Origin of the sequence: Aurantimonas litoralis (genome assembly GCF_026153195.1) — a bacterium.
In the GTDB taxonomy this organism is placed as follows: Bacteria; Pseudomonadota; Alphaproteobacteria; order Rhizobiales; family Rhizobiaceae; genus Aurantimonas; species Aurantimonas coralicida.
On record NZ_JAPFBM010000010.1, the window covers coordinates 57015 to 170479 of the forward strand.

A 113465-nucleotide genomic window follows, 5' to 3' on the forward strand; every position below is an offset into this window, starting at 1 on the left:
AGCACGCCGAAGGCGACGAGGGCCACCAGCCCCACCGGTAGGATCGCCGAGATCAGCATCGGCAGGTCGATACGGCTGGCCCCCGACAGCATCTGGGACGCCGAGACGAGGCTGGCGGCGACTTGGTCCCAGGTGTCCAGCAGGCCTCCCGCCATGGAGCGGGTCCACTGCGCGATCTCGCCGGGCAGCGTGCGCGGCGCGGCCTCCGTACCCGTCTCGGCCGCTTCAGCGGCGTCCGGCGCCTTGTAGGCGGCGGCTTTCAGCGATTCGATCAGCTTGGCGCGGGTGTCGTCGTTCTCGAGAATGCCGATCAGATCGTCCAGCGACGGATCCGCCGATGCGCTGGCCTCGGTCTCACCCGATCCGCCGATCGACAATCCCGGCATCTGGGCGTGACTTTCGCCGGTGAGGACGAAGAGCCCGATGAGGAAGGCGAGGATGGCGGTCGTCGGAAATCGCTGCATGCCGCGGGGAAGCCTGTTCTGTGATCGGTCCGGGTGGCGGGGGCGCAGCGCCGACGGATCGGCGCTGCCACCATGTGCCGACGCGGCGGGTCCGCGCGGCGCACGCCTCTATCGGCGATAGTGATGACCAGACTTGGGCGGACGCGAGCCCCGCACTGCCGGCCAGATATGCGAAAGGGCCGACTCGCGCCGGCCCTCCCGAAATTCTCGACGATGGTCGCTTGCGCGACGCGGCGCCTTACGACGCGAGGGCGGTTTCCTTGTCGTCCTCGTCCTCGGCCATCAGCTCTTCCTTGCTGACGGTCTTGTCGGTGACGTCCACCTCGGCGAGCAGATGGTCGACGACCTTCTCCTCGTAGAGCGGCGCGCGCAGGCTGGCGACGGCGTCCGGGTTCTTCTGGAAGTACTCGTAGACTTCCTTCTCCTGGCCCGGGTAGCGGCGCAGTTGCTCGAACATGGCGCGCTGCAGCTCTTCGTCGGTGATCTGCACGCCGGCCTTCTCGCCGATCTCGGACAGGACCAGACCCAGACGGACCCGACGCTCGGCGAGGCGGCGATATTCGGCGCGCGCCTTCTCCTCGGTGGTGTCCTCGTCCTCGAAGGTCTTGCCGCTGTTGGTCAGCTCGCCCTGCACCTGGTTCCAGATGTTGGTGAACTCGGCCTCAACCAGCTTCTCCGGCAGCTCGAAATCATACGCCGCATCGAGGGCGTCGAGCAGCTGGCGCTTGACCTTCTGGCGCGTCGCCTGGCCGTACTGGCTCTCGATCTGCTCGCGCACGACCGTCTTCAGGCGATCCAGCGATTCGACACCGAGCTTGGCGGCGAACTCGTCGTCGATCGTGGTCTCTTCGGGAGCGGCGACTTCCTTGACGGTGACGTCGAAGGTCGCGGGCTTGCCGGCCAGATGCGCGGCGCCGTAATCCTCGGGGAAGGTCAGCTCGACGGTCTTCTCGTCGCCGGCCTTCACGCCGATCAGCTGGTCCTCGAAGCCCGGGATGAACTGACCGGAACCGATCACCAGGTTGCTGTCGGTGGCGGTGCCGCCATCGAAGGGCTCGCCGTCGATCTTGCCGACGAAGTCCATGGTGACGCGATCGCCCTTGTCCGCAGCGCCATCCTTGGCAGCGTAGGTCCGGGCGTTCTCGGCGATGCGCTCGACCTGCTCGTCGATCTCCGCGTCAGCCACCTCGACGACGGGACGCTCGATCTTGATGCCGTCGGTGCCCTTGAGCTCGAACGCCGGGAGCGTTTCGTAGGTCAGGGTGAACTTGAAGTCGGCGCCGCCGTTGAGGACCTTCTCGGCCTCGGCCTCGTCCTCGGACATGCCGATTTCCGGCTGCATGGCGGAGCGCTCGTTGCGCTCGGCAATGACGTTGCGCGGGGTCTCGGTCAGGATCTGGTTGACGATCTCCGCCATCAGCGACTTGCCGTACATCTTGCGCAGATGGCCAACCGGCACCTTGCCCGGCCGGAAACCCTTCAGCTGCACCCGGTCCTTGGCTTCATAGAGCCGGGTCTGGAGCCGCGCTTCAAGATCCGAGGCCGGCACGACGATCTCGATCTCGCGCTTCAGGCCCTCGGCCTTGGTTTCCGTTACCTGCATTCTGGATACCTTCTTGTGTGCTCGAGACGACCGATCATTCAGGCCGACCCGCAATGAATTCCGTGAAAGCGGCCGCTGGTGCGGGTGGAGGGACTTGAACCCCCATGCCTCTCGGCGCTTGGACCTAAACCAAGTGCGTCTGCCAATTCCGCCACACCCGCATAGTGCGCCGTACGGTGGGCGACGCGAGACGCGCGCTTCTATATCACCGGCCTCGCGGCCACGAAAGGCCCATATGGGGCCCAATCCGCATGATTCCATGGCTTTTTCACACGGGACCGGCCGTTTTGGCGTGATCCGGCGTCGAACCCGCGCACGTCCCTTCAGAGAACGGCGAGCGGCTCGACCAGGCTCCTGCCCTCAAGAGGGTAGAGTGAGATGTCCCGAAGATCGCGCCCCGACCCGCGCACCGATGTCAATTGTTGCGATGCACAAATCGCAAGGCTGCCATGCATCGAAGGCTCTAGCGGGTCCGACATGCACCGCCTACCTTCCAATCAACGAAGCGACGCAGACGAAACAATCAGCCGCTTCAATCGATTTAAGACCGCAGGATAGACTAATGAACCTCGTTCGCTCCTACAACAACTGGCGCCGCTACCGCGAGACGGTCAACGAACTGAACCGTCTCTCCCAGCGCGAGCTGGCCGATCTCGGCATCTCGCGCGGCGACATCAACTCGGTCGCCCGCCGCGCCATCGGCTGATTATCAGCCAAGACTTTCGCAAGGGTCCACTCCTCCTCCCAGGACCCAAGCGGATCGGAAACTGCCACTCCTCCTCCCAGGCAGTTTCCACCCAGACGCCCGCCGGGTCCTCCCCCCGGCGGGCGCCCAGAGATTACAGAGCTTCGCCGAGGGCTACTCCTCCTCCCAAGCCCAAGGCGGATAAAGTGCCTGCGCATCCTCCTTCCAGCGCAGGTACCTCTCAGTCGCCCGTCGGGTCCTCCCCCCGACGGGCGATCAGAGACCTACCCAGTTTCGCGTAGGGCCCACCTCCTCCCGGGCCTGAAGCGGATATGACCTGCGCATCCTCCTCCCAGCGCAGGTCCCAATGCGACACCCGTCGGGTCCTCCCCCCGGCGGGTGTTGTCGTTTGGAGGCCGCAAACTTGCACGATCATGCGCGCGGATCGCCACGCGGCCTTTTGATCGCCACGCGCGACTGCTAAATTGGCCCCATGTCGAAACAACCCATTCACGTCGTCGGCGGCGGGCTCGCCGGATCCGAAGCTGCCTGGCAGATCGCCGAACGCGGTCTGCCCGTGGTGCTGCACGAGATGCGGCCCGTCCGCGGCACCGAGGCCCACAAGACCGACAAGCTGGCCGAGCTCGTCTGCTCCAACTCCTTCCGCTCGGACGACAGCCAGACCAATGCGGTCGGCGTCCTCCATGCCGAGATGCGGCTCGCCAATTCGCTGATCATGCGCTGCGCCGACGCCCATCAGGTGCCCGCCGGCAGCGCGCTCGCGGTCGATCGCGAGGGCTTTTCCGGCGCCGTCTCCGAAGCGATCGCGGCACACCCGCTGATCACCGTCGAGCGCGGCGAAGTCGAGGGCCTGCCGCCCGAGGAATGGGGTCCCAGCATCGTCGCCACCGGGCCGCTGACGGCACCGGCGTTGGCCAAGTCGATCAGCGCCGCCACCGGCACCGACGCCCTCGCCTTCTTCGACGCCATCGCGCCGATCGTGCATTTCGATTCCATCGACATGGACAAGGCCTGGTTCCAGTCGCGCTACGACAAGGTCGGCCCCGGCGGCACCGGCAAGGACTACATCAACTGCCCGCTCGACAAGGACACCTACGAGCGCTTCGTCGCCGCCCTCGTCGAGGGTGACCGCGCCGAGTTCAAGGAATGGGAAGGCACGCCCTATTTCGACGGCTGCCTGCCGATCGAGATCATGGCCGAGCGCGGTCCGGAGACCCTGCGTCACGGCCCGATGAAGCCGATGGGCCTGACCAATGCGCACCAGCCGGACATCAAGGCCTATGCCGTCGTGCAGCTGCGCCAGGACAATGCGCTGGGCACGCTCTACAACATCGTCGGCTTCCAGACGAAGCTGAAATACGGCGCCCAGGCAGCCGTGCTGCGGATGATTCCCGGGCTCGAAAACGCCGAGTTCGCACGGCTTGGCGGCCTGCACCGCAACACCTATTTGAACTCGCCGACCCTGCTCGACCCGACACTGAGGCTGAAGGTGCGCCCGCATATCCGCTTCGCCGGCCAGATCACCGGCTGCGAGGGTTATGTGGAATCGGCCGCCGTCGGGCTGATGACCGGCCGCTTCGCCGCCGCCGAGCGCCTCGGCGAAGCCGCCACGCCGCCGCCGCAGACGACCGCCATGGGCGCGCTCGCCGCGCATATCACCGGCGGCCACCTCGCCCATCAGGAAGAAAGCGGCAAGCGGTCCTTTCAGCCGATGAACATCAATTTCGGCCTGTTCCCGCCGCTGGAGCCGGGTGCCATCCAGAAGCCGGAGGGCGTCACGCGCTTCCGGGGCAAGGACAAGGCGATCGCCAAGAAGAAGGCGCTGTCGGCCCGGGCGCTTGCCGATTTCGCCGGCTGGCTCGGCCAGGCACCGATTGCGGAAGCCGCCGAATAGTATCCGCGGCCTGACCGAGACCCAAGGCGTCCGGGCTCAGCCGCCCGGCCGCTCCTGCCATTCGCCGGACCGATAGTAGACGGTCAGCATCGCCGACAGGATCGCCCCGTCGTCGCCATCCCGCACGATCTGGCGCAGCGCCAGGCGGACATTGCGCCCGTTCGCGCCGGGGAGATCGACGACCTGCATCGGCAATCGGTCCGGCGCCGTCGCGTAGACCGCGTCCGGCAGGGCGTCGATCGCCGTCCCGAGATCGAAGCGGTCTTCGGCCCCGCCGATCCGCAGCACCAACTCGCCACCTGCAAGCGCCAGCACCGCTCCTTCGGATGACGGGACGCCGGCGCCGCTCGTCTCGCCATCTGCGGGCCCCTTACGCAGGTCACGCTCCGGGACGACGCGATCGAACCCGGCGATGTCGATCACCATCGGCGCATTGGCGGTGAAGCTGCGCAATTCGCGCACGCCGACCGGACCGGACAGATCGAGCGCCGCGAAGATGCGCTCGCGCCGGTCCGATTCCTCGCCCTCCATCAAATCCGACGGCAGCAGCGGCGCCAACCGGTCGAGCTGGCTCACATCGTCGAGAACATAGAGCCGCGAGCGCAGTTCGGCGGCCTCGCGATCCGAACGCCCGGTCGGGGCCAGCCGGCGCCCGCCGGCGCCGTCATCCACCACGAAGCGCTCGACGATGCGAGCCGTCTGACTGCGGCCAACGGTGTCATAGGCGCCCCAGAGCCCGAAGGCTGACAGTGCCAGCAGCAGCACCGGCACGGCCGCCATCCAGCGAATGTCGCCGCGCGTGCGGCCCGGAAGCTGCAGGGCGAGGACCAGCCACGCCGCCAGCGCCCCGAGGACGAGGTAGTAGCGCTCCAGCGTGAACCCCTGGGCGCCGATCCGCAGCCAGATCGCATAGGCGAGTAACGACAGCGGCACCAGAAGCGCCAGGGCGAAATAGCGTGTGAAAAGCCGCGTGGCCGCCGCGGCGCCGGCACGGAACGGATCGACCGCGATGCGCAGCATGAGGACGAACAGCGCGAAGAAGGTGACGATCCAGCCGATCTCGCCCTTCGGCACGTCGCCCGTGACGAGGATCTTGGCGGCATAGAGATGCAGGACCAGCGCCGTTGCCAGCACCAGCGGCACGGCGACCCAGTCGAACAGGATGCGCAGGCCCGAGATCAGCCGCTCGTCCTGTCCCGCCGGCATGCGCTCGTCGAAATGATGCGGAATCCGGCCCAGCGCGAAGAGCGGCCCGACGAGCGCGAAGGCCGTGGCGAAGATATGCTCGTAGGCGTCGTCCGGCAGCCCGACCTCGAACAGGTAGCGGATCATCTCCAGGATCGCCGACAGGCCGAGGACGAAAAGCAGCACCGACAGGAAGGCGAGGCTGACGCCGACCACCGCCCAGAAGGTGAAGACCCAGAACCTTTCCGCGTCGCGCAGGCCCAGATACCCCGCCAGCGGAACGGCGAAGGTCGCGGCAACGATCAGCGGCGGCGGAAACACCGCCAGCGCCGGCCCGACCCAGATCGCCGCGCCGACGACAAGCGCGACGAGAGAAGACGCGCCCTGCCGCACCGCCGCCGACGCGCCCCGCGCCTCCATCGCCAGCACCATGCCGACCGAAATGGCCGCCGCGCCGTAGAAGGCGGCCAGCAGCCAGGCCAGATCGTCCTCGGCCACTGGATAGACGTCCCGCAGGGCGAGGTTGGACAGGATCGCGATCGCGACGATCAGCAGGCTCGCCAGCGGAAAGCGGAAGACCGCGACACCGGCTCCCGCCGCCAGCGATCGCCAGAACTGCCCGACATGCCGGGGCGCGGACCTCATCGTGCGCAATGCCATGGTGGGGTCGGCTTTCGGATCGGTTGGAATTTCGGTGTGCTGGCCCGGATGCACGGGCCGCTGCGGCGATGTAAGCGCGGATCGCTCCGGCGGTCGATCCCCGCCGTCAGCGCCGCATCGCGCGCCAGTTGATATAGGCCTTGCGCAGCGGCCCGATCTCGACGGGCTGGTCGAGCGTCGCCGCTCCGTCCCGTTCGATGAGGTCGAGGTACCGCCCCGCCAGCGCCGCCGGCAGGAAGGCCGGTCGCAGCGGCTTCGGAATATCGCCGAGTTTGGTCGTCCAGGCGCGCACGTGCTGGCGCCCGAAGGCGGTCATCGCCGCGATGGCGCGGCCTGCGGGCTCGCGTTCGCCGCGGATCAGCTCTTCGCTCGAGCATCCGGCAGCGGCGAGGATGTCGGCCGGGACGAAGACCTGCCGCCGGGCCCGGTGCTGCGGCAACAGCCGCAGGACGCCGGCAACCGTCTGGGCGACACCGGCATGTCCCGCCGCGTCGGCCTGCGTCTCCGCCGCATCGCGCGCCAGCACCATCGCCGTCAGCATGATCAGCGTCGAGGCGGTCTCGCCGGCATAAGCCTCCAGCTCTTCGCTCGACGGCATCGGATCGTCATAGAGGTCGAAGATGCGCGCTTCGAGGAAGCGGTCGAACGCCGCACGCGGCAGGTCGTGACGGGCAATCGTGTCGGCGACGGCAGCCGCGACCGGATGCCCCGCCGCGCCCTGGTCGGGCGCCGCCAGCGCGTCGCGCCACCATTGCAGGCGGATCTCGCCCGGCATCGGCTCGCTCACCGAATCGCGCACCCGCGCGGTCTCGATGTTGAAGGCGTAGAGGGCGGCGACATCGTTGCGCTTGTCCGCCGGAACGAAGGCCAGCGAGATGGCCCGGTCGCGATCGGCCGTCTCCACCAGTCGCAGGCACTCGGCGTAATTCTCGCTCAGATCCGTCATGGCCGTGTCTCAGCGCCTCGGCTTGGTTCGGGCTTCGGGCCCGCGGATGAAAGATGGTGTGGCGCGGCGCATGGGGCCAGTCGTCCGGCTGGCGTCAGACCGCCGCGGAGGTCACGCGGCTGGCTCAGTCGACCGCGACGAGCGCCGCCGCCACGGGCCGGCCTTCGGAGAGCATGATGTTGAAGGTGCGGACCGCCGCGCCCGTCGACATCGGATCGCAGGAGATGCCGACCTGGCGCATGCGGTCGGCCAGCGCCGGCGGCAGCCGGCGAATGTCCTTGCCGGTGCCGAACAGGAGGAAGCCGATCTCCTCGGCTTCCTCGAACACCTTGCCGAGACGTTCGCCGGTGAACGGCGCCTCGGCCGTGCCGTCCCAGCCGTAGATGCCGGACGGCAGGCACAGGATCGAGCCGCGATGCGACATGGAAGCGAAGCGGAAGCCGCCATTGCCATAGGCCTCGATCGGGGCCCGGCCCGGAAAATGGGCCTCGCGGATCTCGATACCCTTCGCCATGTCAGGCTTCGCGCGCCGACGAGCCGCCCTCGCGCGCCGCCTCTTCCTCTTCCTTCTTGGCTGCGAAGTCCGAAGCCCGCAGCTTGAAGAAGATCAGCGCCGGCGCGGCGACGAAGATCGACGAGAAGGTGCCGATCGCCACGCCGAAGAGCATGGAGGCCACGAAGGAACGGATCACCTCACCGCCGAAGACGAACAGGGCCGCCAGCGCCAGCAGCGTCGTGGCCGAGGTCATCGTCGTGCGCGCCAGCATCTCGTTGTCGGAGAGGTCGAGAAGCTGGCCGATCGGCATCTTCTTGAAGCGCCGCAGATTCTCGCGGACCTTGTCGTAGATGACCACCGTGTCGTTCAGCGAGTAGCCGACGATTGTCAGGATCGCCGCAACACTGGCGAGGCTGAATTCCAGCTGTGTCACGACCAGGAAGCCGAGCGTCAGGAAGACGTCGTTGACCGTCGCGATGATGGCGCCGAGCGCGAACTGCCACTCGAAGCGGATCCAGACATAGATCAGGATCGCGAAGAGCGCCGCCAGAACGCCGACGATCGCCGCGAAGGCCAGTTCGCCCGACACGGTCGGGCCGACCACCTCGGTGCGGCGGAAGTCGTAGTCGGCCGCCAGGGCCTCCTGCGCCGATTCCACGATCGCCACCTGCGAGGCGTCGCCGCCCTGCGAGCCGATGCGGATCAGCGCCTCGGTCGGGGTGCCGAACTCCTGCACCTGCGCGTCCGGCACGCCGATCGCGCCGAGACGCTCGCGGATGTCGCCGATATCGGCCTCGCCATTCTTGGCCTGCACCTCGATGAGCGTGCCGCCGGTGAAGTCGATGCCGAGATTGAGCCCCACCGCGAAGAGGCCGCCCACCGACGCAACGCAAAGAAGCATCGACAGGGCAAAGGCTTGCAGGCGGACCTTCATGAACGGAATGCGCGTGACTTCCGGCACCAGCCGGATGAAGCCGCGCGGCAGTTCCTTCGGCCGGCTGCGGCGCACCCAGGCGGCGACGAGCCAGCGGGTGAGCGTGAAGGCGGTAAAGACGGTCGTGATGATGCCGATGGCCAGCGTCACGGCGAAGCCGCGTACCGGTCCCGATCCCAGGAAGAACAGGACGACCGCCGCGATCAGCGTGGTGATGTTGGCGTCGAGAATCGTCGCCAGCGCCTTCTGGAAGCCGATGTCGATGGCCTGCACCACCGAGCGCCCCTGTCGGCGCTCGTCTCGGATGCGCTCGTAGATCAGGACGTTGGAGTCCACCGCCATGCCGAGCGTCAGCACGATGCCGGCGATGCCCGGAAGGGTCAGCGTCGCGCCGATGACGGTCAGCACCGAGAAGAGCAGCACCAGGTTCACGATCAGCGCAATATTGGCGATGATGCCGAGGAAGCCGTACGCGGCCAGCATGAAGACGACGACGAGGAGAGCGCCGATCACGCCGGCGGTCTCGCCGGCGGCGATCGAATCGGCGCCGAGGCCCGGTCCGACCGTGCGCTCCTCGATGATGTTCAGCGTTGCCGGCAGCGCGCCGGCGCGCAGCAGCACCGCGAGATCGTTGGCGCTCTGGACGGTGAAGCTGCCGCTGATCTGCGCCTGGCCGCCGAGGATCGCCTCGCGGATGTTCGGCGCCGACAGCACCTTCTCGTCGAGGACGATGGCGAAGGGACGCCCGACATTCTGCTGGGTGACCGAGCCGAAGCGCTGGGCACCCTGGGTGTCGAAGCGGATGTTGACGACCGGCTCGTTGCTCTGGCTGTCGAAGCCGGCCTGGGCGTCGGTCAGGTTCTCACCCGACACCATGATCTGGCGCTGCACAAGAACCGGCGCCGGGGTGGGGTCGTTGGTGTAGAGAAGCTCGGAGCCCGCCGGCGGACGGCTGCCGCGGGCGACGTCCTCGGCCGAAGCGGTCACGTCGACGAGGCGGAAGGTCAGCTTGGCGGTCTGGTTGAGCAGCGCCTTGAGCCGCTGCGGATCGCCGAGACCGGGCACCTGCACCATGATGCGGTCGTCGCCCTGGCGCTGGATCACCGGCTCGGTGGTGCCGAGTTCGTCGACGCGGCGGCGCACAACCTCGATCGACTGGGTCACCGCGGCCGACGTGCGATAGGCGACGCCCTCGTCGGTGAGCGACAGGGTCAGGACGCCCGGCTGCGGCTCGGCGATCGCCACTTCCGTCACCGCGCCGCCACCCAGCACGCTGCCGCTGGAGATCGGGTCGGTCATCGGCGACAGCGCCTCGCGGGCGGCCGCCACCTGTTCGGGATCGCGCAGGCGGATCGTCACGGTGCGATCGTTGTCGGACAGGCCGGCATAGCCGATGCGCTCGGTGCGCAGCGCCTGCCGCGCGTCGTCGCGCAGGGTCTGCACCCGGTCGGCGACCAGCGACTGCGAATCCACCTCGAGAAGAATGTAGGAGCCGCCCTGCAGGTCGAGGCCGAGCGTCACGGACTGCTGCGGGAACCAGGACGGCAGCTTGTCCAGCGCCTGCTGCGGCAGGACGTTGGGCGACGCATAGAGGACGCCGATGGCGACCGTCAGCCAGATCAGAAACGTCTTCCAGCGCGAGAAATAGAGCATGGGTGTCCCGACAGGGTCGACGGCCGCGCCGGTATTGCGCGCCGTTGGCAAGCGTTAAAACCGCCGCCGCCGACCCTTGTGGCAGGGCCAGCAGCGACGCGATCTCAGTCCAGTGGCGCTGTGTGCCGCGCCAACACGGCTATTTGGTGTTGGCGGCGGTCGGCTCGCCCTTCACCCGGACGTCGGCGATGGTGCCCTGCATGACGCGCACGCGGGTCTGCTCGGAGATCTGCACTTCCAGCTCGCCGCTCTCGTGAACCTTGGTGACCTTGCCGACGATGCCGCCACCGGTGACGACGGTGTCGCCGCGGCGGATGTTCTTCAGCATCTCCTCGCGCTTCTTCATCGCGGTGCGCTGCGGGCGGATGATGAGGAAATACATGATCGCGAACACGGCCACGAACGGCAGAACGCTGATCAACAGATCGCTCCCCCCCGCTGCGGAACCCGTCTGGGCGAAAGCCTCGGTCACGAACATGGAAAAAACCTCTCAGAAAATCGGCACAGGGTCATGCCTTGCGCGACGCAGCGCCGACAGCAGGGCCTTTACGATGTGCGCGGAATATACGATCGGTCGCCCCGAATGCAACAAGCGTCCGCCGGGCCGACGATCCGGCGAAGCTTCGAGACGAAAGAGCCGCCATGGATGCCGCAGAACTCGCCAGCCTGAAGCACACGATGGACCGGATCGCGGGGGCGCTGGAACGGCTGGCGCCGCCCCCTGCCCCGGCGCCTGACTTTACGACGGCGGACTGTTTCGTCTTCGACCCGCCGGCTGGGCTCGTGCCGGTTCCCTCGGTCAACCGCGTGCCGATCGCCCTGCTCAAGGGCATCGAGCGTTCGCGCGATATCCTTCTGGAGAACACCGACCGCTTCGCCCGGGGCCTGCCGGCCAACAACGCGCTTCTGTGGGGCGCCCGCGGCATGGGCAAGTCGTCACTGGTGAAGGCGGCGCATGGTGCGGTCAATGCCGGCCTCGACGCGGGCGCGGCGCCGGTCAAGCTGATCGAGATCCACCGCGAGGACATCGACCATCTGCCGCGCCTGATGGGGATCGTGCGGGCCGCGCCCTACCCGTTCCTGCTGTTCTGCGACGACCTGTCCTTCGACATGGGCGATTCGGCCTACAAGTCGCTGAAGGCGGCGCTGGAGGGCGGCGTCGAGGGACGGCCGGAGAACGTCCTGTTCTACGCGACCTCGAACCGGCGCCATCTCCTGCCGCGCGACATGATCGAGAACGAGCGCTCGACGGCGATCAATCCCGGCGAGGCGGTGGAGGAAAAGGTGTCGCTGTCCGACAGGTTCGGCCTGTGGCTCGGCTTCCACCGCTGCAGCCAGGACGATTATCTGGCGATGATCGACGGTTATCTGGTCGCCTACGACCTCGACGTCGATCCAGATCGGGTCCGCCACGAGGCGCTGGAATGGGCGACGACCCGGGGCAGCCGCTCCGGCCGCGTGGCGTTCCAGTTCGTCCAGGATCTGGCCGGACGCCTCGGCCGGACGCTGACGCCGGTTGCCGGCAGCTGATTCCCGGCAAGCCAAACGCAAATGGCCCGACCCCGCTGCTGTCCGCGGGGCCGGGCCTGTCACGCCTGGAGGTCGGCGTCTACTGGAGGTACTTGGTCGGATCGACCGGGGCCGAATCCTTGCGCACCTCGAAATGCAGAAGCGGAATGTCGGTGTCGCCCGACATGCCGGACTTGGCGATCTGCTGACCGCGCTTGACCTTGGCGCCCCGCTCCACGTCGATCTGGTCGGCGTGGCCGTAGACGGTGACGAGGCCGTTGTCGTGCTTGACGAGAACGGTGTTGCCGAACTCCTTCAGGCCGTCGCCGGCATAGATCACGACGCCGTTCTCGGCGGCCTTGATGGGCGTGCCGCGCGGCACCGACAGGTTCAGGCCGTCATTGCGGCGCGAGCCGACCTTCTCGCCGAAGCGATTGACGACGCGGCCCTGCACCGGCCAGCGCAGCTGGCTGATGCCCGTGGAGTTCGGCGCAACGGCCGCCACCTCGGTCTCGACTTCCTTGCTGACGGTCGTCGACGGGCTGGCCGCCTTCGGCGTTTCGCTGGCCGACGGACGGCCGGACTTCTCGGCGGTCTTGGGCGGCGAATAGGATTTCGGCGTCGCGCTGTCGGCCTCGACCTTCTGCGGCTCGGCCGGACGCTGCGGCTCCGGCGCGGCCTTGGGCTCGGCGCTCGCGACACGGGTCGGTGCCGATGCGCCAGCCGGCAGGGTCAGCGTCTGGCCGATGCGGATCGTGTCGTCGCTCATGCCGTTGGCGCGCTTGATGTCGGCAACGGAGACGCCGGTGCGGCGCGCGATGCCCAGCAGCGAATCGCCGCTCTCGACCTTCACGCTGCTGCCGCCGCTGGCGGCTGCCGATCGCGTCGGCTGCGAGGCCGACGACTGCATCGGCCGGCTCTGCGGCGAGACGACACGGGCCGCCTGCTCACCGAGCGTCGAGGGCGGTGCGCCGCGGGTGGCGGGCACCGAGGACGAGGTCGGCGCGGCGGAAGCCTGCGACTGCGGTGCAGTGGCGTAGCTCGGCGGCGGCGGAGGCGGCAGCTGGCTGGTCTGCACGGCGCCCGAGGTGGCGACGCCGCCCTGCGGATAGTTGTTCGCGGCCGTCTGGTAGGAGCCCTGGTTCTGCGCCGGGTAACCCGACGCCGCCTGGGCGCCGTTGCCATAAGCCGGCATGCCGCGGGAGACGCTGCCTGTGTTCATGGCATCGACATCGCCCGGATAGGGCTGGCTGGCCGCCATCTGGTTGCTGGCCGGCGCCTGCGGCACGGCTCCAGTGTAGAAGCCATCGTCGAAACGCACGACGTCGGAGCTGCAACCCGCCGCGAGGCCGGCCAATCCCACCATCGCGACGGAGCGCACCATTCTGAGCCGCACGGATTTCAGCACATTGATACGCATCGCCGTCCCTTGAGCACGCTAGTTTACTCTTGGACCTATTGAAGCGCGTTAATCTTACTGCCCGGTTAAGTCGCGGGGCAAAAACGACATTTCTTGGACGTCGACGCCATGTTTGACGGCCCGTCGACGCCCTGTAGCGCTCTCATCAGAGGACGTCGGCCGTGCCGAAGGCCAGCGGCTGATAGCGCACCGTGCCCAGCGGCTCGCGCTCGAAGCGGCTGCCCACCTTGCGCAGGCGCAGGAGTTCCTGCGGCCCGTCCCCCGGCCCGAGCGCGCAGATCATCGCGGCGTTGGAGCCGAGCTGATCGAGGAACTGCCGCGGTACGGCGGGAAACGCCGCATGAACGATCACCCGGTCGAACGGCGCCCCGCCGGCAAAGCCGTCGCGCCCGTCTTCCAGGAACAGCGAGATGTTGGTGATGCCGATGTCGCGCAGCCGCCGCCCCGCCGGCTCCACCAGCCCGCGATAGCGGTCGAAGGAGCTGACATGGGTGCCGAGCCGGGCCAGGAGCGCGGTGATGTAGCCGCTGCCGGTGCCGATCTCCAGAATCCGGTGCGCCGGCTGCACGTCCAGCGCCGCCACCAGCCGCACCGCGGCCAGCGCCCCGTGCATGGTCTCGCCGCAGGCGATCGGGGCCGAGCGGTTCTCATAGGCGTTGGCGATGCCCTCGGGTAGGAACAGCCGCCGCGGCACCGATTCCACCGCTTCCAGAAGCCGTGCATCGGTGATGCGCTCCGACCGGAGCGACAGGAGGAAAGCCGCCAGATCCTCGCGGTCGCGACCCATGCCTTCGCCGGTCGGCGCCATCAACCGAGCAGCGTGCGCAGCTCGTCGCGCAGCGCATGGGCGGTCAGGTCGAGATGCAGCGGCGTGACCGAGATCCGCCCGGCCGTCAGGGCGGCCACATCCGACTGTTCCACTTCGGCGCCGGCCTGACGTCCGAACTTCAGCCAGAAATAGGGGAAGCCGCGGCCATCGCGGCGCTCTTCCATGCCCAGCGAATAGTCGAGCTTGCCCTGGCGCGTGACCTCGATGCCCTCGACCGCGTCGGCTTCGACCGCCGGGAAATTGACGTTGATCAGGTGTCCGGGCGGGGTATCGAACGCCATCAGGCGCTCGATCAGCGCCGGCGCATGGGTCTCGGCCGTCTTCCACAGCGCTTCGCGGTGGCTGCCGGGCTTGAACGCCTGGCTGAGGGCGATCGAACGCAGGCCCAGCATCGTGCCTTCCATGGCGCCCGCGACCGTGCCCGAATAGGTGACGTCGTCGCAGATGTTCTGTCCAGCATTGACCCCCGACAGCACCAGATCCGGCGGCGAATCCATCAGTTGCTTGACCGCCATGATGACGCAGTCGGTCGGCGTGCCGGACAGGGCGAAGCGGCGCTCGTCGATCTTGCGCAGGCGCAGCGGCGAAGACAGCGTCAGCGAATGCGACAGCCCGCTCTGGTCGGTCTCGGGCGCCACCACCCAGACGTCGTCCGTCAGCTCGCACGCGATCCGCTCCAGCACGGCGAGGCCTTCGGCGTGGATGCCGTCGTCATTGGTCAGCAGCAGGCGCATCAGGCCGTCCTCTCGATCCGTTCGAGCCCGCCCATATAGGGCCGCAGGACCTCCGGAACGGTGATCGAGCCGTCTTCGTTCTGGTAATTCTCCATGACCGCGATCAGCGCCCGCCCGACGGCGACGCCGGAGCCGTTCAGCGTGTGAACGTAGCGCGCGGCCTTCTCGCCCTCGACGCGGTAGCGCGTGCCCATGCGGCGCGCCTGGAAGTCGCCGCAGACCGAACAGCTGGAGATCTCGCGAAACGCGTCCTGGCCCGGCAGCCAGACCTCGATGTCGTAGGTCTTGCGCGCACCGAAGCCCATGTCGCCGGCGCACAGCGTGACGACCCGGTAGGACAGGCCGAGGCGCTTCAGGACCTCTTCGGCCGCCGCGGTCATGCGCTCGTGCTCGGCGATCGAGGAGTCCTCGTCGGTCACCGAGACCAGCTCGACCTTGTAGAACTGGTGCTGGCGCAGCATGCCGCGGGTGTCGCGTCCGGCCGAGCCGGCTTCCGAGCGGAAGCACGGGGTCAGCGCGGTGAAGCGCAGCGGCAGGTCGCCCGCCCCCAGCACCTGCTCGCGCACCATGTTGGTCAGCGGCACCTCGGCGGTCGGGATTAGCCAGCGGCCTTCGCTGGTGTGGAACAGGTCCTCGCTGAACTTCGGCAACTGGCCGGTGCCGAACAACGCCTCGTCGCGCACCAAAAGCGGCGCCGCGGTTTCCTGATAACCGTGTTCGCCGGTGTGCAGGTCGAGCATGAACTGGCCGAGGGCGCGCTCCAGGCGGGCGAGCTGGCCCTTCAGGATGGTGAAGCGCGAGCCGGAGATCTTCGCCGCCTGCTCGAAATCCATCAGGCCGAGGCCTTCGCCGAGCTCGTAATGCTCCTTCGGCGCGAAACCGAAGTTCGGCGCCTCGCCGTGACGGCGGATCTCGACATTGTCGGCTTCGTCCGCGCCCTCGGGCACGTCGTCAAGCGGGATGTTCGGAATGCGGGCGAGCGCGTCCTCGAGCGACTTGTCGATGCGTCGCTCGGTCTCCTCGCCGTCCTGGATGGCTTCCTTGATCTCGCCGATCTCGCGGATCAGCTCCTCGGCGCCGGCTTCGTCGCCGGTGCCCTTGGCCTTGCCGATCGCCTTGGACGCCTCGTTGCGCCGCCCCTGCAAGGTCTGCAGGCGGGTCAGATGCGCCCGGCGCTCTTCGTCGAGCTTGAGAAGCTGATCGGCCAGGGGCGCGGCGCCGCGTCGTGCGAGTGCCGCATCCAGCTTGTCCGGATTGTCACGTATCCACTTGATATCGAGCATTGATTCCCGTTTCCCGACCGACGAGCGGCGGGATTCGGGTCATGCCGTCAGCTATCGGCTTGCGCCTCGCTTTCGCGCTGCCGCTGGGCCCGCTTGCGTTCGATCATCCGTGCCGCAAAGATCGACACCTCGTAGAGAAGGATCGTCGGCAGGGCAAGACCGATCTGCGACATCGGGTCGGGCGGCGTGAGGATCGCCGCGGCGACGAAGGCCAGCACGATGGCGTATTTGCGCTTGTCGGCCAGCCCCTGCGAGGACGTGATCCCGGCCCGCACCAGAAGCGTCGCCACCACCGGAAGCTGGAACACCAGTCCGAAGGCGAAGATCAGCGTCATGATCAGCGACAGATATTCGGAGACCCGCGGCAGAAGCTGGATCGCGGCCTGTCCACCGGTCCCCGTCTGCTCCATCGACAGGAAGAACCACATCACCATCGGGGTGAAGAAGTAATAGACCAGCGCCGCGCCGAGCAGGAACAGGAGCGGCGTGGCGACGAGGAACGGCAGGAACGCGCCGCGCTCCTCGCGGTAGAGGCCGGGGGCCACGAATTTGTAGATCTGCGAGGCGATCAGCGGAAAGGCGAGGAAGAAGCCGCCGAAGGCCGCGATCTTCACCTGGGTGAAGAAGAATTCCTGCGGCGCCGTGTAGATCAGCTCGACCTGCTTGTTGTGCACGCCGGCCCATTCCGTCGCCGTCTGATACGGAACGACGAGGAAATTGAAGATCGGCTTGGCGAAGAAGAAGCAGAGGATGAAGGCCACGAGAAAGCCGCCGAGGCTCCACATCAGCCGCGTGCGCAGCTCGATGAGGTGCTCGATGAGCGGCGCCGAGGAGGCCTCGATATCGGTGTCGTTCCGACTCACGCCGCGTCCTCGCTCTTCTTCTGGGGCGCGGCATCCGCGCTTTCGGCAGGCTTGTCCGCCGGCTGCGGGCTGTTGGTCGCCCCCGCCTTGTCGGGTTCGGCCGCAACCGCGGCCCCGGAGGCACTAGGCACCTTGGGCTCGGGCGCCTTGGTCGCCGCCTTCAGCGAGGAACGGATTTCGTCGCCCACCGCCTTCATCGGGTTCATCGCCGCACGCACGTCCTTCGTCGGATCGAGATCGCGCACCTTGCTGACGGTGTCCCTGACATCGTCGAGCTCAGCCTCGCGCAACGCATCGTCGAACTGGCGGCGGAAATCGCCGGCCATGGACCGCAACTGCTTGCTGGTGCGCCCGAACGTGCGCAGCATGCGCGGCAAATCCTTTGGCCCCACGACGACCACCAGGATCACCGCAACGACCATGAGTTCGGACCAGCCGATATCGAACATTTCAGCGTCTCGGAAACAGCGAACTGACCTGATGACGACGGCGCACCGTCGTCATCGATGACCTCATGTGCAGGCGATCAGTTGACCGTCTTCTCCCGCTTGACGTCGCGGGCCACCACGTCGGCCTCGTTGTGGTCGAGCGACCGGCGCTCCTGAGCAGCCGCCTCGGTCTCGTCCTCCGACATGCCCTTCTTGAAGCTCTTGATGCCCTTGGCAACGTCACCCATCAGTTCCGGGATCTTGCCGCGACCGAAGAGCAGCAGCACGACCGCAAGGACGATGAGCCAATGCCAGATGCTGAAGCTACCCATTATAAAATCTCCCTGGAACGCGTAAGGCGTTCGATCTTCCCAAGCTAGCGATCGTCCGCGGACTTTTCAAACACGATAACGTCTTGCGGATCAACGGAAACAACGACGTCACGCCGCCCCTGCTCGACAATTCCCGCCCGCATACGTGAGCGCAGCGGATAATCGAGCCCCTCGATGGCCACGGTCATCAGATCGACGCTGCCTAGAAACCGCCGTGCGACGATCCGTCCGAACACGCCGTCGTCCCGCTCCTGCAGGCGCAGGCCCGTCAAACGCAGGGCCACGGTCATCGCCGTGCCGTCCGGCAGGGCGGTGTCCGCAACCGGTCCGAGCGCCGTCACGACGCGCCCGCCCCGCACCTCGCCGTCGATGACGTTGAGCTCGGAAAAGAAACCTGCGGCAAAGAGACTGGCCGGGCGACTGTAGAGTTCAGCCGCCGTGCCGAGCTGCACGAGGCGCCCGTCGCGCAGAAGCGCGATTCGGTCGCCCATGCGCATCGCCTCCTCGGCGTCGTGGGTGACAATGATCGCGGTCGCCCGGCTTTCGCGCAGGATCTGCAGCGTGTCGGTCCGCACCACGTCCTTCAGCCGGCTGTCCAGGCCGGAGAACGGCTCGTCCATCAACAGCACCGACGGGCGCGGCGACATGGCCCGCGCCAGCGCCACGCGCTGCTGCTCGCCGCCCGACAGGGTGTGCGGATATAGCCCGGCGGAGCCGCTCAGCCCCACCCGCTCCAGCGCCGCCATCGCCTCCTTGCGGGCCGCGTCGCCCGACATGGCGGTCAGGCCGAAGCGGACATTCTCCGCGATGGTCATGTGCGGAAACAGCGCGAAGTCCTGGAACATCAGGCCGATGCCGCGCTTTTCCGGCGGCACGAACGCCGTCTCGCCGGCGATCTCGCGACCGTTCAGAATCAGCCGTCCCGCCGTCTGCCGCTCGATCCCGGCGGCGATCCGCAGGAGCGTCGTCTTGCCCGAGCCGGACGGACCGAGCAGGCATAGGATCTCGCCGGGCTCCGCCGCCAGGTTGATGTCGTTAAGGATCTGGGTGTGGCCGACCGCGTGCGAGACGTTCTCGAAGGCGAGACGGGCGGCGAAGCTGACGCCGGCGCTCGTCCTGCTCGCGGATTTCTGGGTTGGCGCGACGGCGTCGCGGGTCCGGTCATGCACGTTGGACAGCCCGTCACTCTGGTCGGCCGGCGCGCGCGCCCAGCCTTCTGCGCTCTGGCTAACCCTTCGCCGCGGCGACGGCAACCGGTTCAGGCGACGCGGGCGACGAGTTCGCGATATTCCGCCCGCAGCGCGGCCTCGTCGGCCGGCACGACCGGCGCGATGCAGGCCTCGGCTGTGGCGGCCCGGCGCTCGCCCTCCCCGGTCAGTGGCTGCGCGGCGTCAGCGACCTTGCGCATCTCCGCCATGTCGCCATTGCAGTGGAGGACGACGTCGCAGCCGGCATCGAGGCATTCGCGGCTGAGGTCGCCGAGATCGCCCTGCAGCGCCTTCATCGAGATGTCGTCGCTCATCAAGAGACCGTCGAAACCGATCTCGCCGCGAATGATCTCCTCAATCACCACGGGCGACAGCGTCGCCGGGCGACGGGCATCGATATCGGTATAGAGAATATGCGCGGTCATCGCCGCCGGCACCGTGTTCAGGGCCCTGAACGGGGCGAAATCGGTCCGCGAGAGCTCGGCGCGGGGCGTTGCGACCACCGGCAGGCGGTAATGGCTGTCGGCATTGCCGCGGCCATGGCCGGGAATGTGCTTCATCACCGGCAGGCCGCCGCCGGCCACAAACCCGTCCGCAACAGCCTGGCCGAGGGCGGCGACGGTGTCGCCGTCGATGCCGTAGGCGCGGTCGCCGATGACCGAATCCGCCCCTTGCACCGGGACGTCGAGGCACGGCACGCAGTCGGCATTGATGCCATAGACCATGATGTCGGCGGCCAGCAGCCGCCCCTGCAGCCACGCGGCGCGCACGCCTGCCTCGGCATCGGCACCATGCAGGCGACCGAGATCGGCCGGCGTCGGATAGGCTGGCGCCATCGGCGGCTTGAGCCGATTGATCCGCCCGCCTTCCTGGTCGATGAAGATCGGGGTCGCGGCGCGTCCGCCGATCTCGCGCAATTCGGCCGTCAGATCGGACAGTTGCGAGGCGTCGGAGATGTTGCGGCCGAAGACGATGAAGCCCCAGGGCCGCTCGTCGGCGAAGAAGGCGCGTTCGTCCGCCGTCAGGCGAAGCCCGGCCGGCGCGGCAATCCACGCCTTCGATCCGCTCATTCCCGTCTCCTGTGCGTACACGGATGGTCCCGCGTCAGCGCCGGGACGTGTGTCTGTGTGAAGAATGGAAGGAGCCGTTCCGCGCGAGGAACGGCCCGTCAGTGCGACGCCGGCAAGCCCGGCGACGCTCAGCGCGCCACGAAGCAGCTGCCGCCGGCTGATTTGAGCTGGGAGCACAGGCTCGTCGCCTCGTCCTTGGAGCCGGTTGCCACGCGCACCCGATAATAGGTGCCCTTGCCCGGAATGTCGGCCGACTGGATGACGAGATTGCGCCCGCCGATCACGCCGGCATAGCGCTGGCCGAGCGCCTGGGACGATTCCCGCGCCGCCGTCTCGCTGGGCTGCGAGGAGATCTGGACGTAATAGCCGTCACCGGCAGGGGCCGTCACGGCGGCCGGCGCCGCTGCGGGCTGCGCAGCGATGCTGGCTGTTTCCGTGGCCGAATCGACCGCCGGCTCCGGCGCGACCGGGGTCGGTGCCGGGGCGACGGCGGCCGGCGATACCTGCGGCTCGGGCTCTGCCGCGGCGAGCGCCGCCACGCGGGTCGCGGCCGAGGCCGGTCGCGTCGGCTTCATCGCCGGCACGGGCATGCCCGGGGCGGGCTGTCCGGCCGATGCGGTGTCCTCGACCGTCTCGGTCGTCGCGGCATCAGCCGCGTCCGTCGCCAGTTCCACCGGACGCGAGGCGGCCGGGATCATCGCCGGGTTCTCGCCGCGCAGATCGGCCATCGACGTCTCGGGCACCGTGTCCTCGGTGACCAGCGTGCCATCCGGCCGCACGGTCAGCGTGCGCACGCGCCGCGGCATCAGCACCGCGATCGGCTCGGCCGAGGCCGATGCGTCGGCGACCCGCACGGAGCCATCGCCGCTTCCGTTCGACGCGGCACGCGCCGTGCCGATCGGGCTGAGATCGACGCCCGGCAGATCGTTGGCGACCTGCGAGGGCAGTTCCAGCGGCTCTTCGGCTGCCGACAAAAGGGTGGTCTGCGACGGCTTGATATCGGCGTCGGCGCTCTGGACGCGCTCGTAGACCGCCTTGTTCTGATTCGGCACGGCGCGGCCGCCCGGATCCTTCGGCGCGACCTTCACCGGCTCGGGATCGGCGCGCACGATCAGCACCTCGTCGGAGCCCGCAACGCCGCCGCTTCCGGATGCGTAATAGGCGCCAACGCCGCCGAGCAGCGCGATGACCAGCACACTGGCGCCGAAGCCGAGCGAGCGGGGCGAGAAACGTCCCTGCCCGGCCGCGAGCATGGCGCCTGCGGCGCGATGGGACGCACCGCGAACACCGCGGCCATCGTCGAAACGATCGTCGAGCGATTCGACGCCGAAGGCATTGCTGTCGTCCTGGGCGAGACCGGCATGGCCGTGCTGCGGCGCGGACGGTCCGGTCGCTGCCATGCGCGTATCGGCGCCGTCCCATGCCTCGTTGACGCGCTGTACCTGCGGCGTCGTGGTCATCGCGGCGAGTTCGCTGGCGATCAGTTCGTCGAAATCGTCAAGCGGCTTGGTGCTGGCCTGCGGCATCGGCGCGGGTTCTACCCTTGCCGGCGCAAAGGCCTCGCTGTGATGCAGCGGCGTGCCGCGCGGATTGGCCGGAGCCGACAGGCCGCGCAGCGCGACCTCCAGCTCATCATCGATCGCTGCGTCGAGCTGGGCCTCGGGAGCGGCCGGCGGCGCCGCGGAGCGCGACTGGCTGGCAAAACCTGTAGACGCGGCAGAAGCGCCGCGCGGCGACACCCAGTTCGCATAGGAATTGGTGATGGTTTCGTCGTCGCGGGACGGCGCGTCAGCAGCCATCGCGGGCGCCGCGAAGTCGTCCATCGATTCGAAGCTGCGGTTGAATTCCTCGTCGAGAACGCCGGCCAGGGCCTCCTCGTCGAAACCGGTCGCATCGCCGGTCGGCGCGGCAACGGCGTCACGCTCGGCGCGCACCGCAGGCTCCGCGCCCCAGGGCTGATCGATCAGTTTCGCCAGATCCGCGAACGGATCTTCGTCAGGCGTCGCCGTCAGCCGGTCCGTCTTCGAACCCGCGCCGTTCATGTCCCCCGTCGACATTCACACCCCCGCCTATCTTCGTGCTCCGGAGGCGTCCGGCCCCTTCTCGTGGGCTAGGGGACGAACTTGACCAAAGCGTGATCGGTCAGCGCATTTCTTCCGGAGCGTCGACCCCGATCAGGCCGAGTCCCGTAGCCAGAACCAGCGCCACGGCCTTCACCAGAGCCAGTCGGGCCAAGGTGATCTTGACCTCATCAGCGTTAACAAACCGTAATTCCGGCAGGTCCTTGCCGCGATTGTACTGCGCGTGGAAGGACGATGCGAGGTCGTAGAGATAGAAGGCCAGCCGGTGCGGCTCCTTTGCATCGGCCGCCGATTTGATCAGCCGCGGGAACTCCGCGAGCTTGCGGATCAGGCCGATCTCGCCCTCGTCGTTCAGGAGATCCAGCGTCTCGCGGTCGAGCGAAGCGAAGTCGTGCAGCGTCAGCCCGGCCTCGACGGCTTGGCGGAAGATCGCGGCCGAACGGGCATGGGCGTACTGCACGTAGAAGACCGGGTTGTCCTTCGACTGCTCGGTGACCTTCTGGAAGTCGAAGTCGAGCGGCGCGTCGCTCTTGCGAAACAGCATCATGAAGCGGACGGGGTCGCGGCCGACCTCCTCCACCACGTCCGCCAGCGTGACGAAATTGCCGGAGCGCTTCGACATCGTCACCGGCTCGCCGTTCCGGTAGAGCTTCACGAGCTGGCACAACAAGACGTCCGCCGTCGCGGTGCCGCCGGACACCGCCCGCGCCACGGCCTCCAGCCGCTTCACATAGCCGCCGTGATCGGCACCGAGGACGTAGACCATCTCCTGGAAGCCGCGCTCGAACTTGTCGCGGAAATAGGCGACGTCGGCGGCGAAATAGGTGTAGCGGCCGTCGGACTTCACCAGCGGCCGGTCCTGGTCGTCGCCCACCTCGGTCGAGCGCAGCAGGGTCTGCTCGCGATCTTCCCAATCCTCGGGCAACTGGCCCTTGGGCGGCGGCAGCGAGCCCTGATAGACGAAGCCCCGCTCCCGCAAATCGGCGATCGCGGCGGCGATCTTGCCGCCATTGTCGTCATGCAGGGTGCGCTCGGAGAAGAACACGTCCTGCTCGATGCCCAGCAGCTTCAGATCGGCGCGGATCATCGCCATCATCGCGTCGATGGCCCGCTCGCGCACCAGCGGCAGCCATTCCGCCTCGTCCATCGCCAGGAGCCGGTCGCCGAACTCGCTCGCCAGCTTTTCGCCCACCGGCTTGAGGTACTCGCCCGGATAGAGACCGGCCGGGATCTCGTCGATCGTCTCGCCCAGTGCCTCGCGGTAGCGCAGCAGCGCCGAGCGCGCGAGGACGTTCACCTGCTCGCCGGCATCGTTGATGTAGTATTCGGTGGTCACCTCGTCGCCGCCGAAGGCCATCAGGCTCGCCACGGCATCGCCCACGACCGCGCCGCGGCAATGGCCGACATGCATCGGCCCTGTCGGGTTGGCCGAGACATATTCGACATTCACCCGGCGGCCGGTGGCCGGCGCGCGGCCGAAATCGCCGCCAGCGGCGAGAATGCCCGCCAGATGCGCGATCCAGAAGGGCTGGCGGAGTTTCAGATTGATGAAGCCCGGTCCGGCGATCTCGGCCGTCTCGACATCGGGATCGCGGGCGAGATGCGCGGCGATGCGGGTGGCCAGATCCCGCGGCTTCAGGCCCAGCGGCTTGGCCAGCACCATCGCGGCGTTGGTCGCCAGATCGCCATGGGCGGCATCGCGCGGCGGCTCGACCGTGACGCGCGCCAGGTCCGGCACGCCATTTTCACTATCGGAAAGAACGGCTTCGACCGCAGCCTTCACGCGCGATTCGAAATCGGCGAAGATGTTCATCCTGGACCTCGACTGGTTCCGGCGGCCGCCGTCGCGGCGCGGCCCGGACGTTCTGGCGACCGGGCGTCACGCATGTGCGTGCCTTAAAGAAGGAAAGGCCGGCTAGCGCAATTGCGGAGTGACGTCAAACAGCCGGCGATGCTCGGCCATGGCGAAGGTATCGGTCATGCCCGAGAGGTAATCGGAGACGCGCCGCGCCAGCTTGTCCGCCGGCAGCCTGTCCGCATCGCGGCTCCAGTCGCCCGGCATCAGGTCGGGCCGCACCATCAGCCGCTCGAACAGCGCATCGACGATACCTTCGGCGGTGCGCATCACCTGCATGATGCTCTCGTTGCGATAGACCCGCTCAAACAGGAAACGCCGCGTCTCGTCCACCGCCTCGCGCATGGCCGGCGAGAACACCACGATTGCGCGGTCGGCGGAGCGGATGTCCCCTGCAGTTTTCGGGTCGATCGCAGCGATGCCGGAGAGCGCCGTGCCGATCACGTCCTCGACCATGCGGGTGATGTGGCGCCGCAGGATCTCGTGGCCGGTGCGGGTGCGGTCGAGACCGGGATAGGCCTCCTCCACCTCCTTCAGGATCGCGCCGGCCAGCCGCAGCTCGCGCAGATCCTCCACGTCGATCAGCCCGGCCCTGAGCCCGTCGTCGAGATCATGGGTGTTGTAGGCGATGTCGTCCGAGATCGCCGCGGCCTGCGCTTCAAGGCTGGCATAGCCATCGAGATCCAGCGGGAACAGCGCGTCGAAATCCGCCACGGGCCTCGGCAGCAGCGTACCCGGCTCGGCCCGTGGCCCGACCAGCGGGCCATTGTGCTTGACCAGCCCCTCCAGCGTTTCCCAGGCAAGGTTCAGCCCGTCGAACTCGGCGTAGCGATGCTCCAGCGCCGTGACGATCCGCAGCGACTGGGCGTTGTGGTCGAAGCCGCCATAGGCCGCCATCTGCCGGTCGAGGGCCCGCTCGCCAGCATGGCCGAAGGGCGTGTGGCCGAAATCATGGACCAGCGCGATGGCCTCGGTCAGATCCTCGTCGAGCCGCAAAGCCCGGGCGAAGGCGCGGGCGATCTGCGACACCTCGATCGTGTGGGTCAGGCGGGTGCGGAAATGATCGCCCTCGTCGGCAACGAAGACCTGGGTCTTGTGCTTCAGCCGGCGAAAGGCGGTGGAATGGACGATCCGGTCGCGATCGCGCTGGAACGGCGTGCGGGTGCGGCTGGCGGGCTCGGGATAGAGGCGGCCGCGGGATTCCTCGGGCTGCACGGCGTAAGGGGCGCGGGCGATGCCGCCCATCCCGATCCGCGCGAATGCCGCGTCGCGTGTTCCCTGGGATTCATCCATCGCGAAACGATCCGTCCCGATTGACCGGCCAACCCGGCGTCCATACTTAAGTGTCAGCCCTCGAACAAGGAGCGGCGCGCCAGCCAACGACGCGCCGAACGGCAAGATGAGCGACACCACCGATCACACCGTCACCGTTTCCGAAGCCGCAGCCCGGCGGATCGCGGCGATCCTGTCGAAAAGCGACGACGCCGATTCGCTGCGCATTTCCGTCGAAGGCGGCGGATGCTCGGGCTTTTCCTACAAATACGACCTGACCAGCGGCCGCGAGGAGGACGACATCATCCTCGAGCGCGACGGCGCGCGGGTCGTCATCGACCCGGTCTCCATCGTCTACATGGAAGGCTCGGTGGTCGATTTCGTCGACGACCTGATGGGCCAGTCATTCCAGATCCGCAATCCCAACGCCGTCGCGTCCTGCGGCTGCGGCACGTCCTTCTCGGTCTGACGCTCCCGTGCTGATCGCGACCTGGAACATCAACGGCGTCAAGGCCCGCCTCGACGCCCTCCTCGCCTGGCTGCAGGAACGCTCGCCCGACATCGCCTGCCTGCAGGAGATCAAGAATGTCGACGAGACCTTCCCGCGCGAGGCGATCGAGGCGCTCGGCTACCATGTGGAGACGCATGGCCAGAAGGGCTTCAACGGCGTCGCGCTGCTGTCGAAGGAGAAGCCGGTTTCGATCGAGCCGCGGCTGCCGGGCGACAGCAGCGACGAGCATGCCCGTTTCATCGAGGGCGTCTGGGATTTCCACGGCCGCCCCTTGCGGGTCGCCTCGCTCTACCTGCCCAACGGCAACCCGCTGGGCACCGAGAAATTCACCTACAAGCTCGCCTGGATGCAGCGTCTCCACGCCCATGCCCGCGACAGCATGGCCCGCGAGGAACTGCTGGTGCTGGCGGGGGACTACAACATCATCCCCGAGCGCGGCGACGCGGCGCGGCCGGACAACTGGACGGGCGATGCCCTCTTCCAGCCGGAGAGCCGCGCGGCCTATCGCCGTCTGATCAATCTGGGGCTGAGCGACGCGATCCGCGCCACCACCGACGCCGACGGCACCTACAGTTTCTGGGATTATCAGGCCGGGGCCTGGCAGAAGAACAACGGCATCCGCATCGACCATCTGCTGCTGTCGCCGGAAGCGCAGGACCGGATGGCATCGGCGGGGATCGACCGGCATGTGCGCGGCTGGGAAAAGCCGTCGGACCACGTCCCGGTGCTGGTCGAACTGGCAGCCTGAGCCGCTCGACCGCGTTCCGTCGGAGCGCAGACGCGACCGTCGCAAACTATCCGCAAATGATCAGTTCTTGGTGCTGACCATGCCGGTCGCGGACGCGATCTGCTGCTCGGCATAGGCGAGCGCGGTGCGCCGTTCGTTTTCCGAGGCGATCGCGAAGATCTCTTCCTGCAGCGGACGGATCCACTTTTCGTCGCGCGGCGAGGCCTGCTTCAGCGCCATGGTCAGCATGCCGAGCCCGCGCACCGGCTGGGCCGGCAGCGAGATGCGGTCACCGTCGAACAGCAGATAGCCGAGCAGCGCCGCGGCGCCGACATTGCCCTTCTCGGCGGCCAGATTCAGCCAGCGCGCCGCCTGCCGGGGATTGGCCTTGCCGCCTTCCCCGTTCAGCGTCATGCGGCCCAGTTCGAACTGCGCCTTGGCGTCGCCGAAATAGGACGCGGCGTGGAAGTAGAACTGCCGCGCACGCTGCAGGTCCACCGCCACCGGGCTGCCGGAAATCCCAACGCGCAGATAGTCGGCCAGCGCGACGACCGCGCTGGAGACATAGGCGGCGTTGGTGAAGTTGCCTTCCTCCTCGCCCTGATCGCGTACGATCTGTTCGAAGATCTTGAAGGCCTCGTAGTCGTTCTCCGGCACGCCGTCGCCCTCGGCATACATCCGGCCGAGCTTCCAGCGCGCGCCCGGATGTCCCTTGTCGGCGGCGTAGCGCAACGCCTCGAAGGCTTCCACCTTCTCGCCGCGCTGATAGGCCTTGAAACCGAAGGAGAAGAGTTCCAGCGGCCCTGCGTCGGGATTGACCCTGGCCGCCGGGTCGAGCGCAAGCGCCGACCCGCCGACGCTGCCAAGCAGCGTCAACGCCAGGATCGAGACCGACAGGAACGAACTAGAGGTCCGCATAACAGTGCTTTTCCGCCGCTCCGCCCGGATGTGTCACTGCGCCGAGGCGCGCCGTGCCGACCTGCTGGGCGTATTTCCAGATGGCACCGGACTGGTAGTCGGTTTCGCGGGGCTTCCAGTCTTCGGCCCGCTTCTTCATGTCGTCATCCGACACGTCCACGTCCAGTGTCCCGGCGACGGCATCGATGGTGATGATGTCACCGTCGCGCAGCAGGCCGATCGGACCGCCGAGCGCCGCTTCCGGGCCGACATGGCCGATGCAGAAGCCGCGGGTCGCGCCGGAGAACCGGCCGTCGGTGATCAGCGCGACCTTGTCGCCCATGCCCTGGCCGTAGAGCGCCGCCGTGGTCGACAGCATCTCGCGCATGCCGGGTCCGCCGCGCGGGCCCTCGTAGCGGATGACGAGAACCTCGCCTTCCTTGTACTGGCGCTTGGAGACGGCCTCGTAGCATTCCTCTTCCGAATCGAAGCACCGCGCCGGGCCGGAGAACCGCAGGTTCTTCATGCCCGCCACCTTCACGATGGCGCCGTCCTGGGCGAGGTTGCCCTTCAGGCCGACGACGCCGCCGGTCTCGGTGATCGGCGTGTTGGCCGGATGGATCACGTCCTGGTTCGGGTTCCAGGTCACCTTCGCCATGTTCTCGGCAATGGTGCGGCCGGTGACGGTCATGCAGTCGCCGTGCAGATAGCCATGGTCCAGCATGGTCTTCATCAGCATCGGGATGCCGCCGGCCTCGAACATGTCCTTGGCGACGTATTTGCCGCCCGGCTTGAGGTTGGCGATGTAGGGCGTCTTGCGGAAGATCTCCGCGACGTCGAACAGGTCGAACTCGATGCCGCATTCATGCGCGATCGCCGGCAGATGCAGCGCGCCATTGGTCGAACCGCCGGTCGCCGCGACGACGGCGGCGGCGTTCTCCAGCGCCTTGCGGGTGACGATGTCGCGCGGCCGGATGTTGCGGGCCAGGAGCTCCATGACGATCTCGCCCGAGGCGTAGCAGAACTTGTCGCGGATCTCGTAGGGCGCCGGTGCGCCGCAGGAATAGGGCAGCGCCAGGCCGATCGCCTCGGCCACGGTCGCCATGGTGTTGGCGGTGAACTGCGCGCCGCAGGAACCGGCCGACGGACAGGCGACCTGCTCGATCTCGTCGAGATCGTCGTCGTTCATCTCGCCGACCGAATGCTTGCCGACCGCCTCGAAGATGTCCTGGACGGTGACCTGCTGGCCGCGGAAATTGCCCGGCAGGATCGACCCGCCATAGATGAAGACCGACGGCACGTTCAGGCGAACCATCGCCATCATCATGCCCGGAAGCGACTTGTCGCAGCCGGCGAGACCGACCAGCGCGTCATAGGCATGGCCGCGCATCGTCAGCTCGACCGAATCGGCGATGAGGTCGCGCGAGACGAGCGAGGCCTTCATGCCCTGGTGGCCCATGGCGATGCCGTCGGTGACGGTGATGGTGCAGAATTCGCGCGGCGTGCCGCGGGCTGCCGCGACGCCCTTCTTGACGACCTGAGCCTGGCGCATCAGCGAGATGTTGCACGGCGCGGCCTCGTTCCAGCAGGAGGCGACGCCGACCAGCGGCTGATGGATCTCTTCCTTGGTGAGACCCATGGCGTAGAGATACGAGCGGTGCGGCGCGCGCGACGGCCCCTCGGTCACATGCCGGCTGGGCAGGTTCTTCTTGTCGATCGAATGCGCGTCCATCGGTCCCCCTCGTACACAACGCTGTTCATGGCCCGCCTCGACGCCGCGCCCGATCAGCACCTCTGGGGTGAGCGGGTTTTGTGGCGGCAACGGGGCATGGCTTCCCGCGGCGGACTATAGGCGATGCTCCGCTGCAATAGTGTTGCAGCGATCCCACAAGCAGCGAATTCGCCTCGATGCCCGCGAGAGGGTCCCGGCTAGCAAAAAGGCGCGCCCTGCGGACGCGCCTTCCTTGTGCTTCAACGAGTTGGTCGCGAGACCGGACTCAGAAAGTGAACTTCATCGAGGCGTTGACCGCATAGACGAAATCGTCGCCGACCGTGGCATTGAAGTACGCACCGTCGCTGGTCGACTGCTCGCCATCGGTCCAGTAGCCGACGAGACCGCCGAAGCGCAGCTCGCTCCACTCGTTGGCCTTGAACGAGACGCCGCCGGCCAGGGTGTAGAGATCGGTGTAGGTCGTCTCCGAACCGGTCGACACGCCGCGATCGTAGCCGACCGAGACGGCCGCCGAGATCTCGTCGGTGAACGCCCGGCCGAGGCCGATCGACGCCGTGTAGCCATCACGCCAGTTGTAGGGCGACAGGCTCGAGCGGGTCACGCCACCCGTGGTGATCGAGCTGACGGCGGTGCCGTTGGTGCTCCAGTCGGTCCAGCGGAACGACGCCAGCAGCAGCGTGCCCGGTGCGATGCCGGTCTGCGCGTTGATGTAAAGGCTCTGCGGGCTGACGACATCCGAGAAGTTGGAGGTGCCTGCCGCAACTGGAGTTCCGGGAGCCGGAGCGCCGGGCACGACAACCTGCACGCCACCGGGTCCGATGATGTAGGCATCGCCGTTCGCCGTCACCTGTCCGGTACCGGTGAACTCATCATGCGTTGCCTCGGAGCGATACATCACCTGAGCGCGCAGAGCGATTTCCGGCTTCTCGAATGCCGCACCGACGCGATAGCCGTATGCATAGTCGCTCTTCGTCTCGACGGTCGTGCGCACCGGCAGGAACACCGGAACCGCATTGATCGGAGTCGCAGAGAGGCTGGTTCCGTCGAAGGTGAAGTCTTCGGCGAAGACGCCGCCGAGAATGCTGAAGCGGCCGATGTCATTGGTGTAGGACAGGCGGCAGGTCAGGCCGAACTCGTTCGACTCGAACTCGCTCGTCTCGGTTCGCGAATTGGCCGTCGGACCAGCCGGAAGCGCCCCGCCCGGCGCGCCGGTGTAGTCGGATTCCGCCGCGAAGGAGATCACGTAGGTGCCCGCGCAGCCGGCCATCTCGCTGTTAATGCCGAAGGCCAGCGACGGGATGAGGTAATTCTGCGTATAGGTGCCGAAATTGCCGCTCTGGCCGTTGATCGACTCGAAGCCGCGCTGCGGATTGACGTAGGTGACGCCGGTCCGCATCACGGCGGTGCCCTGCTCGAACAGGATGTCCGTGTCAGCCGTGCCGCGCTGGAAGCCACCGGCGAGGGCCGACGTGCTGAGCGCCGCCGAAGCCAGGGACGCGCCGAGAATCGTTGTCAGAAAAGTTCGCAATGGAATCCCCCCACTCTTGTTGAACTTCCGCGGGAACCCAGCCGCTGAAAGTTGACGCAAACGTAAACGATAAATTCGCGGTCCGGAACTCCCCGGTTGCAACACCGGGGCGATTGCGACGCTTCCGCCACAGCGGCGATCATAGCCGGCGAAGCCTGCGCAAGCCTTTGCACATTCTGCTTTTTCGCGTGGGGGAACGGGGAGTTACGTAGGGAGAGATCGGCCCGCGCAGGGCGCGAGGAGACAAAATCGTGTCCCGAGCGTGTCATAAATACGACAGATCGGGCGCTCGGCGCAAAGGGCCGGATGATACCGGGCATTGCAGGAGCACGGCGCCTCCTTGCGAGGACACGCCGTGCTCCCGATTGCAAGGCTACTGCAGCCGTTCGAGTGCCGCCGACAGCTTGTCGGCCTCGATCCGGTAGCCTTCGCGCTTCTCGCGCTCCTGCTCGACGATCTCGTCAGGGGCGTTGGCGACGAACTTCTGGTTGGAGAGCTTGCGGTCGATCCGCTCGATCTCGCCCAGGGCCTTGTCGCGGGCCTTGCCAAGGCGGCTGCGCTCGGCGGCGACGTCGATGAGCCCGGCCAACGGCAGGGCGAAGCTGCCCCCCGCCGCCAGGATCTGCGCCGACTGTTCCGGCGCGGTCTCGGCGGTGACGATGGTCGCCAGCCGCGCCAGCCGCTTCACGGCGGGGCCGTGCCGCTCCAGCCGCGCTGCGGTTGCCGCATCCGGCGCCACAGCGACAAGATCGGCCTCGGTCGCCGCCGGCACGTTCATCTCGGACCGCACCGAGCGGATCTCCGACACCACCTCGATCAGCCAGTTGATGTCGTCGGCGGCGTCGCGGTCGGCGAAGTCGAGCACCGGCCAGGCCGCATGGCAGAGCAGCGAGGCGCGTTCGCCGGCGGCGGTCACCTGCCACAGCTCCTCGGTGATGAACGGCATGAACGGATGCAGCAGCGCGTAGATCCGGTCGAGGACCGACCCCATGACGTGCCGCACCTCGTTGGCCGCGGCCTCGTCGCTGCCCATCAGCGCCGGCTTGGCCAGCTCCACATACCAGTCGCAGAACAGGTTCCAGACGAAGCGGTAGAGCGTCGCCGCCGCCTCGTTGAAGCGGTAGGCCGCGATGGCGGTCTCGGTCTCGGCGATGGTGCGGCCGAGCTCGGTCACGACCCAGCGGTTCAGCGGCAGCGAGAGCTGCGACGGATCGAGGGTGCCGCCATGCACGGCGCCGTTCATCTCGGCGAAGCGGGTCGCGTTCCACAGCTTGGTGCCGAAATTGCGATAGCCGGCGATGCGCTGCGGATCGAGCTTCACGTCGCGGCCTTGCGCCGCCATGATCGCCAAGGTGAAGCGCAGGGCGTCGGCGCCGAACTCGTCGATGAGATCGAGCGGATCGACCACATTGCCCTTGGACTTCGACATCTTGGCGCCGGTCTTGTCGCGCACCAGGGCGTGGACATAGACCGTGTGGAACGGCTCCTCGTCCATGAATTCGAGGCCCATCATCATCATCCGGGCGACCCAGAAGAAGATGATGTCGAAGCCGGTGACGAGGACGCTGGTCGGATAATAGGTCGCGAGTTCCGGCGTCTGGTCCGGCCAGCCGAGCGTTGAGAACGGCCAGAGGGCCGACGAGAACCAGGTGTCGAGAACGTCCTCGTCGCGATGCAGGAAACCGTCGCGGCGCGCCGGGTCGGCGGCCATGGCGCGGGCTTCCTCGTCGTCGATCGTGCCGTTGGTGACGTAATGCGACAGCGCCGCGGCGACGGCCTCTTCCTCGGTCTTGGCGACGAAGATCTCGCCGTCCGGACCGTACCAGGCTGGGATCTGGTGACCCCACCAGAGCTGGCGCGAGATGCACCAGGGCTGGATGTTCTCCATCCAGTCGAAATAGGTCTTTTCCCAGTTCTTCGGCACGAACTTGGTGCGGCCCTCGCGCACCGAGGCGATGGCCGGCTCGGCCAGCGTCTTGGCGTCGACATACCACTGGTCTGTGAGGAACGGCTCGATCGGCACGCCGCCGCGGTCGCCATGCGGCACCGTGTGCGGATGGTCCTCGACGGCCGCGAGGAGACCGCCCTCCTCCATCATCGCGACAATGGCCTCGCGCGCGGCAAAGCGGTCCTCGCCGTCGAGCGCCGCAATGGTGCGCTCGAGTTCGGCGGTTCGCTCCAGACCGTCGAGGAAGGCCTCGTTCTCGGCCAGGGTGATCTTCGCGGCGACCGTCAGGATGTTGATCTGCCTGAGATCGTGGCGCTTGCCGACCTCGAAATCGTTGAAGTCGTGCGCCGGCGTCATCTTCACCGCGCCGGTGCCGGCCTCGGGATCGGGATATTCGTCGGCGACGATCGGAATCGGGCGGCCAACCAGCGGCAGGATGACGGACTTGCCGACGAGGTCGCGGTAGCGCGGATCCTCGGGGCTGACCGCCACGCCGCTGTCGCCCAGCATGGTCTCGGGCCGGGTCGTCGCGACGACCAGATGGTCGCGGGTCTCGTAGCCGGCCGGCTCGCCATCCGACGGTTTCCACGCGGTGCGGTTGCCCTCGGCATCGAGATTGTAGGGATGCTCGTAGGTCACGCCATCGGCCAGCGGATAGCGGAAATGCCAGAGGTGCCCCTTCACCTCCTTCTGCTCGACCTCGAGGTCCGAAATCGCCGTGAGCAGCTTCGGGTCCCAGTTGACGAGACGCTTGTCCTTGTAGATCAGGCCCTTGCGATAGAGCTCGACGAAGACGTGCAGCACGGCCTTCGACAGGCCCTCGTCCATGGTGAAGCGCTCGCGCGACCAGTCGCAGGATGCGCCGAGACGGCGCAGCTGGCCGAGGATCGCCCCGCCCGATTCGCCCTTCCACTGCCAGACCCGCTCGATGAAGGCGTCGCGGCCCATGTCGCGGCGGCCTGGCTCCTTGCGCTCGGCCAGCTGCCGCTCGACGACCATCTGCGTGGCGATGCCGGCGTGATCGAGGCCCGGCTGCCACAACACCTTCTTGCCGCGCATGCGCTCGAAGCGCACCAGCACGTCCTGCAGCGTGTCGTTCAGCGCGTGCCCCATATGGAGCGAACCGGTGACATTGGGGGGCGGAATGACGATCGAGAAGGCTTCGGCGTCCTCGGCGGCGCCGGCTCCGGCGCGGAAGGCCTCGGCCTCTTCCCAACGCTCGGCGATACGCGGCTCGATCGCCGCGGCGTCATAGGTCTTTTCGATCATGGCTTGTCCGGTGCGCGCGCCAGCCGGATTCCCCGGGGCGGTGATGTTCCAGAACCGGTTACAGCCTTGCTTTCGACACTGTCAACGAAGAGCCGTGTCGGCCCGCGATGCGATCTGCGCGCCGCAGGCCGGGTTCTTCAGCGGCGACCGCCGCGGGCGACGCGCTCGATCTCCTCGCGAACCAGCCGCTCGACAAGGCGCGGCAGGTTGTCGTCGAGCCATTCCTGCAGCATCGGCCGCAGCATCTGGCGGACGGTCTCGTCCATGGTGCGCATCTGCTCGTCGCGGATGACGCGGGCGAGATCGTCGAACGACCCGGCGATGCGCTCGCCGGCCTCGTGCGAGACAAGGGCGTGGATGTCGGCCGCGGTCGTCGCTGCCACCGGTGCGGACGGCGTCGCCGGCGCCTCGACGGCTTCCGTGGCCTTGGCCTCGACATCAGCCGGCTCGTACGCCTGCTGCGACGAGGGCGCGGTCATGGCCGGAGCCGCCTCGTCCTCGTCATCGTCCTCGGCGCCATCGCTGGCGACGGAATCGGTTGCCACGTCGGCGTCGGCCCGGCCCGCCTCGAACAGGCCGGCCCGGTCGAGAAGCTCGCTGGCGAACTCATCCTCGTCGAACTCGCCGAGATAATCGGCTGGCTCGTCGGCTTCGGCCGAAACATCGGCAGCGGGCGATGACGCCGTGGACCCGGTCGGCATCGGCGCGGCCTGCGCGGAGGCCATCGCCTCCGCCGGCTCCAGCCGAGCGGCAGGCATTTCGTCCTCGTCATCGGTGGCCGCCATGGCCGAGACATCGGCGACGGTGTCCCGCACCGCGTCCGTCCGGCGCTCGGACGCCGCGGCGAGCGAGGCCGCCTGCAGCCGTGCCGACGACAGCGCCGTCACATCGTCGAAGCTGTCCGCGTCGGTCGCATCCGCCGCATTGCCCAGGCGTCCATCATGGGCCGCGACCGCCTGCCGGACCGCCGTCTCGACCTCGTCCTCGACCATGTCCAGCGACAGGCCCGGGCCGGACGACATCCCGGCGTCGTCCTCTGAATCCTCATCGGCAGCGACCGGCGTCGCAGGCGGCACGATTCCGAGCTTGGGACGGGAGGCCTGGCGCACCGTATCGTTGGCAGGGCGTCCGAGCCCGTCAAATCCGGAGACCTCGTCGCGCTCGGCCTGAACCGGTGCCTGCCTGTCGAGGCGCGGCTCCGTCAGCGCGGGCCTCGCGCCCTGCTGCGCGCGCGTTTCCGGCTCGGCAGCCTGAGGTTCATCGCGCTCGGCCGAGACGGCCGGCTTGGCCGCAGCCCGGCGCGAGGGAGACTTCTCCTCGCCGCTTTCGATGATACGCCGGATCGAGGCCAGGATCTCGTCCATGGACGGTTCCCGTGCCGGTAGAGCATTGCTCATGACGAGCTCCCGCAAAATTGGGCGACAGGCGCAGACCCTATCGCTCGAATCATGCGTGAAGCCTAAGCGCAAAGGGCCTCGACGGGAATCCCGCAAGGCCCTTCAGCGTCGCTATCACCAGCTTCTTGCAGCGTGCTGTTGCCGGCCGGACTCGCTTCGCGGGGTCCGGCTCGCCCGATCGAGGCTCAGCGGCCGTCGGGGGTGCGCAGGCCGAACCACTTGTCCTCGACCGCCTCGTAATGCTCGGTCGGTCGATAGACGCTCGCCACGAGGTTGAGGCGCTCGGCGGACAGGCGGCCGATAGCCGACAGCACGGCATAGCCGGCCACGACCTCGTCGCGGGTCGAACCGGCCAGCAGGATCTGCGCCGAGATCACGTCGGCCTGGGAGTTCAAGACGTCCAGCGTGGTGCGCTGGCCGACATTGCGCTCTTCGATGACGCCGTTGAGGGCGAGCCGCGCCGCGTCGACCTGGGCCCGGTAGCCGGTGATGTTGGCCCGCGCCGCCTGCAACTGCGCCCATGCCGTCGCCACCGCGGCCCGCACCTGGTCGCGGGCGCCATCGACCTCGATACGCCGCTGGCCGAGGACTTCCTTGGCCTGCCGCACGACGGAACTGGCGCGACCGCCCTGGTAGATCGGGATGGTCAGCTGCGCCCCGACCGAGGCGGAGACCTCGTTCTGGGTGTTCACGCGAACGCCGGGCAGGCTCGAGGGGTCGCGCTCGTTGAGGGCGTAGGTGTCGTCGACACGGCCGGTCAGGCTGAGCTCGGGCAGGAAGGCGCCTTCCGCCGACTTTACCTGGAAGGCCGCCGCGTCGACCGCTGCCAGCGTCGCCTGGATCGCCGGATGCTCCGCCTGGGAAATACGGAAGGCCTCGTCGACCGAGCGCGGCAGCACGCCGGACGGCAGCGTGCCGGCAACCAGATTATCGGGCGAATCGCCGATGATGTCGAAATAGGTCGCCTCGCTGGACGCCACCTGCGCCAGCGCGCTGTTCAGAAGCGCCGTTGCGAGCGCCTGCTGCGATTCGGCCTGGGCGACGTCGGTCCGCGTGCCTTCGCCGACTTCGAACCGTGCGCCGGCGGCCCGCACCTGCTCTTCAAGGAAGCCGAGATTTTCGCGGCGCAGCGCGGCGATGCGCCGGTCACGCAGGACATTCATGTAGGCGCTGGCGGCATCGAACAGGACGTTCTGCTCGGTGTTCGACAGATTGCCGCGCGCCGCCCGGATCTGGGCCTGCGCCGCGGCGACGTTGTTCTGGGTCTGGAAGCCGTCGAAGATCGTCTGGTTCAGCTGCACGCCGAAACCGATCGAGTCGGTCCGGTCGCGAATCCGCGGCAGGTCGTCGCCACGGGTCGTGCGGCTGCGGCTGGCATTCGCCGAACCCACGCCGCTGATGAAGGGCCTGAGCGCCGAGCGGGCCTGCGGCACGTTCTCGTCAGTCGCGCGGAGCTGGGCGCGGGCGGCATTGAGATCCTGATTGAACTTGTAGGCCTTTGCGAGCGCCCCGGTCAGCGTTTCCGCCAGCGCCCCACTGGGAGAGGACAACAGCGTGCCCGCGGCCAGAAGCGCGGCAATCACAGTCTTGCCGATCAATGTTCATACTCCACGACGCGGCCCACTTAGGTAACGGTCACCACCCCCGCCCCGACGCCTCCCGGAAACGTCAGACCCGGGAATGCCATTTGAGGTTTGGGGCATACTAATCAGGCGCACGGCCGATCGATCAAGCGACGCGGCCCCCTGCCCGGCATTTGTTTCGCGAATCGGCAAATCTGCAACGATGCTGATCGCTCAGAAGGCGAACTCGGCCTTCCTCTGAAAGCCCGGCAGCGGCCGGATGCTGCAGTTGAATCCGAACCGGCTGCCGACGACACCGTTGTCGTCCTTGAAGTAGAGCTTGGCTTCCGCCGCATTGCCCTGCCCCTCGACGACGACCAGACGGCCACCATCCCGAAGCTGTTCGAGCAGGGTTTCAGGCAGAATGTCGACAGAACCTTGCACGAAAATGACGTCGAACGGCGCTTCCGACGGATAGCCTTCGTTCAGCGGCCCTTCGACGACGGCGCAGGTGACATAGTCGAGCCGGGCGAGGTTCTCGGTCGCCGCTTCCGCCAGCTCCGGATCCTGCTCCAGCGAAACCACCGAGCCGGCCAGATGCGACAGCACCGCCGACGAATAGCCGGTGCCGCAGCCCACATCGAGAACGACGTCGTCGGGACGGATCGCGGCCAGCTGGATCAGCTTGGCGAAGGGGGAGGCTTCCATGATGAAGCGGCCGTTGCCGAGCGGCACGTCCTCGTCGATATAGGCCAGCGGCTTGCGCGCGGCCGGCACGAACTCTTCGCGCGGCACCTCGAGGAAGGCCCGCAGGATCTCGTGGCGGGTCACGTCGGTGGTGCGAATCTGGTTGTCCACCATCCGCGTACGGGCGGCATCAAAGTCCATGGTCGACATTCCGATCTCTCGTCGCCGTTTCGCCTTGTTCTCTGTCGTTTCCTTAGTCGCGCCCTAGAAGCGAGGCAAGGCGAAGATCGCCGCAACGCACCGTTCGGCGTTGCGGCGTGACAGAAAACCGGGGCTGCCGGCGTGCCGGCATGACGATGTTCGCAGATCGGATCGGAGGGGCTTGCGAGAGCCCAATCAAATCAGTAGGTACAGCGCCGGTGAGGCCTCGTGGCGGAGTGGTTACGCAGAGGACTGCAAATCCTTGCACGGGGGTTCGATTCCCTCCGAGGCCTCCAGCTTTTCTCCTACATTGCATTCAAGACAGTTCGACGACCGGCGGCGCGGACGCCTGTCGGCGTATACGGCTTACTGGGCCGGGAAGAAGCGCGGGCCGATCAGGCGATAGCCTTCGGCAGTGCGCTCGACGGGCTCCTGCGGCGCAATCTTGCGGATGGTTTCCGGCCGCGGCGTCGGGATCGGCACGCCGTTGGACGCGCTCTTGATGCTGCGGCTCTCGCGCGGCTCGACCGACAGCGACGCCATCTCGATCATGCCCTGGGACAGGGAATCGCCGGAGGTCGACTGCGCGATGGCCGGAACCGTGAAGAGCGCTGCTGCCAGGATCGGGGCTGCCGCAAGCTGCTTGAACATTGTATCCGCCTCTCATTCGTTTGTTGGAAAGCGAAAGGGGTCGAAGCGGAATTCGGTTCCAGATGAGCGACTTGGCGCTCAGGCGGCGGTTTGCGATTCGTATACGGCCGCGCGCTTGCGCCGCATCACCTCCGGCAGCGTGTCGATCAGGTGATCCACCAGCAGCCGCACGGCCGGCAGCATGCCGCGGCGCGACGTGAACAGAAGATGCACCATGCTCTCGCCAGCATGGTAGTCCGGCAGCACCCGGACCAGCGCGCCCGAGGCGAGCGCGTCGTAACAGACCGCCTGGGGCAGCATCGCGACGCCCAGCCCTTCGATGGCGGCCTCGCGGGAGACGGCGAAGTCGTTGACCAGCAGCCGCGGTTCGTGGCGGATCCGGACCGGCCGGTCGGCGCCGTCATAGAGCTCCCAGATGCTCTGGTCCTGCGTCTTCTGATGGGCGATCGTCGGCAGGCCGGCCAGATCCTCCGGCCGCGCGATGGCCGGATGCGCCGCCAGGAAGGCCGGGCTCGCCACCAGGACGATGCCGATCGGGCCCAGCTTGCGCGCCACCAGGTCGGAGTTCTCCTCAAAGGCGAGATTGGCGCGGATCACCACGTCGACCCGCTCGGCAATGAGATCGATGGTCTCCAGCGACACCAGCAATTGCAGCCGCACCTTGGGATAGGCCGCGAAGAACGCCGGCAGCACGCCGGCCAGTGCGTGTTCGCCAAAGCCCGGCGGGCAGCCGAGCCGCACAAGCCCGCGCGGCTCGGCCGTCAGGGTCTGCGCCGCCTCCTCGGCCGCCTCGGCTTCGGCGAGCGCCGCACGGCAATGGCCGTAGAACACGTCGCCGACCGCCGTCAGCGACAGCCGGCGGGCCGAGCGCTCCAGAAGCTGGACATCGAGCCGCTGCTCCAGAGCGGCGACGCGGCGGCTCAGCTTCGACTTCGGAATGCCCAGCGCCCGGCCCGCTGCGGCAAAGCCGCCATGGCGTACCACGGCCTCGAAATAGAAGAGGTCATCGAGATTGGGCATGCGTTCCACCAGTAGGACGACGAGTTGCAATTCCGCCATCTACCACCGGGAGCGTTCCAACAATAGGTCTGGTGCATCGCATCATTAGCGGGTTCCGGACACTGCAAAATGCAGTCGGCCGGAGCCCCCAAACCAAGGGACCATTGCCATGAAGACGCTTTCGCTCCTCGCCGCAGGCCTCGCGGCATCCCTCGCCTTCGCCGCTCCGGCCGCGGCCCAGATCGCCTCCACCGGCGATGTCGGCTACGGCCATTTCTACGGCGAGTTCCAGTCCGGCCAGCGCGCCGCGGCTGACCGCAACGATGCGGTTCGCAGCGACGCTCGCCGCGTGACCCGCACCGAACGCCGGGCCGCACCGCAGACCGCCCGTGACGCGGCGCGATTCGCGCCCGCCACCCGCACGACCGTCACGCCGCTGGCCTATCAGCCGGTCGCCAACGGCCTGTAATCGGCACCGGAGCATCCTCCCAGCTCCCGTCGCCCGCAGGGCGCTGCCGGACGTGCGGCAGCGCCCTTTTTTCCGTTGACGATGTTCATGCTTCGTTCCATCTAGCAGGCATGAGCGATACCAGCAGACCACGATCGGGGACCCTCGGCGAAGCCGCACGGCGCGGCATGCTGGTCACCGCCACATGCCGCAAATGCGGCCATGCCGCCTCGTTCCTGGCGGTGGACCTGGCCATGGCCGCCGATCCGGCGGGCCCGCTGGAAAAGCTGGCGTTTCGCTGCCGCGAATGCCGCGAACGCGATTGCGAGGTCGAGGCCAGGGAGCTCGATCGGGACCGCCGTCCGAATATCGTGGTGTGGCGGCCGACGCGGCTGCGCTGACAGGCAGATAGGCCGAGCGCTCAGTTGCGGCGAGTTGCGCGCCAGCGGCCCCAGCGCACCGCCGTGCGGCGGCGCCACCGCCGCACCGGACCGAGATCGACCGACAGCACCAGAAGGCCGAGGGGAATCATCCAGAAGCCGACGATCGGCAGGAAGCCGACGGTGCCGCCCAGGACCAGCGCGGCGCCCGTGGCGATCCGCAGGCCGCGCGAGGCGGGCAGCGGCATGTCGCGCCCCATCACCGCAATACGGTGCGCCTTGCGGACCGACGCTTCGTCGTGGCCGCCGGCATCGGGCGCGTGCTGCTGTTCGTCCATGACCTGCGGCATTCCTTGTGGCCCGTCACCTGCGCTGCGAAATGGGCGCGGCGCCCCGTCCGCACAAGCCTTTGCCGCTCTGTCGGTTTTTCCGCCATGCTGCGATGCGTTTTTTTGCCCGGACGGGTTGGCAAATGCGCAATCGCTTTGCTATAGGCACGCCAACGCGTTGGACGCGTCATTCCCCGATAGCTCAGTTGGTAGAGCGTTCGACTGTTAATCGAATTGTCGCAGGTTCGAGCCCTGCTCGGGGAGCCAGTTTCTAGAAAGCCGTCGGTCTCGCGACCGGCGGCTTTCTTCGTTTCAGTGCCCTGCTTCCCCTCTGCCGGATGGACCAAGCGCTGCCGCGATTCGGCCCGTTTGGTCGCACCGCCCTCGCCGCCCCGCGCTTTCGCGACACATGGTCCCCATACCGGGCCGGCCGGATCACGTCGGGACAAGCGTAGGCAGCATTCATGACGCAGACATCACAGAGCGAACCGATCGTCGTCTGGCTTCGGGACGATCTCAGGCTGGACGACAACCCGGCCCTCGCCGAAGCCGCCGACAGCGGACGTCCGGTCGTGCCGCTGGTGGTTCTCGACGAGGAGAGCGACGGCGTGCGGACCCTCGGCGGGGCGCACAAATGGTGGCTGCATCATTCGCTGGAGCGCTTCGGCAAGGATCTCGCCGACAAGGGCGCGCCGCTGATCCTGCGCCGCGGCAAGGCGCGCGACCATGTCGTCGACATCGTCGAATCGACCGGCGCGACGACGCTTCTGATGAACCGGCGCTACGACCAGGCCTCGCGCGCCGTCGACGACGCCGTCGAGCAGGCGCTGGGCGGCGATGTCGAGGTGCAGCGCTTCACCGCCAACATCCTGCACGACCCCGACAAGGTGCGCACCAAGACCGGCGGCTGGTACAAGGTCTATACGCCGTTCTGGAAGAACCTCGCCGAGCGCGAACCCCGCGATCCGATCGATCCGCCGGACAAGCTCGCAGCGCTCGACGACCAGCCTCGCTCGGACAGGCTGGAGGACTGGGACCTGTTGCCGACGAACCCGGACTGGTCCGGCGGCATCGCCGCGTTCTGGGAGGTCGGCGAAGCCGCCGCGCATGAGCGCTTCGAGGAATTCTGCGACGAATGGCTGGACGATTATCCAAACGGGCGGGACCGTCCGGGGGACGACGCCACATCGCGCATGTCGCCGCATCTGCGCTGGGGCGAGATCTCGCCCTATCGGCTCTGGCACACGGCGGAAGCCTATGCGAACCGGCGCAAGACCATCCCGGGCGACGCGCTGAAAACCTTCAAGAAGGAGCTGGTCTGGCGCGACTTCAATTATCACCTGCTCCACAATTTCGGACCGCTGGCGACGCAGAACTACAATGAGCGTTTCGACGCCTTCCCCTGGCGCAGCGCCGAGACCGAGCTGCGGGCATGGCAGAAGGGCCTCACCGGCTACCCCATCGTCGATGCCGGCATGCGCCAGCTCTGGGAATGCGGCTGGATGCACAACCGCGTGCGGATGATCGTCGGCTCCTTTCTCACCAAGGATCTGCTGATCGACTGGCGCGAGGGCGAGCGCTGGTTCTGGGACACGCTGGTCGATGGCGACATCGCCTCCAACACGGCCCAGTGGCAGTGGATCGGCGGCAGCGGCGCCGACGCCCAGCCCTATTTCCGTGTCTTCAATCCGGTCACCCAGAGCCAGCGCTTCGATGGCGACGGCGACTATATCCGCCGCTTCGTGCCCGAACTCGCCGATCTGCCGGACAAGGCTCTGCATGCGCCTTGGGAGGCCGATGCCGACACCCTGGCCGAGGCCGGGGTGGAACTGGGCAAGACCTATCCGAAGCCGATCGTCGACCACGGAACGGCGCGCAAGCGGGCCCTCGACGCCTATGGGGAAGTGAAGGGCTGAACCGACCGGACGCCGCCGTCGCTGCCGTTACCGATTCGGTCACCACCCGGCGGGTGACCGGGTGATTCCCGGTGCGCCGCGGCAGACAAGTTTCCCGTCACGGCAATCATTGCCTTGCCACCCCCACCCGCCGGTCATAGTTTCGCGGCAGCATTCCGCATCCCGCCAATCAGGTCCCAGATGTCCCGATACAATTCCGTCCTCGACGCCATCGGCAACACGCCGCTCATCCGACTGCACAAGGCATCGGAAGCGACGGGCTGCGAGATCTACGGCAAGGCCGAATTCCTGAACCCCGGCCAGTCGGTCAAGGACCGCGCCGGGCTGTTCATCATCCGCGACGCCGAGGAGAAGGGTCTCCTGGAGCCCGGCGGCATCATCGTCGAAGGCACCGCCGGCAATACCGGCATCGGCCTGTCGCTGGTCGCCGACGCGCTGGGCTATCGCACCGTGATCGTCATCCCCGAGACCCAGAGCGAGGAAAAGAAGGACGCGCTGCGCCTGATGGGCGCCGAACTCATCGAAGTGCCGGCGGTCCCCTACAAGAACCCGAACAATTACGTGAAGGTCTCCGGCCGCCTCGCCGAACAGCTCGCCAGGACCCATCCGCAGGGCGCGATCTGGGCGAACCAGTTCGACAATCTCGCCAATCGCGACGGCCATGTGGTCACCACCGCCGAGGAGATCTGGCACGGCACGGGCGGCGAGATCGACGGCTTCATCTGCGCCGTCGGCACCGGCGGCACCCTGGCCGGCACCGCCATGGGCCTGAAGCGCCGCTCCGGGCAGATCAAGTTCGGCATCGCCGATCCGATGGGCGCCGCGCTCTACAGCTACTACACGACCGGCGAGTTCAAGTCGGAAGGCTCGTCCATCACCGAGGGCATCGGCCAGGGCCGCATCACCGCCAATCTTGAAGGCTTCGAGCCGGACTTCGCTTACCAGATCCCCGATGACGAGGCCCTGCGCATCGTCTTCGACCTGATCACCGAGGAAGGGCTCTGCCTTGGCGGCTCGTCGGGCATCAACATCGCCGGCGCCATCCGCATGGCGAAGGAGATGGGCCCCGGCCACACCATCGTGACCATCCTGTGCGACTACGGCAATCGCTACCAGTCGAAGATGTTCAACCCGGCCTTCCTGCGTGACAAGGGCCTGCCGGTCCCCGAGTGGATCGAGCGCACGCCGCAATTCGACGTGCCCTTCGAGCCGGTGGACTGACCATGTCCGAGGCCGGAACCGAGCGCGTCTACCAGGACGATTCCTATCTATCGACGATGGAAGCCGAACTGCTGCGCGTCGACACCACCGCCGACGGGCGCCCCGGCCTCGTCTTCGCGCGCACCAATTTCTTCGCGGCGGGCGGCGGCCAGCCGGGCGATACCGCTTTCGTCGAAACGGCCGACGGCCGCCAGGTGAAGATCGTCGACACGGTCTACGCCGCCGACAAGTCCACCATCCTGATGCTGGTCGAGGACGCGGCCGCTCTGCCGCAGCCCGGCGAGACCCTGGTGCTGCATGTCGACTGGAAGCGCCGCTACAAGCTGATGCGCATGCACACGGCCTGCCATCTCCTGACGGTCGTCTGTCCGTTCCCCATCACCGGCGCGGCGGTTGGCGAAGACGAGAGCCGCGTCGACTTCGACATTCCCGAAGGCGCGCCGGACAAGGCCGAGGTCACCGCCGGCCTGATGGAACTGGTGGAGGCCAACCATCCGGTCTTCACCCGCTGGATCAGCGATGCCGAACTCGATGCCAATCCGGGCCTGGTGAAGTCGGCCAACGTCAAGCCGCCCCGCGGCACCGGGCGCATCCGCCTGGTCTGCGTCGGCGACGAAGGATCGGTCGACACCCAGCCCTGCGGCGGCACCCATGTCCTGGAAACCGGCGAAGTCGGCGAGATCCACATCGGCAAGATCGAGAAGAAGGGCAAGGTCAACCGGCGCTTCCGCATCCGCTTCGGCCCCCTGCCCGCCTGAAACCCGTAACTGCCCTTGCCGCGACGGGAACGGGTGCGATCTACTGCGCCATCCGTCGGCCGCGGCGCTCCGTGGCACCAGTGCATGATCGAGGCGGCGCATGAGCCAGAACCCCTTCCTGATCTCTCCCGACGAACTCGCCGGCCATCTTGGCAAGCGGGGCCTCTCGGTCGTCGACGCCTCCTGGTATCTGCCGGCGCAGAAGCGTCTGGCCGAACCCGAATTCGAGACCGCCCATATCCCCGGCGCGGTGTTCTTCGATCAGGACGCGATCGTCGATCCGGCCTCGTCGCTGCCGCACACCTTGCCCGCGGCCGCCGATTTCGGTGCCGCCGCCGGCAGGCTCGGCATCCGCGAGACCGACACCATCGTCGTCTATGACGGGATGGGCCTGTTTTCCGCGCCGCGCGTCTGGTGGATGTTCCGGACCTATGGCGCGAAGGACGTGCGCATTCTCGATGGCGGCTTCCCCGCCTGGCAGGCCGGCAATCATCCGGTCGAAACCGGCAAGGTCTCGCCCGAGCCCGCCACCTTCGAAGCCAGCTTCGACGCCGATGCCGTCGCGACTCTCGACGAGATGCGCCGGGTCGTCGACGACGGCGCGCTGCAGGTGGTGGATGCCCGCCCGGCTGACCGCTTTGCCGGCGACGCCGCCGAGCCGCGCCCCGGCGTTCGCGCCGGCCACATGCCCGGCGCCCGCAACCTGCCCTTCCTACAGCTTGCCGAGAACGGCCGGCTGAAATCGCCCGAGGAGCTGCGCGCCGCCTTCGCCGCCGCCGGCGTCGATCCCGATGCTCCGGTAGTGACGAGCTGCGGCTCGGGCGTGACCGCCGCCGTGCTCAACCTGGCGCTGGAAACCCTCGGCAGCCGGCAGCACCGGCTTTATGACGGCTCCTGGACGGAATGGGGCGGCGCGACCGACACACCAATCGTGACCGGACCGTGATCCCCATGCGCCTGTTGACGACCACGGTCACCAGCCTGGAACTCCGTCAGCCGCCCGAGCGGGTGGCCTCTCCGCCGGCTTCGGACACGGCACTGAGCTTTCGCGAAATCCGCGACATCGCGCTCGACGCCTATCGCACGCTCTATCGCAGCGTCGGCGACCCGCATCACTGGACGTCGCGGATCCTGCCGGACGACCGCCTCGACCGGGAAATCCACGACGAAGCGACCCGCATCTTCGTACTCCTGGCCGACGACATCGTCGCCGGCTGGTTCGAACTGGAAATGCGCCGGTCGCTGAAATCGGCCCGCATCGTCCATCTCGGCATCATGCCGGCCTTTCGCGGTCGCGGCCTCGCCGATCATCTGGTGTCCAAGGCGATCGTCACCGGCTTTTCGGAAGGCGCCGAGCGCCTGACCATCGAGACCAACACGCTCGATCATCCAGCCGCCCTGCCGCTGTACCGCAAGCACGGCTTTACGCCCTATGCGACGCGGATGGTCCAGACGCCGGCGATCGAATCGGTCGAGGCGCTGGCAAGGGAGCACCACACGCCCCCGACCAGCATGGTCGCCGGGGACGCGCCGCGATGAGAATCATCGGCACCGCAGACGCGGATCACCTCCTGACCTGGACGGCGGTGACCGAGGCGATCCGCGAGGCGCATCGCCTGCCGCAGGCCGAGATCGGCGACATGCTGCTGTCGCGCGATGGCCGCAGTCTGCTCAATCGCGGCGCCTGGATCGAAGGCTTGGGCATCGCGCTGAAATCGGTGACCGTCTATCCGGACAATCCCCGCCGTGACCCGCCGCTGCCGTCCGTGCAAGGCGGCATGCTGCTGTTCGACGAGGACAGCGGCGCGCCCACGGCGCTCGTCGACGGCATTCTCGTCACCAAATGGAAGACCGCGGGCGATTCCGTCCTCGGCGCAAAGCTGCTGGCCCGCCCCGATTCGCGGCGGCTGCTGATCTGCGGTGCCGGCACGGTCGCCCGCACGCTGATCCCGGCCTATGGCGAGCTCTTTCCCGACCTCGAGCAGATCATCCTGTGGAACCGCAGCACCGACAAGGCCGAGGCGCTTGCGGCGGAATACGCCGATAACGCCATTCCGGTGACGGTCGCGACCGAGCTGGCCGAGGCGGTTGCTGCCGCCGACATCGTCTCCACGGCCACCCTGTCGAAAGAGCCGTTCCTGAAGGGCGAGTGGATGAGCCCCGGCACCCATGTCGATCTGATCGGCGCCTTCCGGCCCGACATGCGCGAGGCCGACGACATGCTGCTCGAGCGCGCCGAGCTCTTCGTTGATTCCCGCCGCACGACCTTCGGCCATATCGGCGAGATCCAGATCCCGCTCGACGCCGGCACCATCGCGGCCGACGACGTTCTGGGCGACCTGCATGATCTGTGCGCCGGAACCGCCGGCCGGTCCTCGCCCGACGCCATCACCGCCTACAAGAATGGCGGCGGTGCCCATCTCGACCTGATGGTCGGCGCGCTGATCCGGCGACTGGTCGAAGCCGGCGACAGCCGCGGCTGAACGCCGGCACGGGGGCGACGATCCCTGCGGTTTCGCGCCGGCATCAGACGCGATAGACGAAGCCACGCCTGCCACCCGCCGAACGGACGCTGCCCTTGCTCTGGAAAACGCTTATCGCTCTCGTTGTCGTACTGCTGCTGGCCGGTGCAGCCGTCTGGCTGTTCGGACCGCGCGAACCGGTGGAAACGACGATCCGCTTCGATCCCACCGCCATCGGCGCCGATGCCGACGCCTATCTGGCGCGCACCGAGGCGGACATTCCCAATCTGCGCCCGAACGCGCAGAAGGAGATCGTCTGGGCCTATCCGGCCTCGCGCGCCCGCACCCCGATCTCGATCGTCTATGTGCACGGCTTCTCCGCCGCCAAGGGCGAGACCCGGCCTCTGGCCGACACGGTCGCGGCATCCTTGGGCGCGAACCTCTTCTACACCCGCCTCACCGGCCATGGCCGCGACGGCGCCGCGATGGAACAGGCCGACGTCAACGCCTGGCTCAACGATCTGGCCGAAGCGGTCGCCATCGGCCGCGAGATCGGCAACCGGGTGATCGTCATCGGCACCTCGACCGGCGGCACGCTGGCGACCTTCGGGGCGACGCAGCCGGGCCTGATGGAGGATGTGGCGGGACTGGTGCTGATCTCGCCGAATTTCGGCCTGCTCGACCGCTGGGCCTTTGCGCTGGACCTGCCCTGGGCGCGCGATCTCCTGCCCCTGGTCGGCGGCGAGACCCGCGGCTTCGATCCGCTGAACGACCCGCAGGCGGAGAACTGGACGACGCGCTATCCGATCGGCGCGCTGGTCCCGATGGCGGCCCTGGTGCGCGAAACCCTGCGGGCCGACATCTCCGGCATCGCGCTTCCGGTCCTCACGCTGTTTTCGCCGAACGACCGGATCGTCGATCCCGCCGCGACGGAAGCGGTCATGGAACGCTGGCAGGGTCCGCGCGAAGTGGTGGAGGTGCCGGAGAGCGGCGATCCGGCGAGCCACGTCCTGGCGGGTGATATCGTCTCGCCGCAGACGACGGACGAACTCGGGACGCGGATCGTCTCCTGGATCGAGGCCCTGCCTCCGACCGACTGATCTCGGACTGCTGCCGGGCGGGCGTTGGCGCGGACGCGGCATTACCGGTCGTTACTGCCAGCAGACTGCCCGAAATGAAAAATGGCGGATGGCTGCGCGCCACCCGCCATCGATAGATCCTGCCTCAGGCGGCGTCGCCGTTCGGTGCGCCGTCTTCGGGATGCACCGAAGCCAGAAGCTTCGCCGCGTCCTGTGCGTCCTGGGGCGTGAAGACGAGGCCAATGGGCGCGTCGCCATTGCGGATGATCAGGGCGACATTGCCGTCGGGGAGCTGCGAAACGCCCTCCAGCTTCTCCACCATGACACCCTGGATGCCGTTCTCGTTGTCGTTCTGATCGGACATGCCGTCTCCTGGTGTTCGGGGTAAGCTCTCCAACCTAATCAGTCGGCCCCAGAGTTAAACCACCACACCCGGATTTCCCGGCATATCCATGGCCCGCCGCTGTCAGGCAGGCGCCGACTGCGAGCGCAGGAAGCCATCGACGCGCTCGAGGGCCCGCACGATGTTCTCCTCCGAATTGGCGTAGGACAGCCGCACATAGCCCTCGCCGAGAATGCCGAAATCCGGCCCGCCGATCAGCGCGACGCCGGCTTCCTCCAGAAGGGCCGAGGCCAGCTTCTTGGCCTTCCAGCCGGTCTGCGAGATGTTCGGGAAGGCGTAGAACGCGCCCTTGGGCGTCGCGCAGGATACGCCCGGCAGCGCGTTCAGCCCCTCGACCACCACCTTGCGGCGGCGATCGAAGGCCCGCATCATCGTCTCGACGTCGTCCTGCGGCCCGTCGATCGCGGCGATGCCCGCGAACTGGCTCGGAGCGTTGACGCAGGACCAGCAATTGACCGCCAGCTTGCGGATCTTGTCCATCAGCACCTCGGGCCAGATCGACCAGCCCATGCGCCAGCCGGTCATCGCCCAAGTCTTCGACCAGCCGTTCAGGACGATCAGCCGGTCGCGGATTTCCGGAAAGGTCAGGAGCGAGCAATGCGCCTCGCCGTCATAGGTCATCACGTCGTAGATCTCGTCCGACATGATCGCCACGTCCGGATGGTCGGCGAGGCCCTTCACCAGCTTCTCGATTTCGGCGCGCGGGGTCACGCCGCCGGTCGGGTTGGCCGGCGAGTTGAGGATCAGGAGCCGCGTCTTCGGGGTAATCAGCGACAGTGTCTCCTCGGCCGAGAAGGCGAAGCCGTTCTCCTCGCGCACCGGCACCGGCACCGGCGTCGCGCCGGTGAACTCGATCATCGAGCGATAGATCGGAAAGCCCGGATCGGGATAGAGGATCTCGGCGCCCGGCTCGCCGAACATCAGGATCGCCGCATACATGGTCGGCTTGCCGCCCGGCAGGATCATCACCGATTCCGGCGAGACCTCGATGCCGGTGGTCGCCAGCGTCCGCCGCACCACGGCCTCGCGGGTGGCGATCAGGCCATTGGCCGGCGTGTAGCCGTGATGGCCGTCGCGCAGCGCCTTGATGGCCGCCTCGACGATATGCTCCGGCGTGCGGAAATCCGGCTGGCCGATGCCCAGATTGATGATGTCGCGGCCCGAATTGGCAAGGGCGGTGGCACGTGCGAGCACCGCGAAGGCGTTCTCCTCGCCGATGCGGTCGAAGGCGGAAACCGTATGCAGCATGTTCGTCTCTCGAAAGGCCCGGGCATCTGAAGGGACGCACGCGGATCCGTGGCTCGTCGGGGTTTTGCGGCGCAAAGCCGATGCGCGATCCGTATGGCATCCCCCGTCCGCTGTCGAGTTCGGCCGCCCCCCGCCGTCCCGCCGCCGGCCGCGCTCGGCGCCCGGTTGAGGCCGGTAGGGAGCCGACGCGAAACCCGCCCCACATTCCCGCATGCGTGCTAGGCTCGACGTCGCCAGGGCCCGGCAGGTGGAGTCCGGGAACCGGCCGGCTTGCCGGAGCAGGTGCTGCGGCAGCCTCTTGAGGAGGATCCCCGACGCATGAAACTTGCAACCATCAAGGATGGCAGCCGCGACGGCCGCCTCGTCGTCGTCTCGCGCGATCTCACGCAGATGACCGACGCCGCGTTCCTCGCCCGGACCCTGCAGGCGGCGCTCGACGACTGGGCGCGCGTCGCGCCGCATCTGGCAACGCTGGCCCAGAGCCTCGAAACCGGGGCGGTGCCGGCCGAGCGTTTCCACGAGCACGATGCGGCCAGCCCCCTGCCCCGCGCCTATCAATGGGTCGAGGCCGCGACGGACGCTGCCGGGCCCGACGACGGGCCGGAGCTTCGCCAGGGCGCGTCGGATGCGATCCTCGGCCCGCGCGAGCCGATCCTCGCCGCCGACGAGGCATGGGGCATCGATCTGGGCGGTGGCATCGCGGTGATCACTGGTGACGTGCCGATGGGCGCGGGGCCCGCAGAAGCCCGCGAGGCGATCCGTCTGGTCATGCTGGTCAATGCCGTCGCGCTACGCGGCTCCACCGATTCACCTGCGGGCACCGATGGCCGTCCTGGCGCGGCAAGCCCGGCCTTCTCCCCCGTCGCCGTGACGCCGGACGAACTCGGCGACGCATGGGACGGCGGCCGGCTCAGCGGCACGCTCTGCGTCGATCTGAACGGCAAGCCGCTGGGCCGGGTCGATGCGGGCATCGGCACGCGCTTCGATTTCCCGGCGCTGGTCGCGCGGGCAGCGCGGACGCACCGCCTGGCCGCCGGCACGATCGTTGGCTCGGGCGCGATCGCCGACCAGCCGGAAGGCGGCCAGGGCGCCTCGATCGAGGCGGGCGGCTCCGGCCATTCCAGCCTCGCCGGCCTTCGCCGCGCCGAAGCAGCCGGCGGTGGCGATCCGGACACGCCGTTTCTCGGCTTCGGCGACACCGTCCGCATCGAGATGCTGGACGAGCGCCGGCATTCGATCTTCGGCGCCATCGAGCAAAGCGTCGAAAGCGCCTGACCAACTGACGGCACGCGTTCCCGGCTTTGTCGGGAACGCGACTGCGCGGCCGTCAGCTCTGCCTATTGCAGCAGGCGCGGCAGCAGCAGCGAGATCGCCGGGAAGGCGATCAGCAGCAGCACCCGCACGATCTCCGATCCGAAGAACGGCATCACGCCCTTGAAGGTCTCGCGCATCGGCACGTCCGGGGCGAGCGAGTTGATGATGAAGACGTTCAGCCCCACCGGTGGCGTGATCAATCCGAGTTCCACCACCACCAGGATGATGATGCCGAACCAGATCTTGGTCTCCTCGGGGCCGAGCCCGAAATCGAGCCCGGCGACGACGGGCCAGAAGAACGGGATCGCCAGGATCACCATGGAGAGGCTGTCCATCAGGCAGCCGAAGATCAGGAACGCCACGATGATCAGGGCAAGGATCTGGAACGGCGCAAGGCCGCTCTCCTGCAGGAAGCCGGCGGCGGCCTGCGGCACGCCGGCCCGGGCCATGAAGATCTTCAGAAGTTCGGCGCCGAGCAGGATCAGGAAGATCATGCCGCTGGTGCGGGCCGTCTCCAGCAGCGCCTCGACGAAGCTGCCCCAGTTCAGCCGTCCGAGCCCGAAGCCGTAGATGCCGACGAGGAAGACGCCGATCGCGGCCGCCGCCGTCGGGCTGTAGATGCCCGCATAGATGCCGCCGATGACGACGCCGAAGATGATGGCGACCGGGATCACCGCGATGCTCGCCGCCACCAGTTCCTGGCGCGGCACCGCCTCGCCCACCGGGCCGGAGCCCGGGACGAAGCGGACATAGATGGCGATCGTCGCCATGAACATCAGCATCGCCAGGATGCCCGGGATCAGCGCGGCGGCGAACATCGTGACGATGTTGGTCTCCACGATGATGGCGTAGACGATGAGCACGACGGAGGGCGGGATCAGGATGCCCAGCGTGCCGCCGGCGGCGATCGTGCCGGTGGCGAGCGACGGCGAGAACTTGTAGCGGCGCAGTTCCGGCAGTGCGACCTGCCCCATGGTCGAGGCCGTCGCCGTGGACGAGCCGGACAGCGCGCCGAAGCCGGCGCAGGCCGCGACCGCCGCCATGGCGACGCCGCCATGGAAGCGTCCGAGCCAGGCATTGGCGGCGCGGAAGAGATCGCGCGAAAGGCCGCAGCGCGACGCCAGCCCACCCATCAGGATGAACATCGGCAGCACCGACAGATCGTAGTTCGAGAACTGCGCGTAGGCGAGGTCCTTGAGCTGGTACAGGAGCACCGTCGAGCCCGACTGGATCGCCGTGCCGGCCATGCCCACCAGGATCATCGTGTAGGCGATGGGCACCCGCACGGCGATCAGGAACAACAGCAGCAGAAGCCCGAGAATGCCGAGCAGGAACGGGTCGATCATCGTGGTCTACTCGCTCGCTGTCGCAGGAGTGTCCTCGGTCCATTTCGGCTGGCCGCGCATGCCGGCGACCCCGTCGAGGATCGTCACCACGGCCGCGAGGAACAGCAGCGCGAGCGACAGGAGGATGGGCGGAAAGGCGGTCCACAGCGGCAGCTTCAGCACCGGCGTGACCTCCGGATACTGGATGTAGCTGCCGAAGCCGTAGGACATCTGGCGCAACAGCAGCAGCGCGAAGGCCGCCGCGAAGATCGCCGAGAACAGCGCCATCGCGGCCTTGGCCCCCTCGCTCATGCCTTCGGTGAAGATATCCACCGTCACGTTGGCGCCGGCCAGCTGGCAGTACGGCAGGAACATGAAGATGCCGATGGCGACGAAATGCTTGACCAGTTCATGGTCGGCCGGGAACGGCGCCGAGAAGGCGATGTTCGAGCCGGCGCTCAGCGCCGTCATCACGGCCAGCCCGGTCAGAAGGATGCCGCCGGCCAGCGCCCAGTAGCGCACGAGACGTGCGACCAGCCGGACGCCGGCGGCCAGCCGGCCTGTGCGGCGGGGCGTGTCCGCCCCGCCGCCATTTGTGTCGTCGCGGACCATCAGGACTTGTGCTTGTCCATGGCCGCCCGCGCCGCCGCCACGAGGGCCGCGGAATCGAAGTCGGTGTGGTCGGCCTGCCATTTGTCGACGACCGGTCCGAGCGCGTCGTTGAAGGTCTGCATCTCCTCGGCGGTGAGCTGGATGTGCTCGTTGCCGGCGTCGACCGCGACCTGGATGCCGTGATCGTCGGCGCCGCGCCAGATCTCGGCGACCTTGCGCAGGAACGCCTCGTCGGAGTTCTTGTCGAACACCGCCTTCAGGTCGTCCGGCAGCGCTTCCCAGCGACCCTTGTTCATCGAGACCTGGAAGGTGGTCGTACCGAACCGGTTCTTGTCCGGTCCCTCGATCTGGTACTGGGTCACCTCCTGCAGCTTCAGCGGCGGGATGATCTCCCAGGGGATCAGTGCCCCGTCGACGGCGTTGGTGGACAGCGCCTGCGGCAGGTCCGGCACCGGCATGGTGACCGGGGTCGCGCCCATCGCGGTGACGACGTCGTTGCCGGTCGGCCCCGGCACGCGCAGCTTCTTGCCCTGGGTATCGGCGACCGTGCGGACCGGGCTGTTGGCCATCTGGATCGCCTGTCCGGCATGGACGTGGTTGAACAGCAGATGCACCGGCTCGTATTCCGGCGCCAGATATTCGTCATACATCTCACGCATCGCCAGATTGGCAGCCGCGATGTCGTTGGTGAAGATGGTCGGCAGTTCGAACACTTCCGAGCGCGGGAAGAGGCCGGGCGTATAGCCGTTCACCGTCCACACGATGTCGACGACGCCGTCTGCGACCTGCCGGAACAGCTGCGGCGGCGCGCCGCCGAGGGTCATCGACGGGTAGATCTCGATCTTCACCCGGCCACCGGAATCGGCCTCGATCGACTGGGCCCAGGGCTCCAGCATCTGGCTGTGCGCCGGCGCCTTGGGGCCGAGGAAGTGATGCAGCTTCAGCGTCACCTCGGGCTCGGCCGCCCAGCTCTTGCGCATCAGCGCGGGGGCGGCGAGCACGCCCGCCGTCGCCGCCAGGAACTGCCGTCTCTTCATCCTCAACATCGCGTCCTCCTCTTCGCTTGTTCCGGACGACACCGTCGGGTGCTCCGGTACCGGGTGCGGATCGTCTCCCGCCGCATCCCGCTTACCTCGTTCGACCTCCGGCAGCGCCGGCAAACTCGTTTTGCTTCCAACTAGATTGTCACGCCGCGAGGGGCTTAGCCATCCCTACCCCATCGCCATGCGACCATTGTTGGAGAACCTCTGGACGGCGAGCGGTTCCCGATATCCCGGGCGGCATGTGCCCCGCTGATCGAGCCCTCGGCGTTGCTCATGCGGATGCCAGCCAGACGTCGAGAACCGCCGAGCGGCCCTGGTTGCGCACCATGTCGAACGCCTCGGCCACCGCCGCCTCCATTTCGTCGGGCCGCTCGACCCGGCGCGCATGGGCGCCGCCGGCCGCCGCGGCGATGTCGGCATAGCGCGGCGGCGGGTCGAAGCCGATGTCGAGATCGTCGGCCCGGCTCGCATAGCCGTCGGGATGAACGCCCATCGCCGAGAAGCGCGGCGCCTTCCAGCCCCGGTTGTTGTAAACGATCTGCACGAACGGCGTGCCGTATTTCGCGGCCATCCAGTGCACGCTGGACGGCACCGAGAACATGTAGGAGCCGTCCCCGGTCATCGCGACGATGGTCTTGTCCGGCGCGGCGAGCTTGGCGCCGATGGCCGCCCCGCCGTTCCAACCAAGCGACCCGCCGCCGGAGGTGAAGATCGAGCCCGGCGCGGTCATCCGCATGTGGTTGAAGATCACCGGGTAATTGGTGATGCCTTCATTGAGGACGATGGTGTCGGCGTCGATGTGCCGGCGCACGCAGGCCGTCGCGAATTCCGGCGTGATCGCGTCCGGCGCGCCGGCTTCGAGCGCGACAAGGCCCTCGCGCCGGGCCGCGCTTGCGGCCGCATGATGGCGGCTGCGTCGCTCGACGATCTCCGCCGCCGGCTGCCGTGCGTCGAGCCTGGCATTGAGCTGTGCGAGGGCCGTCGCGGCATCGGTGCGGAAGGCGTGGCGCGCACCGATATACCAGAGCGGCATCGCCTCCTTCAGCGGATCCACATCCAGATGGATGATCGTCGCATCCGCCGCCGGCTTGCTGATGGTCGGGATCCACGGCACGTCGCTGTCGATGACGATGACGCAGTCGGCTTCGGCCAGCGCCGCGTTCTGGCGCGGCTCGTTCCACTGATTGCCGCGATAGAGCGGATGGTCGTGCGGAAAGTTCATGGCGTTCGGCACCGATTCCAGCACGCCGATGCCGAGGCGTTCGCAGAAGCGGACGAGCTCGGGCACCGCCTCGGGATTGCGCCCGACATAGGAGGTCACCACCAGCGGTCGCTCCGCCTTCGCGACCGCGTCGAGGATGGTGCCGACCGCCGCCTCGGGCAGTGCGGCGGGGGCGAGCACGCCCCATTGGCCGGGATCGATCGTCACCGGCTCGGCGAGTTCCTCCTCCATCACCTCGCGCGCGCCCATCAGATAGACCGGGCCGCGGGGTTCGGAGCCGGCGAACTGCATCGCCCGGTGGACGAGCTGCTTGACGTTGCGCCCGGTGCGGACCTCGTTGTCGTATTTCATGTAGCCGCGCACGATACCGCGCTGGTCGTGGACGTCCTGGATCCACTGGATGAACTCGTTGCGGCTGCCGCGCATCTCGCCTTCCTGGGTGAAGGGCGAGGCGCCCGCGAAGATCAGCATGGGCACGCGGCCCCTGGCGGCGTTGTGCACCGCGCCGGCCAGCGCCTGGGTGCCGCATTCCACATGCACGATGACCGCCTGCGCCTGTCTGGAGACCTGCGCGAATCCCTGCGCCGCGCTCATCCCGGCCATCTCGTTCGGACAAGTGATGACGCGGGGCACCGGGCGCCCCTTGGCGCGGGCCTCGGCGATCGCCTCGATCAGGCCGGGATGGTCACTGCCGAAATTGACGAAGAGATGGGTGACCCCCGCTTCCATCAGGGCTTCGAGAAAGGCGGTGCTGGCGGTGTACATCGGCGACGTCCCTCTCAATCCAGCGCAGCGATCAGGCGGCGCAGCATGTCGAGAAGCGCGGGCTTGCCCGCCCCGACGATGGCGTCCAGCTCCCGGTCGTGACGGGCGGCGCATTCGGCCAGATGCGCCAGCTTCTCGCGGCCCCTGTCGGTCAGGTGCAGACCGTGGCTGCGGCGGTCGGCGGTGCTCGGACAGCGCCTGATCAGCATCGCCCGGTCGAGGTCGCGCAGCACCGGCGTCAGGGTGGACTTGTCGCGGCCGGCCGCGCGGCTCAGCGCCAGCGGCGTGACACCCGGATTGTCGTTGATCAGCGACAGCACGGCGAAATGGCCGGGCCGCAGATCGGCTTGCGCCGCATGGCGCTTGAAGGATTTGAAGGAGGCGTTCTGGGCAAGCTGAAGATGGAAGGCGATGTAATTGTCCAGCGCACCGCGGCGGACCGGATCGTCACCGCGCAAAGGACTGTCCGGCTCCGCGGCCTGCCGTGTCGCTGACATGCTTCCCCTCCCAAGGCCGCCGGGCGAAACCGCCCGGGTCGCCGCAAGGACGACCATGCCCGGAGGCTAGGCGAGAGAATGACCCGCCGCAACTAGTTTTATCACAAACCAGTTTCGGCTGGCGGCAAGCAGGGGTTGCCGGCACGCAGGCCGATTTCCCGTACCAGAATGACGAACGGCCCGGGCGCTGGAGAGCACCCGGGCCGTCGGTCGTGTCGTCGATGAGCGGGTGAGCGCCCTCCCCGTCGCGCGGGTCAGGCGTCAGCCGACGCCGGGGCTTACCCGCCTAGCGGCCCCAGCGCAGGACCAGCGGGTCGAGCGTGCGGGCAAGCTCGAGGAGACCGGCGCGCGTGTCCGGATGCGCCGGGGCGATCGGCTTGCGCACCGCGTCGGAGGCGATGATGCCGCCTTCCTTCATCAGGATCTTCGCCGTGGCGAAGCTGGTCTGGCGGTTCTCGTAATTGATCAGCGGCAGCCAGCGGGCATAGGCCGCCACGGCCGCCTCGCGGTCGCCGGCGAAATAGGGATCGATGATCTGGCGGATGCCGTCGGGAAAGCCGCCGCCGGTCATGGCGCCGGTGGCCCCGGCGTCGAGATCGGCCATCAGCGTGATCGCCTCCTCGCCGTCCCACGGACCCTCGATCGCGTCACCGCCGAGCGCGATCAGTTCGCGCAGCTTGGAGGCGGCACCGGCCGTCTCGATCTTGAAATAGGAGACGTTCTCGATCTCGGCGGCCATGCGGGCGAGCAGTGCCGGCGGCAGCGGCGTGCCGGCGACCGGCGCGTCCTGGATCATGATCGGGATGGAGATCGCGTCGGACAGGGCCTGGAAGAATTCGAAGACCTGCTTCTCGCCGACCCGGAAGGTCGCGCCGTGATAGGGCGGCATCACCATGACCATGGCCGCGCCGGCGGCTTCCGCCGCCTTGCAGCGGGCGACGCACACATCGGTGGAGAAATGGCTGGTGGTCACGATCACCGGCACCCGGCCCGCGACATGCTCCAGCGCCAGATGCATCTGCTCATCGCGCTCGGCATCGGACAGGACGAACTGCTCGGAGAAGTTCGCCAGGATGCAGATGCCGGTCGATCCGGCGTCGACCATGAAGTCGAGCGCCCGGCGCTGGCCGTCGAGATCGGGCGCACCGTCCTCGGTGAAAATGGTCGGCGCGACGGGATAGACCCCGCGATAGGGCCGGACGGCGGAACATGCGGTCATCGTGTTTCCTGCTCTGCTGGTCAGTCTCGAAGGCGTCCGGGCCGGTCTGGCCCGGACGATGCGTGGCAGCGTCAGCCGCGACCGACGAAGGGCATCTGTGTCGCCATGACGGTCATCGTCAGGACGTTGGCCTCCAGCGGCAGGCTCGCCATGTGCGCCACGGCGCGGCCGATATGGCCGGCGTCGATGGTCGGCTCGACCGCCGTGGTGCCGTCCGCCTGCAGCACGCCCTTCGACATGCGCGCAGTCATCTCGGTGGTGGCGTTGCCGATGTCGATCTGGCCGCAGGCGATGTCGAACGGCCGGCCGTCCAGCGCGGTCGCCTTGGTCAGGCCGGTGATGGCGTGCTTGGTCGCCGTGTAGGGCGAGGAATTCGGCCGCGGCGTCGTCGCGGACACCGAACCGTTGTTGATGATGCGGCCGCCATGCGGCGTCTGGGCCTTCATCATGCGGAAGGCTTCCTGCGTGCAGAAGAACGCGCCGGTGAGATTCGCACCGACCACCGTGTTCCACTGCTCGGCGGTGAGCTCTTCCATCGGGATGGCCGGCGAGCCGGCGCCGGCATTGTTGACCAGCAGGTCGAGGCGGCCGAAGCGCTTCTCGACCTCGGCGAAGAGCGCCGTGACGGAGGCCTTGTCGGAAATGTCGGCCGGCACGACGACGGTCTGCGCCTCGCCAATGGCCTTGGACGCCTCATCCAGCACTTCGCGGCGGCGACCGGTCATCACGACCGTGAACCCGTCGGCGACCAGCGCCGTGGTGATGGCCTTGCCAACGCCGGTTCCTGCGCCGGTTACCACGGCAATCTTGTTCTGCGACGTCATCGCGTCGACCTCCCCTGATTCATCATACGACCTGGTCGCGTTTCGCCCCCGCGAAACGCCATTGCAGCATGGCGACGTGTGGTCGTTCGTCGGTGCCACCGCTCCCATACGCTGCTGCGATGCCGCTTGACAACGTCGGCAGCGGATGATGGCGTCCATCCCAAGCGATCGCCCTGTCATAAGATCGCAGCAAGAACCGGCCGGAGGAAACGGCATGCAGTCCGAGACAGCCGAAAGGGTCGCCAGCGCGACCTGGCGGCGACAGGCCCTGGCGATTCTGTCCGCATGGGGCATGAGCGATGCGCATGCGGCGGTCACCGCCGACGTGCTGGTCGCGGCCGACCTCATGGGCATCGATTCCCATGGCCTGACCCTGTTGCCGCTCTACGACCAGCAGCTCCGCAATGGCGGCGCCACCGCGACGCCGAACATCGAGGTCGTGCACGACATGGGCGCCGTGGCGCTGATCGACGGCGATGCCGGCTTCGGCCAGGTGCCCGGCATGATGGCCGTCGACATGGCCGCCGAGCGAGCCGGACGTTTCGGCATCTCCGCCATCTCGATCCGCAATTCCAACCATTACGGCGCCGCCGGCGTCTATGTGCGGCGGCTTGCCGAACAGGGGCTCGTCGGCATCTCGACCTCCTCGGTCTGGCGGGCCGGCATCGTGCCGACCGGCGGGTTGGCGCCCAAGCTCGGCACCAATCCCATCGCCTTCGCCGCCCCGTCGGCACGCGGCCAGCCCTTCCTTCTCGACATGGCGACCTCCACCGCCGCGATCGGCAAGCTCAAGCTGGCGCAGCGGGCCGAGACGGAACTGCCGGAAGGCTGGGCCCTGACGCGGGAGGGCACGCCCCAGCGCGATCCCAATCTCGCCCTGCTCGATCCGTTGCTCGCACCGCTGGGCGGCCATAAGGGCTATGGGCTCGCGACCATGGTCGAGGTGCTGTCCAGCGTCCTGTCCGGTGCCGCGCTGACACCGCTGCGCGGGGCGCCCGGCCAGAAGCACGATGTCGGCCATTTCATCCTGGCCCTCGATCCCGCGATGATCCGCGGCTCGCGCGCCGCCTTCGAGGCCGACCTCGACCGCATGGTCGATGGCCTGCGTGCGACCGACCCGATCGATCCGGCCCATCCGGTGATGGTGGCCGGCGACCCCGAATATGCCCGCGAGGCCGACAGGCTGGCGCACGGCATCCCCTTGTCTGCGAAGCTCGCCGCGCAATTGCGCGAGATTGCCGAACGGGCGGGCGCCGCCTTCCTGTTCGAGCGGGAGAGTGCGCCGACGTGACCGACCGTCCCTCGGGGCGGAGATAAACTGGGAGGAGAAAGACATGAAGAAGACCCTACTGACGCTCGCGCTCACGGCGGCGGGTATCGCCATGACCATGCCGGCACAGGCACAGCAGCTGCGGTTCATGACCGGCCCGCAGGGCGGTTCGTGGTATCCGCTGGGCGGTGCCATCCAGGGCATGGCGCCCGACGGCGTGGCGATCCAGGTCCTGCCGGGCGGCGGCGTCGCCAACGTCCAGGGCGTCCAGAACGGGGCCGCCGATCTCGGCTTCGCCAATTCCATCTCGACGGTCGACGCCATCAAGGGGCGCGAGCCGTTCGAAGGCGAAGCCGACAATGTCTGCAATCTCGCAACGCTCTATCCGCAGTATTTCCAGATCGTCACGACCGCCAGCACCGGCATCGAGAAGGTCGAGGATTTCGCCGGCAAGCGTCTGGCCACCCAGCCGGTCGGCAACACCGCCGAGCAGGTGACCCGCGCCGTGATGCAGGCCGCCGGCATGACCTATGACGACCTGTCGACCGTCGACTACGTGTCCTATTCGGACGGCGTGTCGCTGATGCAGGACAACAATTCCGACATCTTCACGCTCGGCACCACCGTGCCGGCCTCGGCGATCATGGATCTCGCCAATTCGTCCGAGATCAAGCTGGTGCCGCTGGACGCCGACTTCATCGCCAAGATGAAGGCCGAGATCAATCCGGGCTACACCGGCGTGACCATCCCGGCCGGCTCCTATCCCGGGCAGGACGAGGACGTCAGCGCGGTCGGCTACGCCACCCACGTGATCGCGCGCTGCGATCTCGATGCCGGCGTCGTCGAGGGCATTCTCGGCCAGATGTGGGAGAACCGTCAGGATCTCGCCGCCATCGCCGCCGCGATGAAGGACATCACCGTCGAGGAGATGGCCCAGGACGTCGGCGTGCCGATGCACGAGGGTGCCAAGGCCTTCTACAAGGCCAACGGCGTCGAGATGTAAGCAGAATGGCGGGCGTGCGGCTTCGGGAGGGGCCGCACGCCTTTTTGTGACCGGCGGGCGCTTGAGCCGGCCGGACGACGGGTCGGCAATCCGGCCTGTCCACGGGGGGTGACATGGAACGACACGAAGTCTGGCTGAAGCGAACGATCACCGTCGTCGCGGTGACGATGAGCCTGTTCCACCTCTATGTCGCCTATTTCGGGCCGCCCAACGCCTTCACCCTGCGGGCCACCCATTTCGGCTTCGCGCTGGTGCTGGCCTATCTGTCCCTGCCGATGTTCGCCTCGCGCCAGGGCAAGGCCCCCAGGCCGCTCGACTGGCTGTTCCTGGTCGGCTCGCTCGCGGCCTCGGCCTACCCCATTGTCGAGCAGCAATATTTCAACACCCGCATGGCCTATGTCGGCCCGGTCTCGGCCACCGACATCAGCTTCGCCATCCTGATGATCGTCGTCGTCCTGGAAGGCACGCGCCGCGCCATCGGGCCGATCCTGCCGATCACCGCGCTGATCTTCCTCGGCTATCAGGTGTTCTTCACCAACACCCATCTGATCCGATTGCTCGAATACCAGTACATGACGACCGACGCCCTGTTCGGCATCCCGGCGCAGGTCTCGGCCACCTATGTTGTCCTGTTCGTCATCTTCGGCGCCCTCGCCGAACGGCTGGGCATCGGCAAGCTGTTCATGGATTTCGCCCTGGCGCTGACCGGCAGCCAGGCCGGCGGCCCGGCCAAGGTCGCCGTCGTCACCTCGGGCCTGTTCGGCTCGGTGTCGGGCTCGGCCGTCGCCAACGTGATGACCACCGGTACCTTCACGATCCCGCTGATGAAGCGCATCGGCTATCCGCCGCACTTCGCCGGCGCGGTCGAGGCGGTCGCCTCCACCGGCGGCCAGATCATGCCGCCGATCATGGGCGCCGCGGCCTTCGTCATGGCCGAGTTTCTCGGCGTCAGCTATCTGAAGGTCGCGGCCTTCGCACTGCTGCCCGCCCTGCTCTACTATCTCGCGGTCTTCCTCGCGGTGCATTTCGAGGCCAAGAAGCAGGGCCTGAAGGGTCTGCCCAAGGCCGACCTGCCTCGCGTCGGCGAGGTGCTGCGCGAGCGCGGCCATCTGTTCCTGCCACTGTTCATCATCATCGGCACGCTGATGTCCGGCTTCTCGGCGCCCTTCTCGGCGCTGATGGGCATCCTCTCCGTGGTGCCGGTCGTCCTGATGCGCAGCACGACACGCAGCGAATTCACCATGGCCAAGCTGATCGACGGCCTGGAGGCGGGTGCCATCAACTCGGTGATCGTCGCCATGGCCTGCGCCACCGCCGGCATCGTCATCGGCGTCATCGCCCAGACCGGGCTCGGCCTGACCTTCACCAGCATCGTGCGCGCCGCAGCGCAGGACATGCTGCTGCCGGCCCTGCTGCTGACCATGGTCGCCGGCATCGTCCTGGGCATGGGCATGCCGACGACGCCGGCCTACATCGTCCAGGTGGCGCTCCTCGTGCCGGCCCTCGTCCGGCTCGGCGTGGCGGTCGAGGCGGCGCACATGTTCGTGCTCTACTTCGCCATCCTGTCGGCGATCACCCCGCCGGTCGCGATCGCCGTCTATGCGGCCTGCGGCATCAGTCGCTCGGCGGTCTGGGACACCAGCATCGCGGCGGTGAAACTGGCGCTGACGGGCTACATCATCCCGTTCATGTTCGTCTTCGGCCCGTCGCTGCTCCTGATCGGCGACTGGGACAAGGTGGCCGTGTCCGTCGTGACCTCGATCACCGGCGTCACGCTGCTCACCGGCGGCCTCTCCGGCTATCTGCTGAAGCCGGCCAACTGGCCGACGCGGCTGCTCTACATCGCCGCCGCCTTCACGCTGATCAAGCCGGGCCTGACGACCGACATGATCGGTGCCAGTCTCGGCGCGCTCGGCCTGTTCCTCAACTGGCGCTGGCCGGCGCCGGACTTCGTGCCGCGCAACCGGCCGATGGTCGATCCGGGCCATGTGGAGGCGCCAGAGAATGCGCCGATCGAGCCCGGCGACCTGCTGGAAGCCTCGGCCCACAGCAGCCATCCGCGCAACGGCTGACGCGAAAAAGGCGGGGCGCCGAGCGCCCCGCCTTTTTCCATGTCCAGGGACCGTCTCCCTCGGCGCCGGCCGTCCATGGCGGCCGATGCCGCATCAGGGCATCGGGATGTCCTGCGTGAACTTCGGCACGTGATAGCCCTTCTGCACCGCCTCGCGGCCGGCCAGTTCGACATACCAGCGCTTCACATTCGGGAAGTCGTGGAGCGAGATCTCCTGCCATTCATGGCGCGACGCCCACGGCCAGATCGACAAATCGGCGATGGAATACTCGCCGGCGACATATTGTTCGCGGCCAAGCTGGGTGTCGAGCACGCCGTAGAGCCGGCGCACTTCCTTGGCGAAGCGCTCCTCCGCGAAGGGTGCCTTGCCCTTGTTGAACTTCAGATATTGATGCGCCTGGCCGAGCATCGGGCCGAAGCCGCCCATCTGCCACATCAGCCATTCGAGCGTCTTCATCCGGGCGACGGGCTCGGTCGGCAGCAGCTTGCCGGACTTTTCCGCCAGATAGATCAGGATCGCGCCCGATTCCATCAGCGTCAGGCCGTTGTCGCGGTCGACGATCGCCGGGATCTTGTTGTTCGGCGCGATCTTCAGGAATGCGGGATCGAACTGTTCGTCCTTGGTGATGTCGATGGCGTGGGCCTCGTAGGGAAGCCCCATTTCTTCCAGCGCGATCGAGACCTTGCGGCCATTGGGCGTCGCCCAGGTGTAGAGATCGATCATCGGTGCAAATCCTCCCAGAGTGCTGTGTTCGAGATAGTCGAGGCATGGTGGCCTGCGGCGGCGCGATGACCGACCGCAGACCGAACCGGATGGCTATTTCGCCAGGGCGCGCAGCTTCGTCACCGTGGTGCGGGTCGAGATGCGCTCGGGATCGGTGACGAGCTCGATCAGCGCCGCCTTGCCGGAGGCACGCGCCCGCTCGAAGACCGGCATGAACTCGTCATTGCTGGTCACCCGCTCGCCATGGGCGCCCATCGCCGTCGCCATGGCGGCGAAATCCGGGTTCTGCAGGTCGGTCCCGACGACCCGGACCGGATATTCCCGCTCCTGATGCATGCGGATCGTGCCGTAGGTGCCGTTGGCGAAGACGAAGATGATCGGTGTCGCGCCGTACTGGACGGCGGTCGCCAGTTCGAGGCCGCTCATCTGGAAGCCGCCGTCGCCGACGCAGCCGATGACGGTGCGGTCGGGATGGGCGATCGCGGCGGCGACGGCTGCCGGCACCGCATAGCCCATGGCGCCGGCCGTCGAGCCGATCTGCCGCCCCGGCCGCCCGTAGCGCAGATAGCGCTGCGGCCAGCCGGTGTGGTTGCCGGCGTCGAGCGTGACGATGGCGTCCGTCGCGAGCTCTTCGCGCAAAGTGGTGAAGGCGGCCGCAAGATCCAGCGGACCGGCTTCCTGTTCGGGCTCCACGTCGGCCAGGAACTCCTGGCGCAGCTGCGAACGCCAGCCCTCGAAGCGCGACGGTTCGAACCAGCGCGCCTCGGCAAGGGCCGAAGCCAGCGAGGCCGGCGAGGCGCAGAGGCCGAGCTCGGGCTGATAGACCCGGCCGACCTCCTCGGCGCCGGAATGGATGTGGATCAGGCGCGGTCGCGGCGACGGCGAATCCAACGTCGTGTAGCCCTTGGTGGTCATCTCCCCGAGCCGCGCGCCGGCGACGAACAGCACGTCGACCTCGGCCATCCGCTTGACGAGGCTCGGCGCGCCGGCCGTACCGAAATCGCCGACGAAGCTCGACGAGCCCGCAGAAACGACGTCCTGGCGGCGGAACGAACTGGCGACCGGCAGGCCGTTGGCCTCGGCAAAGGCGGTGATGTCGCGGCACGCCGCATCGGTCCAGCCGCTGCCGCCGACCAGCATCAGCGGGTTCTTCGCGTCCGCGAGGATCGCCCGGATCGCCTCGGCATCGGCCGCCGTAACATGGCCCTCCACGGGCGTCGCCTTGGGCGCGTCGCCGACGCTCGCCATCTCGGTCAGCATGTCCTCGGGCAGCGCCAGCACCACCGGCCCAGGCCGCCCCGACATCGCCACCTGATAGGCCCGCGCGACATATTCGGGAATGCGCGCCGTCGTCTCGATCTCGGCCGCCCATTTGGCGACCGGCGAGAACATCCGGCGATAGTCGATCTCCTGGAAGGCCTCGCGATCGCGCATGTCGCGGCCGACCTGGCCGACGAACAGGATCATCGGCGTCGAATCCTGGAACGCCGTGTGCACGCCGACCGAGGCATGGCAGGCGCCCGGGCCGCGGGTCACGAAGCACAGGCCCGGCTTGCCGGTCAGCTTGCCGTAGGCATCGGCCATGTTGGCGGCGCCGGCCTCGTGGCGGGCATTGATCAGCCGGATCTCGTCGCGGCTGTCATAGAGCGCGTCGAGCACCGCCAGATAGCTTTCGCCGGGCACGCAGAAGGCGGTGTCGGCCCCCTGCTTCAGCAGCTGGTCCACCAGAATGCGCCCACCGTTGCGGGCATTGGCTTGCGACTGGGTCATGTTCAGATCGACCTCGAAGGAATGCGCGGCCTTGAAGACCGTCCTGCGGGAGGCGCGAGGATCACGCCGGATGAAACCCGCGTCAGCGGGCGGTGGATCGAGCCGGCCGGGCCGTTGCGGTCAGATCTAGCGCGGCCGAAGGGCCATCGCCAAGACCGCCGCAACAGCCGCCTGGAGGCCGGCTCAGCAATAGCGTTCCGGACCGACGGACTGGGCGTCCGAATAGCGGTCGCCATGGGCAAAGCCGACCGGCAACACGGCCTCGATGGCGGCCATGTCCTCCGCCGACAGCGTGATCGCCATCGCGTCGGCGTGGTCGTCCAGATGATCCGCGCTGCGCGTGCCGGGAATGGCGACGATCTGCGGCGAGCGATGCAGCACCCAGGCGATCGCCAGCGCCGCCGGCGACTGGCCCCGCTCGGCCGCAAAGGCACGAAAGCGGTCGGCGGCAGCGAGGTTGTGGCTGAAATTCGGCTCGACGAAGCGCGGATTGGCGGTGCGGAAATCGCCGGGCGGGAAATCGGCCGGCACCAACGGCTTTGCCCCGAACATGCCGCGGGCCAGCGGCGAGAAGGCGACGAGCGCCGTGCCGGAGCGTTCGCATTCCTGCACGAGGCCGAGTTCCGGCAGCCGCGTCCACAGGGAATATTCGCTCTGGACGGCAGCCACCGGATGCACCGCATTGGCGCGGCGCAGCGTGCCCGGAGAAATCTCCGACAGGCCGATCGCGCCGATCTTGCCCTCCTCCTTGAAGCACACCAGCGTCTCCATCACCTCCTCGATCGGCCGCCCGGCCTCGCGGCGATGGATGTAGAAGAGGTCGACATGGTCGACGCCGAGCCGGCGCAGCGAGGCTTCGAGGGCGCCGCGCAGATAGTCGGCCGAATTGTCGAAGCTGCGCTGTGGAGCCCGCTTGATCGCCGCCTTGGTGGCGATGACGAATCGGTGCGGCCGGGCTTTCAGGAAGCTGCCGATCACCTCCTCCGAGACGCCCTCGCCATAGACGTCGGCCGTATCGAGATGATCGATACCGCGTTCGATCGCCCGGTCGAGCGTGCGGTGGCTCTCCGTCACGTCGGTCGCCCCGTAGATGCCGCCGAAGCTCATGCAGCCGAGCCCCACGGGCGCCACCAGCGGTCCGCCCGTTCCAAGCCTGCGCCGTTCCATCATGCCCCCTCTTCATTCACTGGCCGTGCGTCCGCCTGCTCTTGCAGACAGATGCGGACGCTTCGGTCTCGCGTCGCCGCGGCGGCCGCTTCCGGCCGGCAATCCCCGCGCAACGTCTCCCTCCACGACCGGTGGATAACGTATCCACTGCCCCGATCGTGCCCTTCCGGGAACCGATAGCACATCGGCGACCTTGCCCCGAGCGTCATATGATGACACGTGAAGCACGTCACCGGCGAATGGTGCCGGCGCGTCGCATGACTTTCGTGTGGACAGCCGTGCTGCCTAATGTCGATGTATGCATTGAAAGCTCGCCACCCGCGACAAACATTCCGGGTCCCAGGATCGCTCGTCCGCTTCGGTGTGGCGGGCATGGCTGCAAATGACAGGTGAATTGATGGCTTTGACAGGAGACCTCCTCATCGGAGGCGCGACACGACACGGAACCGCAGGCGACATCCACGGCCTTGATGCGGCAACCGGCGAGAAGCTCGAGCCGGCCTTCGGTGCGGCCGGCCCCGACGATCTGGAAAAGGCCTGCGCGCTCGCCGCCGAGGCGTTCCCGATCTTCCGCGAGACCGATCTGGAAGCACGCGCCGTGTTCCTGGAGACGATCGCCCAGAACATCATGGATATCGGCGACGAGCTGGTCCAGCGCTGCGTGACCGAGACCGGCCTGCCGCAGGCACGCGTCGAAGGCGAGCGCGGCCGCACGGTCGGCCAGCTTCGGCTGTTCGCCGCGACCGTCCGCGAGGGCTCGTTCCTCGAGGCCCGCATCGACCCGGCCATGCCGGACCGCAAGCCGATGCCGCGCGTCGACCTGCGCCTGCGCAATGTCGCCGTCGGCCCGGTCGCCGTCTTCGGCGCGTCCAACTTCCCGCTGGCCTTCTCGGTCGCCGGTGGCGACACGGCCTCGGCGCTGGCCGCCGGCTGCCCGGTCGTCGTCAAGGCCCATTCGGCCCATCCCGGCACCTCCGAGCTGGTCGGCAAGGCCGTTCAGAAGGCGGTCAAGGATTGCGGCCTGCATGAGGGCGTCTTCTCGATGCTGTTCGGCTCGGGCCGCGTCATCGGCCAGGGCCTCGTCGCCGATCCGCGCATCAAGGCTGTCGGCTTCACCGGCTCGCGCAGCGGCGGCACGGCGCTGATGGCGACCGCAGCGGCCCGTTCCGAGCCGATCCCGGTCTATGCCGAGATGAGCTCGATCAACCCGGTCGTGCTGCTGTCGGGCGCGCTCTCCGCACGCGGCGAAGCGATCGGCAAGGCCTTTGTCGGTTCGCTGACCATGGGTGCCGGCCAGTTCTGCACCAATCCGGGCCTGATCCTCGCCATTGACGGCGAGGGCCTCGAGAGCTTCGTCAAGGGCGCCAGCGCCGCACTGGGCGAGGCTCCGGCCGCGACCATGCTGACGCCGGGCATCCACGAGGCCTATTGCGAAGGCGTCAAGCGCCTGGACAGCCATTCGCAGGTCCAGAAGCTGGCCGAGGGCAAGGTCGGTGAGAAGTTCCAGGGCCAGGCCGCCCTGTTCTCCACCAAGGCCGCCGACTTCCTGGCGCATCCGGAGCTGCAGGAAGAGGTCTTCGGCTCGACCTCGCTGATCGTGCGCTGTGCCGACGAGGCGGAACTGCAGAAGGTCCTGGGCTCGGTCGAGGGTCAGCTGACCATCGCCCTGCACATGGAAGAGGGCGATCACGACGACGCCCGCAAGCTGCTGCCCGTGCTCGAGGAGAAGGCCGGCCGCATCCTGGTCAACGGCTTCGGCACCGGTGTGGAAGTGGCCCCGGCCATGGTCCATGGCGGCCCCTTCCCGGCCACATCCGACGGCCGTTCCACCTCGGTCGGGACGCTCGCCATCGCCCGCTTCCTGCGGCCGGTGAGCTACCAGGACATGCCCGACGCGCTGCTGCCGAAGGCCCTGCAGGAGGCCAACCCGCTGAACGTGCCGCGCCGCATCGACGGCAATCTCGGCTAAGCTCCGCGCAGACCACGAACGAAGCCCCCGGTGACCGACGGTCCCGGGGGCTTTTTCGTTTGGGGCTCCGGCACGCCCGGATGGCGCGAGCCCGTCCGGCACATGCCCCGGCCCTTGGCATCGCCGGCCATATGGCCGACAGTGCCGTGGGGGAAATTCACGACATCTTCGGGGGGAGAAAATCTTGGCAGTTCAGAAAAGACGGGTCGCGCTGGTCGGGCTCGGCATGGTGGTGGGCGCCCATGTCCGCAGCCTCGACGATCTCGCCGACCGGGTCGAGATCGCCTATGCCTACAGTCCCACGGCGGCCCGGCGCGAGGCCTTCGCGGCGCAGTTTCCGGTCCCGACCTGCGATCGTCTGGAGACGATCCTCGACGATCCGAGCATCGACGCCGTCATCGTCCTGACCCCGCCCAACACCCATCTCGACATCGTCGGGCGCTGCGCGGCGGCGGGCAAGCACGTGCTTCTGGAAAAGCCGCTGGAGATCACCACCGAGCGCGCCACGCAGATGGTCGCGGCCTGCGAGGCCGCCGGGGTCACTCTCGGCATCGTCCTGCAGCACCGCTTCCGCCCGGCCGCCGAGGCGCTCGCACAGATGATGGCCGCCGGCGACCTCGGCGAGATCGCCGGCTGCTCGACGATCATCCGGCTGTGGCGGCCGCAGGCCTATTACGACGAGCCCGGCCGCGGCAGCCTCGCCCGCGATGGCGGCGGCGTGCTTCTGACCCAGGGCATCCATACGCTCGACCTGATGCTGAGCCTTGCCGGCAGACCGGCCGAGGTGCGGGGCTTCGCCACCACCAGCCCGGTGCATGTGATGGAAACCGAGGACATGGTCGCCGCCGGCATCCGCTTCGAGAACGGCGCCCTCGGCACGATCGACGCGACCACCGCCGCCTATCCGGGCTTTCCCGAGCGCATCGAGTTCATCTGCCGCAACGGGACCGCGGTCCTCGCCGGGACTGGCCTCGACGTCACGTTCCACGACGGCCGCACCGAGCGGGTCGCACCGCTGGAGACCGCCGGGGGCACCGGGGCCAATCCGATGGATTTCCCGCATGACTGGCACCGCAGCGCCATCGCCGACTTCCTCGACGCGCTGGACGGGGAGCGCGCACCGCGCATCTCGGGCCGCGAGGCGCTGAAGGTGCATCGCCTGATCGACGCGCTGATCGAGGCCGGCCGGACGGGAACCAGCGTCGCGGTCGCCGCAGATCCGGCCTGACCGCCCACCTGCGCCTGCCATCTCCGGCCGGCGCGGGGTGCACCAGACGGTGAACGACCATGGCGCTATTGGGCCTCCCAGGCGCCGAGCCGCTGGCCTTCGATGATCGCCATGGCGACATGGTAGAGCAGCCGCGTCGGCGCATCGGCCTGCAGCGTCTTGCCGTCGGGGTCGATCTGGTTACGCCAGATCGGGCGGTCGGCAGCGATGTGCTGCTTGAACATCAGCCTGGTCAGCTGCCGGGCCCGCGCCACGCCCTCCGCGTCGCCGGCCGATTCGGCCCGCGCCAGATGTGCCTTGATGCCTTCCGTCTGGGGCCAGAGCAGCATCGATGTCGAGATCGGTGCGCCCGACGGGTCGATCTCGTCATAGACGCCGCCGCCCAGACGGCCGCCACGATGGGTGCCGTTGTTCCAGCCGAACCGGTAGAGCGCCGCGGTATGGCCGTCGAAGCGCCGGTCGCCGGACAGGGCCGCATAGCGGTGCAGCAGCCAGACCCATTCGAACTGGTGGCCCGGCTCGCGGATGCGGCCGGCCGGCGGCGGCGCTTCGCCGAGATTGCGGTCGAGGAACTCGCGCAGCGAGCCGGTGTCGGCGTCGTAGAAATGCGCCGCGAAGATTTCGGCGATGCGCCTCGCATGCTCCAGCCAGCGCGCCTCGCCCGTCGCCTCGTGCAGAGCGAGTAGCGCCTCGAAGAGATGCATGTGCGGGTTCTGGCGACGCGGCAGCGGATAGGGTTCGCCGGGCTGCGTGGCCCTGTCGTCCTCGTGATAGCCGCCGGTCGCCGGATCGAAGAGCGTGCCGTGGAACCAGTCGAAGGTCTCGTCGAGGAGGGTCCGCGCCGTCTCCGACGGCCCGAGCCGCAACAAGGCGGCAAGACCGAGCAGCACGAAGCTGTGGTCGTAGGCATCCTTGACCCGGTTCGCACCGGGTGCAGCCGGGTCCCCGTCCCGGCCGACCGCGCGGTAGAAGCCGCCGTCGGACGGATCGCGCAGATGGTCGGTGAGGAAGGCCAGCGCCGCCTCGGCGCCGGCGACGCAGTCCTCGCCGCCGCCGTTCAGCCGCGCATGGGCGCAGGTGAACAGCATCCGCGCCTGAACGAGCGTGGTCTTCGGATCGTCCTCATACGGTTCGCCGGCCGACGAGAGCCGGTCGAAGAAACCGCCATGCCGGTCGTCCCGCGACGTCGCGATCCAGAACGGCATGGCCTTGTCGTAGAGCCAGAGATCCGGCCGCCGATCGCTGCGTGTCATGTGCGTCTTTCCCTGATCGTATGGTCTATAAAAAAGAGCGCGGCGCACCGTTTCCGGGCACCGCGCTCCTCCCCACTCAACCGATGGCTCAGTTGACGAATTGCGGCATCAGCAGTCGCGGCAGCCACAGGCTGACCGACGGGAACACGATGACCAGCGCCAGGATGGCCAGCATCGGCGCCAGGATGATCGCCACGTCCTTGATCACCCGTTTGACCGATATGCCCGCGACCGAACAGGAGATCAGCAGGCACAGGCCGTAGGGCGGCGTCACCAGGCCGAAGGCGAGGCTGATCACGCCGATCATGGCGAAGTGGATCGGATGCATGCCGACCGACTGGGTGACCGGCCACAGCACCGTGCCGAGGATGATGATCGCCGGGATCGCATCGATGAAGCAGCCGATGATCAGGAAGGCGATCGCCACCGCGAAGCCCATCTCGGTGATGCCGAGATCCATCGCCTGCACATAGGAGACGAGCGCCGCCGGGACCTTGAAATAGGCCAGGATCCAGCCGAAGGCGCTGGCGGTGCCGATGCAGAACAGCGCGATCGAGGCGAAGCGCCCGGTGTCGTAAAGGACCTCGGTCAGGAGCTTCAGGCCGATGGTGCGATAGACGACCATGCCGAGGAACAGCGCATAGAGCGCGGCGACCACGGAGGCCTCGGTCGGCGTGAAGACGCCGCCGACAATGCCGCCGACGATGATGATCGGCGTCATCAAGGCGAGCGCGGCCCCGAGAAACGCACCGGCGAGTTCGCGGAACGTGGCGCGGGTGTGCAGGCCCATGCCGTGACGCCGCGCATAGATGTAGACCGTGGTCATCTGCGCGCCGGCGATCAGCATGCCGGGAATGATGCCGGCAAGGAACAGGCCGCCAATGGAGACCGACATCAGCCCGCCCCACACGACCATCAGGATCGATGGCGGGATCACCACGCCCATCACCGAGGAACAGGCAGTCACGGCGACGGAGAACGAGGCCGAGAAGCCTTCCTTCTTCATCTGCGGGATCAGCAGCGAGCCGATGCCGGCGGCGTCCGCCGTCGAGCTGCCCGAGATGCCGGCGAAGAACATCGACACCACGACATTGACGTGGCCGAGGCCGCCCGGAAGGTGCCCGACCAGCGCCCGTGACAATCGGATCAACCGGTCGGTGATGCCCGCCGCGTTCATCAGATTGGCGGCGAGCAGGAAGAACGGCACCGCCAGCAGCACGAAGGAATTGTAGGACCGGAACATCTCCTGCAGCAGCAGGATCGGCGTCAGCCGGGGCTCCAGGAAGAACACCGGGATACAGGCGAGAGCGAGCGCGAAGGCGACCGGCACCCGCAGGATGATGAAGAGCAGGAACAGCCCGAACAGCAGCGCAGCGACGAAACCGGGGGTCATGCGACCTCTCCCAGCGGGCGCCGCAGTTCGATCATGACCTTCTCGGCCATGAAGAGCAGCGTGACGACCCCCATCAGCGGCCAGGCCACGAACATCCAGTTCATCGGCAGCGAGGCGATCTCGGAGGTCTGGTACCAGCCGAAGAGCAGGAACTGCCAGCCGTACCAGACGAAGATCACGGCCACGAGCGAGACCATCAGATGCACGAAGATGCGCTTGGCCCGCTCAACCTTGGGATTGGCCGATTCCGGTAGGATCTCCAGATCGAAATGGGTGCCGTCGCGCACCGCGCACATGGCGCCGATCATGATCATCCACACGAAGCAGAAGCGGGCGATCTCCTCGGTCCAGATATAGCGGGGCACGTAGTCGGAGCGTGACAGCACCTGCATCGTCACGGGAATGATCAGGCCTGCGACGAGCAGACCCAGTGCCACCTTGAGGACGAGGTGGACTGCGTCGAGGATGCGATGCATGAACTCTACCGAAAAATGCGGGAAATGCGCGGAAACAGCCGGGGTCGCCGGGACGGCAGAGCCGCCCCGGCTAGGCGCCGTTACTTGATCGCCTGGATGTTCTTCAGAACGTCGGCTGCACCGAGCTCTTCGGCATAGGCCTCGAGCACCGGATTGGCGGCCGCCAGCATGGCATCACGCTCGGTGAATTCATGCGTGTTCAACCAGCCCTTCTCGACCATGGCGTCGAGCTTCTTGCCGTCCTCGCCGCTTTCGATCTCGCGGCCGTACTGCCCGGCCTGCGGACCGGCCTCGTCGATGCACTTCTGCAGGCCTTCCGGCAGACGCTGATAGGTCTTGTTCGACATCATCAGCGGCCGGATGGTGATCGCGTGCTTGGTCAGCGACAGCTCCGGTCCCACTTCGTAGAACTTCATCTGCTCGACGCCGGCCGCCTCGTTCTCGGCGGCCTCGATGACGCCGGTCTGGATGGCGTTGTAGACCTCGTTATAGGCGATCACAGTCGGCGCCGCGCCGAGCGCGTTGAAGACGCTGGTCCAGATCGGGGCGCCCTGCATGCGGATCGACAGGCCCTTCATCTCTTCCATGTTGGTGACCGGCCGCGTCGCGAAGACGTTGCGCGTGCCGCCGCCCGCATAGCCGAGCAGCCGGATGTCGGCCTTTTCGAGAATGTCGTCGGCGATCGGCTTCAGCGCGTCGGCTTCCAGCACCTTGTTCCAGTGATCCTCGTCACGGAACAGGAACGGCATGTCCATCAGCGGCGCCATCTTCGAGAAGGTGGACATGTGGGCGGGCGAGGCCACCGCATAGTCCACCGACAGGCCCTGGTTCATGTAGGCGACGTAGTCCTTTTCGAGGCCCAGCTCGGAGTTCAGGTGCATCTCGAACTCGATGGGCTCTTCGGTGTAGCAGGCCGAAACCAGCTCCTCGAACTTGCGCATCGTCTTGGTGAAGGCGTGGTTCTCGTCGAACTGGCTCGCGCCGATCAGCTTCGTCTGCGCAGCGGCCGGTGCGGCCGAACCGAGCGCCACGGCACTGGCACCAAGCAGAAGTGCGGCGGCCGCACCCTTCATGAATCCAAACGTCATATTGTTCCTCCCAATATGGTGCGCGTTTCTGCAGTAAACGCGCACCGTTCTTTCTGCGCTGCAATATTGCAGTGCAGTATTTTCTCCCGATTCCGACTATATCCGATGACTTGCGCGGGTCAACAACGTATACGCTAAGCCTGTCGGTGCTTTTTATCGCCGGTACGATTGGAGATCGCGAGCGGGAATCGACGTGCAGGAGCGCGACCGTTCGCCGGAGAGGGACTTCACTATGACCAACAAGCCATCGATCGGTTTCATCGGCCTCGGGCTCATGGGATCGGCCATGGTCGAGCGCATGCAGAAGCTCGGCTACCCGATGACCGTCATCGCCAACCGCAGCCGCGGCAATGTCGATGCCGCTGTCACGCGCGGGGCGACCGAGACCAAGACATCGCGCGAGCTCGCCGGCCGCAGCGACATCGTCATGATGTGCATGGACACGTCCGCCTCGGTCGAGGCGCGCATGTTCGGCGAGGACGGCGTCATTGCGGGCCTGCGCCCGGGCAGCCTCGTCATCGACTTCGGCACGTCGCTGCCCGATTCGACCAAGCGGATCGCCGTGGCCGTCGCCGAAGCCGGCGCCGAATACATGGACGCACCGCTCGGCCGCACCCCGTCCCATGCCGTCGACGGCAAGCTCAACATCATGTCGGCCGGCAGCACGGAAGCCTTCGAGCGCGCCAAGCCGGTCTTCGAGGATCTCGGCGAGAACATCTTCCATGTCGGCCCGCTCGGCGCCGGCCACACGCTGAAGCTGATCAATAATTTCTTCGCCATGACCACCGCCTGCGCTATGTCGGAAGCCTTCGCCATGGCCGACCAGGCCGGCATCGAGCGCGACACGCTATACGGCGTGATGTCGGCCGGCCCGCTGAAGTCCGGCATGATGGATTTCGTCAAGGCCTACGCCGTCGACGACAATCCCAACATGCTCGCCTTCTCGGTCGCCAATGCCCGCAAGGATGTCGGCTATTACAGCCGCATGGCCGACGATCTCGGCGTGCCAAGCGTTATGTCGACCTCGGCCAAGCAGGCGCTGTCGCTGGCGACCGCCGGCGGCTTCGGCCAGCGCATGGTGCCGGAAATGGTGGCGTTCTTCGCCGGCCTGTTCGGCGGCAAGAAGTAACCCTCAGCCCTTGAAGAACCGGATCCGGCGGCCCCGCTGCCGGATCCCTGCAAGGGTGCGATCTTCGCCGGCACCGTCCCTGCGGGCCGGATGGAGCGCCCTGCCCTCGCTAGGCGTTAGCGGCGACCCGGTAATAGTCGCGGTACCATGCGACGAAGGCCGCAACGCCCTCCTTCACCGGTGTCGCCGGTCGGTAGCCGACGGCCCGCTCCAGTTCGCCGACATCGGCAAAGGTGTCGGGCACGTCGCCCGGCTGCAGCGGCAGGAGCTGGCGTTCCGCCTTGCGGCCCAGCGCTTCTTCCAGCGCCTCGACGTAATCGAGCAGCTTCACCGGCGAATTGTTGCCGATGTTGAACAGCCGGAACGGCGCATTGCTGGTCGCCGGATCGGGCCGGTCGCTGTTCCACTCCGGGTCAGGCGTGGCCGGGCTGTCGCTGGTGCGGATCACCCCTTCGGCGATGTCGCCGACATAGGTGAAGTCGCGGGTATGGTTGCCGCCGTTGAACAGCGAGATCGGCCGGCCTTCGAGGATGTTCCGGGTGAACAGGAACAGCGCCATGTCCGGCCGGCCCCATGGGCCATAGACGGTGAAGAAGCGCAGTCCCGTCGTCGGCAGCCGGAACAGATGGCTGTAGGAATGCGCCATCAGCTCGTTGGCACGCTTGGTGGCCGCGTAGAACTGCAGCGGATGATCGACGCTCTGGTGCTCGGAGAACGGCATCGCCGTATCAGCGCCATAGACGCTGGAGGTCGAGGCATAGGTCAGATGCCCGACCCCGCCATGCCGGCAGGCTTCCAGGATGTTGGTGAAGGCGATGACGTTGGATTCCACATAGGCATGGGGATTTTCCAGCGAGTAGCGCACGCCGGCCTGGGCCGCGAGATGGATCACCCGGTCCGGGCGATGCGCCGCAAAGCAGGCCGCCACCGCGTCGCGGTCGGCCAGATTGGCCCGCACGAAGCTGTAGCGACCAGTCGACCGTGCCGCCATCTCTTCCAGCACCCGCAGCCGGGCTTCCTTGAGCGCCGGGTCGTAATAGTCGTTGACCACGTCGAAACCCACGACGTCGTCGCCGCGCTCCAGAAGGCGCCGCACGACATGGAAGCCGATGAAGCCGGCATTGCCGGTGACCAGAACCGTCATCAGAGCCGCCCGTCCGTGTCCTCGCGCGCAAAGACGCCCTTCACATCGTAGAACGCCGCCTTCTCCCGGCCCAACCCCCTGATGGCGGCCGCGCCCATGGCGGCGAACTGCCGGTGGCCGACGGCCAGAACGATCCCGTCATAGGTGGCGGGATCGGGCTCCTCGGTCAGGCAGGCAAAGCCGAATTCGCGCTCGCATTCCTCCGGCGCGACCCATGGGTCCCAGACATCGACCACGGCGTTGAACTGCTTGAGGTCGGTCACAAGGTCGATTACCCGCGAATTGCGGATGTCCGGGCAGTCTTCCTTGAAGGCGATGCCCATGACCAGGATGCGGCTGCCGACGACCGGCAGGCCACGGCTCATCATCAGCCGCGCCACCTGGTCGGCCACATGGTGCCCCATCCGGTCGTTGATCCGCCGCCCGGCGAGGATCACCTCGGGATGATAGCCGACCTCCTGCGCCCGGTGGGTCAGGTAATACGGGTCGACGCCAATGCAGTGACCGCCGACGAGGCCGGGCCGGAACGGCAGGAAATTCCACTTGGTGCCGGCGGCCGCCAGAACGTCGAGCGTGTCGATCCCGAGCCGCTGGAAGACGATCGAGAGCTCGTTCATCAGCGCGATGTTGAGATCGCGCTGGGTGTTCTCGATCACCTTGGCGGCTTCCGCCACCTCGATCGACGGCGCCTTGTGGGTGCCGGCGGTGACGATCGTGCCGTAGAGCCGGTCGACGGTCTCCGCGGCCTCCGGGGTGGAGCCGCTCGTGACCTTGGTGATCGTCGTCAGCCGGTGCTGGCGGTCGCCCGGATTGGCGCGCTCCGGGCTGTAGCCGAGGAAGAAGTCGCGGTTCAGCGTCAGCCCGGACAGCTTTTCCAGGATCGGCGCGCAGATGTCGCGGGTGCAGCCCGGATAGACCGTCGATTCGTAAATCACCAGCGCACCGGCCGAGAGCGCCCGGCCGACCGATTCCGTTGCCCGGATCAGCGGCCCGAGATCGGGACGGTTCGCCTTGTCGATGGGCGTCGGCACCGTCACGATGAAGATGCTGCAGGCCGACAGGGCTTCCGGATCGCTGGAAAAGGCGAGATTTTCCGCCGTTGCCTGCAGGTCGGCCGGATCAACCTCCAGCGTCGCGTCGCAGCCATCCTGCAGTTCGGCGATCCGCGCGGCCCTGATGTCGAAGCCCAGAACCTTGCGCTGCCGGGCAAACTCCACCGCCAGCGGCAGGCCGACATAGCCCAGCCCGATGACGGCGATCGTGCCGTGGTCCGATTCGTCCTGGCGCAAAGCGGCACCTCCGGTCGCGATCGCCCCGGCCGGTCCGGCCGGGTGGCGTGGTCTTGCCGAAGGGCTATCCATCGCTGCGGGGTCGCGTGTCAAACGGCGCGGGCTTCGGCGGACGGGGCCGGCGCATCCGCATCGCTCCCGCGCGGGCGGCCGACGCCGGCATAGCTGAAGCCGGCGCGCGTCACCGTCTCCCTGTTGTAGACGTTGCGCAGGTCGACCATCACCGGGCTGGTCATCAGCGATTTCAGCCGCGCCAGGTCGAGCGAGCGGAACTCGTTCCATTCCGTCACGATGGCCAGCGCATCGGCGCCCTCGGCCGCCTGGTAGATCCCTTCGGCGAAGGTGACGTCGTCGAGCACCGCGCGGGCCTGCTCCATGCCGACAGGATCATAGGCCACGACCCGGGCGCCGCCGTCCTGCAGTGCCTGGATGATCGAGATCGACGGCGCGTCACGCATGTCGTCGGTGTTCGGCTTGAAGGTCAGGCCCAAGACCGCGATCGTCTTGCCGCGCACCGATCCGCCGCAGGCCTGAACGATCTTGCGTGCCATGGAGCGCTTGCGCTGGTCGTTGATCGAGACCGTCGTCTCGATCAGCCGTACCGGGCTTTCGGCGTCCTGCGCGGTCTTGACCAGCGCCAGCGTGTCCTTGGGAAAGCACGAGCCGCCATAGCCCGGCCCCGCATGCAGGAATTTCGAGCCGATCCGCCCGTCCATGCCGATGCCGCGCGCGACGTCCTGGACGTCGGCGTCGAGCTTTTCGCACAGATCGGCGATCTCGTTGATGAAGGTGATCTTCATGGCGAGAAAGGCGTTGGCGGCGTATTTCGTCAGCTCGGCGGTGCGGCGCGAGGTGAAATAGACCGGCGCCGCGTTCAGCGAGAGCGGCCGGTAGACCTCCGACATCATCGCCTTCGCCGTCTCATCCTCGGTGCCGATGACCACCCGGTCCGGCCGCTTGAAATCCTCGATGGCCGAGCCTTCGCGCAGGAATTCCGGATTGGAGACGACGGCGAAGTCGGCGTCCGGGTTCACCTCGCGGATGATCCGCTCCACCTCGTCGCCGGTGCCGACCGGCACGGTGGACTTGGTGACGACGATGGTGAAGCCGGACAGCGCCCGGCCGATCTCGGCGGCCGCGCCGTAGACATAGGACAGGTCAGCATGGCCGTCGCCGCGCCGCGAGGGCGTGCCGACGGCGATGAACACCACGTCCGAGGCCGCGACCGAAGCGGCAAGATCGCTGGAAAAGCGCAGCCGCTTCTGCACGGCGTTGCGCGCCACCAGCTCGTCCAGCCCCGGCTCGTAGATCGGCATGCGCCCGAGTTCCAGAAGTTCGAGCCGCGCCGGATCGCGGTCGACGCAGACGACCTCATGGCCGAAATCGGCAAAGCAGGCCCCCGAGACGAGGCCGACATAGCCGGCACCGATCATCGTGATACGCATGGTTCAGTCCTTTCGCGAGCGGCGCTTGCCCGGCACCGGTCCGGCTGCGCCAGATGCAGCCCCGCAAACGGGTTCTCGCCGCCCTTCATGGCGTCCAGATGAAGGGCGCGAGTGCGCTCGGCAATGGTGACGCGCCGTGCACAGATCGCGCGATGGATCGCCGTCGCCCATACCAGCCGGCCGGCGGATGGTGCGAGCGGCGCATCGGATCCGCCCTACCCGTCCGCCAACGCACCGGCGCGCACCGCCATCCGCACCAGCTCGGACAGGCTGGCGGCTTCCATCTTGGTCATCACGTTGGCCCGGTGGACCTCCACCGTGCGCGGGCTGAGCCCGAGATCGTAGGCGATGGTCTTGTTGGGGTGGCCGGCGAGCAGCCCGTCCAGCACCTGCCGCTCGCGCGGCGACAGCGACTGGAGGCGCGCCTGAATCCGGGCGGTGTCGCCGTCCGGTCCCCCCTGGTGGTTGCAGCGTTCCAGCGCCGTGTGGATCGCTTCGAGCAGGATCTCGTCGTCGAAGGGCTTCTCGACCAGGTCGACGGCGCCCTCCTTCATCGCCTGCACGGCCAGCGGCACGTCGGCATGGCCGGTCATGATGACCACCGGCAGCATCACGCCCAGGCCCTTCAGCCGGCGTTGCAGCTCCAGCCCGTCGATCCCCGGCATGCGCACGTCGCTGACGATGCAGCCGGGTTGCAGGCCCTCCAGCGACGCAAGGAAGGCGGTCGCCGAATCGTAGACCCGCACCGCCAGCCCGGCCGTCGCCAGCAGGAAGGCTAGCGACTGGCGCACATCCGCGTCGTCGTCGATGACGTGCACGACGGCATTACTCGCCATCCTCGGCCTCCTTCATCCGGGCGCTGCGCAGGGTCAGCCGGAAGATCGTGCCGCCGTCCGGGTTCGGCTCGGCCCACAGATGCCCGCCATGGGCCTCGATGATGGTGCGCGAGATCGACAGGCCGACGCCCATTCCCTGCGCCTTGCTGGTCACGAAGGGCTGGAAGAGATGCTCGGCCACATCCGCGGCGATCCCCGTGCCCGTGTCGGTGACGTCCACCCGCACCATCTCGTCCTCGCCGAGCGAGGTGACGACGACCAGTTCGCGGCGCGGCGTTTCCTGCATCGCCTCCACCGCATTGCGGATGAGGTTCAGGAGAACCTGCTGCACCTGCACCTTGTCGGCTAGGACCAGCGCGGCTGCCGGCGCGAAGTCGAAGGACACCCGCACGCCGGTCTCCTTCGCCCCCACCAGCGCCAGCGCGCTGGCCTCCTCGATCAGCGTCGGCAGGTTCTCGATCCGCCGCTCGCTTTCGCGTCGCGCCACGAAGTCGCGCAGCCGGCGGATGATCTGCCCGGCCCGCAGCGCCTGGTCCGCGGCGCGGTCGATGGCGTCGCGCACGGTGGGCAGGTTGTCGGCATCGCCGCCGTCGAGCAGCCGGCGCGCGCCCTTCAGATAGTTCGCCGCCGCCGTCAGCGGCTGGTTCAACTCGTGCGCCAGCGTCGAGGCCATCTCGCCGAGCGCGGTATAGCGCGACATGTGGATGACCTCCGCCTGCAGCTCCTGCAGGCGCCGCTGGGTGTTCTGTCGCTCGGTCAGATCGCGCACGAAACCGGTGAACAGGCGGTTCTCGCCGCTTTGCATCTCGCCGACCGACAGTTCCATGGGAAAGGTCGAGCCATCCTTGCGGGCGCCGACGACGACTCGGCCGATGCCGATGATCCGCCGCTCCCCCGTGGCGAGGTAGCGGGCGAGATAATGGTCGTGCTGCTCGCGATAGGGCGACGGCATCAGCATGCTGATGTTGCGGCCGATGACCTCGTCGGGCCGATGGCCGAACAGCCGCTCGGCCGTGGCGCTGAAGGACTGCATGATGCCGGCCGTATCGATGACGATCATCGCGTCGGGCACGGTGTCGAGCACCAGTTGCAGGCGGGCCTCGCGCTCGGCCAGCTCGGTCAAAGCGCGGCGGGTGGTGGTGATGTCGCGCGCCACCTTCGAGGCGCCGACCAGCCGGCCGGCCGCGTCCCACACCGGCGAGACGGTCAGCGAGACGTCGATGATCTGCCCGTCGGCGCGGCGGCGCCGGGTCTCGAAATGCTCGACCCGCTCGCCGCGATGCAGCCGCTCCATGAAGACACGTTCCTCGTCCTCCTGGCCTTCGGGCAAGAGCATGGTGATCGGCTGGCCGACGATCTGCGCCGCGCTGTAGCCGAAGATCGCCTCCGCGCCGCGGTTCCAGTCGGTGACGAGGCCGTCCAGCGACTTGCCGATGATCGCCACGTCCGCCGAGGCGACGATCGCCGCGAGGCGGTTGTTGGCGTTCTCGGCCGCCTTGCGGGAGGTGATGTCGGCGAGGACGCCATGGATCGCCGAGCCTCCGCCGACCTCCTCGATGGCGCGGCCGCGCAGCCGCAGCCATTCCTCCCTGCCACTTGCCGCCATCGATCGCACGTCGATGTCGATGCCGAAGGGTACGGCAGCGCCGAACGCCTGCTCGGCAATGGCGCGGTCCTCGGGGTGGAGCCGGCCCAGAAGCGCCGTCAGCGGCTGGACATCGACGCCGGTCTTGAAGCGCTCGGCGGCAATCTGCGAGAGGCTGATGGTGCCGGCAACCGGATCGAACCGCCACGTGCCGACGCCCGCCGCCTGGAGCGCCCGCAGGGCATTCTCCGCGTTCCCGCAGGTGATCCGCGGTTCTGGCTCGATATCGGATTCCATGGACATATCGCGGCCGGCAGGTGCTGGAGGTTGTATCCCTCGTCGATGACCGACACTTCCACCGTGCCGGCCTCGTGGTCAAGTTGCGGGATTATCCCGGCCGCTTGCAATCTGCCGCAGCCTGCACCGATCACTTCGCTGAGGGCACGCGCTGGCGCGCGTCGTCCGGCGTCTTCAGCCCCATGCGGGCGGCGAGCTCGCAGTCGATCCGCCGCACGTCCGCCTCGCGGCAGAGCTCCGTTCCCGGCGTCAGCAGCGCCGCCACGCCGGCGGCAGAAGCGAGGCAGGCGGCGTTTGCCAGCGGCCGGCCCCGCGAAAGCGCGAGAACGAAGGCGCCGACGAAGCTGTCGCCGGCGCCGACTGCGCTCTGCGGCTCCACACTGACGGGAGGGATCGTGAGCAGCCCTGACGCCGAGGCGATGACGGCGCCCTCCGCCCCGAGGGTCAGGGCGACGATCTCGGCCGCCCCGCGCCGGACCATGTCGAGCGCCGCCTGTTCCTGTCCCTGCCGGTCGGCGGGCGCCACGCCCGTCAGCTCGCAGAACTCGCGCTGGTTCGGCTTGGCGAGGAAGACACCTTCCGAAAGCGCCGCCGCCAGCGCAGGACCCGACGTGTCGACCACGCAGCGGGCGCCGCGCCTCTTCGCGGCCGCCGCGATGCGCGCATAGAAATCGGTGGGCACGCCCGGCGGCAGGCTGCCACTGGCGACGACGAAGCCGCCGGGCACCAGATCGGCATCGACCGCGTCGAGACAGGCCCGCCATTCGGCTTCGCCAAGCTCGGGTCCCGGCAGGACGAGCCGGTACTGGGCGGTCGTGTCGGTTTCAGCGACGGTGATGTTCAGCCGGGTTTCGCCGGCAATGGCGATGGCCCGGGTCTCCAGCCCCTCGTCGGCGAGGCGCTCCCGATATGCCTGCCCCATGGTCCCGCCGGCGGTGAGAATCGCGCGGGACCCGCCGCCCAGCGCGCCGATCACCCGGGCGACATTGACCCCGCCGCCGCCCGGATCGAGGCGGGCAGGCCCGCAGCGCAGCTTGGCCTCGGGCAGCAGCCGGTCGACCGAGGTCGTCAGGTCGAGCGCGGGGTTCATGGTCAGGGTGACGATCACGGCAGCGCCCTCTTTTCGCATGCACGAGCTGTAGCGGCCCGCCGTATCCGTGCCTTGCGGTCGATCAAGCGAGACCCGGCACCGCCGGCCTCGTCGCCCTCTTGCGCGAGATCAAGGCATGCGTGCCGACCGTTTGCCTAATGGACCAATTGGGCGCGGCAGGGGCGGTTGCCGACGATGGTGCCGGAGCAGCTCGCATGAGGAAAGAAAAGCGGTTGATCTTTCTGGTCGACGACGATCTGGCGGTGCGTGAATCCCTCAAATTCGCGCTGGAACTGGACGATCTCTCCGTGAGCCTCTGCGGCACCGGCGAGGAGCTCTTGCTGCACGACGATCTCGGCGCAGCCTGCTGCCTCGTCCTCGACTACCAGATGCCCGGCATGGACGGCCTCGACGTGCTCGATGCCCTGCGGGCGAAAGGGCTGACGCTGCCGATCATCCTGATCACCGGCCACGCCACCGAAACCCTGCGCCGCCGCGCCAGGAAGGCCGGCGTCATGCAGCTTCTGGAAAAGCCGCTCGTCGACAGTGCCCTTCTCGACAGCATTCGCCATGCCATCCGCCTCGGTCGCAACCAGGGCGCCGCCCGGCCCCACTGACCGCACCGCGCCCCCGCCCCGCGCGACCGATCGCAATCAGGCGGCCAGACCCGGAACGCCGAGCGTGGCGCGAAGGCCTCCTTCGTTGCGATTGGCCAGCGACAGCGTACCGCCGAGCCGCTCGGCACATTGCGCGACGATGCTGAGCCCCAGTCCCGATCCGACGGCAACGCGGTTCCGGCCACGAAAGAAGCGTTCGGTCGCGCGGGCCAGCTCGTCCTCCGGCAGGCCGGGCCCCTCGTCCTCGACGAGGATCGCCTCGCCCCTGCGCGCGATGCGGACCGTCCCTCCCTTGGGCGAATGGTTGACCGCGTTCTCCACCAGATTGCGCAAGGCCAGTGCCAGCAATGTCGGGTTCGCCGATATCTGGATGGTCGAAAGCGAGGCATCGAGATCGAGCCGACCGCCCTTCGCCGTCAGCCGCGCCGCCTGGTCGGTCAGGAGATCGGCGAGCATGTCGCGCAGCCCCACCGGCGTCGGCGCACCGTCGACATCGACGCATTCCGCCTCGGCGCTTGCCAGAAGCTGCTGCACCAGCCGCGACGTCCGGTCGACGGCGGTGGTGATCTGCGTCAGCGCGACGTCGCGCACCGCTGCATCCGGGCTGCGCGTGGCGATCTCGGCCTGGGTCTTCAGCCCGGCCAGCGGCGTGCGCAATTCGTGGGCGGCATAGGCGAGGAACTGCCGCTCGCTGCGGCGGGCCCTGCCCACCCGGTCGAACAGCCCGTTGAGCGCCGCCACCATCGGGCGGATCTCCGTCACGCTTCCCTCCGCCGGCAAAGGATGCAGTTCGTCGGCGCTGCGCCCGGCCAGCGTGCCGGCCAGTTCGTCGAGCGGGCGCATGCCGCGCTGCACGGCGAACCAGATGATCAGCGCCAGGGCCGGCGCGATCAGGATCATCGGCAGGAGCAGGCCGGTCACCATGTCGCGCACCAGCCGCGCCCGCACTTCCAGACTGTCGCCGACCAGCACCTCCACGCCGGTCTCGGCGCTGCGCACGGCGAAGACGCGCCAGGTCTCGCCGTCGATCTGCCGCTCCGCGAAGCCCGATCCGTGGTCCGACAGCCGCTGCTGCGGCGCGCCGTCCGACCGGCCGAGCAGCGAGCCGGACAGCGACCAGATCTGGCACGACAATTGCCGTTCGTAGCTCTGCCCCGCCTGGGTGAAGGCGGGCAGGTCCGAGGTGCCCATCTCGGCCGCGGCTGCCAGGTCGATCTGCCGGCTGCCGACCAGCGAGGACACCATGCGCGCCGCCTCCATCAGCCGGGCGTCGAGCACCTCTTCCACCTCTGCCCGCGTGCTGGCGTAGATCCAGGCCGTCGCCGACAGCCAGATGAAGCCGGTGGAGACCAGAAGCAGGACGAACAGCCGGCCCTTCAGCGACGCCCTCATGAATCGGCCCTGCGCAACCGGTAGCCGACCCCGCGCAGCGTCTCGATGAAGCGACTGCCGAACTTGGCGCGCAGCTTGTGGACATGCACCTCGACGGCGTTGCTCTCGACGCCCTCGTCGAAGCCGTAGAGCTTGTCCTCGAGCTGGCTGCGCGACAAGATCGCGCCGGGATGCTGGATCAGCGCGTGGAGGACGGCGAATTCGCGCCGCGACAGGCGGATCTCCACGCCGTCCTGCGTCGCCACCATGGCGGCCGGATCCACCCGCACCCCCTCCCATTCGAGGAAGGGCTCGGCGCGTGTGGTCCCCCGGCGGATCAGCGCCCGCAGCCGTGCCGCCACCTCGTCCAGCGCGAAGGGCTTGCCCAGATGATCGTCGGCGCCGCCGTCGAGACCGCGGATCCGGTCGGGCAGCGCATCGAGCGCGGTCAGGAGCAGCACCGGCGTGGTATCGCCGCGCTGGCGCATGGCCGCGAGAATGTCATGGCCCGACCCGTCCGGCAGCATCACGTCGAGCACCACGGCGTCGAAGCCTCCGACGGCCAGCGCCGCCTCCGCATCGCGGCAGCAATCGGTGAGGTCGGAGGTGAATCCGCTCATGCCCAGTCCGACCTTCAGGCCGTTCCCCAGGATCTCGTCGTCCTCGACGATCAGAATGCGCATGCCTGCTCCGTTGCGGTTCTGCCACGGCGGCGATCCTGCCGATCCAGCTTAAGGCTGCCTTAAGCTTGGCGACCGACCACCCGGTCTGACGAGGCGCCCTACGCCTTACAGCAGTTCAGGAACAGACCGCATGATCCAAACCGTCCCCCGCGCCGTCGCGATCGCCCTCCTCGGACTGGCGCTGGGCGCCTGCTCCACCAGCGGCGAACCCACCCGGCAGCTCGCCTATGCCCAGCCCAAGCCGCCGGTCGATCCGCGCGTTGCCGAGATGTATGGGCCGGTGCTGGACGATGGCTGGCAGATTCCCGCCGTCGCCCCCACCGCGATGGAATCCCGCAACATCCGCCAGATCGTCGATTACGACACCAGCGAGCCGGCGGGCACGGTCGTCGTCGATCCGTATCAGCGCTTCCTCTATCTCGTCATGGAGAACGGCAAGGCGATGCGCTACGGCGTCGGCGTCGGCAAGGCGGGGCTGGAATTCACCGGCGAGGCGCTGATCCAGCGCAAAGCGGCCTGGCCGCGCTGGACCCCGACCCAGGACATGATCAAGCGCGAGCCGGAGAAATACGGCGGCGAGCTGCGCAACGGCATGAAGGGCGGCATCGAGAACCCGCTCGGCGCCCGCGCGCTCTATCTCTTCAAGGACGGCCGCGACACGCTCTACCGCATCCATGGCACCAACCAGGAATGGTCGATCGGCAAGGCCGTCTCGTCGGGCTGCATCCGCATGCTCAACCAGGACGTCATCGACCTGAACCGGCGCGTGCCGCCCAAGACCCGCGTCGTGGTGCTCGGCCCCGAGTCCGCACCGCAGGTGTCCGACACCGAAAGGGCCCCCTCCGCATGACCCGCCCCAGCCTCGACCGTCGCCACCTGATCGCAGCGCTCCTTGCCACCGGCACGGTCTCGCTGCTGCCGTGCGCAGCGAACGCGGCGCCGGCCGACCCGATGTCGCCCGAGGCGGTGCTGTTCGACCCTCAGATTCCGGTCCTCGGCAATCCGAAGGGCGACGTGACCATCGCCGAATTCTTCGACTACCAGTGCCCCTACTGCAAGAAGGCGCATCCCGACGTAGCCCGCCTCGTGCGCGAGGACGGCAACATCCGCCACGTCATGAAGGACTGGCCGGTCTTCGGGCCGGCCTCGGTGCTGGCCGCCCGGCTGACCCTGGCTGCAGGCAAGCACTACGCGAAGGCACAAGCCGCGCTGATGGCGACGCCCGGACACCTGACGCCCGACCAGGTCGAGGACATCCTCGCCCGGGCAGGCTTCGACGTCGCAGCCCTGAAGCGGGCCTATGAAGCCGATCGGGCACGCATCGAGGGCATCCTCCAGCGCAACAACCAGCAGGCCGAGGGTTTCGGGCTGATGGGCACGCCGGCCTATCTGGTCGGCACGGTGCTCTTCCCTGGCGTCGTCGCCCCGGCCGACATGAAACGCGCCGTCGCCGCCGCCCGCACGCGCTGACGCATGACCGGGCCCGGCAGGCGATCCGCCGGGCCGCCACCCGCCTAGCCCATCAGAGCCGGCAGCCAGAGCGCGAGCGAAGGCAGCGCCGCGACCAGCAGCACGACCATGAGGATGGCGCCCAGCCACGGCAGCGAGGCGGCCGCCACCTTCTCGTAGCTGACCCCCGCCACCTTCGTCATGACGAACAGCACCATGCCGAAGGGCGGTGTCGCCTCGCCGATGACGAGGATCATGATGAACACGATGCCGAAATGGACCGGATCGAAGCCGAAGGCGATGGCGATCGGCACGAGGATCGGCGTGAGCACGTTGATCGCGACCGACACGGCCATGAAGCAGCCGATGAACAGCAGGAAGACGATCATCATGATCATCATGAGCGTCGGGCTCTGCGTCACACCGGACAGCCAGGCCGCCAGCGTGTCGGGCACCCGCGCCCGCGTCAGGATCCAGGCGAAGAGCGACGAGCAGCCGAGGATGAAGAAGATGACCGCGGTGTCGTAGGCCGTCCGCTTCAGGACGCCGATCACCGCCTTCACATCCAGGCTGCGGTAGATCAGCGTCGCAACGAGGAAGGCCCACAGGCCGGCCACCGCCGCCGCTTCGGTGGCGGTGAAGACGCCGGCGAAGATGCCCGACAGCAGGATCACCGGGGTCAGAAGCGGCGCGAAGGCGCCGAGAAACGCCTTGCCGAGCGCCTTGCCCCCCGGAAACCGGCCCGACGGCAGCCCGCGGGTGCGCGCGAAGATCGCCGCCAGGGCCATCAGCGCGAGCGCCATCAGGATGCCGGGCACGATGCCGGCGAGCAGCATGTCGCTGGCGCTGACGCCGGCCAGCACCGCATAGAGGATCGCCGGAATGCTCGGCGGGATGATCGGGCCGATCAGCGAGGAGCCGACGGTCACGCCGATCGTCGTCTTGTCGTCGTAGCCCGCCTCGCGCATCGCCCGCACTTCCATGGCGCCGAGGCCCGCCGCATCGGCGACCCCCGAGCCGGACATGCCGGCAAACAGCATGCTGGCGACGATGTTGACCTGCGCGAGCCCGCCCTTGACGTGGCCCACCAGCGCATTGGCGAAGTTGAACAGCCGCGTCGTCGAACCGGAATCGTTCATCAGATGGCCGACGAAGATAAACAGCGGGATCGCCAGCAGCGGAAAGGAATCGACGCCGGCAACGAGCCGCTGCGTGACGATCGCATAGGGAATGTCGAAGAGGCCGCGGGTGACGGCGAAATAGCCGAGCCCGGCAAGGCCGAGGGCGTAGCCGGCACCGATCCCCAGAACGAGGAGCACGATGAGCACGGCCATGGAGAGGAAACCCGGAACCATCGATCAGGCCTCCCCGTCTTCGGCTTCGGCTTCGGCGTGGATGAGATCGGCCCGGCCGGGCGTGACGAAGTGGACCGCCGTGATGATCGCGGCCGCCGCCCCGCCGAGGAAGGGGGCGAGATAGACGGTGCCCTGGCTGACGAAGGACATGGTGGCCAGCGGATAGGGCCAGTTCGCCACCATCAGCTGGAAGGCGCCGACGGTCAGCGCGCACAGGAACACGAAGGCGGCAAGCAACTGGAACCGGTAGAGCGTGTCGGTCAGGCGGTTTCGCCCCAGAATGCGGTCGAGCAGGTCGATGCGGATATGGCCGTGGCGCACCGTCACCAGAACCAGCCCGAGAAAGACGACATAGAGATTGAGCAGCCGCGCCAGTTCCTCGCTGAAGACGAGGTTGATGCCGAGATAGCGATAGGCGATCTGGGCGAGAACGGCGATGAAGAACCCCGCGAAGCAGATGGTGACGAGGGCGTCTGCCGCCCTCGTCACCAGGGTCGTGACCCGTGTCATTTGGCAGCGCCCGCCGGCTCGCCTCCGGTGCCGTCGACCGCCTCGATCGCCGCGTCGTAGACGCCGGGCGCAAGGATCTTGTCGGCCGCGGCCTTGATCACCGGCAGCGCCTCCTCGCGGAACTCCGGCTTCGGCTCGACCGTCTCGACGCCGGCCGCCTCGATCAGGCCGATGATCCGCTTGTTCTCCTCCACTGCCGCGTCGCTGCCGGCTTCGGTGGCCGCGTCGATCGCACTCTGCAGCGCCTCCTGCTGCGCCGCGTCGAGACCGTTCCAGAAGTCGAGATTGGCCATCACCGTGACGTAACTCTGCTGGTGGCGCGTCGCGATGAGGTACTTCTGTACCTCGAAGATCTTCCGCCCGTAGATGTTGCTGAGCATGTTCTCCTGGGCGTCGATGACGCCGGTCTGGAGCGCCGAGAACACTTCCGGCGACGGCATCGGCGTCGTCACCGCGCCCATGCCCGACCAGATGTCGATCCACAGCGGGATTTCCGGCATCCGGATCTTGATCCCCTCGAGCTCCGGCAGGGTCGTGAAGGCGGTGTTCGAGGTGGCCCAGCGGGCGCCCTGGTAATAGGTGCCGAGGAACTTGGCGTTGCCCTTTTCCTCCAGCGCGGCCTTCATCTTGTCGCCGACCGGGCCGTCGAGGAACCGCTGGACGCTGTCATAGTCGGGCAGCAGATAGGGAACGAGCGTCGCGTCGAGCTCGGGGAAATATTCCGACGCGTGGATGACGCCCATGTGGATCTGGGTCTCGCCGATCCGCACGAGATCGATCAGCTCGTTCTCGCCCCCCAGCGTCCCGTCGAGAAAGATGTCGAGCGTCATGTCGGGGGCGGCCGTCGCGAGCTCGGCCTTCAGCGCCTCGACGACCACCTTGTTGACGCCGTTGTCCGGCACCGTCGAGGCCAGCGTCACCGTCTGTGCCGAGACACCGCCCGCAAGCAGCATCGAGAACCCGGCCGCAAGGGCCGCAATCTTCGTCATTGTCATTGTCATTCCTCCCATTGAATTTCAGATCACCCGCGCCTCCTCAGTCGCGGGCGTGACGTTTGTCGAACTCCCAGACCCGCTCGAAGCCGATCATCCGGTTGAACTTCTCGAAGCTGTAGAGATCGTCCTTGCCGGCCGAGGCCCCCGTCGCGACGAGATCGCCATAGGCACGCTCCAGCGCCTTGGCGGTGGACAGGAAACCGATGGCCGGGAAGATCGCGAGGCTGAAGCCGAGTTCGCCGAGGCGCCGGGCGTCGAGAACCGGCGTGCGGCCGCCTTCGACCATGTTGGCGACCAGTGGCTTGTGCGGGAACCGCTCGCCGATCAGCCGCAGCTCGTCCTCGCTCTCCGGCGATTCGACGAACAGGATGTCGGCCCCCGCCGCGTCATAGGCGGCCATCCGGTCCAGCGCCTCGTCGAGCCCCTGGTCGGAGCGCGCGTCGGTGCGGGCGATGATCAGGAAGTCGTCGCTCTGGCGCGCCTCGACGGCGACGCGGATCTTGTCGGCCATCTCCTGCTTCGGCACCACCGGCCGGTTGGGCGTGTGGCCGCACTTCTTGGGAAACACCTGGTCCTCGAGCTGGATCGCCGACGCCCCGGCCCGCTCGTACTCCTTCACCGTCATGTCGACGTTCAGGAGGCCGCCATAGCCGGTGTCGCCATCGGCCACGAGCGGAATGCCCGCCTCCCGCGCGGCGCGGCCCATCACGGCAACCCGGTCGACCATGTCGCGGAAGGAGGCCAGCCCGGCGTCCGGAATGCCGAGATGCGAGGCCACGGTCCCGTATCCGGTCATGTAGAGTATTCTCGCCTTGGCGCTGATCGCGAGATGGGTCGAGATCATGTCGTAGATGCCGGGGGCGACGACGCAGCCGGGCTCGGCGAGAATGGATCTGAGACTGGACGACATGGGGGCCTGCTCCTCCTGGATACAACAGGCCGTCAAAAAGGCATATAACGTGGCCTGACGCAAATCCTTGTATACAGAAAGCGGAATTGATGGCGGAAAACGAGACCCTCGGCGCGGCCGACGAAGCCTACCGGTTCATCCGGGACGGTATTGTTTCCAATCGCTTCCCGGAGGGATCTCGCCTGGCGGAGGAGGAACTGGCGCGGCTGTCGGGCCTCAGCCGGACGCCGGTCCGCGAGGCCATCCGACGGCTCGCCGCGGAAGGCTTCGCCGTCACCAAGGCGCGGTCCAGCGCCACCGTCGCGTCCTGGGACGGCGACAAGGTCGCCGGCCTGTTCGGCACAAGGGCGGCTCTGGAGAGCTATGGCTGCGCGCTGGCGGTCCGGCGGGTCACGGCGTCCGATATCCGTGGCCTAGAGGCCATGTGCGGCGCCATGGAGGATCTGCTCGCGGGCAGCGAAAGCGATTTCCTGAAGACGTTCTCACAGGCCAATACCGCCTTCCATGTCCGCCTGCTCGAACTGTCGAGAAACGAACACCTTCTGAGCGTCGCGGCGCCGATGATCGATCTGGCGTTGATCATGCGGACCTACCGCAAGTTCTCGCCGGACCAGATCCGGCGCAGCTGCAGCGACCACCGCGAGATCGTCGCCGCCCTCTCCCTCGGCGACGCCCAATGGGCCGAGGCGATCATGAAGGCACACATCCTGTCGTCGGTGGTAACCGCGACGACGCCGGCGCGGTGACGCCATCTCGCGGCGAAGCGGAAGTGCCATACGCGGCCTGACCGTCGGCGCTGCTGCGTCTCGCACCAGCAGATCCGCCAAGGGCTGCGAACCAATACCGATCGCAGCGCAGGACACCCGGTAGCGGCTTAAACGATGCGCAGTCGGCGGCGGAGATCGCGCGCAGACGACCTTCGTTGCGCATATGCCGACGACCGCTCCCCGGAGGGGTCCGGAAGGCCGTTGATGGCTTGAAAAGATGTTCGGAAAGAAGATTTGGTGGGTGATGTAGGGTTCGAACCTACGACCCGCTGATTAAGAGTCAGCTGCTCTACCAACTGAGCTAATCACCCACGACGCCGGTGGCGTTCGGTAGCGGCTACATAAGCGGAAGCGCGGTGGCTGTCCACCCGTCAGCGACCATTTTTTGCAGTGCGATGACGGTTATTTTTGCAGAGTGCGCGGCAAGCGGCCGGGACCGGACGTCAGGTGCCGCGCAGGTTGGGTTTCGGCGCCGGTCAGGACCAGGCGAAGAGGCGCGTCAGGGCGGCTGGCAGTGTCTCCGGCATGATCTTGCGGATGCCTCCCGTCGATGAAGGGGCCGGCTGCGATTCGGGCTGCCTGGCCGTCGTCTGCGGCGGCAGCGGACGCTGGTCCCCCGCCTCCGGGCCGGGCTCGACATCGAGGAAGCGGATGCCGGCGAACATGGCGCGGCGATAGACCAGGCGCGCCGGGCGCTCGTCGCGCTCCTCGCCGATCCGGATCTGGAATTCCTTGGGCAGATGCGCCGCATCGTCGATGGTCAGCAGGGCGCCGGTCGCCGAGATGTTGCGCACGATGCAGTCGAAGGTGGAGAAGCCGCCGTTGAAGATGACCTTGGCGCGCTTGAGCGTGCGCGTGCGGGGCGCGACGCGGCGTTCCGAATCGTCCGGTTCATGTTCGGGAAGCGCAGCCATATCGGCCTCCATGCCAGGACAGTCGGTCCGGTTGTCGCAGGAACTCCTTTGCAATTCCTGAACCAAACCCGGTGAAATTCAAGCGAAATGCAAAGCGCCGGCGGGACAGGTCCCGCCGGCGCTCAAACAATTGCCGAATCGGCCAGGCGCCAGGCGCCTAGTTGCGGTCCTTGTCGACCAGCGCGTTCGACTTGATCCACGGCATCATGCCGCGCAGCTTCTCGCCGACTTCCTCGATCTGGTGCTTGTCGTTGAGGCGGCGGATGCCCTTGAAGCGCGCGCCACCGGCCCGGTACTCCTGCATCCAGTCCGAGGTGAACTTGCCGGTCTGGATGTCGGCCAGAACCCGCTTCATCTCGGCCTTGGTCTCGGCGGTGATGATGCGCGGGCCGGAGACATACTCGCCCCACTCGGCGGTGTTGGAGATCGAGTAGTTCATGTTGGCGATGCCGCCCTCATAGATGAGGTCGACGATCAGCTTCACTTCGTGCAGGCACTCGAAATAGGCCATTTCCGGCGCGTAGCCGGCTTCCACCAGCGTCTCGAAGCCGGCGCGGATCAGCTCGACCAGACCGCCGCACAGGACGACCTGCTCGCCGAACAGGTCGGTCTCGCACTCTTCCTTGAAGTTGGTCTCGATGATGCCCGAGCGACCGCCGCCGACGCCGCAGGCGTAGGACAGCGCCAGGTCGAGGGCGTTGCCCGAGGGGTCCTGGTGGACGGCCACGAGGCACGGCACGCCGCCGCCCTTCTGGTATTCGCCGCGCACGGTGTGGCCCGGGCCCTTCGGCGCGATCATGACGACGTCGACAGTCGCCTTCGGCTCGATCAGGCCGAAATGCACGTTCAGGCCGTGGGCGAAGGCGATGGCCGCGCCGTCGCGGATGTTCGGGGCGATCTCGTCGCGGTAGATGTCGGCCTGGAGCTCGTCCGGGGTGGCCATCATCATCAGGTCGGCCCAGCCGGCCGCCTCGGAGACGGTCATGACCTTGAAGCCGTCGGCCTCGGCCTTCTTGGCGGTCGCCGAACCGGCGCGCAGGGCGACGGCGACGTCGTTGGCGCCGGAATCCTTCAGGTTCAGCGCATGGGCGCGGCCCTGGCTGCCATAGCCGATGATCGCGACCTTGCGGGACTTGATGAGGTTGAGATCGGCATCCCGATCGTAATAGACGCGCATGCTGTATCCTCCTTTGGATGCTTTGCTTGTTGTCGTGAATTCAGGCCGTGACCGGCCTCTCCTCGTCCACTCCGTAAAGAGCGAAGAACTGTGTGGTGGCGCGCTCCGCGTCGCGGGCGACGGCCGCCTTGTCCAGCGTCAGCCGGTCGCCGAGCAGCAGCCGGATCTGCACGTCGCGCACGACGAGGCCGAAGAAGCTGCGGAAGGCATCGTCGGCATCCTCGAAGCGCACCAGCCCGGCATTGCGCCCGGCCTCCAGCGCCGGCTTCAGCCGCCGGGCCATGGCGAACGGCCCGTTATGCAGGACGATGGCGCCGAGATCGGCGGTTTTCGAGCCGGCCTCGGCAATGGCCAGCCGGTTGAGCGCGACCGAGGTCGGACCGCTGAGGACAGTCAGCCAGTCGCGGGCGAACTGGGTCAGATGCGCGGCGAGGCGTTCGCGCGATGCCGCCTCCGCCCCCACCGGCACGCCGCGGACCTTCGCGGCCTGCCACTGCACCGTCGCTGTCAACAGGCCGTCGCGGTCACCGAACCATTTGTACAGGGTTTCCTTGGAGCAGCTCGCGGCGCGCGCCACGGCGGTCATGGTCAGCGGCCGGCGCGCTTCGACGAGCAGGCGCAGCGCCGCGTCCAGCACATCGCACTGGCGCTCCGTCATGCTCTCCACGGCGATGGTTTCGGTTGCCGACACACTGCCTCCAGGGGCGGCTCGCGAGAGCCGTACCGTACGTTACGGTACGGCTTCTAGGAGGTGTCGGTGGCGGACGCAAGCGGAAATCCGCAGGGCCCGCCGTTTCGCATTCGAGTGCCCGGTATTCGCTGGGGACTCAGCCCTGGCCGCAGGCGGCCCGGAACCGCCGCACCGAGGTCTCCATGCCGTATTCCAGCGCGTCGGCCGTCAGGCCGTGGCCGATCGAGACCTCGGCCAGATCCGGAATCCGCGCGACCAGCGCCGGCAAATTCGCCACGGTCAGGTCGTGCCCGGCATTGACGCCCAGCCCCGCCGCAAGCGCCGCGTCGGCCGTCGCGCCGAGCCGCTCGATCTCGGCCTTCGCCGCGTCCGGGTCGGCATGGGTGCCCCCATAGGGGCCGGTATAGAGCTCGATCCGGTCGCAGCCCGTGGCCGCCGCAGCCGCGATCGCCGACGGGTCGGCATCGGCAAACAGCGAGACCCGCGCCCCGCCGGCCTGCAACCGCGCCACGATGGGCGTCAGGAACGCCCCCTCTCCGGCAAAATCCCAGCCATGGTCCGAGGTCGGTTGCGTGGGATCGTCGGGGACCAGCGTCACCTGCTCGGGGCTGACGGTCTCGACCAAAGCGAGAAAGTCCTCGGTCGGATAACCCTCGATGTTGAATTCGGCCGCCGGAAACTCGTTGTCGATCAGGGCACGCAGGTCCGGCAGGTCGGAGAACCGGATGTGCCGCTGGTCCGGACGCGGATGCACGGTCAGGCCATGGGCCCCGGCCCGCAGCGCGATCCGGCCGAAATCGACCACGTTCGGCCATGGCAGGTCGCGGCGATTGCGCAGCATGGCGACGGCATTGAGATTGACGGAAAGAGCGGTCGACATGCGGGCCTCGCGGAAACGTTTCGGCGCCCCGTAAGTGTGCGATCCCCGGCGACCGGTCAACGGCCGGGCGAGAAATCCTCCCGATCCGGGCGCACGCGCCGAATGCGTGTTGAAAGCCCCTGCCCGACCGCTAGTCTGTTGAACACGTTACCAATGCCCGGGGGCTCCCCCTGGGACGCGTTGCGAGGGAGAGACAGGATGCGTAGTTCGAACTTCATACCCATCGTCGTCGCCGGGGTCGTCGGCATTGCGATCGGCTGGGCCGTCGGCCCTGATTATGACGACCTGCAGGAGGATCTGGGCAACCAGATGCAGGGCGTCGCCGGCCGGATGCAGGCCGAGATCGAGAAACTGCAGACCAGCGTTTCGGAGCTGAGCCAGCAGGCGGCGGCCCCCGCCGACGACGCGGTGGCGCAGACCCAGCAGGCCATCGCCGATCTGGGCGCCCGTCTCGATCAGATGGGCGGCGACTTCCAGAGCCGCACCGAGGCGCTCGGCCAGTCGCTGCAGAGCGGCGCCGGCGAGGCCCGCGATGCGGCGGCCGCCAAGCTCGACGAGCTCGCCGCCGCGATCGAGGGGCTGAAGGGCGACATCGCCGCCGCACCGGCTGCCGCGCCCCAGGGCGGAGCGGATGCCGCAGGCGGCGACCCGGCGGCGCTGGCGAGCCAGGTCGGCAACACCGGTGCGATCCTGCTGCCGGGCCAGTCGGCGATCTTCGGCGGCAATCCGGTGCAGCTGGTGTCGATCTCCGCCGAAAGCGGCAGCGCGACGCTGACGGTCGCCGGCGGCGATCCGCAGGACGTGGCGTCCGGCAGCGCGATCGATGCCGGTAATGGCTGCCAGGTGACGCTGGCCGGCGTGGCCGCCGGCGCGGCCTATCTCGGATCACAGGACTGCGCCGGTGCGGCAGCGTCGGCTAGCGGTGAACAGAGTGCCGCCGCCGCACCAGCCGCGCCCGAGCCGCAGCAGGCGGAAGCGGCGCCCGCACAGGAGGATCAGCCGGCAGCGGCCGAAGCCGCGCCTGACGCGGCAACGCAGGAGGCCCAGCCAGCTCCGGCAGAGACGGCGCCCGACGCGGCAGCGCAGGACGCCCCTGCCGAGACCACGGCTGCGGCGGAACAGCCCGAGGCCGCCGAAACGGCCCAACCCGCCGCTGCTGACGCGCCCGCCGAACAGCCGGCCGCCGCAAGCGCCACCAGGCAGACCGTGCCGGTCGGCGGGACCGCGAGCTTCGGCGAGACCCGGATCTTCGTCTCCGCCATCGCCGAGGACAGCGCGACGCTCTTCGCCGTCGGCGGTGGCGGTCGCGAGACGGTCGCCGTCGGTTCGGCTCTCGATGCCGGCAATGGCTGCAGCGTGACGGTCGAGGCGATCGAGAACGGTCAGGTGACCCTCGCCAGCGACGGCTGCACCGGCGGCGCCGCAAGCAGCGAAGACAGCGCGGGACCGGCTTCCGATGACGCCGCCGCGGCATCGCAGGAGACGCCGGCCGAACAGCCGGATGCGGCGGCAAGCACCGCGCCGGCCGAGGGCGACGCCGCAGCCGCGCCGGCCGAACCGGCCAGCGAAAGCGATGCAGCCGCCGGTGACGGCGGGATCACGGTCGGCCAGACGGCGACCTTCGGCGAGACGAAGGTCTTCGTTTCCGGCCTCGGCGACAATGGCGCGACGCTCTACGTCGTCGGCGCCGGGCGCCAGCAGGTCGAGGCCGGCGGCTCAGCCGATCTCGGCGACGGCTGCGCGGTCACGGTGGACCGGATCGAGGACCGCACCGTATATCTGACGGCGAATGGCTGCTGACAGCAGAGCGAAGCGTCGATGATAAGAAAGGGCGGGACCGACAGGCTCCCGCCCTTTTTCATGCCCCTGACTGACCCAACGGAATACCGCGCATAACCGGGTCGAAAATCCTGTCGATATTACGCGCCAACGCGGCTAGACTGCGCCGGCGACGGCGCATGTCTGCCCGGTCGCTTGCGGCACGGCATCGGATCACAGCTGTTTCGGCAGGATCGGGAGTTTCGCCATGGTCAGGATCGACAGACTTTACGTCATCATCGGCATTGTGTGGCTGCTCGCAGGCGCGGCCTTCGGCACATGGCTCGGCGCGACCGGCCACCACAATTTCTCCAATTCCCACGCCCATATCGGGCTTCTGGGCTTCGTCGCCTCGGTCCTCTTCGGCCTGGTGCACAAGGTCTGGCCCGAACTGCGCACCCGCCGCCTCGCCTTGCCGCAACTGGCGGTCTACGAGATCGGCACAGCGTTCCTGATCCTCGGCAAGATCATGGTCGACGCAACCGGCGAGGAAAACCTGTTCCTGTTCGTCGGCTCGATCACCGTCATCCTCGGGGCGCTGATGTTCCTCTGGCTGTTCGTCAAAGGCTCGGAGGCGAGCGACGCGCCGACCCTATCGCCGGCCGAATAGGCCGCGCTTGCCGGCCGGCGGCAGGGCTATTTGACGATGGTCAGGCGCTCGGCCGCACGGGTGATGGCGGTGTAGAGCCAGCGCTCGCGCGTTTCCTTGAAGGCCCAGCTCTCGTCGAACAGCATGACGTTGTTCCACTGCGAGCCCTGCGCCTTGTGCACCGTCAGCGCATAGCCATAGTCGAAATCGTCGAAACGCTTCTTGGTCGGCCATGGAATGTCCGCGTCGGGATCCTCGAAGGCGGCCTTCAGCAGCCGGATCTTGGCGGCGCCCTGGTCGATGTCGTCGTCGTCCGGTTTCACGATCAGATTGACGCCCGGCTTGGTCGTCTCGCGCGAGGCCGTCATCACCTGCCAGAGCGAGCCGTTGAGCAGCCCCTTGGCCGGGTCGTTGCGCAGGCAGACCAGCTTGTCGCCAGACATCGGCAGCGGGCCCTCGAAGCCCTTCAGTTCGCGCAGCCGCGCATTGTAGCGCCGGCGGGTGCGGTTGGTCCCGACCAGCACCTGGTCGGCGGCCAGCACCTCGTCGGTTTCCACCTCGCGCTTGCCGATGATCCGGGCGGCGCCCCAGTCGCCATGCATCAGCTCCTTGCCTTCGCGTACATGCAGGGCAAGGTCGATGATCGGATTGTCGCGCGCCTGGCGATGGATCTCGGTCAGGAGGAAATCCGGCTCGGCCTCTGTGAAGAAGCCGCCGCCCGACACCGGCGGCAGCTGCCCCGGATCGCCCAGCACCAGGATCGGCGTGCCGAAGGACATCAGGTCGCGGCCGAGCGCCTCGTCCACCATCGAGCACTCGTCGACGATGATCAGCTTGGCCTTGGCGACCGGGCTCTGCCGGTTCAAGGAGAAGGTCGGCGAGACCCGCGACAGGCCGCTGGTCTCGTCGGAGATCGTCTCCTCGCCGCGCGGGCGGTAGATGAGTGAATGCAGCGTGCGGGCGCTCTTGGCGCCCTTCGAGCGCAGCACCTGCGCCGCCTTGCCGGTGAAGGCGGCGAACTGCACCGCCCCGTCGATACCCTCGGCGAAATGCCGCGCCAGCGTCGTCTTGCCGGTTCCGGCATAGCCGAACAGCCGGAAGATCGGTGTCTCGCCGTCCGCCAGCCAGTCGGCCACGGCCTTCAGCGCATCGTCCTGCTGTGGTGAGAGCTTCAAGCCGATCTCCGGTTGCCAGCCGGGCACGCGGCCCGATTCCCATTGCGGACAGCCTTATAGGTCCCGGCGCGGTTTTTCACCCTCGTCGCCGATGCGCCGTGCGCTTGCCCACCGTCGGTGGCAAACGCACCACGAACGCCGCTGCAGGGCGGCGCGGCGCGGGTCCTCGGTTCAGGAGCCGGCGATGGCCGCACCCGGCGACGCCGCCTTGCCGGCGCCGAGGATCGCGGTGATCGCCTTGGCCAGTTCGTATTCGCCGAAGGGCTTGGACAGCTTGGGCAGGCTGTTGTCGCCGCCGGGCGGCAGCTCCGCATAGCCGGTCGCCAGGATGATCGGCAGCCCGGGCCATTCGCCCCGGATCGCCTCGGCAAGCTGGCTGCCCGTCATCCGCGGCATGGCGTGATCGGTGATCACCAGCTCGATGTCCGCCTCGCTCCGCAGAATGTCGAGCGCCTCCATGCCCGACGTCGCCTCGAAGACGCGGTGGCCCATGTCCTCCAGCATCGCGACGGTGTTCATCAGCACCAGCCCGTCATCGTCCACGGCGAGGATGGCGAGCGGCCGGTCCTCGGCCGGTGCAGCCGGCGCGTCGGGCGCGCGTGCCGGGACCGGCGCCGGCGCGAGCGCGGCCGTGGCGACCGGCAGCCACAGCTCGACGCGGGTCCCCTCGCCCTTGCGGCTGTGGATCTGCAGGCCGCCCCCCGACTGGCTGACCAGCCCGTGCACCATGGACAGACCGAGGCCGGTGCCCTTGCCGACGCCCTTGGTGGTGAAGAACGGCTCGGCGGCGCGCTTCGCCGTCTCGGGATCCATGCCTTCGCCCGTATCGATCACCGCCAGCCGGACATAGCGTCCGGCCGCGAGCCCGCCCGGCCGCGCCGTGTCGATGGCGGCCTCGTCGGCCTCGATGACGACGACGCCGCTGCCATCCATCGCGTCGCGGGCATTGACCATCAGGTTGAGGAGCGCCGTCTCGAGCTGGTTGGGATCGATATGGGCGGGTGCGAGCCCGGCGGGAAAGCGCGTCTCGATGCGGACTTCGGGCCCGATCGAGCGCTCCAGGAAAGCCGTGATGCCGGCGACGAGTTCGGCGAGATCGACGGTGCGCGGCGCCAGATCCTGCCGGCGCGCGAAGGCCAGCATGCGCTGGGTCAGCGACGCGCCGCGGCGGGCCCCCTCCAGCGCATTGTCGATCAGCGACTGGACGGCTGGCGGGTCGATGCCGACCCGCTTGCGGGCCATTTCCAGGCTGCCGATCACCGCGGTCAGCAGATTGTTGAAGTCGTGGGCGATGCCGCCGGTCAGCTGGCCGATCGCCTCCATCTTCTGCGACTGGGCCAGCGCCTCGTTGGCCTTAGCCAGCGCCTCCTGCGCTTCCTTGCGCTCGGTGACGTCGCGGGTGATCTTGGCAAAGCCGATCACCCTGCCTGCCTCGTCGTCGACCCGGTCGACCACCACGCTGGCCCAGAAGCGGCTGCCATCCTTGCGGATGCGCCAGCCCTCGGTTTCGAAGCGGCCATCCTCAAGCGCAGTGGCGAGACCGCGCTGCGGCTCGCCCCGCTCGCGGTCTTCCGGCGAGAAGAAGCGGGAGAAATGCTCGCCGACGATCTCGTCGCGGCTGTAGCCCTTGATCCGCTCGGCGCCGAAATTCCAGTTGGTCACCCGGCCCTCGGGGTCGAGCATGTAGATGGCGTAGTCGCTGACCCCGTTGACCAGGAGCCGGAACTGCTTTTCGCTGCGCTGCAGATCCTCCTGGGCCTGCTTGCGCTCGGTCAGGTCGCGGGTGATCTTGGCGTAGCCGATGAGGGTGCCGTCGGCGTGCCGGATCGGGTCGAGCACCACATGCGCCCAGAACTGGCCGCCGTCCTTGCGCACGCGCCAGCCTTCGGTCTCGAAGCGCCCTTCCGCGGCGGCGATGCGCAGGGCCCGCTGCGGCAGCCCGGCATCGCGATCCGCCGGCACGAAGAAACGAGAGAAATGCGAGCCGAGAATCTCGTCCGCCGTATAGCCCTTGAAGCGCTGCGCACCAGCGTTCCAGCTGGTGATGATGCCGTCCGGATCGAGCATGTAGATGGCATAGTCGGTGATCGCGTCGACGAGCAGCCGGTAGCGGCCCTCGTCACTGGCCGACGCGGTCGCCCGCTCCGTTCGCTCCATCCCCGTATCCCTCACGCATCTGTCCATTCCAGACATAGCAACGGAACGCCCCGCGCCAAGATGGCGCCGGGCCTTCCGGGAACCTGCGCGAAGACGCTACATGCCGTCCTTGCCGCGCGACAGGGCGGCAACGCCCGTGCGGCAGACCTCGACGAGGCCCAGCGGCTGCATGATCGCCACGAACTTGTCGAGCTTCGACGGCCGACCGGTCAGTTCGAAGACGAAATGCTCGATCGAGGAATCGATCACCTTGGCGCGGAAGACGTCGGCAAGGCGCAGGGCCTCGACGCGCTTGTCGCCCTGCCCCGCCACCTTCAGGATCGCCAGCTCGCGCTCGATCGGATCGTTGTCGCCGTTGGCGCCACCGATGCGGGTCAGATCGACGACCCGGTGCACCGGCACGATGCGGTCGAGCTGGCTCTTCAGCTGCTCGATCACATGGGGCGCGCCGCGGGTGACCACCGTGATCCGCGACAGATGCTTCTCGTGCTCGGTTTCCGAAACGGTCAGGCTCTCGATATTGTAGCCGCGCCCCGAGAACAGGCCGATGACCCGGGCCAGAACGCCCGGCTCGTTGTCCACCAGGACGGCGAGCGTGCGGGTCTCGTTCGCCTCCTTCTCCGGCGTGATGAAATAGGCCGATGCGGGCGGCTGGACGGGTTGGTTCATGTCGGAAACTCAGCAGGTTCTTGGCGTTGCGGCACCATAGAGCCGCGACGTCGAAAGGCCAAGGCGGCTTTCGCGGCAGCGCGCGGACGGTCCGCTTGTGCGACGCAGGATGGACGTGCGTCATCGGAAGCGCATCTTCACCTGCCATGAAGGCGCCGGACGCGGTGGCAACCAAGAGGGAGAGACGGACATGAAGACGATCATGCTTCTGGGAACCACGGCGGCGCTGGCGTTGCCGGCATTGGGTGCGGCGACCGCGCAGGAGCCGGACCGGGCCCAGTGCGTGCCTGCGCTCACCGATGGTGGCTTTGCCCTGACGATCCGGGTCGAGGGCGAAGACGGCCTCTTCCGCCTGACCTGCCGCGACGGTTCGCTCGTCGCCGTTCCCGCCGATGCGGTCGTCGGACAGGCCCTTGCGCCGGCAACGGACGCGACGTCCGAGACGGCCGCAAAGGAGATCGACGCCAGCGGCGAAGCGGCGCAATCCGAACTCGGCGCAAGCGAGGAACTGGCCGAACCGCCCACCGAACTGTCCGCAGCGCCCGATGGCGACGTGGGCGACATGATGGCGAGCGACGGAGTGCCAACCGCTCCCGACGCCGAGACGGCCGCGAAAGACGCCGGGACGATCATCGAGGACAGCGTTGCCGCCGCACAAGGCTCGTCCGGCGAAACGGCGACCGCCCCGGAGACGGATAGCCAGGCGTCCGGGACCGCAGCCGACGATGAGGATACCCGCGCTCCCGGCACCGCATCGGCTGCGATCAACGACCTGATCGGCGCCACCGGCAACGCCGGCGCCCCGGGTGAAGCCTCCACCGATCCCGCGCAGCCGGACGACCAGGCCGACATCGCCGATGCGGACACGCAGGATGATGCGATGGCCGACGTCCTCGAAGAGGGCAACCCGGCCGACGCAGAGACCGAAACCGCCGATACCATGTCCGAGGATGATGTGGAGGACGAGATCGGCCAGGATGGCGATATGGCCGACAACGAGTCGGACGGCACCGATGACGGTTTCGAAGACGCCGCAGAGGCCGACGACGCGGCAATGTCCAACGAGATGGCTTCAGACAGCGCCGAGTATGATGCTGAGGATGCGGTCGACATCATTGCCGACAGCGCCGACGACGCTGCGAGCGAACTGGACATCGACGCCCTCGACTCGCCGCCCGGAGAGCTGACCGACACCGCCCGCAACGCTGCCGGCGTGGCGGGCACGATGCCGCAATCCTCGGTCACCGAGGCGCCGCAGGATGCCGAACCGACCGGACCGGCCACCATGGCCGAGGAGGACGGCATGGCGGCGATGGACAAGCCGGCGGTCGCGCCCGAGGACGCGGCGCCCGACGGCGAGGTCGCGAGCCCCGGCGAGGCGAAGCAGGCCGATCGGCTCGCCGCCACCGAAGACCCGGCAATGGACGAGGCGGATGATGCTGCGGCGCCGCAGACCTCCGAGCCCGACATGATCGCGGTGCCGCTGGCGGTCATCGGCAGCGCCGAACTGGCCCTGCCCGGCGCGCAGTTCCGTTCCGTGGCGATCCGCGAGGATGGCGACCAGCAGGTCTACGCCCTGCGCGGCGAGATGCGCAGCGGCCGCGACGTGGCGGTGACCGTCGCCGAGGACGGCGCGGTCGTGAAGATCGACCGTGAAATCCTGCAGGAGGACGTGCCCGAGCGGATCCTGCGGATCGCCGAGGCGCTGATGCCGGACGCCGAGATCCTGCGCGTGACCCTGTCGAACCGCGACAACTACAAGAGCTTCTTCGTCTTCAGCGGGCTCGACGCGCGCGGCGACGGCTTCGAGCTCGAAATCCGCTCGGACGGCCGCAGCGTCGCCTTCGACCGCCCGTCATAGGCCGGAAACGACGAAGGGCGGCGTTGCCGCCGCCCTTCTCCAATCTGCACTGAGATTGCCAGCCCGGTCAGACCAGGGCCCGGCCCTTGGCGTCGATGGCGCTGCCGACCGCTTCGTCGCTCGCCTCGTCCGGCAGCAGGATCTCGTTATGGGCCTTGCCCGACGGGATCATCGGGAAGCAATTGGCGAGGTTGGCCACCCGGCAGTCGAACAGGACAGGCTTGTCGACGGCCAGCATCTCCTCGATGGCCGCGTCGAGATCGCCCGGCTTCTGGCAGCGGATCCCGTGGCCGCCATAGGCCTCGGCCAGCTTGACGAAGTCCGGCAAAGCCTCGGTGTAGGAGTTCGACAGCCGGTTGCCGTGCAGCAGCTGCTGCCACTGCCGGACCATGCCCATATACTGGTTGTTCAGGATGAAGATCTTGACGTTGGCGCCGTGCTGCACTGCCGTCGACATCTCCTGCATGTTCATCAGCACCGAAGCGTCGCCGGCGATGCAGACCGACAGCGCGTCCGGATGGGCGATCTGCGCGCCGATCGCCGCCGGCAGGCCGTAGCCCATCGTGCCGAGACCACCCGAGGTCAGCCACCGGTTCGGCGCCTCGAAGCCGTAGAACTGCGCCGCCCACATCTGGTGCTGGCCGACCTCGGTGGAGACGTAGGTCTCGCGGTCCTTGGTGTGCGCATAGAGCCGCTGGATGGCGTATTGCGGCATGATGACGTCGTCATTCGGCCGGTACGCCAGGCTGTCGCGGGCCCGCCACGTGCCGATCTCGTCCCACCATCCGGCGAGCGATGTCGGGTCGATCGCGGTGCCGCGCTCCTTCCAGATGCCGACCATGTCGCGCAGGACATGGGTGACATCGCCGATGATCGGCAGGTCGACGCGCACATTCTTGTTGATCGACGAGGGGTCGATATCGATGTGGATCTTCTTGGAGTGCGGCGAGAAGGCGTCGAGCCGACCGGTAATGCGGTCGTCGAAGCGCGCGCCGACGCACAGCATGACGTCGCAGCCATGCATGGCCAGATTGGCCTCGTAGGTGCCGTGCATGCCCAGCATGCCCAGCCAGCTCTCGCCGGAGGCCGGATAGGCGCCGAGCCCCATCAGCGTCGAGGTGATCGGCGCACCGGTCAGCGCCACCAGTTCGCGCAGGAGCTGCGCCGCCTCGGGGCCGGAATTGATGACGCCGCCGCCCGAATAGATGATCGGCCGCTTGGCGCTCGCCAGCATCGCCACCGCCGCCTCGATGCGGTCGCGGTCGCCGACCAGCTTTGGCCGGTAGCTCTCGTGCTGGGTCTGCGGTGCCGGCGGCGTGTAGAGGCCGGTGGCGAACTGCACGTCCTTGGGAATGTCGACGACGACCGGACCCGGGCGACCGGTGGTCGCCACGTGGAAGGCCTCGTGCAGGACGCGCGCCAGATCGTTGACGTCCTTCACCAGCCAGTTGTGCTTGGTGCAGGGCCGCGTGATGCCGACCGTGTCGCATTCCTGGAAGGCGTCGGAGCCGATCAGCGTCGTCGGCACCTGGCCGGTGATGCAGACCAGCGGGATCGAATCCATCAGCGCGTCCTGCAGCGCCGTCACCGCATTGGTCGCGCCGGGACCCGAGGTCACCAGCATGACGCCCGGCTTGCCGGTGGCGCGGGCATAGCCCTCGGCGGCGTGGCCGGCCCCCTGCTCGTGCCGCACCAGGATATGGCGGACCGCTTCCTGCTGGAAGATCTCGTCATAGATCGGGAGAACCGCGCCGCCCGGATAGCCGAAGATGTCGGCGACGCCATGGTCCTTCAGCGCCTGCACGACCATCGCCGCGCCTGTCATTTCCCGTGTGTCCGATGTCGCGTTCATGGCTCGTCTTCCGTCTCGTGCCTGCCGGGTTGGTCTGGCGCCGCTCCCGGTCCGGATGCTGTGTCGGAACTCGGCGCAATAAAAAAGGGCCGCTGGGGCCCTTTGAGTTGCGCACACGTGGCTCTCGCCGGGCGGTCCCTAGACCGCCTCGCGTGTGCGCCGTCCTACTACGAGAATGTTGATCTTTGTCATGGGGCGGAAGCTAAGCCCGTCCAGCGCGTCCGTCAACGACTTATCTTGCGGCCGTGCCCGGCGGCGGTCCTGCCGCCGGGCCACTCGAGGTCAGCCGACCTTCTCGATGTGGATGCGGCGATAGACCGCCTCGACGCAGGCATAGGCGCCGAAGGCGATTAGCCCGAGCCCGGTCAGCGACAAGAGCACCCAGCCATAGCTCCAATCCGACATCGCCTGCAGCGCCGCTTCCAGCCCCGGCGTATCGCCCTCGCCATAGGACACGGCACCGGTGAACAAGAGGCCGGCCAGAACGAAGAAGGTGACGCCCCGGGCGATCAGGCCGAAACGGCAGATCGGCCGCAGCCAGGCGCGCTTGCCGGCGGGAATGGTCATGTATTTCTCGAAGCCGGCGATGACGCCCTTGTAGATGTGGGCGGCGCCGGCGACCGCCATGCCCAGCGACACGATATAGGTGATCCAGACGCCGTAGCCGGCATCGTAGGCCGCCGCGACGACACCGCCACCGCCACCGTCCGACCGCATGCCGGCAAGGACCGTCGCCGCATAGAATGCGGTACCGCCATAGGCAAACGCGCTGATCAGCAGGCCGAAACGCGCGAACACGCCCCTGGCGTCGAGACCGTGCTCGTCGACGTCGAAGAACATCTGGATCAGCCGCCAGATGGTGAAGCAGGTCAGCGCCGCGACGAGCGCGACGAGGGCGACCGTCCCGAAGGCGGAGCCGGCGACTGTGTCGACCGCGTCCCTGGTCCCCATGGCGCGGCCGGTGGCGTAGGCGGCGCGGAACGCGAAGTAGCCGACGATGAGATACACCAGCCCGCGAGCGGCGTAGCCGGCCCGTGCTGCCTTGCGGAGCCAGTCGTGATGCTGGTGGGGAATGTCCAGTGTGGTCAATGTCGCTCCTCGCCTTGTGAAGAGCCTATACGCGGCGGCTCAGGCGTTGGTTCCGAGGAGCACCCCCGCGGCCGACCCGGCACTGACCCGGTTCCGTCCCGCCTGCTTGGCCTTGTACAGATTGACGTCGGCCCGCTTGAAGATCGCCGCGCAGCCGTCTCCCGGCGCCGAAGAGGCCAGTCCCACCGATACCGTGGTGCGCAGCTTCACGTCTCCGACCCGGATGGTGAGCCCGGAAATCGCCTGGCGGATCCGCTCCGCGAAGGAGACCAGGCCGGGTGCCGACATGTTGGTCACGATGATCGCGAACTCCTCGCCGCCGAGGCGGGCGACCACGTCGCGATGGCGCGCGAAATCCGTCAGGCAACCGGCGACCGCCTTCAGCACCTCGTCGCCGACATCGTGGCCGTAGGTGTCGTTGACCGCCTTGAACTTGTCGAGATCGAACAGCAGCAAGCCCACAGGGCGGCCGACGCGGTCGAAGGCCACGACATATTCCTCGAACATCCGGTCGAAGCAACGCCGGTTGCGCAGGCCGGTGAGCGGGTCGGTCAGCGCCGCCTGCTCCAGATGCTGGGAGCGCTGCTCCAACGTCCCGGCAAGCGAGCGCAGCTTGCCCTGCTCGCGCAGCTGCGCGCGGATGGTCGGCAGGATCAGGAACAGGCCGGTGCCCAGCGCCACGACGAGGCTGGCGATGGTCGCCGCAAACAGGCCGCTCATGATCGGCGGCTCGCTGTCGCCGACCCGGGCGAGAATCGCCACGGTGACGGCGTGCGCCTTGACGGTACAGGCGACCGCAACGACGATCGCAGCCAGATAAAGCCCGACCGAAAGCTCTGCCTTGGTGACCTTCATCGACCGCCCGACTTCCCGATTCTTCCCCATGGGAACTGATACGACGAGAAGCTGTCCGATCACTTAAGACGATTGCTCAAATCGTCTCGATCGCGGCAATGTCGGGGGACGCGAGCCGCTGCCAGCTCGCATCGAACTGGTGCCGGAACCAGGTCTCCTGGCGCTTGGCATATTGGCGGGTGCGGGTCGCGGCACGGGCGACCGCGACATCTTGCGCCATCGTTCCGTCGAGCACCGCCGACAGTTCGGCGACGCCGATGGCCTTGGCCGCCGATCCGTCCATCGCGCCGGGGATGGTACGGAACGTCGCGACCTCCTCCAGCGCACCTGCCGCCATCATCTGCGCGAAGCGCTCCGCAATGGCCTGGCGCAGCACGCTGCGCTCCGGCGCCGTCACGAGCTTCACGCAGGCGGACGCGTCCAGAAGGCCGGGACGCCGGCCGGTCTGGAGGGCCGAGAGCGGCTGCCCCGCGGCTTCGCCCACCTCGAGCGCCCGGACGATCCGCTGCCCGTCGGCCGGATCGATGCGTTGCGCGGCGGTGGGATCGGAGCGGGCCAGCAGCCCGTGGAGGGCCGGAGCGCCCTCCTCCGCCAGCCGGTTGCGCCAGCGGTCGCGGATCTCCGGCGGCACTTCAGGCAGATCGTCGAGGAGACCGAGCAGCGCCTTGAAGTAGAGGCCGGTGCCGCCGCACAGGATCGGCAGCCTGCCGGCCGCACGGATCTCCTCCAGCACCGGCGCGACGTCGCGAATCCAGGCGCCGACGGAATAGATCCGGTCGGGCGCGACATGCCCGTAGAGCCGGTGCGGCACGCGGGCGAGCGCATCGGCGTCCGGGCGCGCGGTCAGGATGCTGAGTCCGTCATAGACCTGCATGGAATCGGCGTTGACCACGACGCCGTCGTGACGCTCGGCCAGTTCCACCGCGAGGCCCGACTTGCCGCTGGCGGTCGGCCCGGCTATCAGGATCGCCTGTTTTCCCGCCATTTCGGACTGTCGCTTCATGCTCGTCGCCACGCTCATTGCCGCACCGAAGGGTGCCGGTCTGCCCGCTTCCGGCCTCGCCGCGATCGCCGGGGCGGTCGGCACGACGCCGGACCGGGCCGCGTGGCTGGCCCCCGGTTATGCCGCCGATCTTCGCTTCGATGCGCCGGCGGCCCCGACCTGGCGGCAGGATCTCGCCGCGATCGCGGCCGATGGCGGGTTCGACTGCGTGGTGCAGCAGCACGACCAGCGGCGCAAGCGGATTTTGATCGCCGACATGGATTCCACCATGATCGATCAGGAGTGCATCGACGAACTCGCCGACGCGATCGGCATCAAGGACCGAGTCGCCGGCATCACCGCCCGCGCGATGAACGGCGAGATCGCCTTCGAACCGGCCCTGAAGGAACGCGTCGCGCTGCTGGAGAAGCTGCCCACCGCCGCGGTTGCCGAGGTCATCGCCGAGCGCATCACGCTGGCCTCCGGCGGTGCCGAACTCGTCGCCACCATGCGGGCCAACGGCGCCTTCACCGCCCTCGTCTCGGGCGGCTTCACCGTCTTCACCGGGCCGATCGCGGAGAAGCTGGGCTTCCACGAGAACCGCGCCAACACCCTGCTGCATGAGGGCGACGCCTTCACCGGGCGCGTCGCGGAACCAATCCTCGGCTCCGCCGCCAAGGTCGCGGCGCTGGAGGATTTCGCGGCACGGCTAGGGCTCGGCGTCACCGATGCCATTGCCGTCGGCGACGGCGCCAACGACCTGCCGATGATCGAGCGGGCCGGCACCGGCGTCGCGCTGCACGCCAAGCCTACCGTCGCCGCCCGTGCGCCCCACCGGGTCGACCATGGCGACCTGACCGCGCTGCTGTTCATCCAGGGCTACCGGGCCGACGAGATCGTGCGGCCCGGCTGATCGCCCGCCGGACTATTCGATCGGCACGACGACGAAGCGCAGATCGCCATTGCTGGCGGCCAGCAGCAACAGCGCGTTGCGGCGGCCCTCGTCCTTGAGCTTGGCGATCTTGTCGGCCACCTCGCGCGCGGTCGCGACCTCTTCCTGCGCCACTTCGCGGATCAGCGTGCCGGCCTCGATACCCTTTTCGGCGGCGTTCGAGCTGGGCGCCACGGCGGTGACGACTACGCCCTTGGCGTCCTCGGCCAGCGCATACTGCTCGCGCAGCGTCGGATCGATCTCGGTGAGCGTCATGCCCAGCGTTTCCACCGGTCCGGCGTCCGTGTCACCGGTCTCGGCCGCTTCCGGGTCGCTCGACGGCGACGCGGCGTCGGATTCGGCCATCAGCTTCTCGCCATCCTCCAGCCGGCCCAGCGTTACCTCGACGGTGGTCCGCTCGGCAGGCTTGTCGGTGGCGGACTTGCGCAGCACCTCGACCGCGACGGCCTTGCCGACCGGCGTTTCCGCAACGATGCGCGGCAGGTCGCGCGAACTTTCCACCGCCGTGCCGTCGAAGGAGACGATGACGTCGCCGACCTTCAGCAGGCCGTTGTCGGACGGGCCGCCCTCGACGATGCCCATGACCACGGCGCCCCGCGCTTCGCCGATCCCGAGACCTTCGGCGATGTCGTCGGTCACCGCCTGCAGGCGGATGCCCAGCCAGCCGCGCCGCGTCTCGCCGAACTCGCGCAACTGGTCGATGACGTTGACGGCCAGGTTCGCCGGCACCGAGAAGCCGATGCCGATCGAGCCGCCGGTCGGCGAGATGATCGCCGTGTTGATGCCGACGACGTCGCCATTCAGGTCGAACAGCGGACCGCCGGAATTGCCGCGATTGATCGCCGCGTCGGTCTGGATGAAATTGTCGTAAGGGCCGGCATTGATGTTGCGGCCGCGGGCCGAGACGATGCCGATCGACACCGAGCCGCCAAGGCCGAACGGATTGCCGATGGCCATCACCCAGTCGCCGATGCGCAGTGCTTCCGAATCGCCGAATTTCACCGACACCAGCGGCTCTTCCGGATCCACCTTCAGCACCGCAAGGTCAGTCTTCGGATCGGTGCCGACGAGCTCCGCGTCGAGCTGGGTGCCGTCGGCGAAGTTGACGGTAATCGTGTCGGCGTCCGCGATGACGTGATTGTTGGTGACGACGATGCCCGAGGGGTCGACCACGAAGCCCGAGCCCAGCGACTGCACCCGCCGGTTGCCCAGCCCGTCCCGGTCCTGCAGGAGGTCGTCGAAGAAATCCTGCAGCGGCGAGCCTTCCGGCGCCTCGAGCGGGGGAACGCCCCGGCCGGCGACATCGACCGACTGGGAGGTCGAGATGTTGACGACGGCGTCGAGCAGCCCCTCGGCAAGATCGGCGACCGAGGCGGGTCCGCGGGCCGCACCGGCACTTGGCGCCGCGGTGGCGGGCGCCGGACGCGCTTCCTGCGTCGGGCCATTGTCCACCGGCGGGACCGGCAGTGCCGGAACGGGGGTGTCCGGCGCGTCGGCCTGCGCCTCGCCGGTCTCCGGCGCCTCGGTTTGCGCCTGAGCCTCCGTTTGCGCCTGCGCGGCCAGCGGATGCAGGAGTGCCATCGCGGCGACGGCCATTGCCGCCGACGCCTGGCCGGCGGAGCGGCGCATCGTTCCGGTCGTCCGAAGTCTCATGTCAAATCCTCTCGCATCGGCGCGGGACGCGGCTGCCGCGCGACGGCATCGTCCCGTGCGGCACGGCACACCGCAGATGAAACGCGGCGCCCGTACTCGGGTGAGCGAGACGGGACCGGAAAACCGCGTCCGAATCAAGAAGGTTTCTTGTCGCCGACGCAATGGTGATGAGGAGGGAGCCGGGAGGAGGCCGCCAATCGCGGCGCTGCCGCGGGGCCGGCGGCTCTCGTGGGCGCAGGCGGGACACCCGTCCTGCGGGCCGGGCCTAGTGGCGCACCAGCCAGACGATGCCGACACCGGCAATGGCGGCGGCCAGGCCGCCGATCCGCAACGAGCGGTCCGGCAGCATGGCCGCCGTACGGGCCATGCGCCGGACCCCGTCGGGAAACAGGCAGTAGACGACGCCCTCGATCACCAGAACGAGACCGAGGGCGGCGACGAAATCGCTCACTGGGCGATGGAACCGGTCTGCTCGGCGTCGCCGGTCAGGGCGCCCGCCGAAGTGGCCGGATCGGTGGCGGTCCCGGCAGTGTCCGCGGCCGGCTCATCCGCCGGCGCGGGGTCTGCCGGTGCCGCCGCGGTGTCGGCGGCGGCAGCATTGTCGGCGTCCGATGCCGGCGCGGCATCGGAGGTCGGCGTGCCCGGCGTCGTGCCGGTGGCTGCGACGCCGGCAAGCCCGGCTCCGCCATCGCCGCTGAAGTAGCGGAAGAACTCCGACTCCGGCGACAGGACCATCGTCGTGCCCGAGTTTTCCAGCGACTCCCGGTAGGCCTGCATCGACCGGTAGAAGTCGAAGAACTCCGGATTGCCGCCATAGGCCTCGGCGAAGATACCACTTCGTGCGGCCTCGCCCTCGCCTCGCAGGATCTCCGACTCGCGACGCGCCTCGGCCACCGTCTCCACCACGCCGCGATCGGCGGCGGCGCGGATCTCGCGGGCAGCGACCTGACCGCGGGCCCGCAGGCGCTCGGCCTCGGCCAGGCGCTCGGCCTGCATGCGCTCGTAGGTCTGCTGCGAGACCTCCTGCGTCAGGTCCGTGCGCCGGATCCGCACGTCGGTCAGCTCGATGCCGAGCGAGGCCGCATCCGGGCGCAATTGGTCACGCACCTGCCGCATCATGTCGGCGCGTTCGGCCGACAGCGCCGCCTCGAAGCCGCGCAGACCGTAGACCCGGCGAAGCGCCGCATCGAGACGGGTGCGCAGCCGCTGCTCGGCAGCCGGGATCGAACCCGAGACCGCCTGCAGGAAGCGGGCCGCGTCCGAGATGTTGTACACGAGGAAGGCATCGACCTCGTAGAACTTGCCGCCCGAGACCTGGACGCGGATGTCGTCCAGATCGAAGCGCAGCAGCCGGTCCGGCAGCTTGCGGACCTGGTCGGCGCCGACGAAGGACGCCGGCCACTTGAAGTAGAGGCCCGGCTCGTCGACGACGCGCTGGATCTCGCCGAAGCGCAGGACGATCGCCTGCTCCTTCTCGTTGACGATGAAGATCGAGTTCCACACCACGAGGGCGACGACGGCGACCGCAATGGCGATCGCGTAGAAGCGGTTGCTCATCAGTTCGCTCCCTGCTGGACCGTCGCGTTACCGGTGGTCGTGTTGCGCTGGGCCTGCGGCTGGGCGCCGGCCGTTCCGGGACGCTGCAGCTCGTTGAGCGGCAGATAGGGAACGACCCCCTGCCCGCCTGCGGCACCCGGCTCGATGATCATCTTGGTCGATCCCTTCAGGACGCCCTCCATGGTCTCGAGGAAGAGACGCTTGCGGGTGATCTCCGGCGCCTTCTCGAACTCGGCGAGGATCGAGCTGAAGCGCTGCGCCTCACCCTCGGCTTCCTGGACGACGCGGTTCTTGTAACCGGCGGCATCCTCGCGGATCTGCGCCGCCTCGCCTCGGGCCTGGCCGAGTTGCTGGTTGCGATAGCGGTTCGCCTCCTCGATGAAGCGATCCTCGTCCTGCTCCGCGCGCTGCACCTCGTCGAAGGCGTCGGCGACCTGGCTCGGCGGGGCCGCGTCCTCGATCGAGATGCCGTTGACCCGCAGGCCGGCCTGATACTCGTTCATCGTGTCCTGGGTGATCTGGCGGACCTCCTCGGCGATGCCGGCGCGGTCGTCGCGGAAGACGTCCTGCACCGGGCGGCGGCCGACGACTTCGCGCATGGCGCTTTCGGACACCTGCTGCAGCATCGCGATCGGATCGTCGACCTGGAACAGATAGTTCTGCGGATCGTCGACCTGGTAGAGGACGGCGAACTGGACATCGACGATGTTCTGGTCGCCGGACAGCATCAGGCCGGAATTGTCACCGCTCTGGCTGCTGCCGAGGGTGATCTGGTTCTCGACGACCGGCACGGTCTCGACGGTCTCGAACGGCCAGAAGGCGACGTGCAGACCCGGGTCGGACAGTTCCTGGCGCGGCTTGCCGAACAAGAGCTCGACGCCGATCTCGTCCGGCTGGACGGTATAGACCGCCTTGAACAGCCACAGCACCGCGAGGCCCGCGACGAACAGGATGCCCCAACCGGCGATCCCGGCCGGAGAGCCCGGACCGCTGCCACCGCCACCACCACCGGGGATGGCGCGCCGCAGCCGGTCCTGGCCGCGCCGCAGGATGTCTTCCAGATCCGGCGAACCGCCGTTCCCACCGGGGCGCGGAGACTGCGGACGCTGGC

General features: G+C 67.9%; 101 protein-coding genes and 4 tRNA genes (2 of these 105 cut by a window edge). 31 read left to right on the plus strand and 74 right to left on the minus strand.

The window, feature by feature from the left end; all coding sequences use genetic code 11:
* The 3 genes from N7I30_RS18060 to N7I30_RS18070 form a co-directional block, all read right to left on the minus strand.
* On the minus strand, positions 1-464 hold the start of the coding sequence (locus N7I30_RS18060) for a mechanosensitive ion channel domain-containing protein (protein ID WP_498640688.1). It extends 1882 nt beyond the left edge of the window; only the first 464 of its 2346 coding nucleotides appear in the window; its start codon is at positions 462-464; the stop codon falls past the left edge of the window.
* A 238-nt stretch (positions 465-702) separates the two neighbouring features.
* Positions 703-2067, minus strand: a complete 1365-nt coding sequence (tig, locus tag N7I30_RS18065) for a trigger factor (protein ID WP_483213729.1) — start codon at positions 2065-2067, stop codon at positions 703-705.
* Between the two features lie 76 nt (positions 2068-2143).
* Positions 2144-2228 (minus strand) — tRNA-Leu (locus N7I30_RS18070).
* Positions 2229-2629: 401 nt separating this feature from the next.
* Between N7I30_RS18070 and N7I30_RS18075 the strand changes: the two genes are divergently transcribed.
* Together N7I30_RS18075 and trmFO are read left to right on the plus strand one after the other, a co-directional pair.
* Positions 2630-2773 carry a DUF1127 domain-containing protein gene (locus N7I30_RS18075; RefSeq protein ID WP_081651954.1) on the plus strand — a complete coding sequence of 48 codons (144 nt, stop codon included), beginning with the start codon at positions 2630-2632 and terminating at the stop codon, positions 2771-2773.
* Positions 2774-3245: 472 nt separating this feature from the next.
* The gene (gene trmFO, locus N7I30_RS18080) at positions 3246-4667 is read left to right on the plus strand and encodes a methylenetetrahydrofolate--tRNA-(uracil(54)-C(5))-methyltransferase (FADH(2)-oxidizing) TrmFO (RefSeq protein WP_491372971.1); all 1422 of its coding nucleotides are present in this window, start codon (positions 3246-3248) and stop codon (positions 4665-4667) included.
* Between the two features lie 36 nt (positions 4668-4703).
* Here trmFO and N7I30_RS18085 read toward each other — a convergent pair whose 3' ends face one another.
* The 5 genes from N7I30_RS18085 to yajC form a co-directional block, all read right to left on the minus strand.
* Positions 4704-6497, minus strand: coding sequence for a DUF4153 domain-containing protein (locus N7I30_RS18085; protein WP_498640692.1), 1794 nt, complete (start codon positions 6495-6497; stop codon positions 4704-4706).
* 121 nt (positions 6498-6618) lie between these two features.
* The gene (locus N7I30_RS18090) at positions 6619-7449 is read right to left on the minus strand and encodes a phytoene/squalene synthase family protein (RefSeq protein ID WP_498640840.1); all 831 of its coding nucleotides are present in this window, start codon (positions 7447-7449) and stop codon (positions 6619-6621) included.
* Between the two features lie 133 nt (positions 7450-7582).
* Positions 7583-7972 (minus strand): Mth938-like domain-containing protein, encoded by a 390-nt coding sequence (locus tag N7I30_RS18095; RefSeq protein ID WP_024351440.1) that lies wholly within the window; start codon positions 7970-7972, stop codon positions 7583-7585.
* Position 7973: 1 nt separating this feature from the next.
* Positions 7974-10541, minus strand: coding sequence for a protein translocase subunit SecDF (gene secDF, locus N7I30_RS18100; RefSeq protein ID WP_498640695.1), 2568 nt, complete (start codon positions 10539-10541; stop codon positions 7974-7976).
* Positions 10542-10680: 139 nt separating this feature from the next.
* Positions 10681-11019 (minus strand): preprotein translocase subunit YajC, encoded by a 339-nt coding sequence (yajC, locus tag N7I30_RS18105; RefSeq protein ID WP_024351442.1) that lies wholly within the window; start codon positions 11017-11019, stop codon positions 10681-10683.
* A 164-nt stretch (positions 11020-11183) separates the two neighbouring features.
* On the opposite strand from yajC, the gene N7I30_RS18110 reads away from it, so the two are divergent.
* Positions 11184-12071 (plus strand): ATP-binding protein, encoded by an 888-nt coding sequence (locus N7I30_RS18110; RefSeq protein WP_498640697.1) that lies wholly within the window; start codon positions 11184-11186, stop codon positions 12069-12071.
* 79 nt (positions 12072-12150) lie between these two features.
* On the opposite strand, the gene N7I30_RS18115 is transcribed toward N7I30_RS18110, so the two are convergent.
* From N7I30_RS18115 to N7I30_RS18170, 12 genes are all read right to left on the minus strand, one after another.
* Positions 12151-13470 carry a peptidoglycan DD-metalloendopeptidase family protein gene (locus tag N7I30_RS18115; RefSeq protein ID WP_498640699.1) on the minus strand — a complete coding sequence of 440 codons (1320 nt, stop codon included), beginning with the start codon at positions 13468-13470 and terminating at the stop codon, positions 12151-12153.
* Positions 13471-13615: 145 nt separating this feature from the next.
* Positions 13616-14257 (minus strand): protein-L-isoaspartate(D-aspartate) O-methyltransferase, encoded by a 642-nt coding sequence (locus N7I30_RS18120; protein ID WP_277026104.1) that lies wholly within the window; start codon positions 14255-14257, stop codon positions 13616-13618.
* Positions 14258-14277: 20 nt separating this feature from the next.
* Positions 14278-15033, minus strand: a complete 756-nt coding sequence (gene surE / locus N7I30_RS18125) for a 5'/3'-nucleotidase SurE (protein ID WP_498640701.1) — start codon at positions 15031-15033, stop codon at positions 14278-14280.
* Positions 15033-16316, minus strand: a complete 1284-nt coding sequence (serS, locus tag N7I30_RS18130) for a serine--tRNA ligase (RefSeq protein WP_024351447.1) — start codon at positions 16314-16316, stop codon at positions 15033-15035. Before serS ends, surE begins: the two co-directional genes overlap by 1 nt.
* A gap of 47 nt (positions 16317-16363) precedes the next feature.
* Positions 16364-17179, minus strand: coding sequence for a twin-arginine translocase subunit TatC (gene tatC / locus N7I30_RS18135; protein ID WP_024351448.1), 816 nt, complete (start codon positions 17177-17179; stop codon positions 16364-16366).
* Positions 17176-17628 (minus strand): Sec-independent protein translocase protein TatB, encoded by a 453-nt coding sequence (gene tatB, locus N7I30_RS18140; RefSeq protein ID WP_498640704.1) that lies wholly within the window; start codon positions 17626-17628, stop codon positions 17176-17178. The genes tatC and tatB overlap by 4 nt, the downstream gene beginning before the upstream one ends.
* Before the next feature lie 77 nt (positions 17629-17705).
* A complete protein-coding gene (locus tag N7I30_RS18145) occupies positions 17706-17939 on the minus strand; it encodes a twin-arginine translocase TatA/TatE family subunit (RefSeq protein WP_024351449.1) in 234 nt (77 codons plus the stop codon).
* A 44-nt stretch (positions 17940-17983) separates the two neighbouring features.
* Positions 17984-19108 (minus strand): ABC transporter ATP-binding protein, encoded by a 1125-nt coding sequence (locus N7I30_RS18150; RefSeq protein WP_498640706.1) that lies wholly within the window; start codon positions 19106-19108, stop codon positions 17984-17986.
* Between the two features lie 89 nt (positions 19109-19197).
* A complete protein-coding gene (gene nagZ / locus N7I30_RS18155) occupies positions 19198-20217 on the minus strand; it encodes a beta-N-acetylhexosaminidase (protein ID WP_498640708.1) in 1020 nt (339 codons plus the stop codon).
* A 128-nt stretch (positions 20218-20345) separates the two neighbouring features.
* Positions 20346-22274 (minus strand): SPOR domain-containing protein, encoded by a 1929-nt coding sequence (locus tag N7I30_RS18160; RefSeq protein ID WP_498640710.1) that lies wholly within the window; start codon positions 22272-22274, stop codon positions 20346-20348.
* 85 nt (positions 22275-22359) lie between these two features.
* Positions 22360-24111 (minus strand): arginine--tRNA ligase, encoded by a 1752-nt coding sequence (argS, locus tag N7I30_RS18165; RefSeq protein WP_498640713.1) that lies wholly within the window; start codon positions 24109-24111, stop codon positions 22360-22362.
* Between the two features lie 102 nt (positions 24112-24213).
* Complete coding sequence (locus N7I30_RS18170) at positions 24214-25446, minus strand: deoxyguanosinetriphosphate triphosphohydrolase (RefSeq protein ID WP_498640715.1); 1233 nt, start codon at positions 25444-25446, stop codon at positions 24214-24216.
* A 106-nt stretch (positions 25447-25552) separates the two neighbouring features.
* On the opposite strand from N7I30_RS18170, the gene erpA reads away from it, so the two are divergent.
* Both erpA and xth read left to right on the plus strand, forming a co-directional pair.
* Positions 25553-25894 (plus strand): iron-sulfur cluster insertion protein ErpA, encoded by a 342-nt coding sequence (gene erpA / locus N7I30_RS18175; protein ID WP_024351455.1) that lies wholly within the window; start codon positions 25553-25555, stop codon positions 25892-25894.
* Between the two features lie 7 nt (positions 25895-25901).
* Positions 25902-26684: an exodeoxyribonuclease III gene (gene xth, locus N7I30_RS18180; protein WP_187390998.1), complete on the plus strand. Its 783-nt coding sequence runs from the start codon at positions 25902-25904 to the stop codon at positions 26682-26684.
* Positions 26685-26744: 60 nt separating this feature from the next.
* On the opposite strand, the gene N7I30_RS18185 is transcribed toward xth, so the two are convergent.
* The 7 genes from N7I30_RS18185 to N7I30_RS18215 form a co-directional block, all read right to left on the minus strand.
* Positions 26745-27581 (minus strand): tetratricopeptide repeat protein, encoded by an 837-nt coding sequence (locus tag N7I30_RS18185; protein WP_024351457.1) that lies wholly within the window; start codon positions 27579-27581, stop codon positions 26745-26747.
* Entirely contained in the window at positions 27568-29292 is a 1725-nt protein-coding gene (ilvD, locus tag N7I30_RS18190) for a dihydroxy-acid dehydratase (RefSeq protein ID WP_228240629.1), read from the minus strand. Before ilvD ends, N7I30_RS18185 begins: the two co-directional genes overlap by 14 nt.
* A 265-nt stretch (positions 29293-29557) precedes the next feature.
* Entirely contained in the window at positions 29558-30820 is a 1263-nt protein-coding gene (locus tag N7I30_RS18195; RefSeq protein ID WP_475363996.1) for a long-chain fatty acid transporter, read from the minus strand.
* A 373-nt stretch (positions 30821-31193) separates the two neighbouring features.
* Complete coding sequence (locus tag N7I30_RS18200; protein ID WP_498640719.1) at positions 31194-34037, minus strand: valine--tRNA ligase; 2844 nt, start codon at positions 34035-34037, stop codon at positions 31194-31196.
* A 137-nt stretch (positions 34038-34174) separates the two neighbouring features.
* Entirely contained in the window at positions 34175-35434 is a 1260-nt protein-coding gene (locus N7I30_RS18205) for a PopZ family protein (RefSeq protein WP_498640721.1), read from the minus strand.
* A 185-nt stretch (positions 35435-35619) separates the two neighbouring features.
* Complete coding sequence (locus tag N7I30_RS18210) at positions 35620-37032, minus strand: TolC family outer membrane protein (RefSeq protein ID WP_188077445.1); 1413 nt, start codon at positions 37030-37032, stop codon at positions 35620-35622.
* Positions 37033-37230: 198 nt separating this feature from the next.
* Complete coding sequence (locus tag N7I30_RS18215) at positions 37231-37884, minus strand: protein-L-isoaspartate O-methyltransferase family protein (RefSeq protein ID WP_024351463.1); 654 nt, start codon at positions 37882-37884, stop codon at positions 37231-37233.
* A gap of 222 nt (positions 37885-38106) precedes the next feature.
* On the opposite strand from N7I30_RS18215, the gene N7I30_RS18220 reads away from it, so the two are divergent.
* Positions 38107-38180 (plus strand) — tRNA-Cys (locus N7I30_RS18220).
* A 70-nt stretch (positions 38181-38250) separates the two neighbouring features.
* On the opposite strand, the gene N7I30_RS18225 is transcribed toward N7I30_RS18220, so the two are convergent.
* Both N7I30_RS18225 and N7I30_RS18230 read right to left on the minus strand, forming a co-directional pair.
* Positions 38251-38535, minus strand: coding sequence for a hypothetical protein (locus tag N7I30_RS18225; protein WP_498640724.1), 285 nt, complete (start codon positions 38533-38535; stop codon positions 38251-38253).
* Positions 38536-38613: 78 nt separating this feature from the next.
* Positions 38614-39555, minus strand: a complete 942-nt coding sequence (locus N7I30_RS18230) for a LysR family transcriptional regulator (RefSeq protein ID WP_498640726.1) — start codon at positions 39553-39555, stop codon at positions 38614-38616.
* 148 nt (positions 39556-39703) lie between these two features.
* Here N7I30_RS18230 and N7I30_RS18235 point away from each other — a divergent pair, with 148 nt between their 5' ends.
* Positions 39704-40003, plus strand: coding sequence for a hypothetical protein (locus tag N7I30_RS18235; RefSeq protein WP_498640727.1), 300 nt, complete (start codon positions 39704-39706; stop codon positions 40001-40003).
* Between the two features lie 110 nt (positions 40004-40113).
* Positions 40114-40383 (plus strand): hypothetical protein, encoded by a 270-nt coding sequence (locus N7I30_RS18240; protein WP_148233775.1) that lies wholly within the window; start codon positions 40114-40116, stop codon positions 40381-40383.
* Between the two features lie 20 nt (positions 40384-40403).
* On the opposite strand, the gene N7I30_RS18245 is transcribed toward N7I30_RS18240, so the two are convergent.
* Positions 40404-40700 carry a hypothetical protein gene (locus N7I30_RS18245; protein ID WP_498640729.1) on the minus strand — a complete coding sequence of 99 codons (297 nt, stop codon included), beginning with the start codon at positions 40698-40700 and terminating at the stop codon, positions 40404-40406.
* 182 nt (positions 40701-40882) lie between these two features.
* Between N7I30_RS18245 and N7I30_RS18250 the strand changes: the two genes are divergently transcribed.
* From N7I30_RS18250 to N7I30_RS18285, 8 genes are all read left to right on the plus strand, one after another.
* A tRNA-Asn gene (locus N7I30_RS18250) sits at positions 40883-40958 on the plus strand.
* Between the two features lie 197 nt (positions 40959-41155).
* A complete protein-coding gene (locus N7I30_RS18255) occupies positions 41156-42607 on the plus strand; it encodes a cryptochrome/photolyase family protein (protein ID WP_498640731.1) in 1452 nt (483 codons plus the stop codon).
* 180 nt (positions 42608-42787) lie between these two features.
* Positions 42788-43828 (plus strand): cysteine synthase A, encoded by a 1041-nt coding sequence (locus N7I30_RS18260; RefSeq protein ID WP_188077440.1) that lies wholly within the window; start codon positions 42788-42790, stop codon positions 43826-43828.
* A 2-nt stretch (positions 43829-43830) separates the two neighbouring features.
* Positions 43831-44586, plus strand: a complete 756-nt coding sequence (locus N7I30_RS18265) for an alanyl-tRNA editing protein (RefSeq protein WP_498640733.1) — start codon at positions 43831-43833, stop codon at positions 44584-44586.
* Between the two features lie 100 nt (positions 44587-44686).
* On the plus strand, positions 44687-45532 hold the full coding sequence (gene sseA / locus N7I30_RS18270) for a 3-mercaptopyruvate sulfurtransferase (RefSeq protein WP_498640735.1): 846 nt from the start codon (positions 44687-44689) through the stop codon (positions 45530-45532).
* A 5-nt stretch (positions 45533-45537) separates the two neighbouring features.
* Positions 45538-46125 carry a GNAT family N-acetyltransferase gene (locus tag N7I30_RS18275; RefSeq protein ID WP_498640737.1) on the plus strand — a complete coding sequence of 196 codons (588 nt, stop codon included), beginning with the start codon at positions 45538-45540 and terminating at the stop codon, positions 46123-46125.
* A complete protein-coding gene (locus N7I30_RS18280) occupies positions 46122-47069 on the plus strand; it encodes an ornithine cyclodeaminase family protein (RefSeq protein ID WP_498640739.1) in 948 nt (315 codons plus the stop codon). Before N7I30_RS18275 ends, N7I30_RS18280 begins: the two co-directional genes overlap by 4 nt.
* A gap of 95 nt (positions 47070-47164) precedes the next feature.
* On the plus strand, positions 47165-48148 hold the full coding sequence (locus N7I30_RS18285) for an alpha/beta hydrolase (RefSeq protein WP_498640741.1): 984 nt from the start codon (positions 47165-47167) through the stop codon (positions 48146-48148).
* 124 nt (positions 48149-48272) lie between these two features.
* Here the strand turns inward: N7I30_RS18285 and N7I30_RS18290 are convergent, their stop codons facing one another.
* Both N7I30_RS18290 and N7I30_RS18295 read right to left on the minus strand, forming a co-directional pair.
* Positions 48273-48491 (minus strand): hypothetical protein, encoded by a 219-nt coding sequence (locus N7I30_RS18290; protein ID WP_024351475.1) that lies wholly within the window; start codon positions 48489-48491, stop codon positions 48273-48275.
* Between the two features lie 102 nt (positions 48492-48593).
* Positions 48594-49778: a pyridoxal phosphate-dependent aminotransferase gene (locus N7I30_RS18295; RefSeq protein ID WP_188077435.1), complete on the minus strand. Its 1185-nt coding sequence runs from the start codon at positions 49776-49778 to the stop codon at positions 48594-48596.
* 318 nt (positions 49779-50096) lie between these two features.
* Between N7I30_RS18295 and N7I30_RS18300 the strand changes: the two genes are divergently transcribed.
* Positions 50097-51053 (plus strand): fumarylacetoacetate hydrolase family protein, encoded by a 957-nt coding sequence (locus tag N7I30_RS18300; RefSeq protein WP_498640744.1) that lies wholly within the window; start codon positions 50097-50099, stop codon positions 51051-51053.
* A gap of 62 nt (positions 51054-51115) precedes the next feature.
* Here the strand turns inward: N7I30_RS18300 and N7I30_RS18305 are convergent, their stop codons facing one another.
* From N7I30_RS18305 to N7I30_RS18335, 7 genes are all read right to left on the minus strand, one after another.
* Positions 51116-52438 carry a TRAP transporter large permease gene (locus tag N7I30_RS18305; protein WP_188077433.1) on the minus strand — a complete coding sequence of 441 codons (1323 nt, stop codon included), beginning with the start codon at positions 52436-52438 and terminating at the stop codon, positions 51116-51118.
* A gap of 6 nt (positions 52439-52444) precedes the next feature.
* Complete coding sequence (locus N7I30_RS18310; RefSeq protein WP_498640747.1) at positions 52445-53029, minus strand: TRAP transporter small permease subunit; 585 nt, start codon at positions 53027-53029, stop codon at positions 52445-52447.
* Positions 53029-54075 carry a TRAP transporter substrate-binding protein gene (locus N7I30_RS18315; RefSeq protein ID WP_009209242.1) on the minus strand — a complete coding sequence of 349 codons (1047 nt, stop codon included), beginning with the start codon at positions 54073-54075 and terminating at the stop codon, positions 53029-53031. The genes N7I30_RS18310 and N7I30_RS18315 overlap by 1 nt, the downstream gene beginning before the upstream one ends.
* Before the next feature lie 268 nt (positions 54076-54343).
* Positions 54344-56059 carry a thiamine pyrophosphate-requiring protein gene (locus N7I30_RS18320; protein WP_498640749.1) on the minus strand — a complete coding sequence of 572 codons (1716 nt, stop codon included), beginning with the start codon at positions 56057-56059 and terminating at the stop codon, positions 54344-54346.
* 14 nt (positions 56060-56073) lie between these two features.
* Entirely contained in the window at positions 56074-56556 is a 483-nt protein-coding gene (locus N7I30_RS18325; protein ID WP_498640751.1) for a MarR family winged helix-turn-helix transcriptional regulator, read from the minus strand.
* Positions 56557-56842: 286 nt separating this feature from the next.
* Positions 56843-57775 (minus strand): dihydrodipicolinate synthase family protein, encoded by a 933-nt coding sequence (locus N7I30_RS18330; protein WP_498640753.1) that lies wholly within the window; start codon positions 57773-57775, stop codon positions 56843-56845.
* A 71-nt stretch (positions 57776-57846) separates the two neighbouring features.
* Complete coding sequence (locus tag N7I30_RS18335; RefSeq protein ID WP_187390975.1) at positions 57847-58599, minus strand: SDR family oxidoreductase; 753 nt, start codon at positions 58597-58599, stop codon at positions 57847-57849.
* Positions 58600-58813: 214 nt separating this feature from the next.
* On the opposite strand from N7I30_RS18335, the gene N7I30_RS18340 reads away from it, so the two are divergent.
* The 3 genes from N7I30_RS18340 to N7I30_RS18350 all read left to right on the plus strand — a co-directional run bounded on the left by N7I30_RS18340 (position 58814) and on the right by N7I30_RS18350 (position 62944).
* Positions 58814-59890 carry an Ldh family oxidoreductase gene (locus tag N7I30_RS18340; protein ID WP_498640755.1) on the plus strand — a complete coding sequence of 359 codons (1077 nt, stop codon included), beginning with the start codon at positions 58814-58816 and terminating at the stop codon, positions 59888-59890.
* 43 nt (positions 59891-59933) lie between these two features.
* A complete protein-coding gene (locus N7I30_RS18345) occupies positions 59934-60872 on the plus strand; it encodes a TAXI family TRAP transporter solute-binding subunit (protein ID WP_024351486.1) in 939 nt (312 codons plus the stop codon).
* 113 nt (positions 60873-60985) lie between these two features.
* Positions 60986-62944: a TRAP transporter permease gene (locus N7I30_RS18350; protein WP_498640757.1), complete on the plus strand. Its 1959-nt coding sequence runs from the start codon at positions 60986-60988 to the stop codon at positions 62942-62944.
* Between the two features lie 93 nt (positions 62945-63037).
* On the opposite strand, the gene N7I30_RS18355 is transcribed toward N7I30_RS18350, so the two are convergent.
* The 3 genes from N7I30_RS18355 to N7I30_RS18365 all read right to left on the minus strand — a co-directional run bounded on the left by N7I30_RS18355 (position 63038) and on the right by N7I30_RS18365 (position 66607).
* A complete protein-coding gene (locus N7I30_RS18355) occupies positions 63038-63667 on the minus strand; it encodes a glutathione S-transferase family protein (protein ID WP_188077426.1) in 630 nt (209 codons plus the stop codon).
* 93 nt (positions 63668-63760) lie between these two features.
* Positions 63761-65437 carry a thiamine pyrophosphate-binding protein gene (locus tag N7I30_RS18360; RefSeq protein WP_498640759.1) on the minus strand — a complete coding sequence of 559 codons (1677 nt, stop codon included), beginning with the start codon at positions 65435-65437 and terminating at the stop codon, positions 63761-63763.
* A gap of 183 nt (positions 65438-65620) precedes the next feature.
* Entirely contained in the window at positions 65621-66607 is a 987-nt protein-coding gene (locus tag N7I30_RS18365) for an aldo/keto reductase (RefSeq protein ID WP_498640761.1), read from the minus strand.
* Between the two features lie 394 nt (positions 66608-67001).
* Here N7I30_RS18365 and N7I30_RS18370 point away from each other — a divergent pair, with 394 nt between their 5' ends.
* Complete coding sequence (locus N7I30_RS18370) at positions 67002-68573, plus strand: aldehyde dehydrogenase (NADP(+)) (RefSeq protein WP_498640763.1); 1572 nt, start codon at positions 67002-67004, stop codon at positions 68571-68573.
* A gap of 184 nt (positions 68574-68757) precedes the next feature.
* On the plus strand, positions 68758-69801 hold the full coding sequence (locus N7I30_RS18375; RefSeq protein ID WP_498640765.1) for a Gfo/Idh/MocA family protein: 1044 nt from the start codon (positions 68758-68760) through the stop codon (positions 69799-69801).
* A gap of 65 nt (positions 69802-69866) precedes the next feature.
* Here N7I30_RS18375 and N7I30_RS18380 read toward each other — a convergent pair whose 3' ends face one another.
* The 4 genes from N7I30_RS18380 to N7I30_RS18395 all read right to left on the minus strand — a co-directional run bounded on the left by N7I30_RS18380 (position 69867) and on the right by N7I30_RS18395 (position 74011).
* A complete protein-coding gene (locus tag N7I30_RS18380) occupies positions 69867-71054 on the minus strand; it encodes an AGE family epimerase/isomerase (RefSeq protein WP_498640767.1) in 1188 nt (395 codons plus the stop codon).
* An 88-nt stretch (positions 71055-71142) separates the two neighbouring features.
* On the minus strand, positions 71143-72447 hold the full coding sequence (locus tag N7I30_RS18385) for a TRAP transporter large permease (protein ID WP_024351494.1): 1305 nt from the start codon (positions 72445-72447) through the stop codon (positions 71143-71145).
* The gene (locus tag N7I30_RS18390) at positions 72444-72923 is read right to left on the minus strand and encodes a TRAP transporter small permease (RefSeq protein ID WP_024351495.1); all 480 of its coding nucleotides are present in this window, start codon (positions 72921-72923) and stop codon (positions 72444-72446) included. The genes N7I30_RS18385 and N7I30_RS18390 overlap by 4 nt, the downstream gene beginning before the upstream one ends.
* 80 nt (positions 72924-73003) lie before the next feature.
* Positions 73004-74011, minus strand: coding sequence for a TRAP transporter substrate-binding protein (locus tag N7I30_RS18395; RefSeq protein ID WP_277025307.1), 1008 nt, complete (start codon positions 74009-74011; stop codon positions 73004-73006).
* A gap of 232 nt (positions 74012-74243) precedes the next feature.
* On the opposite strand from N7I30_RS18395, the gene N7I30_RS18400 reads away from it, so the two are divergent.
* Positions 74244-75140, plus strand: a complete 897-nt coding sequence (locus tag N7I30_RS18400; RefSeq protein ID WP_498640770.1) for an NAD(P)-dependent oxidoreductase — start codon at positions 74244-74246, stop codon at positions 75138-75140.
* 109 nt (positions 75141-75249) lie between these two features.
* On the opposite strand, the gene N7I30_RS18405 is transcribed toward N7I30_RS18400, so the two are convergent.
* From N7I30_RS18405 to N7I30_RS18430, 6 genes are all read right to left on the minus strand, one after another.
* Entirely contained in the window at positions 75250-76284 is a 1035-nt protein-coding gene (locus tag N7I30_RS18405; protein WP_498640772.1) for an NAD-dependent epimerase, read from the minus strand.
* Complete coding sequence (locus N7I30_RS18410) at positions 76284-77573, minus strand: nucleotide sugar dehydrogenase (protein WP_498640774.1); 1290 nt, start codon at positions 77571-77573, stop codon at positions 76284-76286. The genes N7I30_RS18405 and N7I30_RS18410 overlap by 1 nt, the downstream gene beginning before the upstream one ends.
* A gap of 89 nt (positions 77574-77662) precedes the next feature.
* Positions 77663-79018 carry a UDP-glucose dehydrogenase family protein gene (locus N7I30_RS18415; protein WP_498640776.1) on the minus strand — a complete coding sequence of 452 codons (1356 nt, stop codon included), beginning with the start codon at positions 79016-79018 and terminating at the stop codon, positions 77663-77665.
* Between the two features lie 215 nt (positions 79019-79233).
* Entirely contained in the window at positions 79234-79854 is a 621-nt protein-coding gene (fixJ, locus tag N7I30_RS18420; protein ID WP_498640778.1) for a response regulator FixJ, read from the minus strand.
* Entirely contained in the window at positions 79844-81736 is a 1893-nt protein-coding gene (locus tag N7I30_RS18425) for a PAS domain S-box protein (protein ID WP_498640780.1), read from the minus strand. The genes fixJ and N7I30_RS18425 overlap by 11 nt, the downstream gene beginning before the upstream one ends.
* 130 nt (positions 81737-81866) lie before the next feature.
* Positions 81867-82844: a 1-phosphofructokinase family hexose kinase gene (locus N7I30_RS18430; protein ID WP_498640782.1), complete on the minus strand. Its 978-nt coding sequence runs from the start codon at positions 82842-82844 to the stop codon at positions 81867-81869.
* 197 nt (positions 82845-83041) lie between these two features.
* Here N7I30_RS18430 and N7I30_RS18435 point away from each other — a divergent pair, with 197 nt between their 5' ends.
* Positions 83042-83443, plus strand: a complete 402-nt coding sequence (locus tag N7I30_RS18435; protein WP_498640784.1) for a response regulator transcription factor — start codon at positions 83042-83044, stop codon at positions 83441-83443.
* 36 nt (positions 83444-83479) lie between these two features.
* Here the strand turns inward: N7I30_RS18435 and N7I30_RS18440 are convergent, their stop codons facing one another.
* Positions 83480-84835, minus strand: a complete 1356-nt coding sequence (locus tag N7I30_RS18440) for an ATP-binding protein (protein ID WP_498640786.1) — start codon at positions 84833-84835, stop codon at positions 83480-83482.
* Positions 84832-85497, minus strand: a complete 666-nt coding sequence (locus tag N7I30_RS18445; RefSeq protein ID WP_187390955.1) for a response regulator transcription factor — start codon at positions 85495-85497, stop codon at positions 84832-84834. Before N7I30_RS18445 ends, N7I30_RS18440 begins: the two co-directional genes overlap by 4 nt.
* Positions 85498-85627: 130 nt before the next feature.
* Between N7I30_RS18445 and N7I30_RS18450 the strand changes: the two genes are divergently transcribed.
* Together N7I30_RS18450 and N7I30_RS18455 are read left to right on the plus strand one after the other, a co-directional pair.
* The gene (locus tag N7I30_RS18450) at positions 85628-86347 is read left to right on the plus strand and encodes a L,D-transpeptidase (RefSeq protein ID WP_498640789.1); all 720 of its coding nucleotides are present in this window, start codon (positions 85628-85630) and stop codon (positions 86345-86347) included.
* Positions 86344-86967, plus strand: coding sequence for a DsbA family protein (locus N7I30_RS18455; protein WP_498640791.1), 624 nt, complete (start codon positions 86344-86346; stop codon positions 86965-86967). Before N7I30_RS18450 ends, N7I30_RS18455 begins: the two co-directional genes overlap by 4 nt.
* 44 nt (positions 86968-87011) lie before the next feature.
* Here the strand turns inward: N7I30_RS18455 and N7I30_RS18460 are convergent, their stop codons facing one another.
* From N7I30_RS18460 to N7I30_RS18475, 4 genes are read right to left on the minus strand one after another with little or no spacing between them, the layout of a single operon-like run.
* On the minus strand, positions 87012-88301 hold the full coding sequence (locus N7I30_RS18460) for a TRAP transporter large permease (RefSeq protein WP_277023663.1): 1290 nt from the start codon (positions 88299-88301) through the stop codon (positions 87012-87014).
* Between the two features lie 3 nt (positions 88302-88304).
* Complete coding sequence (locus N7I30_RS18465; protein WP_277023665.1) at positions 88305-88811, minus strand: TRAP transporter small permease; 507 nt, start codon at positions 88809-88811, stop codon at positions 88305-88307.
* Entirely contained in the window at positions 88808-89806 is a 999-nt protein-coding gene (locus tag N7I30_RS18470; protein WP_498640794.1) for a TRAP transporter substrate-binding protein, read from the minus strand. Before N7I30_RS18470 ends, N7I30_RS18465 begins: the two co-directional genes overlap by 4 nt.
* A 40-nt stretch (positions 89807-89846) precedes the next feature.
* Positions 89847-90716, minus strand: coding sequence for an isocitrate lyase/PEP mutase family protein (locus tag N7I30_RS18475; RefSeq protein ID WP_228240663.1), 870 nt, complete (start codon positions 90714-90716; stop codon positions 89847-89849).
* Positions 90717-90805: 89 nt separating this feature from the next.
* Between N7I30_RS18475 and N7I30_RS18480 the strand changes: the two genes are divergently transcribed.
* Positions 90806-91462 carry a GntR family transcriptional regulator gene (locus N7I30_RS18480; RefSeq protein WP_228240664.1) on the plus strand — a complete coding sequence of 219 codons (657 nt, stop codon included), beginning with the start codon at positions 90806-90808 and terminating at the stop codon, positions 91460-91462.
* 256 nt (positions 91463-91718) lie between these two features.
* On the opposite strand, the gene N7I30_RS18485 is transcribed toward N7I30_RS18480, so the two are convergent.
* The 5 genes from N7I30_RS18485 to N7I30_RS18505 all read right to left on the minus strand — a co-directional run bounded on the left by N7I30_RS18485 (position 91719) and on the right by N7I30_RS18505 (position 95145).
* Positions 91719-91794 (minus strand) — tRNA-Lys (locus N7I30_RS18485).
* Between the two features lie 165 nt (positions 91795-91959).
* Complete coding sequence (locus N7I30_RS18490; protein WP_498640797.1) at positions 91960-92397, minus strand: PilZ domain-containing protein; 438 nt, start codon at positions 92395-92397, stop codon at positions 91960-91962.
* A 157-nt stretch (positions 92398-92554) separates the two neighbouring features.
* Positions 92555-93574 (minus strand): ketol-acid reductoisomerase, encoded by a 1020-nt coding sequence (gene ilvC, locus N7I30_RS18495; RefSeq protein WP_009209110.1) that lies wholly within the window; start codon positions 93572-93574, stop codon positions 92555-92557.
* A 40-nt stretch (positions 93575-93614) separates the two neighbouring features.
* Complete coding sequence (locus N7I30_RS18500; protein ID WP_050767679.1) at positions 93615-94232, minus strand: TetR/AcrR family transcriptional regulator C-terminal domain-containing protein; 618 nt, start codon at positions 94230-94232, stop codon at positions 93615-93617.
* 169 nt (positions 94233-94401) lie between these two features.
* The gene (locus tag N7I30_RS18505; RefSeq protein ID WP_498640799.1) at positions 94402-95145 is read right to left on the minus strand and encodes a pyridoxine 5'-phosphate synthase; all 744 of its coding nucleotides are present in this window, start codon (positions 95143-95145) and stop codon (positions 94402-94404) included.
* A gap of 198 nt (positions 95146-95343) precedes the next feature.
* Here N7I30_RS18505 and N7I30_RS18510 point away from each other — a divergent pair, with 198 nt between their 5' ends.
* Positions 95344-96945 carry a hypothetical protein gene (locus N7I30_RS18510; RefSeq protein ID WP_498640801.1) on the plus strand — a complete coding sequence of 534 codons (1602 nt, stop codon included), beginning with the start codon at positions 95344-95346 and terminating at the stop codon, positions 96943-96945.
* Positions 96946-97171: 226 nt separating this feature from the next.
* Positions 97172-97573 carry a hypothetical protein gene (locus tag N7I30_RS18515; RefSeq protein WP_024348521.1) on the plus strand — a complete coding sequence of 134 codons (402 nt, stop codon included), beginning with the start codon at positions 97172-97174 and terminating at the stop codon, positions 97571-97573.
* 26 nt (positions 97574-97599) lie between these two features.
* Here the strand turns inward: N7I30_RS18515 and N7I30_RS18520 are convergent, their stop codons facing one another.
* From N7I30_RS18520 to ilvN, 3 genes are all read right to left on the minus strand, one after another.
* Positions 97600-98727, minus strand: a complete 1128-nt coding sequence (locus N7I30_RS18520) for an ATP-dependent DNA helicase (protein WP_024348522.1) — start codon at positions 98725-98727, stop codon at positions 97600-97602.
* Positions 98728-98898: 171 nt separating this feature from the next.
* Positions 98899-100884 (minus strand): hybrid sensor histidine kinase/response regulator, encoded by a 1986-nt coding sequence (locus N7I30_RS18525; protein ID WP_498640804.1) that lies wholly within the window; start codon positions 100882-100884, stop codon positions 98899-98901.
* Between the two features lie 96 nt (positions 100885-100980).
* Entirely contained in the window at positions 100981-101553 is a 573-nt protein-coding gene (gene ilvN, locus N7I30_RS18530; RefSeq protein WP_009209104.1) for an acetolactate synthase small subunit, read from the minus strand.
* Positions 101554-101743: 190 nt separating this feature from the next.
* On the opposite strand from ilvN, the gene N7I30_RS18535 reads away from it, so the two are divergent.
* Positions 101744-103414, plus strand: coding sequence for a hypothetical protein (locus tag N7I30_RS18535; protein ID WP_498640806.1), 1671 nt, complete (start codon positions 101744-101746; stop codon positions 103412-103414).
* A gap of 67 nt (positions 103415-103481) precedes the next feature.
* Here the strand turns inward: N7I30_RS18535 and N7I30_RS18540 are convergent, their stop codons facing one another.
* The 4 genes from N7I30_RS18540 to miaA form a co-directional block, all read right to left on the minus strand.
* A complete protein-coding gene (locus N7I30_RS18540; RefSeq protein WP_498640808.1) occupies positions 103482-105266 on the minus strand; it encodes an acetolactate synthase 3 large subunit in 1785 nt (594 codons plus the stop codon).
* A gap of 282 nt (positions 105267-105548) precedes the next feature.
* On the minus strand, positions 105549-106355 hold the full coding sequence (locus N7I30_RS18545) for a DUF1206 domain-containing protein (RefSeq protein ID WP_498640810.1): 807 nt from the start codon (positions 106353-106355) through the stop codon (positions 105549-105551).
* A 39-nt stretch (positions 106356-106394) separates the two neighbouring features.
* Positions 106395-107210 (minus strand): GGDEF domain-containing protein, encoded by an 816-nt coding sequence (locus tag N7I30_RS18550; RefSeq protein WP_498640812.1) that lies wholly within the window; start codon positions 107208-107210, stop codon positions 106395-106397.
* A gap of 76 nt (positions 107211-107286) precedes the next feature.
* A complete protein-coding gene (gene miaA, locus N7I30_RS18555; RefSeq protein ID WP_498640815.1) occupies positions 107287-108213 on the minus strand; it encodes a tRNA (adenosine(37)-N6)-dimethylallyltransferase MiaA in 927 nt (308 codons plus the stop codon).
* On the opposite strand from miaA, the gene serB reads away from it, so the two are divergent.
* Positions 108212-109105 (plus strand): phosphoserine phosphatase SerB, encoded by an 894-nt coding sequence (gene serB, locus N7I30_RS18560; RefSeq protein WP_498640817.1) that lies wholly within the window; start codon positions 108212-108214, stop codon positions 109103-109105. The genes miaA and serB overlap by 2 nt on opposite strands.
* Before the next feature lie 12 nt (positions 109106-109117).
* On the opposite strand, the gene N7I30_RS18565 is transcribed toward serB, so the two are convergent.
* From N7I30_RS18565 to hflK, 4 genes are all read right to left on the minus strand, one after another.
* Positions 109118-110797, minus strand: coding sequence for a Do family serine endopeptidase (locus tag N7I30_RS18565; RefSeq protein ID WP_498640819.1), 1680 nt, complete (start codon positions 110795-110797; stop codon positions 109118-109120).
* A 265-nt stretch (positions 110798-111062) separates the two neighbouring features.
* Positions 111063-111248, minus strand: a complete 186-nt coding sequence (locus N7I30_RS18570) for a DUF2065 domain-containing protein (protein WP_024348531.1) — start codon at positions 111246-111248, stop codon at positions 111063-111065.
* On the minus strand, positions 111245-112354 hold the full coding sequence (gene hflC / locus N7I30_RS18575) for a protease modulator HflC (RefSeq protein ID WP_498640821.1): 1110 nt from the start codon (positions 112352-112354) through the stop codon (positions 111245-111247). Before hflC ends, N7I30_RS18570 begins: the two co-directional genes overlap by 4 nt.
* Positions 112354-113465 carry the 3' portion of an FtsH protease activity modulator HflK gene (hflK, locus tag N7I30_RS18580; RefSeq protein ID WP_024348533.1) on the minus strand. Its footprint extends 76 nt past the window's final position, so the window shows 1112 of its 1188 coding nt (coding positions 77-1188); the start codon falls outside the window, past its right edge; its stop codon occupies positions 112354-112356. The genes hflC and hflK overlap by 1 nt, the downstream gene beginning before the upstream one ends.

What these genes read in the sequence shown, in the direction of transcription:
- tig (WP_483213729.1), bottom strand. Translation starts at nt 2,067, where the DNA reads ATGCAGGTAACGGAAACCAAGGCCGAGGGCCTGAAGCGCGAGATCGAG.
- N7I30_RS18075 (WP_081651954.1), top strand. Translation starts at nt 2,630, where the DNA reads ATGAACCTCGTTCGCTCCTACAACAACTGGCGCCGCTACCGCGAGACG.
- trmFO (WP_491372971.1), top strand. Translation starts at nt 3,246, where the DNA reads ATGTCGAAACAACCCATTCACGTCGTCGGCGGCGGGCTCGCCGGATCC.
- N7I30_RS18085 (WP_498640692.1), bottom strand. Translation starts at nt 6,497, where the DNA reads ATGAGGTCCGCGCCCCGGCATGTCGGGCAGTTCTGGCGATCGCTGGCG.
- N7I30_RS18095 (WP_024351440.1), bottom strand. Translation starts at nt 7,972, where the DNA reads ATGGCGAAGGGTATCGAGATCCGCGAGGCCCATTTTCCGGGCCGGGCC.
- secDF (WP_498640695.1), bottom strand. Translation starts at nt 10,541, where the DNA reads ATGCTCTATTTCTCGCGCTGGAAGACGTTTCTGATCTGGCTGACGGTC.
- yajC (WP_024351442.1), bottom strand. Translation starts at nt 11,019, where the DNA reads ATGTTCGTGACCGAGGCTTTCGCCCAGACGGGTTCCGCAGCGGGGGGG.
- N7I30_RS18110 (WP_498640697.1), top strand. Translation starts at nt 11,184, where the DNA reads ATGGATGCCGCAGAACTCGCCAGCCTGAAGCACACGATGGACCGGATC.
- N7I30_RS18115 (WP_498640699.1), bottom strand. Translation starts at nt 13,470, where the DNA reads ATGCGTATCAATGTGCTGAAATCCGTGCGGCTCAGAATGGTGCGCTCC.
- N7I30_RS18120 (WP_277026104.1), bottom strand. Translation starts at nt 14,257, where the DNA reads ATGGGTCGCGACCGCGAGGATCTGGCGGCTTTCCTCCTGTCGCTCCGG.
- surE (WP_498640701.1), bottom strand. Translation starts at nt 15,033, where the DNA reads ATGCGCCTGCTGCTGACCAATGACGACGGCATCCACGCCGAAGGCCTC.
- serS (WP_024351447.1), bottom strand. Translation starts at nt 16,316, where the DNA reads ATGCTCGATATCAAGTGGATACGTGACAATCCGGACAAGCTGGATGCG.
- tatB (WP_498640704.1), bottom strand. Translation starts at nt 17,628, where the DNA reads ATGTTCGATATCGGCTGGTCCGAACTCATGGTCGTTGCGGTGATCCTG.
- N7I30_RS18145 (WP_024351449.1), bottom strand. Translation starts at nt 17,939, where the DNA reads ATGGGTAGCTTCAGCATCTGGCATTGGCTCATCGTCCTTGCGGTCGTG.
- nagZ (WP_498640708.1), bottom strand. Translation starts at nt 20,217, where the DNA reads ATGAGCGGATCGAAGGCGTGGATTGCCGCGCCGGCCGGGCTTCGCCTG.
- N7I30_RS18160 (WP_498640710.1), bottom strand. Translation starts at nt 22,274, where the DNA reads ATGTCGACGGGGGACATGAACGGCGCGGGTTCGAAGACGGACCGGCTG.
- argS (WP_498640713.1), bottom strand. Translation starts at nt 24,111, where the DNA reads ATGAACATCTTCGCCGATTTCGAATCGCGCGTGAAGGCTGCGGTCGAA.
- N7I30_RS18170 (WP_498640715.1), bottom strand. Translation starts at nt 25,446, where the DNA reads ATGGATGAATCCCAGGGAACACGCGACGCGGCATTCGCGCGGATCGGG.
- erpA (WP_024351455.1), top strand. Translation starts at nt 25,553, where the DNA reads ATGAGCGACACCACCGATCACACCGTCACCGTTTCCGAAGCCGCAGCC.
- N7I30_RS18185 (WP_024351457.1), bottom strand. Translation starts at nt 27,581, where the DNA reads ATGCGGACCTCTAGTTCGTTCCTGTCGGTCTCGATCCTGGCGTTGACG.
- ilvD (WP_228240629.1), bottom strand. Translation starts at nt 29,292, where the DNA reads ATGGACGCGCATTCGATCGACAAGAAGAACCTGCCCAGCCGGCATGTG.
- N7I30_RS18200 (WP_498640719.1), bottom strand. Translation starts at nt 34,037, where the DNA reads ATGATCGAAAAGACCTATGACGCCGCGGCGATCGAGCCGCGTATCGCC.
- N7I30_RS18205 (WP_498640721.1), bottom strand. Translation starts at nt 35,434, where the DNA reads ATGAGCAATGCTCTACCGGCACGGGAACCGTCCATGGACGAGATCCTG.
- N7I30_RS18215 (WP_024351463.1), bottom strand. Translation starts at nt 37,884, where the DNA reads ATGGACTTTGATGCCGCCCGTACGCGGATGGTGGACAACCAGATTCGC.
- N7I30_RS18225 (WP_498640724.1), bottom strand. Translation starts at nt 38,535, where the DNA reads ATGTTCAAGCAGCTTGCGGCAGCCCCGATCCTGGCAGCAGCGCTCTTC.
- N7I30_RS18230 (WP_498640726.1), bottom strand. Translation starts at nt 39,555, where the DNA reads ATGCCCAATCTCGATGACCTCTTCTATTTCGAGGCCGTGGTACGCCAT.
- N7I30_RS18235 (WP_498640727.1), top strand. Translation starts at nt 39,704, where the DNA reads ATGAAGACGCTTTCGCTCCTCGCCGCAGGCCTCGCGGCATCCCTCGCC.
- N7I30_RS18240 (WP_148233775.1), top strand. Translation starts at nt 40,114, where the DNA reads ATGAGCGATACCAGCAGACCACGATCGGGGACCCTCGGCGAAGCCGCA.
- N7I30_RS18245 (WP_498640729.1), bottom strand. Translation starts at nt 40,700, where the DNA reads ATGGACGAACAGCAGCACGCGCCCGATGCCGGCGGCCACGACGAAGCG.
- N7I30_RS18255 (WP_498640731.1), top strand. Translation starts at nt 41,156, where the DNA reads ATGACGCAGACATCACAGAGCGAACCGATCGTCGTCTGGCTTCGGGAC.
- N7I30_RS18260 (WP_188077440.1), top strand. Translation starts at nt 42,788, where the DNA reads ATGTCCCGATACAATTCCGTCCTCGACGCCATCGGCAACACGCCGCTC.
- N7I30_RS18265 (WP_498640733.1), top strand. Translation starts at nt 43,831, where the DNA reads ATGTCCGAGGCCGGAACCGAGCGCGTCTACCAGGACGATTCCTATCTA.
- sseA (WP_498640735.1), top strand. Translation starts at nt 44,687, where the DNA reads ATGAGCCAGAACCCCTTCCTGATCTCTCCCGACGAACTCGCCGGCCAT.
- N7I30_RS18275 (WP_498640737.1), top strand. Translation starts at nt 45,538, where the DNA reads ATGCGCCTGTTGACGACCACGGTCACCAGCCTGGAACTCCGTCAGCCG.
- N7I30_RS18280 (WP_498640739.1), top strand. Translation starts at nt 46,122, where the DNA reads ATGAGAATCATCGGCACCGCAGACGCGGATCACCTCCTGACCTGGACG.
- N7I30_RS18290 (WP_024351475.1), bottom strand. Translation starts at nt 48,491, where the DNA reads ATGTCCGATCAGAACGACAACGAGAACGGCATCCAGGGTGTCATGGTG.
- N7I30_RS18295 (WP_188077435.1), bottom strand. Translation starts at nt 49,778, where the DNA reads ATGCTGCATACGGTTTCCGCCTTCGACCGCATCGGCGAGGAGAACGCC.
- N7I30_RS18300 (WP_498640744.1), top strand. Translation starts at nt 50,097, where the DNA reads ATGAAACTTGCAACCATCAAGGATGGCAGCCGCGACGGCCGCCTCGTC.
- N7I30_RS18305 (WP_188077433.1), bottom strand. Translation starts at nt 52,438, where the DNA reads ATGATCGACCCGTTCCTGCTCGGCATTCTCGGGCTTCTGCTGCTGTTG.
- N7I30_RS18310 (WP_498640747.1), bottom strand. Translation starts at nt 53,029, where the DNA reads ATGGTCCGCGACGACACAAATGGCGGCGGGGCGGACACGCCCCGCCGC.
- N7I30_RS18315 (WP_009209242.1), bottom strand. Translation starts at nt 54,075, where the DNA reads ATGTTGAGGATGAAGAGACGGCAGTTCCTGGCGGCGACGGCGGGCGTG.
- N7I30_RS18320 (WP_498640749.1), bottom strand. Translation starts at nt 56,059, where the DNA reads ATGTACACCGCCAGCACCGCCTTTCTCGAAGCCCTGATGGAAGCGGGG.
- N7I30_RS18325 (WP_498640751.1), bottom strand. Translation starts at nt 56,556, where the DNA reads ATGTCAGCGACACGGCAGGCCGCGGAGCCGGACAGTCCTTTGCGCGGT.
- N7I30_RS18330 (WP_498640753.1), bottom strand. Translation starts at nt 57,775, where the DNA reads ATGACCGCATGTTCCGCCGTCCGGCCCTATCGCGGGGTCTATCCCGTC.
- N7I30_RS18335 (WP_187390975.1), bottom strand. Translation starts at nt 58,599, where the DNA reads ATGACGTCGCAGAACAAGATTGCCGTGGTAACCGGCGCAGGAACCGGC.
- N7I30_RS18340 (WP_498640755.1), top strand. Translation starts at nt 58,814, where the DNA reads ATGCAGTCCGAGACAGCCGAAAGGGTCGCCAGCGCGACCTGGCGGCGA.
- N7I30_RS18345 (WP_024351486.1), top strand. Translation starts at nt 59,934, where the DNA reads ATGAAGAAGACCCTACTGACGCTCGCGCTCACGGCGGCGGGTATCGCC.
- N7I30_RS18350 (WP_498640757.1), top strand. Translation starts at nt 60,986, where the DNA reads ATGGAACGACACGAAGTCTGGCTGAAGCGAACGATCACCGTCGTCGCG.
- N7I30_RS18355 (WP_188077426.1), bottom strand. Translation starts at nt 63,667, where the DNA reads ATGATCGATCTCTACACCTGGGCGACGCCCAATGGCCGCAAGGTCTCG.
- N7I30_RS18360 (WP_498640759.1), bottom strand. Translation starts at nt 65,437, where the DNA reads ATGACCCAGTCGCAAGCCAATGCCCGCAACGGTGGGCGCATTCTGGTG.
- N7I30_RS18365 (WP_498640761.1), bottom strand. Translation starts at nt 66,607, where the DNA reads ATGATGGAACGGCGCAGGCTTGGAACGGGCGGACCGCTGGTGGCGCCC.
- N7I30_RS18370 (WP_498640763.1), top strand. Translation starts at nt 67,002, where the DNA reads ATGGCTTTGACAGGAGACCTCCTCATCGGAGGCGCGACACGACACGGA.
- N7I30_RS18380 (WP_498640767.1), bottom strand. Translation starts at nt 71,054, where the DNA reads ATGACACGCAGCGATCGGCGGCCGGATCTCTGGCTCTACGACAAGGCC.
- N7I30_RS18385 (WP_024351494.1), bottom strand. Translation starts at nt 72,447, where the DNA reads ATGACCCCCGGTTTCGTCGCTGCGCTGCTGTTCGGGCTGTTCCTGCTC.
- N7I30_RS18390 (WP_024351495.1), bottom strand. Translation starts at nt 72,923, where the DNA reads ATGCATCGCATCCTCGACGCAGTCCACCTCGTCCTCAAGGTGGCACTG.
- N7I30_RS18395 (WP_277025307.1), bottom strand. Translation starts at nt 74,011, where the DNA reads ATGACGTTTGGATTCATGAAGGGTGCGGCCGCCGCACTTCTGCTTGGT.
- N7I30_RS18400 (WP_498640770.1), top strand. Translation starts at nt 74,244, where the DNA reads ATGACCAACAAGCCATCGATCGGTTTCATCGGCCTCGGGCTCATGGGA.
- N7I30_RS18405 (WP_498640772.1), bottom strand. Translation starts at nt 76,284, where the DNA reads ATGACGGTTCTGGTCACCGGCAATGCCGGCTTCATCGGCTTCCATGTC.
- N7I30_RS18415 (WP_498640776.1), bottom strand. Translation starts at nt 79,018, where the DNA reads ATGCGTATCACGATGATCGGTGCCGGCTATGTCGGCCTCGTCTCGGGG.
- fixJ (WP_498640778.1), bottom strand. Translation starts at nt 79,854, where the DNA reads ATGGCGAGTAATGCCGTCGTGCACGTCATCGACGACGACGCGGATGTG.
- N7I30_RS18425 (WP_498640780.1), bottom strand. Translation starts at nt 81,736, where the DNA reads ATGGAATCCGATATCGAGCCAGAACCGCGGATCACCTGCGGGAACGCG.
- N7I30_RS18435 (WP_498640784.1), top strand. Translation starts at nt 83,042, where the DNA reads ATGAGGAAAGAAAAGCGGTTGATCTTTCTGGTCGACGACGATCTGGCG.
- N7I30_RS18440 (WP_498640786.1), bottom strand. Translation starts at nt 84,835, where the DNA reads ATGAGGGCGTCGCTGAAGGGCCGGCTGTTCGTCCTGCTTCTGGTCTCC.
- N7I30_RS18445 (WP_187390955.1), bottom strand. Translation starts at nt 85,497, where the DNA reads ATGCGCATTCTGATCGTCGAGGACGACGAGATCCTGGGGAACGGCCTG.
- N7I30_RS18450 (WP_498640789.1), top strand. Translation starts at nt 85,628, where the DNA reads ATGATCCAAACCGTCCCCCGCGCCGTCGCGATCGCCCTCCTCGGACTG.
- N7I30_RS18455 (WP_498640791.1), top strand. Translation starts at nt 86,344, where the DNA reads ATGACCCGCCCCAGCCTCGACCGTCGCCACCTGATCGCAGCGCTCCTT.
- N7I30_RS18460 (WP_277023663.1), bottom strand. Translation starts at nt 88,301, where the DNA reads ATGGTTCCGGGTTTCCTCTCCATGGCCGTGCTCATCGTGCTCCTCGTT.
- N7I30_RS18465 (WP_277023665.1), bottom strand. Translation starts at nt 88,811, where the DNA reads ATGACACGGGTCACGACCCTGGTGACGAGGGCGGCAGACGCCCTCGTC.
- N7I30_RS18470 (WP_498640794.1), bottom strand. Translation starts at nt 89,806, where the DNA reads ATGACAATGACGAAGATTGCGGCCCTTGCGGCCGGGTTCTCGATGCTG.
- N7I30_RS18475 (WP_228240663.1), bottom strand. Translation starts at nt 90,716, where the DNA reads ATGTCGTCCAGTCTCAGATCCATTCTCGCCGAGCCCGGCTGCGTCGTC.
- N7I30_RS18480 (WP_228240664.1), top strand. Translation starts at nt 90,806, where the DNA reads ATGGCGGAAAACGAGACCCTCGGCGCGGCCGACGAAGCCTACCGGTTC.
- N7I30_RS18490 (WP_498640797.1), bottom strand. Translation starts at nt 92,397, where the DNA reads ATGGCTGCGCTTCCCGAACATGAACCGGACGATTCGGAACGCCGCGTC.
- ilvC (WP_009209110.1), bottom strand. Translation starts at nt 93,574, where the DNA reads ATGCGCGTCTATTACGATCGGGATGCCGATCTCAACCTCATCAAGTCC.
- N7I30_RS18500 (WP_050767679.1), bottom strand. Translation starts at nt 94,232, where the DNA reads ATGACGGAGCGCCAGTGCGATGTGCTGGACGCGGCGCTGCGCCTGCTC.
- N7I30_RS18505 (WP_498640799.1), bottom strand. Translation starts at nt 95,145, where the DNA reads ATGTCGACCGCTCTTTCCGTCAATCTCAATGCCGTCGCCATGCTGCGC.
- N7I30_RS18510 (WP_498640801.1), top strand. Translation starts at nt 95,344, where the DNA reads ATGCGTAGTTCGAACTTCATACCCATCGTCGTCGCCGGGGTCGTCGGC.
- N7I30_RS18515 (WP_024348521.1), top strand. Translation starts at nt 97,172, where the DNA reads ATGGTCAGGATCGACAGACTTTACGTCATCATCGGCATTGTGTGGCTG.
- N7I30_RS18525 (WP_498640804.1), bottom strand. Translation starts at nt 100,884, where the DNA reads ATGGAGCGAACGGAGCGGGCGACCGCGTCGGCCAGTGACGAGGGCCGC.
- ilvN (WP_009209104.1), bottom strand. Translation starts at nt 101,553, where the DNA reads ATGAACCAACCCGTCCAGCCGCCCGCATCGGCCTATTTCATCACGCCG.
- N7I30_RS18535 (WP_498640806.1), top strand. Translation starts at nt 101,744, where the DNA reads ATGAAGACGATCATGCTTCTGGGAACCACGGCGGCGCTGGCGTTGCCG.
- N7I30_RS18540 (WP_498640808.1), bottom strand. Translation starts at nt 105,266, where the DNA reads ATGAACGCGACATCGGACACACGGGAAATGACAGGCGCGGCGATGGTC.
- N7I30_RS18550 (WP_498640812.1), bottom strand. Translation starts at nt 107,210, where the DNA reads ATGAAGGTCACCAAGGCAGAGCTTTCGGTCGGGCTTTATCTGGCTGCG.
- serB (WP_498640817.1), top strand. Translation starts at nt 108,212, where the DNA reads ATGCTCGTCGCCACGCTCATTGCCGCACCGAAGGGTGCCGGTCTGCCC.
- miaA (WP_498640815.1), bottom strand. Translation starts at nt 108,213, where the DNA reads ATGAAGCGACAGTCCGAAATGGCGGGAAAACAGGCGATCCTGATAGCC.
- N7I30_RS18565 (WP_498640819.1), bottom strand. Translation starts at nt 110,797, where the DNA reads ATGAGACTTCGGACGACCGGAACGATGCGCCGCTCCGCCGGCCAGGCG.
- hflC (WP_498640821.1), bottom strand. Translation starts at nt 112,354, where the DNA reads ATGAGCAACCGCTTCTACGCGATCGCCATTGCGGTCGCCGTCGTCGCC.